The sequence below is a fragment of the Flavisolibacter tropicus genome (assembly GCF_001644645.1).
GTDB classification, from domain to species: domain Bacteria; phylum Bacteroidota; class Bacteroidia; order Chitinophagales; family Chitinophagaceae; genus Flavisolibacter; species Flavisolibacter tropicus.
Map to the genome: position 1 here is coordinate 4,898,186 of NZ_CP011390.1, position 115,343 is coordinate 5,013,528.

General features: G+C 42.1%; 84 protein-coding genes and 2 tRNA genes (2 of these 86 running past the window's edge). 56 read left to right on the forward strand and 30 right to left on the reverse strand.

Annotation, left to right across the window (positions count from 1 at the left end):
- The 4 genes from clpX to tig form a co-directional block, all read right to left on the reverse strand.
- A protein-coding gene (clpX, locus tag SY85_RS21015) for an ATP-dependent Clp protease ATP-binding subunit ClpX (RefSeq protein ID WP_066407322.1) crosses the window boundary here: on the reverse strand, positions 1–1,091 show its 5' portion. 157 nt of this gene lie to the left of the window's left edge; only the first 1,091 of its 1,248 coding nucleotides appear in the window; the start codon lies at positions 1,089–1,091; the stop codon falls past the left edge of the window.
- A gap of 129 nt (positions 1,092–1,220) precedes the next feature.
- Entirely contained in the window at positions 1,221–1,886 is a 666-nt protein-coding gene (locus tag SY85_RS21020) for a ClpP family protease (protein WP_335583196.1), read from the reverse strand.
- Positions 1,887–1,907: 21 nt separating this feature from the next.
- On the reverse strand, positions 1,908–2,609 hold the full coding sequence (locus SY85_RS21025) for a ClpP family protease (protein WP_066407324.1): 702 nt from the start codon (positions 2,607–2,609) through the stop codon (positions 1,908–1,910).
- A 634-nt stretch (positions 2,610–3,243) separates the two neighbouring features.
- Entirely contained in the window at positions 3,244–4,620 is a 1,377-nt protein-coding gene (gene tig / locus SY85_RS21035; RefSeq protein ID WP_066407330.1) for a trigger factor, read from the reverse strand.
- 353 nt (positions 4,621–4,973) lie between these two features.
- Between tig and SY85_RS21040 the strand changes: the two genes are divergently transcribed.
- Complete coding sequence (locus SY85_RS21040; RefSeq protein ID WP_066407331.1) at positions 4,974–6,497, forward strand: hypothetical protein; 1,524 nt, start codon at positions 4,974–4,976, stop codon at positions 6,495–6,497.
- Positions 6,498–6,557: 60 nt separating this feature from the next.
- On the opposite strand, the gene SY85_RS21045 is transcribed toward SY85_RS21040, so the two are convergent.
- A tRNA-Leu gene (locus SY85_RS21045) sits at positions 6,558–6,639 on the reverse strand.
- Positions 6,640–6,734: 95 nt separating this feature from the next.
- Here SY85_RS21045 and SY85_RS21050 point away from each other — a divergent pair.
- The 6 genes from SY85_RS21050 to SY85_RS21075 all read left to right on the forward strand — a co-directional run bounded on the left by SY85_RS21050 (position 6,735) and on the right by SY85_RS21075 (position 16,707).
- Positions 6,735–8,972, forward strand: a complete 2,238-nt coding sequence (locus tag SY85_RS21050) for a RelA/SpoT family protein (RefSeq protein ID WP_066410041.1) — start codon at positions 6,735–6,737, stop codon at positions 8,970–8,972.
- A gap of 266 nt (positions 8,973–9,238) precedes the next feature.
- The gene (locus SY85_RS21055; protein WP_226998929.1) at positions 9,239–12,199 is read left to right on the forward strand and encodes a SusC/RagA family TonB-linked outer membrane protein; all 2,961 of its coding nucleotides are present in this window, start codon (positions 9,239–9,241) and stop codon (positions 12,197–12,199) included.
- An 18-nt stretch (positions 12,200–12,217) separates the two neighbouring features.
- Entirely contained in the window at positions 12,218–13,561 is a 1,344-nt protein-coding gene (locus tag SY85_RS21060; RefSeq protein ID WP_066407334.1) for a RagB/SusD family nutrient uptake outer membrane protein, read from the forward strand.
- Between the two features lie 116 nt (positions 13,562–13,677).
- On the forward strand, positions 13,678–14,955 hold the full coding sequence (locus tag SY85_RS21065) for an adenylosuccinate synthase (protein WP_066407337.1): 1,278 nt from the start codon (positions 13,678–13,680) through the stop codon (positions 14,953–14,955).
- Between the two features lie 85 nt (positions 14,956–15,040).
- Positions 15,041–15,430 (forward strand): hypothetical protein, encoded by a 390-nt coding sequence (locus tag SY85_RS25725; protein WP_158513016.1) that lies wholly within the window; start codon positions 15,041–15,043, stop codon positions 15,428–15,430.
- Between the two features lie 65 nt (positions 15,431–15,495).
- Positions 15,496–16,707, forward strand: a complete 1,212-nt coding sequence (locus tag SY85_RS21075; RefSeq protein ID WP_066407340.1) for an anthranilate synthase component I family protein — start codon at positions 15,496–15,498, stop codon at positions 16,705–16,707.
- Between the two features lie 33 nt (positions 16,708–16,740).
- Here the strand turns inward: SY85_RS21075 and SY85_RS21080 are convergent, their stop codons facing one another.
- The 4 genes from SY85_RS21080 to rny form a co-directional block, all read right to left on the reverse strand.
- On the reverse strand, positions 16,741–17,781 hold the full coding sequence (locus SY85_RS21080) for a lytic transglycosylase domain-containing protein (protein WP_066407342.1): 1,041 nt from the start codon (positions 17,779–17,781) through the stop codon (positions 16,741–16,743).
- A gap of 202 nt (positions 17,782–17,983) precedes the next feature.
- Positions 17,984–18,211, reverse strand: a complete 228-nt coding sequence (locus SY85_RS21085; RefSeq protein ID WP_066407345.1) for a Sec-independent protein translocase subunit TatA/TatB — start codon at positions 18,209–18,211, stop codon at positions 17,984–17,986.
- 129 nt (positions 18,212–18,340) lie between these two features.
- Positions 18,341–18,718, reverse strand: a complete 378-nt coding sequence (rplS, locus tag SY85_RS21090) for a 50S ribosomal protein L19 (protein ID WP_066407347.1) — start codon at positions 18,716–18,718, stop codon at positions 18,341–18,343.
- 237 nt (positions 18,719–18,955) lie between these two features.
- Positions 18,956–20,521, reverse strand: coding sequence for a ribonuclease Y (gene rny / locus SY85_RS21095; protein WP_066407349.1), 1,566 nt, complete (start codon positions 20,519–20,521; stop codon positions 18,956–18,958).
- A 191-nt stretch (positions 20,522–20,712) separates the two neighbouring features.
- Between rny and SY85_RS21100 the strand changes: the two genes are divergently transcribed.
- Positions 20,713–21,864 (forward strand): TlpA disulfide reductase family protein, encoded by a 1,152-nt coding sequence (locus SY85_RS21100; protein ID WP_066407351.1) that lies wholly within the window; start codon positions 20,713–20,715, stop codon positions 21,862–21,864.
- Between the two features lie 50 nt (positions 21,865–21,914).
- Here the strand turns inward: SY85_RS21100 and SY85_RS21105 are convergent, their stop codons facing one another.
- From SY85_RS21105 to pheT, 3 genes are all read right to left on the reverse strand, one after another.
- Positions 21,915–22,214 carry a cell division protein ZapA gene (locus SY85_RS21105; RefSeq protein WP_066407353.1) on the reverse strand — a complete coding sequence of 100 codons (300 nt, stop codon included), beginning with the start codon at positions 22,212–22,214 and terminating at the stop codon, positions 21,915–21,917.
- A gap of 108 nt (positions 22,215–22,322) precedes the next feature.
- Positions 22,323–22,607 (reverse strand): hypothetical protein, encoded by a 285-nt coding sequence (locus SY85_RS21110; protein ID WP_066407356.1) that lies wholly within the window; start codon positions 22,605–22,607, stop codon positions 22,323–22,325.
- The gene (gene pheT / locus SY85_RS21115; protein WP_066407364.1) at positions 22,607–25,030 is read right to left on the reverse strand and encodes a phenylalanine--tRNA ligase subunit beta; all 2,424 of its coding nucleotides are present in this window, start codon (positions 25,028–25,030) and stop codon (positions 22,607–22,609) included. The genes SY85_RS21110 and pheT overlap by 1 nt, the downstream gene beginning before the upstream one ends.
- Before the next feature lie 243 nt (positions 25,031–25,273).
- Between pheT and SY85_RS21120 the strand changes: the two genes are divergently transcribed.
- Together SY85_RS21120 and SY85_RS21125 are read left to right on the forward strand one after the other, a co-directional pair.
- Positions 25,274–26,854: a hypothetical protein gene (locus SY85_RS21120; RefSeq protein ID WP_148661251.1), complete on the forward strand. Its 1,581-nt coding sequence runs from the start codon at positions 25,274–25,276 to the stop codon at positions 26,852–26,854.
- 111 nt (positions 26,855–26,965) lie between these two features.
- Positions 26,966–27,286 (forward strand): hypothetical protein, encoded by a 321-nt coding sequence (locus SY85_RS21125; protein WP_066407368.1) that lies wholly within the window; start codon positions 26,966–26,968, stop codon positions 27,284–27,286.
- Between the two features lie 28 nt (positions 27,287–27,314).
- On the opposite strand, the gene SY85_RS21130 is transcribed toward SY85_RS21125, so the two are convergent.
- Entirely contained in the window at positions 27,315–27,632 is a 318-nt protein-coding gene (locus tag SY85_RS21130) for a DUF3817 domain-containing protein (protein WP_226998930.1), read from the reverse strand.
- 831 nt (positions 27,633–28,463) lie between these two features.
- On the opposite strand from SY85_RS21130, the gene dnaB reads away from it, so the two are divergent.
- Both dnaB and SY85_RS21145 read left to right on the forward strand, forming a co-directional pair.
- Complete coding sequence (dnaB, locus tag SY85_RS21140; protein ID WP_066407372.1) at positions 28,464–30,011, forward strand: replicative DNA helicase; 1,548 nt, start codon at positions 28,464–28,466, stop codon at positions 30,009–30,011.
- Between the two features lie 157 nt (positions 30,012–30,168).
- Entirely contained in the window at positions 30,169–30,909 is a 741-nt protein-coding gene (locus tag SY85_RS21145; RefSeq protein WP_066407374.1) for an Imm49 family immunity protein, read from the forward strand.
- Between the two features lie 193 nt (positions 30,910–31,102).
- Here the strand turns inward: SY85_RS21145 and SY85_RS21150 are convergent, their stop codons facing one another.
- The 3 genes from SY85_RS21150 to SY85_RS21160 are packed head-to-tail and all read right to left on the reverse strand — an operon-like array spanning position 31,103 to position 33,562.
- Positions 31,103–31,300 (reverse strand): hypothetical protein, encoded by a 198-nt coding sequence (locus tag SY85_RS21150; RefSeq protein WP_066407381.1) that lies wholly within the window; start codon positions 31,298–31,300, stop codon positions 31,103–31,105.
- 22 nt (positions 31,301–31,322) lie between these two features.
- The gene (locus SY85_RS21155; RefSeq protein ID WP_066407382.1) at positions 31,323–32,525 is read right to left on the reverse strand and encodes a threonine synthase; all 1,203 of its coding nucleotides are present in this window, start codon (positions 32,523–32,525) and stop codon (positions 31,323–31,325) included.
- 56 nt (positions 32,526–32,581) lie between these two features.
- A complete protein-coding gene (locus SY85_RS21160) occupies positions 32,582–33,562 on the reverse strand; it encodes a LysR family transcriptional regulator (RefSeq protein WP_226998931.1) in 981 nt (326 codons plus the stop codon).
- A 145-nt stretch (positions 33,563–33,707) separates the two neighbouring features.
- On the opposite strand from SY85_RS21160, the gene SY85_RS21165 reads away from it, so the two are divergent.
- Positions 33,708–34,430 carry an RsmE family RNA methyltransferase gene (locus SY85_RS21165; protein ID WP_066410047.1) on the forward strand — a complete coding sequence of 241 codons (723 nt, stop codon included), beginning with the start codon at positions 33,708–33,710 and terminating at the stop codon, positions 34,428–34,430.
- Positions 34,431–34,493: 63 nt separating this feature from the next.
- Here the strand turns inward: SY85_RS21165 and SY85_RS21170 are convergent, their stop codons facing one another.
- Entirely contained in the window at positions 34,494–35,285 is a 792-nt protein-coding gene (locus tag SY85_RS21170; RefSeq protein WP_066407384.1) for a TerC family protein, read from the reverse strand.
- A gap of 173 nt (positions 35,286–35,458) precedes the next feature.
- Positions 35,459–36,523 carry a quinone-dependent dihydroorotate dehydrogenase gene (locus SY85_RS21175; RefSeq protein WP_066410048.1) on the reverse strand — a complete coding sequence of 355 codons (1,065 nt, stop codon included), beginning with the start codon at positions 36,521–36,523 and terminating at the stop codon, positions 35,459–35,461.
- An 87-nt stretch (positions 36,524–36,610) separates the two neighbouring features.
- Between SY85_RS21175 and SY85_RS21180 the strand changes: the two genes are divergently transcribed.
- The 5 genes from SY85_RS21180 to SY85_RS21200 all read left to right on the forward strand — a co-directional run bounded on the left by SY85_RS21180 (position 36,611) and on the right by SY85_RS21200 (position 42,621).
- A complete protein-coding gene (locus SY85_RS21180) occupies positions 36,611–37,351 on the forward strand; it encodes a hypothetical protein (RefSeq protein ID WP_066407386.1) in 741 nt (246 codons plus the stop codon).
- Between the two features lie 58 nt (positions 37,352–37,409).
- A complete protein-coding gene (locus SY85_RS21185; RefSeq protein WP_066407388.1) occupies positions 37,410–38,588 on the forward strand; it encodes an acetyl-CoA C-acyltransferase in 1,179 nt (392 codons plus the stop codon).
- Between the two features lie 118 nt (positions 38,589–38,706).
- Complete coding sequence (locus SY85_RS21190; protein ID WP_066407389.1) at positions 38,707–39,102, forward strand: response regulator; 396 nt, start codon at positions 38,707–38,709, stop codon at positions 39,100–39,102.
- Positions 39,103–39,211: 109 nt separating this feature from the next.
- Positions 39,212–41,593 (forward strand): TonB-dependent receptor, encoded by a 2,382-nt coding sequence (locus SY85_RS21195; RefSeq protein WP_066407391.1) that lies wholly within the window; start codon positions 39,212–39,214, stop codon positions 41,591–41,593.
- 119 nt (positions 41,594–41,712) lie between these two features.
- Positions 41,713–42,621 (forward strand): NAD(P)/FAD-dependent oxidoreductase, encoded by a 909-nt coding sequence (locus tag SY85_RS21200; protein WP_066407393.1) that lies wholly within the window; start codon positions 41,713–41,715, stop codon positions 42,619–42,621.
- An 82-nt stretch (positions 42,622–42,703) separates the two neighbouring features.
- On the opposite strand, the gene SY85_RS21205 is transcribed toward SY85_RS21200, so the two are convergent.
- From SY85_RS21205 to SY85_RS21230, 6 genes are all read right to left on the reverse strand, one after another.
- Complete coding sequence (locus tag SY85_RS21205) at positions 42,704–44,497, reverse strand: ABC transporter ATP-binding protein (protein ID WP_066407395.1); 1,794 nt, start codon at positions 44,495–44,497, stop codon at positions 42,704–42,706.
- Positions 44,498–44,514: 17 nt separating this feature from the next.
- Positions 44,515–45,342 carry a hypothetical protein gene (locus SY85_RS21210; protein WP_066407397.1) on the reverse strand — a complete coding sequence of 276 codons (828 nt, stop codon included), beginning with the start codon at positions 45,340–45,342 and terminating at the stop codon, positions 44,515–44,517.
- 36 nt (positions 45,343–45,378) lie between these two features.
- Positions 45,379–46,926: a YifB family Mg chelatase-like AAA ATPase gene (locus SY85_RS21215; RefSeq protein ID WP_066407400.1), complete on the reverse strand. Its 1,548-nt coding sequence runs from the start codon at positions 46,924–46,926 to the stop codon at positions 45,379–45,381.
- 91 nt (positions 46,927–47,017) lie between these two features.
- The gene (dprA, locus tag SY85_RS21220) at positions 47,018–48,124 is read right to left on the reverse strand and encodes a DNA-processing protein DprA (protein ID WP_066407402.1); all 1,107 of its coding nucleotides are present in this window, start codon (positions 48,122–48,124) and stop codon (positions 47,018–47,020) included.
- A gap of 45 nt (positions 48,125–48,169) precedes the next feature.
- Positions 48,170–50,086: an OmpA family protein gene (locus SY85_RS21225; protein WP_082886640.1), complete on the reverse strand. Its 1,917-nt coding sequence runs from the start codon at positions 50,084–50,086 to the stop codon at positions 48,170–48,172.
- Between the two features lie 482 nt (positions 50,087–50,568).
- On the reverse strand, positions 50,569–51,450 hold the full coding sequence (locus tag SY85_RS21230) for a bifunctional 5,10-methylenetetrahydrofolate dehydrogenase/5,10-methenyltetrahydrofolate cyclohydrolase (RefSeq protein ID WP_066407404.1): 882 nt from the start codon (positions 51,448–51,450) through the stop codon (positions 50,569–50,571).
- Between the two features lie 87 nt (positions 51,451–51,537).
- Between SY85_RS21230 and SY85_RS21235 the strand changes: the two genes are divergently transcribed.
- From SY85_RS21235 to SY85_RS21295, 13 genes are all read left to right on the forward strand, one after another.
- Positions 51,538–52,350, forward strand: coding sequence for a PorV/PorQ family protein (locus tag SY85_RS21235; RefSeq protein ID WP_066407406.1), 813 nt, complete (start codon positions 51,538–51,540; stop codon positions 52,348–52,350).
- Entirely contained in the window at positions 52,347–54,371 is a 2,025-nt protein-coding gene (locus SY85_RS21240) for a ComEA family DNA-binding protein (RefSeq protein WP_066407409.1), read from the forward strand. Before SY85_RS21235 ends, SY85_RS21240 begins: the two co-directional genes overlap by 4 nt.
- A 264-nt stretch (positions 54,372–54,635) precedes the next feature.
- Positions 54,636–57,851: a SusC/RagA family TonB-linked outer membrane protein gene (locus tag SY85_RS21245; protein ID WP_066407411.1), complete on the forward strand. Its 3,216-nt coding sequence runs from the start codon at positions 54,636–54,638 to the stop codon at positions 57,849–57,851.
- 13 nt (positions 57,852–57,864) lie between these two features.
- Positions 57,865–59,295 (forward strand): SusD/RagB family nutrient-binding outer membrane lipoprotein, encoded by a 1,431-nt coding sequence (locus SY85_RS21250; RefSeq protein ID WP_066407414.1) that lies wholly within the window; start codon positions 57,865–57,867, stop codon positions 59,293–59,295.
- Positions 59,296–59,681: 386 nt separating this feature from the next.
- A complete protein-coding gene (locus SY85_RS21255; protein ID WP_066407416.1) occupies positions 59,682–62,909 on the forward strand; it encodes a SusC/RagA family TonB-linked outer membrane protein in 3,228 nt (1,075 codons plus the stop codon).
- A gap of 27 nt (positions 62,910–62,936) precedes the next feature.
- Positions 62,937–64,427, forward strand: coding sequence for a SusD/RagB family nutrient-binding outer membrane lipoprotein (locus SY85_RS21260; protein ID WP_066407417.1), 1,491 nt, complete (start codon positions 62,937–62,939; stop codon positions 64,425–64,427).
- A gap of 18 nt (positions 64,428–64,445) precedes the next feature.
- The gene (locus SY85_RS21265) at positions 64,446–65,015 is read left to right on the forward strand and encodes a DUF1735 domain-containing protein (RefSeq protein ID WP_066407419.1); all 570 of its coding nucleotides are present in this window, start codon (positions 64,446–64,448) and stop codon (positions 65,013–65,015) included.
- Positions 65,016–65,096: 81 nt separating this feature from the next.
- The gene (locus tag SY85_RS21270) at positions 65,097–65,813 is read left to right on the forward strand and encodes a hypothetical protein (RefSeq protein ID WP_066407421.1); all 717 of its coding nucleotides are present in this window, start codon (positions 65,097–65,099) and stop codon (positions 65,811–65,813) included.
- 53 nt (positions 65,814–65,866) lie between these two features.
- Positions 65,867–66,604 (forward strand): hypothetical protein, encoded by a 738-nt coding sequence (locus SY85_RS21275; protein WP_066407424.1) that lies wholly within the window; start codon positions 65,867–65,869, stop codon positions 66,602–66,604.
- Between the two features lie 525 nt (positions 66,605–67,129).
- Positions 67,130–70,258, forward strand: a complete 3,129-nt coding sequence (locus SY85_RS21280; protein ID WP_066407427.1) for a SusC/RagA family TonB-linked outer membrane protein — start codon at positions 67,130–67,132, stop codon at positions 70,256–70,258.
- A 13-nt stretch (positions 70,259–70,271) separates the two neighbouring features.
- Positions 70,272–71,873 (forward strand): SusD/RagB family nutrient-binding outer membrane lipoprotein, encoded by a 1,602-nt coding sequence (locus SY85_RS21285; RefSeq protein WP_066407434.1) that lies wholly within the window; start codon positions 70,272–70,274, stop codon positions 71,871–71,873.
- 21 nt (positions 71,874–71,894) lie between these two features.
- On the forward strand, positions 71,895–72,869 hold the full coding sequence (locus SY85_RS21290) for a DUF1735 domain-containing protein (protein ID WP_066407435.1): 975 nt from the start codon (positions 71,895–71,897) through the stop codon (positions 72,867–72,869).
- A gap of 100 nt (positions 72,870–72,969) precedes the next feature.
- Positions 72,970–73,281, forward strand: coding sequence for a DUF3467 domain-containing protein (locus SY85_RS21295; RefSeq protein WP_066407437.1), 312 nt, complete (start codon positions 72,970–72,972; stop codon positions 73,279–73,281).
- Between the two features lie 256 nt (positions 73,282–73,537).
- Here the strand turns inward: SY85_RS21295 and radC are convergent, their stop codons facing one another.
- Positions 73,538–74,218: a RadC family protein gene (radC, locus tag SY85_RS21300; protein WP_066407440.1), complete on the reverse strand. Its 681-nt coding sequence runs from the start codon at positions 74,216–74,218 to the stop codon at positions 73,538–73,540.
- Positions 74,219–74,554: 336 nt separating this feature from the next.
- Here radC and SY85_RS21310 point away from each other — a divergent pair, with 336 nt between their 5' ends.
- The 6 genes from SY85_RS21310 (at position 74,555) to SY85_RS21340 (ending at position 81,647) form a co-directional block, all read left to right on the forward strand.
- Entirely contained in the window at positions 74,555–75,505 is a 951-nt protein-coding gene (locus SY85_RS21310) for a ribose-phosphate pyrophosphokinase (RefSeq protein WP_066407449.1), read from the forward strand.
- A 94-nt stretch (positions 75,506–75,599) separates the two neighbouring features.
- A complete protein-coding gene (locus tag SY85_RS21315) occupies positions 75,600–76,187 on the forward strand; it encodes a 50S ribosomal protein L25 (protein ID WP_066407452.1) in 588 nt (195 codons plus the stop codon).
- Between the two features lie 78 nt (positions 76,188–76,265).
- On the forward strand, positions 76,266–76,844 hold the full coding sequence (gene pth / locus SY85_RS21320) for an aminoacyl-tRNA hydrolase (RefSeq protein WP_066407455.1): 579 nt from the start codon (positions 76,266–76,268) through the stop codon (positions 76,842–76,844).
- A gap of 143 nt (positions 76,845–76,987) precedes the next feature.
- Positions 76,988–77,599 (forward strand): fumarylacetoacetate hydrolase family protein, encoded by a 612-nt coding sequence (locus SY85_RS21325; RefSeq protein WP_066407458.1) that lies wholly within the window; start codon positions 76,988–76,990, stop codon positions 77,597–77,599.
- A gap of 446 nt (positions 77,600–78,045) precedes the next feature.
- Positions 78,046–80,100 (forward strand): alpha-ketoacid dehydrogenase subunit alpha/beta, encoded by a 2,055-nt coding sequence (locus SY85_RS21335; protein WP_066407469.1) that lies wholly within the window; start codon positions 78,046–78,048, stop codon positions 80,098–80,100.
- Positions 80,101–80,966: 866 nt separating this feature from the next.
- Positions 80,967–81,647, forward strand: a complete 681-nt coding sequence (locus SY85_RS21340) for a hypothetical protein (RefSeq protein ID WP_066407472.1) — start codon at positions 80,967–80,969, stop codon at positions 81,645–81,647.
- 190 nt (positions 81,648–81,837) lie between these two features.
- Here SY85_RS21340 and SY85_RS21345 read toward each other — a convergent pair whose 3' ends face one another.
- Positions 81,838–82,602, reverse strand: a complete 765-nt coding sequence (locus tag SY85_RS21345) for a DeoR/GlpR family DNA-binding transcription regulator (RefSeq protein WP_066407474.1) — start codon at positions 82,600–82,602, stop codon at positions 81,838–81,840.
- 515 nt (positions 82,603–83,117) lie between these two features.
- On the opposite strand from SY85_RS21345, the gene SY85_RS21350 reads away from it, so the two are divergent.
- The 16 genes from SY85_RS21350 to SY85_RS21425 all read left to right on the forward strand — a co-directional run bounded on the left by SY85_RS21350 (position 83,118) and on the right by SY85_RS21425 (position 105,026).
- On the forward strand, positions 83,118–86,246 hold the full coding sequence (locus SY85_RS21350; protein WP_082886641.1) for a SusC/RagA family TonB-linked outer membrane protein: 3,129 nt from the start codon (positions 83,118–83,120) through the stop codon (positions 86,244–86,246).
- 3 nt (positions 86,247–86,249) lie between these two features.
- Positions 86,250–88,019, forward strand: coding sequence for a RagB/SusD family nutrient uptake outer membrane protein (locus SY85_RS21355; protein WP_066407476.1), 1,770 nt, complete (start codon positions 86,250–86,252; stop codon positions 88,017–88,019).
- 217 nt (positions 88,020–88,236) lie between these two features.
- Positions 88,237–89,535, forward strand: coding sequence for an MFS transporter (locus tag SY85_RS21360; protein WP_066407477.1), 1,299 nt, complete (start codon positions 88,237–88,239; stop codon positions 89,533–89,535).
- Between the two features lie 27 nt (positions 89,536–89,562).
- Positions 89,563–90,969 (forward strand): FAD-dependent oxidoreductase, encoded by a 1,407-nt coding sequence (locus SY85_RS21365; RefSeq protein WP_066407480.1) that lies wholly within the window; start codon positions 89,563–89,565, stop codon positions 90,967–90,969.
- A 71-nt stretch (positions 90,970–91,040) separates the two neighbouring features.
- Entirely contained in the window at positions 91,041–91,979 is a 939-nt protein-coding gene (locus tag SY85_RS21370) for an endonuclease/exonuclease/phosphatase family protein (RefSeq protein ID WP_226998932.1), read from the forward strand.
- A gap of 10 nt (positions 91,980–91,989) precedes the next feature.
- Positions 91,990–93,099: a metallophosphoesterase gene (locus SY85_RS21375; protein ID WP_082886642.1), complete on the forward strand. Its 1,110-nt coding sequence runs from the start codon at positions 91,990–91,992 to the stop codon at positions 93,097–93,099.
- Between the two features lie 156 nt (positions 93,100–93,255).
- On the forward strand, positions 93,256–94,533 hold the full coding sequence (locus tag SY85_RS21380; protein WP_099459403.1) for an MFS transporter: 1,278 nt from the start codon (positions 93,256–93,258) through the stop codon (positions 94,531–94,533).
- 95 nt (positions 94,534–94,628) lie between these two features.
- Complete coding sequence (locus tag SY85_RS21385; RefSeq protein ID WP_066407486.1) at positions 94,629–95,648, forward strand: 2-hydroxyacid dehydrogenase; 1,020 nt, start codon at positions 94,629–94,631, stop codon at positions 95,646–95,648.
- Positions 95,645–97,096, forward strand: a complete 1,452-nt coding sequence (locus SY85_RS21390) for an FGGY-family carbohydrate kinase (protein WP_066407488.1) — start codon at positions 95,645–95,647, stop codon at positions 97,094–97,096. Before SY85_RS21385 ends, SY85_RS21390 begins: the two co-directional genes overlap by 4 nt.
- Positions 97,050–98,555: an FGGY-family carbohydrate kinase gene (locus SY85_RS21395; RefSeq protein ID WP_226998933.1), complete on the forward strand. Its 1,506-nt coding sequence runs from the start codon at positions 97,050–97,052 to the stop codon at positions 98,553–98,555. Before SY85_RS21390 ends, SY85_RS21395 begins: the two co-directional genes overlap by 47 nt.
- Positions 98,556–98,557: 2 nt before the next feature.
- A complete protein-coding gene (locus tag SY85_RS21400; protein WP_066407491.1) occupies positions 98,558–99,157 on the forward strand; it encodes a histidine phosphatase family protein in 600 nt (199 codons plus the stop codon).
- A 5-nt stretch (positions 99,158–99,162) separates the two neighbouring features.
- On the forward strand, positions 99,163–100,080 hold the full coding sequence (locus SY85_RS21405; RefSeq protein ID WP_066407494.1) for a glycerophosphodiester phosphodiesterase family protein: 918 nt from the start codon (positions 99,163–99,165) through the stop codon (positions 100,078–100,080).
- A gap of 59 nt (positions 100,081–100,139) precedes the next feature.
- The gene (gene pafA / locus SY85_RS21410) at positions 100,140–101,792 is read left to right on the forward strand and encodes an alkaline phosphatase PafA (protein ID WP_066407499.1); all 1,653 of its coding nucleotides are present in this window, start codon (positions 100,140–100,142) and stop codon (positions 101,790–101,792) included.
- 591 nt (positions 101,793–102,383) lie between these two features.
- Positions 102,384–103,613 carry a pyridoxal phosphate-dependent aminotransferase gene (locus tag SY85_RS21415; RefSeq protein WP_066407501.1) on the forward strand — a complete coding sequence of 410 codons (1,230 nt, stop codon included), beginning with the start codon at positions 102,384–102,386 and terminating at the stop codon, positions 103,611–103,613.
- A gap of 158 nt (positions 103,614–103,771) precedes the next feature.
- Positions 103,772–104,743 (forward strand): SRPBCC family protein, encoded by a 972-nt coding sequence (locus SY85_RS21420; protein WP_066407504.1) that lies wholly within the window; start codon positions 103,772–103,774, stop codon positions 104,741–104,743.
- A 209-nt stretch (positions 104,744–104,952) separates the two neighbouring features.
- Positions 104,953–105,026 (forward strand) — tRNA-Met (locus SY85_RS21425).
- 685 nt (positions 105,027–105,711) lie between these two features.
- On the opposite strand, the gene SY85_RS21430 is transcribed toward SY85_RS21425, so the two are convergent.
- Entirely contained in the window at positions 105,712–106,317 is a 606-nt protein-coding gene (locus SY85_RS21430; protein WP_066407506.1) for a hypothetical protein, read from the reverse strand.
- 482 nt (positions 106,318–106,799) lie between these two features.
- Between SY85_RS21430 and SY85_RS21435 the strand changes: the two genes are divergently transcribed.
- On the forward strand, positions 106,800–107,315 hold the full coding sequence (locus SY85_RS21435) for a hypothetical protein (RefSeq protein ID WP_066407508.1): 516 nt from the start codon (positions 106,800–106,802) through the stop codon (positions 107,313–107,315).
- A gap of 140 nt (positions 107,316–107,455) precedes the next feature.
- Here SY85_RS21435 and SY85_RS21440 read toward each other — a convergent pair whose 3' ends face one another.
- Complete coding sequence (locus SY85_RS21440; RefSeq protein WP_066407510.1) at positions 107,456–109,807, reverse strand: hypothetical protein; 2,352 nt, start codon at positions 109,805–109,807, stop codon at positions 107,456–107,458.
- Between the two features lie 499 nt (positions 109,808–110,306).
- On the opposite strand from SY85_RS21440, the gene SY85_RS21445 reads away from it, so the two are divergent.
- Positions 110,307–110,888, forward strand: coding sequence for an FEKKY domain-containing protein (locus SY85_RS21445; RefSeq protein ID WP_066407517.1), 582 nt, complete (start codon positions 110,307–110,309; stop codon positions 110,886–110,888).
- A gap of 224 nt (positions 110,889–111,112) precedes the next feature.
- Entirely contained in the window at positions 111,113–111,694 is a 582-nt protein-coding gene (locus tag SY85_RS21450; protein WP_148661252.1) for a hypothetical protein, read from the forward strand.
- A gap of 196 nt (positions 111,695–111,890) precedes the next feature.
- Here SY85_RS21450 and SY85_RS21455 read toward each other — a convergent pair whose 3' ends face one another.
- The gene (locus tag SY85_RS21455) at positions 111,891–114,830 is read right to left on the reverse strand and encodes a DNA polymerase III subunit alpha (RefSeq protein ID WP_066407523.1); all 2,940 of its coding nucleotides are present in this window, start codon (positions 114,828–114,830) and stop codon (positions 111,891–111,893) included.
- Between the two features lie 10 nt (positions 114,831–114,840).
- A protein-coding gene (dinB, locus tag SY85_RS21460) for a DNA polymerase IV (RefSeq protein ID WP_066407524.1) crosses the window boundary here: on the reverse strand, positions 114,841–115,343 show its end. 649 nt of this gene lie beyond the right edge of the window; 503 of the gene's 1,152 nt are visible here — the last part of the coding sequence; its start codon lies off the right edge, out of view; it ends in the stop codon at positions 114,841–114,843.

The following is a 115,343-nucleotide window of genomic DNA, read 5'->3' on the forward strand; positions in this document are numbered from 1 at the left end:
TTGTATTCTACAGCTTTCTCAACCATAAAATCAAATACCTCTGGCTCGATATTCAATTTAATACCTTCCAGCTCAAACAGGCGAACGTATTGCTTTATTAATGCATTCTTAGGCTCTACCAGGATAGCGCGTAAAGTTTCGGCATCTAGTGGATCCAAGTGGGTTACTACAGGCAAACGACCCAATAACTCTGGTATCAGGCCAAACATTTTCAGATCCTGCGCATTTACATAACGTAACAGGTTCTTCTTCATGTTTTCCTGCAGATCCTTATCTACGTTAAAACCAATAGTATTGGTTTGTACACGGCGGCCAATGATCTTGTCAATACCATCAAAGGCACCACCGCAGATAAAGAGAATATTTTGAGTGTTGATCTTAATAAGCTTTTGCTCTGGGTGCTTACGGCCACCTTGCGGTGGTACCAGTACATCAGTACCTTCCAGCAGCTTCAGCATACCTTGCTGCACACCCTCGCCACTAACGTCGCGGGTAATAGAAGGGTTATCTCCTTTGCGGGCTATCTTATCAATTTCGTCAATGTATACAATGCCACGTTCTGCTGCTGTAACATCATAGTTGCAAACCTGCAACAGGCGTGTAAGAATGCTTTCCACGTCTTCACCCACATAACCTGCTTCCGTGAATACGGTGGCATCTACAATAGTGAAAGGCACATTCAGCATCTTGGCAATGGTTTTGGCCAGCAGGGTTTTACCCGTACCGGTTTCACCTACCATTACAATGTTGCTTTTTTCGATCTCAATATCGTTGCCGCTTACATTCTCGCTTTTGTATTGAAGTCTTTTGTAGTGATTGTATACCGCTACTGACAGTACTTTCTTGGCTTCATCCTGGCCAATGATGTACTCATCGAGGAACTTCTTCATTTCCATCGGCTTCTTTACTGTCAGCTTGAAGGAAGAAGATCCAGCCGATTTGTCATCCCGCACCATCAACTCCTGGTCAATGATTTCACGGGCGTGCTCAACACAGTTTTCACAGATATGTCCTTCTTGCCCGGCAATGAGGATTTTTACCTCATCCCGACTGCGACCGCAAAATGAACAGTGTAATATATTTTTTGCCATTAGTTGATTCGAGTCATTAACTAAGAAGCCTTTTCCGGCCTTTTAGCTGCATTAAGTTAGCAAAAATAAAAAGAAACCGTTGGGACACAACGGTTTCTTTTACCTTTTAGGAAACTCTTAGTAGTGCGTCTAATAAAGTTTTGTCATGATTTGATCCACAATTCCGTACTCAATGCTTTTTTCCGCATCCATCCAGTAGTCGCGCTCAAAATCTTTGCGGATGCGCTCAATGGTCTGACCGGTATTCTCTGCCAGGATACGGGCACCCATTTCCTTGGTACGAAGGATCTGCTCAGCATGGATCTCCATATCGGCGCTAACACCTTGAATATGACCACCTAACGAAGGTTGGTGGATCATTACCTCTCCGTGAGGGAAGATAAAACGGCGACCTTTTTCACCTGCACTTAACAGGATAGAGCCCATTGAAGCAGCCAAGCCCATACAAATGGTGCTTACCGGCGACTTGATAGCTTTCATCATATCGTAGATCACCATACCGCTGGTAACAGAACCACCAGGGCTGCTGATATAGAATTTGATCTCTTTACCAGGCTGGTCAGCGTCTAACAGTAACAGTTTAGTAACAACGTCTTTTGCCGATTTATCATCTACAATCCCCCACAGGTAGATAGCACGGGAGTCATAAAAATATTGCTCTAAGCGCTTATACAGCATACGGGTATCTACCTCGGCACGCTCTTCTTTTTCGGCGTCATCGTCTTTATCAGGTTCCTCTGGATTAGGCTGTGGTTGCATAACCCAGCGATTATTCATTATGTCTTGTAAACTCATTGTTCCTCTTTTAGGGTTAAATTATTTAGCTTCTATTTTCTTGTCCTTTCTAGGGTTTACCAATAACACTTCGTCTACCAGGCCGTACTCTTTCGCTTCAGCGGCCGTCATCCAGTAGTCGCGTTGAATGTCCTCCTGAATTCTGTCTGTATTCTGTCCGGAGTGGCGGCTGTAAATTTCATTCAACTCCTGCTTCAGTTTTTTAATTTCCCGAACAGTGATCTCAATGTCTGTAGCTTGCCCGCCAATAGCACCAGATGGCTGGTGTAACATGACACGGCTATGTCTAAGTGCAGCTCTTTTACCGTTGGTACCTGCTGATAGCAACAACGATCCCATAGAGGCAGCCATACCAATACATATAGTGGCTACATCTGGACTTACATACTGCATGGTATCATATATACCTAAACCGGAGTATACGCTACCACCGGGAGAGTTGATGTACATGTTGATATCACGTGTTCTGTCGGTGCTGTCTAAGAATAATAATTGGGCGGTTACAATATTGGCCACTTCATCGTTAATAGGATAACCTAAAAAGATGATGCGGTCCATCATCAAACGGCTGTAAACGTCCATTACAGCTACGTTCATAGGGCGTTCCTCAATAACGTTGGCAGTTAAGGCGGTTACCATATGATTCGTGTAGCTATTTAGTGTATTGCTGGAGATTCCGCGATGCTTCACGGCGTATTTCTCAAATTCGTTCTGAAAACTCATATCGTCTATTAATTAGGTAAAGCAATTTAATGGATACGAATGTAGCAAATCCCATGCTACCCCAAAAAATACGACAAAAGGACAGAAGTTGATTAGCTAATGTAAAAATTAGCTGATAAACCGATGGAAGGGCAGACAAAAAAGAATGAGTCAATGATCAGGGGAAGCCCCAAAACCCAGTTTCCAATTCTTTTCTATTTACCAGGAGGAAACCCTATTAAGGCTTTTGCTAGCCAGATTTCAATATATTTTAAGTTAGGCCATCTCTCTTTTATTTACCGTTTCCTGGCCTTATTAGTTGCTTATCGGGGGCCTTTCGTTAGGATTTCTTCGAGACTCCTTCGAGACTTGTTCGAGACCGCTTCGGAAATCTCCGAAGAAGCCCCGAAGGATTCCCGAAGCAGACCAAAACAAATCCCTAAGAGAGGGGGTGGCGATCGGCAAAAGAGCGGAAAAGAAGAATAGGGAAGCCATTAATGCTCCCGCAAGTTGCACTATCGGTAGCTACCCTAAAGTGTTCACTAACCGGAATTTAAAATCATCCGTGGAATCCATCCAAAATCCTTAAATCCGTGATATAAAAAAAGGAGAACAGGTTTCCCTATTCTCCTTTAGCTATTTGCGTTTGAAATAATTAATGTTCGTGGTGAGCGTGTTGGTGCTCTTGGTTCATGCGGATGAACTCTTCTTTAGAGATCGGAGTTTCTGTAGCATTTACTTGACCTTCAGCCCATTCAAACACTTTCTGTGTTTGAAGACGGTTATAAGAATCCTCTACATATTTACGATCTTTCATCATGCGGTCAATGTAGTCGCGTACCCAGTCTTGCTCTTCATCCAGTGCACTCATACCCATGTAGCCCAACAATTGTTGTTTAGCAAACTGGCGCAGGTCCTCGTGCTGTACCTGGATATTGTTATCGGCGATGATCTTTTCAGTGATCACGCTCCACTTCAGCTGGTTCAGGAATTGCGGGAATTCATGCGCTACCTGCTCATCAGTTTTAGGCTGATTGTTTTCTCCCTGTGTTTTTAACCAACGCTTCAGGAACTCCTCAGGGAAGTTGACAGTTGTGTGGTCTAATAACACGTGGTAAAGTGAGTGCTGCAACTGGTTGCTGCTTTCGTTATTCCACTGAGTTTCTAGTTCTGTTCTTAATTTATTGCGGAAATCTTCTTCTGTTTTGATCTCTGCATTAGGGAACAGCTGCGCAAAGAATTCTTCGTTCAACTCGCGAGGCTCTACCAAACCCACCTTAGTGATATCTAGGCGGAAGTTGCGGTTGGTACCGCTGTCAATGCCCAGATCTTGCAGAATCCACTGTGCTTCCTGGCCTTCAAAAGCCTCATCAAAGTTCAGTTGGATAGTGTCACCAGTCTTTTTGCCAATCAGGCTAGGGCGGAAGCTTTCTTTAAAGTATTTAACCAATACAGAGTTGTCTTTGCGGATACCGCCTTCTAACTCATTACCAGCAGCGTCAGTTTCTACGAAGTTTACGTTCAGCACGTTATCATCGCCTGTAACTGCTTCAGGCTCAGTCATATTGCCATAGCGTACACGCAGGCGTTCAACCTCTTCGTTCAGCATGTCATCGGTAATCTCTACCTTATAACGCTTCAGGTTTTCAGCACCTAGGTTAGGCAGCTGGAAGTCAGGCTTCATACCTACTTCAAACTGGAAGGTATAATTGTCAGGCTTATTGATATCCAATTGACCCAGGTTCATCTCCATTGGCAGTGGCTGCGCGAAGATGTCCAGCTTTTCAGTCTGGATATAATTGTATACTTCCTGGTCAACTTTCTTTAGTACTTCGTCAACAAACAGGGAGTTGCCATACATCTTTTTGATCAGACCGGCAGGCACCATGCCTTTGCGGAAGCCAGGGATATTGGCCTTTTTGCTATATTCTTTTAATGCTTTTTCAAAAGAAGGGAGATAATCTTCTTTATTGATGGTAATATTTAATTTCTCGTGAAGAGAACCAATGTTCTCTCTGGTTACTGTAGCCATAAACACTATTTAAAGGGGTGCAAAACTAACGGAAATACACGAGAACACCATCGGAAGCTCATTCTGTTCTGCTTTAGAGCTGTTAAAACAAGAATTGTGGTTGAATAATCTTAGGGTGATAGCTTCCTGATTACCCGATTCATCATATGTTAATAACACTTTATGCATCAAGCATTTTCCGCAGCTGTAAAAGCCTGTAGCTTCATAAACAAATCAGTTGTAATGGCGTTCTGTTAGGAAGTCATGCATGCCTAAATCGTATGGAATCGTACGCTTTATCAGTGTAGATTCTGTCGTAGGATTTCGACTGGTTTTGAACTCACATTAGGACATACTAAACCAAAACTAAAATTATGAAGAAGAAACACCTACGCTTTTTATTCCTCTCCATTTCTATCCTTACTCTTTCTACGGCTATAGGACAAACAAAGAGTAACGGGACAAAAAAAACAGCAGCAAATGATAGCGATTTTGAAGTGCCGCTTACCCCAGGCGAAAAAGCGAATGCAAAACTGACGGAAGAGTTGGTACAGAATTATTTAGAATACATAAAAGGACAGACGCAAAAGCAAAATACTGGTATGAGCGTAGCCGATAAGTCTGCTAAGTTGATTGAGTATTTTAATACAAATGGGCTAATTCAGGACAAGTTGGCTAAGTTATACGACACAAAATTTTCAAAGCCTGTTACCTTCAAAGCCTTACCTAATGAGCCTGCAAAGTTTCACCTGTTAGCAGGAATACAAGAACCTATTATAAATCTCCCAGTGGCTTTGGCTACCTATACAGAACGCACTGCTGAGGCTTATTTAGGGAAAATAGATAAAGCGGAAGATGAGGCAAAAAGGGCAGCCCAGGAATTGGCAGGGGAGACTAAAGTAGTGCAAACGTATAAGAAGGGCGGTGATGAGGCTGTAAAAAAAATGTATGAGGAAGAGGTAAATGCCAGTTTTAAAAACAATCCTGTGCTGGCACAAATGGATGTGGCTGCACTGCAGAAAATGTCACAAAAAGAGAGAGAAGAATATGTAAGAAAGATGACAGCTGCTCAAACAGGAGGTGCAACGCCAGAGCAAATTCAAAAAATGACACCCGACCAGAAAAGAGCTATGGCAGAACAAATGATGCGCAATCAGAGCGGGCAGTCAGCACAGAGCGCTTTTACGCAGGAGATGATGACTAATAAAGCATTCGCCAAACGTTTTAATGAGGCTGGTACTGAAGAAAAACAAAAGATCTATAAAGAGTTTGAGGAAAGGTATTATGGCCAGGCAGGCAAGCCAGCATCTGCAACGGCAAGTAATCAACAAAAGGGAGCAAGCACTCAAAATATTGCGCAAGTAAGAGAATTGCAGGAATTTCAAAATAAAACAACCCAGGTAATCAAAAAGCTGGAGGCTGATTTAACCGTAATTGGTAATCGGCAGTCTGACTATGATAGAGCTATCAGGCTAAAAGCAGGTACCCTTACACAATGGGTGAAAAAAAGCATGGATGCATCTCCTAGGGTAAGTAGGTCTGAATATGGAACTGAAATACTCTATGAGGGTGAAATCAAACATGCTGCGGGGGCTATGTTCTATGAATTGGAGCAGGAAAAAACAGTAAAAGAGACAGAGATTTGGTATGCAAAGGTAAAAGTGCATGGTGAGGCGCTTAGAGAACTAGAAAATCTTGCAGCAGCCTATTCCAAGACTTCAAGTGATGACATCAAACTACAGGTAGCTTCCTTACGTGCAGGTGGTTTTGAAAGCATTCGCCAGCTATTAAAAGAGGCTGATCGTATAAGTAATAATGCGGCATCGGCTCAATACCAGTTTAACTGTGAAATACTACACGATTGTAAAGATCCGCGTCAGGATAAAAGAAGATCATAAAAGCGAGTACTGGAAGCTGTAAATAAAAAAGACCTCTTACTAAGTAAGAGGTCTTTTTTGTGCGGATGATAGGAGTCGAACCTACACGCCTCGCGGCGTCAGATCCTAAGTCTGATGCGTCTGCCAATTTCGCCACATCCGCTTTGGGGTGGCAAATGTAGGGGATTTTATTAAAGTTTATAAATCTTATTGTTGTTAAAAAAAATCTGGGGGCTAAATGCTGTAAATTCGTTGGTTATGGAAACCGTAGCGCAGATACCGAAGTATAACTTAAATGAAGAGCAGGAAAAGAAGCTTATCCTAAGGGAATACCGTGCCTTACTGCGTGGGCTAAAGTCTCGTATCAAGCCTGGTGACCGCCGTTTACTTCGCCTGGCCTTTGAAATGGCGGCTGATGCACACAAAACCATGCGCCGCAAAAGCGGCGAGCCTTATATTTTACATCCACTGGCTGTAGCGCGTATTTGTGTAGAAGAAATTGGGCTGGGTATACGTTCTTCCATTTGTTCCTTACTGCACGATACGGTAGAAGATACTGATATTACAATAGAGGACATCCAGAGGGAATTTGGAAACGAGATTGCCCGTATTGTAGATGGACTGACAAAGATCTCAAACGTTGTAGATGTTAACGCCTCCCAGCAGGCTGAAAATTTCCGGAAAATACTGATGACGCTGACTGATGATCCCCGCGTGATCATCATCAAGCTGGCCGACCGCTTACACAATATGCGGACTTTGGAAAGCATGAAGCCGGAAAAACAATTAAAGATTGCTTCCGAAACGGTGTATGTATACGCACCGCTGGCCCATCGTATGGGCCTTTATAACATTAAGACGGAAATGGAAGACCTGGCCATGAAATACCTTGAGCCAGGGCCTTATAAAGAAATAGCGCAAAAGCTGGCAGAGACCAAGCGCGAGCGCACCCGTTATATCAATGAGTTTATTAAGCCATTAAAAGATAAGCTCGAGGCCGGTGAATTCAACTTTGAGATATATGGCCGCCCCAAAAGCATTCACTCCATCTGGAATAAGATCAAAAAGAAGGCTGTGGCTTTTGAAGAGGTGTACGATCTTTTTGCCATCCGTGTAATACTGGATTCTCCCACTGAAAAAGAAAAAGAAGACTGCTGGAAAGTGTATTCAATGATCACAGATGAATACATGCCATCGCCAGAACGCCTGCGCGATTGGTTAAGCAATCCTAAAAGCAATGGTTACGAGGCCCTGCACACTACAGTGATGGGGCCGCAGGGGAAGTGGGTAGAGGTGCAGATACGCACCAAGCGGATGAACGAGATTGCCGAAAAGGGGCTGGCAGCACACTGGAAGTATAAAGAAGGCGCCAGCGATGAAAGCCGTTTTGATAAATGGTTTAACCAGATACGTGAGGTGCTGACGAGCCAGGATACTGATTCGGTTGATTTTCTGCAGGACTTTAAAACCAGCTTCCTGGCAGAAGAGATCTATATCTATACACCAAAGGGCGATGTAAAGATGTTGCCCGTAGGTGCTACTGCACTGGATTTTGCCTTTAGCGTACACAGTGTGGTTGGTAGTAAATGTATTGGTGCTAAGGTGAATCATAAGCTGGTACCCATTAGCCATAAGCTGCGTAGTGGTGACCAGGTAGAGATCATTACCTCTAACAAGCAAAAGCCATCGGAAGACTGGCTGAACTTTGTGGTAACAGCTAAGGCTCGCACCAAGATCAAAGACGCGCTCAAAGAAGAAAAGAAGTCAATTGCAGATGAAGGGAAATATATACTGCAACGAAAATTGGAAGGTCTTGGAGTTGCTGTTAACCAGCACAATTTAGAAGAGCTGGTAACCTTTTATAAATACCCGTCTCAGCTGGAGCTGCATTACCAGATTGCTATTAAGAACAATGACCTGAAAGAACTCAAAGAATTCAAGGTTGTTGGAGATCGGATTGAAGCTCCTAAACCCGTGAAGGTGCAGCATGAGCCGAAGCCGGAATACAATCCTGCCTTAGCTAAAAAAGATACGGAACTGATCATTTTTGGTGAGAGCAGCGATAAGATCGTTTATAACCTGGCCAACTGTTGTAAGCCCATTCCAGGCGATGATGTGTTTGGGTTTGTAACCACGGGTAAAGGCTTGACCATTCACCGCATCAACTGTCCTAATGCCACTAAGCTATTAAGTAACTATGGCCACCGCATTGTAAAAACCAAGTGGGCTAAGAATAAGGAGATTTCATTCCTGACAGGTTTAAAGATCATTGGAATGGACGATGTGGGCGTGGTGAGCAAGATCACTAATGTAATCAGTAGTGAGTTGCGCTTGAATATTTCGGCTATTACCATTGAATCAAAAGAAGGCTTGTTTGAAGGTACCATTCGTTTATTTGTGCATGATAAAGAGCAATTGGATGAATTGGTAAAACGCTTAAAGTCACTGCATGGCATTCACTCGGTAGACCGCTTTGATACTGAAACAGCCGGTTAGTTTATCAATAGAGAATAATAAGGATCAATACTGGTAAGTACTGTTACTTTATATGTTTTGAAAGAGCGTTTCCAGCAATGGCAAACGCTCTTTTTTTAATGCTTTTTATAACTTTTATCGGTTAGTGCTTTCGGCATTTCATACTTATTTCAGTTAGTTTTTTTCATGCTTCAGTTAATGAAAATGCGGCTTCAGCAAATGATTATTTTCTATATGAAGCACATGTGATAATGCATTTGTCCTACCTGTAAACTAGTCAAATGCAAATGAGAAAACTTCTACTCTGCGCATGGGTACTACTGTTAGGAATTACGAGCTGGGCCCAGCAAGCTATTACAGGGACAGTAGTTGACGCCTCTAATAATCCATTATCAGGTGTGAGTGTACAATTGCTCAACTCCAGCATTGGAACAACCACCGATGCCAATGGCCGTTTTAGTATTTCTGTTCCAAATAAAACAGGTGTCCTTCAATTCTCTTATGTTGGTTTTCAAACGCAAACTATCGATCTGGCTACCGCTACTGTAGATCTGAAGGTGACGATGCAGGGAGGAGGACAAGGTAACTTGCAAGAGGTAGTAGTAACAGGTATTGCCTCTTCTGTAAGGCGTTCTAACTTGGCAAATGCCGTTTCTTCTATTTCAGCAAAGCAATTAGTTGGAACTACGGTACAGCCATCAATGGATGCCGCATTGTATGGCAAGTTTACAGGCGCCAACATTTCGGCAAACTCTGGCTCTCCAGGCGGAGGTATATCTGTTAAGCTGAGAGGTATAACTTCCTTAATTGCCAACTCACAGCCACTCTTTATTGTCGACGGTGTTTACTACGATAACTCATCTATTCTTCCAGGCTTGAACTCTGTTTCAAAAGCAGCAGGCCAGGGAAGTACAGATTTCCAGGACAACCAATCGAATCGTATAGCCGACCTGGATCCGGAAGATATTGATCGTATTGAAATACTGAAAGGGGCTTCTGCGGCAGCTATCTATGGTGCCAGGGCGGCCACTGGTGTTGTAATTGTTACTACTAAGCGGGGCAAATCTGGCAAACCTCGAATTGAATTAGGGCAATCTTTTGGCGTGCAAATGCAATTAAGAAAGTTAGGCATGTCGGATTGGACAGCCCAGAAAGTGGTAGCTGTTTTCGATTCTAGCAGGCTTGCGCTGTACAACGCATCTAATGGAAAAACCTATAATTATGAAGACGAGTTATTTGGCAATAAAGGGTTTATGAGTAATACGCGCATCAGCGTGAGTGGAGGTAATGATGCTACTAAGTATTACCTGGGTTATACTTACAAAGATGATGAAGGTATAGTAAAAAGAACCGGCTATCAGAAATCTTCTTTTCGGGTGAATGTGGATCAGCGTGTTACTAATTTTCTGGATCTATCTGTAAGTGCTAATTATGTGAACTCCCAGGCAGACAGGGGCTATTTTAATAACGATAATACCAGTTCCACAATGGGGGTATCGTATGTAGCGACACCCAATTGGGTGAATTTATATCCCGATGCCAATGGCGTGTATCCAAAGCACCCTTTTGTGCCTTCTAACTTTATACAAACAAGGGACTTGATCACCAATCGTGAAAAAGTAGAAAGAATGCTTGTAGGGGGCACAGGCACTTGGAAGATTCTGAATAAGGGTATTCATGATCTGCGTCTTATTGCCAGAGGCGGTATTGACCAGTATACCCTGAATACCATTGCTATTTTTCCACCAGATCTACAGTTTCAATCAGGGGGTAACGGTACCAATGGTGCATCTATTAATGGAACAGCCATTACTAAAGGATCGAATCTGTCGGCTTTTTTACTGTATTCTTTGGATATCTCTAAGGATCTGAACTTGCGTACACAGGCTGGTTTGACCGCTGAGAATTTTGATCAGGACCATGTATTGAATACGGCTACCCAATTGATTGGTACCCAAACCAATGTTAACCAGGCCGGTGCGGTTCAGGTGCAACAAACAAAGATCAAGCAAAGAGACCGCGGTTTCTTTGTGCAGGAAGAAGCCAACTACAAAGAACTGGTAATAGCAACTGTTGGATTAAGGGGAGATCGATCATCTCGAAATGGCGACGCTAACAAACTCTATTACTTTCCCAAAGGTTCTGTTGCCTTTAACGTGCATAAATTGGGTGGCGGTTTATCACTAGGGCCAATCAGCCAAATAAAGCTTCGTGGTGCTTATGGTGAATCAGGAAACTTCGCACCATTTGGAGCCATTTATTCACCTTTAGTGTCTGTAGGATATGGCGGAACTACTGGATCGCTAATTAATATAACACGCGGTAATACGAATCTGAAACCTGAGACTCAAAAAGAGCTGGAGATGGGAACAGATATCGGAGCTTGGAACAACCGCGTTACGCTGGAATTTACCTATTACAGGAAGATTGTTGATGATCTGATCCTAAAAGCGGACGTTGCTTTGTCTTCCGGCTTTCAAGATTATTGGCAGAATGTAGCTAAAATCAGAAACACCGGTATTGAAATAGCACTAAATGCTACCATATTCGATAAAAAAGATTTTCACTGGACACAAACCACCTCTTTCTGGCAAAACAATGCTATTGTTACCCGGCTAGACGTTCCTGCATTTAATACAGGAGCCTTTGGTGCTACCTTAGGAACATACCGGATAGAGGAAGGAAAAAGCCCTACACAAATTGTGGGAGTGGGTAGAGTGAAAGAAGATGGTGCTGACCCCAATACCGGCCTGGCAGTGTTTGGTGATGGTGAACCAGATTTTAATATTTCTTCTTATCATACCCTGACTTACAAAAATTTCGACTTTAGTTTTCTGTTACACTGGAAACAGGGAGGTGAAAACATCAACCTAACCACATTCCTTTCTGACAATTTTGGTACGTCTCATGATTGGAACGATAGAGATCTTGACCCAAGCGGTCAGAAGACTAACGGACAGTACCGGTTATCAATAACTGGAACAACTGCACAACCTTGGGTGCAGAATGCTAGTTATTTCCGGGTGCGGGAGATGGGCTTGACCTATACAATGCCGAAAGAATGGTTTAGAAATATCGCCACTGTACGAGTGGGGGTTTCTGGTCGTAACCTCATTAACGTTTTTGATTATCCTAGCTATGATCCAGAGGTTTCCAATTTTGGTATTGGAGCTATTTCCAGCAACGTAGAGGTTACTCCTTATCCATCATCTAAAAGTATTCACTTTAACGTGTATGTTACCTTCTAGACCCTTAAACGTTTTACAATGAGACCAAATATCAATAGATATCAAACAGTACTTCTAATACTTTTCTACGCACTGGTATTAAATGCCTGTAAAGTGGATCCCATAGAAGATCCCAATAACCCTAATGGTAATACCATTGGAGAAAACGCTACAATTGGTGAAATTCAAAATCTGGCCACGGGTACAGAATCTGCTATGCGAGACAACCTGAATAATTATTATGATGATGTCGGTGTAATTGGGCGTGAAATTTATCGCTTTTCTGCTTCTGACCCGCGTTTTACAACAGAGTTGTTAGGGAAAGGGAATGCAGTCTTGGATAGCAATACTTTTTACATCACCAATCCTTATGGAGCGCGATACAGGACTATCCGGAACGCTAATATTTTAATTGATGCATTAACCAATACAAAAGCCGTTGCAAATGGCACTATTACAGAAGAACAACGGAAGGCAGGAATAGCCTATGCCAAAACCATACAGGCACATGAGTTACTGAGTGTCTTAAATCTTTTATATAATAATGGAGTCAGAGTTGATGTGAAAGACCCGGATAAGCTTGGACCTATTTTAAACAGGCAACAAGGACTGGATGCCATCCTGAATCTTTTGAATGAGGCCAATGCGGATTTAAAAGACAAAAGTGCCGATCTTCCGTTCAATACCTTGCTCTCATTTTTAGATCCCCCATCCCGCAAAGCTTCCGATTTTTCAAAGTTTAATAGAGCCTTGGCTGCACGAGTAGCTGTTTATAAAGAAGATTGGGCAACTGCCAATACAGCATTGAACGAATCTTTTCTTAGCCTGACAGGTGATTTAAAAATGGGGGTCTACTATCGATACTCAGTGGCAGGGAACGACCAGTTGAATACTGTATTCTTTCCATTGAATTCTAGTGGGGAGGTAAGATTAGCTCACCCAAGCTATGTTACTGACGCTACTACTGGGGATCTTAGGTTAAGTAAGGCTTCGAAAAGAACAGCTCCTGAATCGTTAGACGGCTTGACTAGTAATTATGACTTAAACATTTATAAAACGAATGTTGATCCGATACCTATAATCAGGAACGAAGAATTGATATTGCTTATTGCAGAGGTTAAGGCACAGTTAGGCACTACGACCGAGGCGGTTGCCGCCATCAACCGGATCCGGAATGCAGCAGGTATAGGAAACTATACAGGCGCAACCGATAAACAAAGTTTAATTACAGAAATATTGAAGCAACGGCGTTATTCCCTGTTTGGAGAAGGGCACCGATGGATTGATATGCGGCGTTATAATTTATTAAGCCAACTGCCCATTGATAGAACAGGCGATGATGTATGGGTTCAATTTCCTATACCGGCAAATGAGCCCAGATAGAGCTTATTGGCAATAAAATGATACGTATTCAAAAGGAAAGCCTCGCAATTTGCGGGGCTTTTTTACTTGAGCTAAATTTAGTGCCGTACATTTGCCCCTCATTCAAGTACTGCTTTATGGTAGATGTTATTTTAGGCTTACAATGGGGAGACGAAGGCAAGGGTAAAATTGTTGACTACTTTGCTTCTCAATACGATATTATCGCACGTTTTCAGGGTGGGCCTAACGCTGGTCACACTTTGTATGTAGGTGCAGAAAACACAAAAGTGGTGTTACACCAAATCCCTTCTGGTGTATTTCATCAAGGCACAACCAATTTAATTGGAAATGGGGTTGTGTTAGACCCGGTAACCTTGCGAAGAGAATGTGCTACAGTAGCAGGCTTTGGCGTAGACTTAAAAAAGAACCTGTTTATTTCTGAAAGAGCGCACTTAATTCTTCCTACTCACCGGGCTTTAGATAAAGCTGCTGAGCAATCGAAAGGTGAGGAAAAGATCGGTTCTACCTTAAAAGGGATCGGACCAGCTTATATGGACAAAACTGGTCGTAATGGGATCCGTGTAGGTGATCTATTGCAAAAGAACTTTACCACATCTTATATAAAGCTGCGTTTAAAGCACCAAAAGCTTTTAGATAACTACAATTTCAATGAAGATATCTCTGCTTGGGAAGAAGAGTTTTTTGAGGCGGTTGAGTTTTTGAAAACCTTGAATATCGTAAACGGTGAATACTTTATCAACGATGCGTTGGCAAAGGGTAAAAAAGTGCTAGCTGAAGGTGCTCAAGGTAGTATGTTGGATATTGACTTTGGTACATTCCCCTTTGTTACTTCCAGCAATACCGTTTCTGCTGGTGTTTGTAGCGGTTTAGGCGTAGCCCCTCAAAGAATCCGTGAGGTAATTGGTGTATCAAAAGCGTATTGTACCCGCGTAGGTAGCGGTCCTTTCCCAACAGAATTGCATGACGCAACAGGTGAGGAGTTAAGAAAGATAGGTAATGAATTTGGCGCTACTACAGGACGCCCACGCCGTTGTGGCTGGATGGACCTGGTGGCCTTGAAATATGCCTGCTTCTTAAATGGTGTTACTTCAATTGTAATGACAAAGGCCGACGTATTGGATGCTTTTGATACATTACAACTGTGTACGTCCTATAAAGTAGATGGTGTAGCCACAGAACAAGTGCCTTACCAAATGGTGGGTAAAACCATTGAGCCTCAATATCAGAGCTATAAGGGTTGGAAAACCAATTCTTCTGTTATAAAAGACGTAGATAGCTTGCCTGAGGCTATGAAGGACTATGTAAAGGTTATCTCTGAGTACTTGGGTACTCCTATCTCGTTTATTTCTAATGGCCCTGGCCGCGATCAAATCGTAAAAACAGAAAAAAAATAAAGTAAAAGCTCGTTAAAAAAAAGTTTTTTAAAATTTGGCGGATTAAAAACTTCGCAGAAATTTTACACCGGTAATTTAAGAAGCTATGTCAGAAATATTAGAATTAGAACAACCGTTAACGACAACAGAGCTTGTTGAAAAATTAATAGCGCAAGCCAAAAAAAGCGCCTCTAAGTCTAAAAGCGAAGAGGACGAGGATGATGATTTTGATGAAACACCAAAAAGAGGTGGTTCTAAAAAAAGTGAAGACGATGATGAGGATGATGACGATATCGATGACGAAGAGTTAGGAGATGAAGAGGATGAGGATTGGGATCCTGACTTTGAAGAGTTTGATCTTCCTAAATCAAAGAAAGGTGGCGGCAAAAAAGGGGAGGATGACGACGATGACTTCAAAATTGAAGAAGATCCTGAGTTTAAAGATCTTTTCAATGACAGCGGCTCTGACTTTGACGACGAAGACGACGATTTTTAAACACTATAAATTCTGTCGCCATCAGCAGTTTTACTATTACTGATGTAACAGGTTTTAAACAAAAAATGTTGAACTGGGCACAACGGTTCAACATTTTTTGTTTTCTAGATAACCAAGATTACACAATACAGCCACGCCATTATGACTGCCTGTTAGCCGTAGGCGCTACAGAGAGGCTGGATGCCACACAGGCCGGCTTTTCTGCAATTGATCCTTTTCTAGAAAAGAGCAATTGGGCTTTTGGCCATTTGTCTTATGAGCTAGGGCTAGACTGGTTTGGATTACCTACGTCTTCTGTTAGCCCTATCGGGTTTCCTTCTTTTCTTTTTTTTCAGCCTCAATACTTGATCCGTTTAACTGGTCATACAGTAGTGATTGAAGGCGTTGATCCAGAAGGTGTATTTACAGAAATCGGGGTACAAAATATAAAGCCTGCTCAATCTTCTACGGTTACCTTTAAGTCAAGATTTACGAAGGAGTCTTACATTGAAACAATCAAACAGCTACAGCGTCATATTCAATTGGGCGATTGTTATGAGATCAACTTCTGCCAGGAGTTTTTTGCAACAGATGTAGTGATCGATCCTTTGTCTGTATTTCTAATGCTATTAGAGGTTTCTCCCAATCCGTTTTCTGCTCTCTATAAGGTGGCTGATAGCTACTTACTCTGTGCTAGCCCTGAACGTTTTCTATGCAAGGAAGGTAGTGTGCTTTTTTCCCAGCCTATAAAGGGCACCAGCAAGCGATTTCCTGCCGATGAAGCATTAGATAAGGCAGCAAAAGAGGCGCTGTATAATAGCGCTAAGGATCGCTCAGAGAACGTTATGGTTGTGGACCTGGTACGTAACGACTTATCAAGGGTTTGCCGGGAAGGCTCCGTACAGGTAGAAGAGTTATTTGGCATTTATGCGTTTCCGCAAGTGCACCAGATGATTTCAACCGTTACCGGTACATTGAAACCGGATATCACCTTTTCAGAAATTATAGAGGCTACCTTTCCTATGGGGTCTATGACCGGCGCTCCCAAGAAGCGTGTGATGGAGCTGATTCGCCAATATGAATTCGGCAGCCGTGGAATCTTTTCGGGCAGTGTGGGATATATTAGACCTGATGGCAACTTTGACTTTAATGTGGTGATTCGTAGTGTTATGTATAACGCGCAATCAAAGTATTTATCCTACCAGGTAGGCTCTGGTATCACCATCTATAGCGATCCGGAGAAGGAGTGGGAGGAATGTCTGCTAAAAGCAGCTGCCATAAAAAAAGTGCTAACCTAAGAGTTAGCACTTTTTTTTAAAGTCTACTATAGATTAAAAGTTTGCTGCGCTACTTAATGTTAAGCGGATAGACTGCTCTAATATTTGTGGCTTTTGCGCTTGGAAAAGCAAGGCTTTATCCGAAGGTAAGCGCAGGTTGTAAGTACCGTTGGCGGCCAGGCTCTTGTCAAATGCTGGATTGAGTTTAGAAAAATCTACCATGTTCATTTTCAGGAATTGGGCTATAACTGTTCCGTTATACTTACCGCTTACGGATATGACTTCCATTCCTTCCATAGCCGTTGCAGGCTGATTTAGCAGCAGTTCCGATCGTTCATTCTGTGTTAAAGTAGTCGCACCGCCATCGCCTTCCATAATGTAATGGGTGGCAATAAACTTCTTTACATGGTTGCGCGACTCGGCTGGCAGGTAGTATTGCATTGACCAGAAGTTACGGCTACCGCTTTTACGAATAGCCGTATTCACATTACCCGGCCCTCCGTTATAGGCTGCAATCACTAAAAGCCAATCGTTATATAGGCCATACAAGTAAGTGAGGTAACGAGCTGCCGCATGGGTGCTTTTTGTGTAATCGGTGCGCTCATCGCTGTTCCTGTTTACGCGTAAGCCCATTAAACGGGCTGTTTCAGGCATTAATTGCCAAGGGCCTACCGCACCTGCCCAGGAAACGGCAGTAGCCTTTAAATCGGACTCAATAACAGATAAATATTTTAATTCAGCTGGTAAACCATGTTTGGTTAGTACATCCGCCATCATGTCGAAGTAGGGACGTCCCCAGCTTTTCATTTTATTCAGCCTTTCGCTGCAGCGATCCATATAATCTTGTACAAAGGAAAGGGCTTGTGGATTCAACTTAACAGAAAAGCCAGTGGTGGCAGCAGTCGATTCAAACAGATCTTTAAATCCATCACGGGGATTGGATATAATAACTGAGTCTTTTATAACTCCATCTTTTATAACAGAGTCTTTTACAGCTGCAAATGAGAAGTTTCCACTTTGTTGGGCGTTACCGGCAATAGTTGCTGTAATAAATGTCGTTAACGGAAATAGGGTTAACAATAAAAGTTTTTTCATCGAGCTCTTTTTTAAGGATTCGCCTAATCACACGGTTATCGGTACTCTCTCTTATTGTTAGTTTCTGGTTGGTTAAAGTGGGGCAAAGGTACCTCATTTTGCACCTCTAATTTACCAAAATGAGGCTAAAACTGTTAGTGTAAACCCAAAAAAGCCGGTACCTAAATGGACCGGCTTTACGCTTTTGGCAATATTTTAATGCTTAAGGCTGTTGTGTTGTTGTAGTGGTGGGAGTCGGACTTGTAGTTGTTGTCTGACGGTCTTTCTCGGTTATGCCATCCTGGATCTCACGGCGCACATTATCTTTTGCATCGTTAAACTCACGGATGCCTTTTCCAAGGCCACGCATCAATTCAGGAATTTTTTTGCCTCCGAATAATAAGAGAATCACTAAAAGGATAAGCAGGATTTCGTTCCAACCAAGGCTCATGACGATTAATTTAGTTGAGTAATAGAAAACAAAGGTATTTATAAAAGTACTCTGTACAGCATATTACAATTGAATTCCATAAAAAAAGCGGGAGTACACTCCCGCTTTATCGTAAGCTTAACAATTATATTATGCCTTAGCTGGTTGTACAGTAGCTCTTTTCTTTTCTTTGATACGAGCACTCTTACCGCTACGCTCACGCTGATAGTACAACTTAGCGCGACGAACACGGCCAGCTTTATTAAATTCAATAGACTCGATGTTTGGAGAAAAGAAAGGGAACAAACGCTCAACACCAACACCGTCAGAGATCTTACGAACGGTGAAGCTAGCTGTAGCGCCAGTACCTTGTACTTTAATTACATCGCCTTTGAAGGACTGAATACGTTCTTTATTACCTTCAATGATTTTATAGTTAACAGTGATGTTATCACCTGCTTTGAATTTAGGATATTCTTTTTTGCCTGTAAGCTGCTCATGAACGAAGGCAATAACGGCGGAGTTCATAACTTCTAATTTTAAGGACGGCAAAGGTAGGGGAAAGATTTCAGATTTCAGATATTAGATTTCAGATTTTTTGTCTGAAATCTTTATTTGGGTTGATTTTAAGGATTTTAGAACCCTAATTATCTGGCAAATTTAGATATGAGTAATCATGTAAAAGAAAAAAGCTGGCCTTTAAAGGCCAGCTTTTTATAAGCATTTATTTTCTCAAAATCTTCAAATCCTACAATCCTAGTTCTATTATCTCGCCACGTTCACTGCACGCTTTTCACGGATAACAGTTACTTTGATTTGACCTGGGTAGGTCATTTCAGTCTGGATCTTCTGGGCAATCTCAAACGACAGCTTTTCGCTTTCATTATCGGTTACTTTATCAGCCTCTACAATGACGCGTAATTCACGTCCAGCTTGAATAGCGTACGCTTTTTCTACACCGTTATAGTTAAGCGCCAGATTTTCCAGTTCTTTAATACGTTGCAGGTATTGCTGCATGATCTCGCGACGGGCGCCAGGACGAGCACCAGAGATGGCATCGCAAGCCTGTACGATCGGGGAGATCACATACTGCATTTCCATTTCATCGTGGTGTGCACCAATGGCGTTTACTACAGCAGGATTTTCACCATATTTCTCAGCAAGCTTAGCACCTAACAAGGCATGGCTTAATTCTGTTTCCTCATCAGGAACTTTACCAATATCGTGAAGCAAGCCAGCACGCTTAGCCAGTTTAGGGTTCAAGCCAAGCTCTGCAGCCATAACTGCGCAAAGGTTAGCCACTTCGCGGCTGTGCATTAACAGGTTCTGACCATAAGAAGAACGGAAACGCATTTTACCTACCAGACGCACCAGTTCTTTATGTAAACCGTGGATACCTAGTTCAATAACGGTACGCTCACCAATTTCCATGATCTGCTCTTCCAGCTGGCGTTTGGTCTTTTCTACCACCTCTTCAATCCGGGCTGGGTGAATACGACCATCTGATACCAGGCGCTGTAAGCTTAAACGGGCAATTTCACGACGCAATGGGTCAAAACAAGAAAGGATGATCGCCTCTGGGGTGTCATCAACAATCAGGTCTACACCGGTAGCCGCTTCAATAGCGCGGATGTTACGGCCTTCACGACCAATGATCTGGCCCTTAATCTCATCACTCTCCAGGTTAAACACCGTTATGGCGTTTTCTATAGCCTGCTCAGCTGCTGTACGCTGAATAGATTGAATAATGATCTTGCGGGCTTCTTTATTGGCTTTTTGCTTAGCCTCATCTATAATGTCTTGTTGTAAGCCCAATGCCTGAGAGTGTGCTTCTTGTTTCAGTCCCTCTATCAGCTGAGATTTAGCTTCCTCTGCTGTTAGGCCAGAGATCTTTTCCAAGCGGCGGGTATGCTCTTCCTGGTGCTTTTCTAATTCAGCCTGTTTGGTATTCAATACCTCTAGCTGACGGTTCAGGTTTTGTTTGATGGCATCGTTTTCTTTAACCTGGCGCTCTAGCTGCTCGGTCTTTTGGTTGATGTTACCTTCTTTTTGCTTTACCCGATTTTCCGATTCAGCCATTTTGCGGTTACGCTCTAAAATTTCTTTGTCGTGCTCCGCCTTTAGTTGTACAAATTTTTCTTTGGCAGACAGTTCTTTTTCTTTTTTAATCGTTTCACCTCTCAGTTCGGCTTCTCTGATAATGTTTTGTGCATGATTTTCAGCTTCTTCTACTTTGCGCTTTGTGTCTTTGGCAAAAATGAATTTGCCAGCTACGATCCCTATCAATAGGGCCACTATAGCAACAATCACGGTTAATATGCTGGAGTCCATTCGTTCTTTTTTTGTTTTGTGTAGTTGATATATAGATAATACAAGGTCACCCCGCTAAAAAAGCGGTAAGAGGCGAAGATACAAAACCAAGTCGATTTCTGGAATTGTTAAACAATTGATACTAAATGGATAAGCTGTGTTGCTTTTTTATTGATTTATAATAAACTTGTAGATCATTATATCACACACTTATGACGAGATCCTCTTTACTCTTTTTATTGCTGCCTTTTGCAGCTACAGCCCAAAACGGGAAAGACTTTTCCGTTACTGGCACACTTAAAAACTTTCCGACTCCAGTAGAAAAGGTATACATCAATTATAGTTTGAATGGTGAATGGAAGCGGGATAGCGCGATTGTTAAAGATGGCACCTACCAGCTTAAAGGTAAAATTGATAACCCTGGCTTGGCCTCTCTAACAGTTGCTTATCTGCAGCCACAACCAATGAGTCGTCAAAGAGACTTGTATCAAATATTTTTGGAGCCTACTGCTATTAAACTGACTTCAATAGATTCTTTTTCCAATGTTACTGTAACCGGATCAAAAGCACATGCTGATTACCTGAGCTTGAAAAAGCAGGTAGATGCCTATGATGCTGTATTTGATCCATTGTATGAGCAGTGGACTGCCTTTAATAAAGAAAAGAATACTAAGGCTAGGGAAGCCATGGAGGTGCGCATTGATTCCGTGCAAGACGAAATGAATGATAAAGTGTACAAAACCTTTGTTAGCAAAAACCCTAAATCACCGGCAGCCTTGTATGCGCTTCAACAATATGCTGGTTTTGATATCGATGCCGACAAGGTAGATCCACTCTTTAAACAACTGCCCGCTTCTACACAACAATGGGCATCAGCCAAAGAATTTAAAGGGCGTATTGAAATAGCTAAGAAAACAGGTGTAGGTAAAATGGCTATGGACTTTACACAAGCCGATACGTCTGGTAACCCTGTTTCTTTAGCTTCTTTCAAAGGTAAATATGTATTGGTTGATTTCTGGGCTAGCTGGTGTGGACCTTGCCGCCGTGAGAATCCCAATGTAGTGGCTCAATTCAATAAGTACAAAGACAAAGGCTTTACGGTTTTAGGCGTAGCGCTGGAGCGCCCTAACGCTAAGGAAAAATGGTTAAAAGCTATTCACGATGATAACCTGACCTGGACACACGTAAGCGATTTCAACTATTTTGATAACGCTGTAGCTAAACAATACGGTATACAGGCTATTCCACAGAACTTATTGTTAGACCCACAAGGAAAGATCATTGCCCGCAATTTAAGAGGCGATAAGCTAGAGAGTAAACTGGCTGCGATCTTTGGTGGTACTGGTTCTACCGCTGCTAACTAATCACATCTACCTGATAAATGAAAAAGCCACCTATTAGAGGGTGGTTTTTTTTATGATTCATTCTCTAGCGAATTGTCAATAAGCTTTTCGAGATTTTGCAAGCGATCAGTGATATGATCGGTATGCATTTGCTGTGATATACCGGCATTTTGCTCTGTAGCAAACCATACCAGCACCATGGCCAGGTAATCCTGCATATCCTTGCCGGCAAACTGGGTCTTATATTCCAGCAATCGATCGTTAATGGTCTTTGCTGTTTTACGTACTACCTCCTCATCCTTAGGCGCTACTTTAATCCGGTAGGTCCGGTCGGCAATCAGGAGGTTTAATAGTATCAGGTCGTTACTCACGCGGTTATTAGTTTAGAATTTAAGTAAGGCTACACGCAGCACGCTTCACGCAGGATAGATGCATTTCTTTTACGTGTAGCGTATAGCTTGTAGCGTGCAGCTCTCTCGCTACTGGCTTAAAAACGCTATGCACTTATCAATCTCTTTCAAAAACTGGTTGATCTTTCTTTCAAACTCTTTTCTATCGATTTCATTCATTTCAGTTGTAGCGTATTTCAATATGGCTACTTGCTGTTCCAGTTGTTCAATCAATTGAAGGGATAATCCTTGCTGTTCTTTTTGTTCCTGCAACAATTGCCGCAATTGCTCATTCTCCCGCTTCAAGCGGTTGTGCTGCTTCAGTAACAACTGAAGCTTTTCCTGTACGGCGTTAAATTGTTGATCTACCGACATTATTTTCTGATTTCTGCTCCTAACTCTTTTTCCATCGATGTCATGATCTTTTGCATCCAGCCATCGATCTCCTTATCGGTCAGTGTTTTCTCTTCATCCAGGAAGGTAAAGTTTACTGCCAGCGATTTTTTATCGGCGCCTAGCTTTTCACTTTCAAATACGTCAAAGAGTTTTACTTCCTGCAGTTTATTCAGGCGCAGTTTGGCAATGGCCGTTTGCACCGTATTATACGTCAGTGTCTTTGGAACAACCATAGCCAGATCACGTTCTACAGCCGGGAACTTAGGTATTTCTCTAAACTGTACTTGCTGTCGTAAACCCGCTTTAAGCAATACATCCCAATTAAAGTTGGCAAAGAATACCGGTTGTTTAATGTCAAACTTGGCGGCTACAGCAGTAGCTACTTTCCCCAATTTGACTACTTTCTCTCCATTAATACTGGCTGTTATATACTGCTCCATGAATGGGCTCGTTGCTTCCAAGTCGTATACTGGCTGGGCACCCATAGTACGCAGGATGGCTTCTACTACACCTTTCAGGTAATAGAAGTCAGCCGGTACACTTTTACCACTCCAACTTTGATCCACCACATTGCCACTCACGTACAGGCATAAGTGATTTTTTTCATTGTATTTGCCTACACTTTCAGTTGAATACGTTTTTCCATATTCAAAGAAGCGTAAGTTCGTATTCTTCCGGTTGCTATTGAAGGCAATAACTTCCAATGCTGTTGGCAACATGGCAGGGCGCATTACATCCAGTTCTGTGCTTAGGTTGTTTAACAACTTAACCGTCGTTTGCAGTTGCTTCTCGCCAAAATAAGCCGAGTTGGTAATGGAGTTGGTGAGTATTTCATTAAAGCCAAAGCCTACCAGGCTGTTGGCAATTTTTTCTTTTAAGCCTTCTTCTTTATAGTCTGTTTCTACAGCTGGTGTAATAGTGATGGCAGTAGGAATTTCAATATTGTCCAGACCATCAATGCGCAAGATCTCTTCTACAATATCAGCTGGTATGCTAACATCTCTTTTATGATAAGGCACTTCCACTTCCAAGGCGTTGGCATCGTCTTGCTGTATGCCAAAACCTAAGCTTTGTAAAATCGCTTTTACTGCTTCTGGTGCATACTGTTTACCGCTTAGCTTTTTCAGGTAAGCATACGTAAGTGTTACCGTGCGCTTGGGCTCTTGGTTAGGATAGATATCAATTACTTCTGAAGCAATTTCACCACCGGCTATTTCTTTGATCAATTGCGCCGCATGCTTCAATACAGTAACCGTATTAGAGATATCAATTCCTTTCTCAAAACGAGTAGCTGCATCAGTACGCAAGCCATGGCGGAAGGATGTTTTACGAATAGTAGTAGGATCAAAGAAAGCACTTTCTAAAAACAGGTTTGTGGTCTGCTCGGTTACACCGCTTTCCAAACCACCAAACACACCTGCTATACACATACCATCGGTCTCATTACAGATCATGAGGTCTTCGCTACTTAGCTTGCGCTCTTTTTCATCCAGTGTACGGAAAGACGTGCCATCAGGCAGGTTCTTTACAATCACCTTTCCTCCTTTAATGGCATTATAATCAAAGGCATGTAGCGGCTGGCCGGTTTCATGCTGTATAAAGTTGGTAATGTCTACAATGTTATTGATAGGGCGCAGGCCAATGGCTTTCAAACGCTCTTGTAGCCATTTAGGCGAATCCTGCACTTTTACATTGGCAATACATACGCCTGAATAACGAGGGCTGGCAGCTGTATTTTCAACCGTTACATCGATCTTCAGTGATGTGTTATCAATGGCCAAATCCTTTATGGGTAACACCGGCTTGGCATCAATCTTATCGTGGTGTGTTAAATAAGCGCACACATCGCGGGCTACACCCCAGTGGCTCATGGCATCCATGCGGTTGGGGGTAAGACCAATTTCATAAACGATATCGCTATAAGGCTTAAAGTATTCGGCCGCTGGTGTGCCTACCACTGCATCCTGGGGTAATACCATAATACCAGCGTGTGAGGTTCCTAGGCCGATTTCATCCTCAGCACAGATCATTCCATAGCTTTCTACACCACGTATTTTGGCCACTTTCATGGTCAACGGGTCTCCGCCGGCGGGATATATGGTAGTGCCTACTGTGGCTACTACTACTTTCTGGCCGGCTGCTACGTTTGGTGCGCCACAAACAATCTGTAAGGGCTCGCTGCCACCTGTATTTACCTTGGTTAATCGCAGTTTGTCTGCATTTGGGTGTTGCTCCGCTTCCAATACTTCTCCAATAACCAATCCTTTCAATCCGCCTTTTATTTCTTCAAAGGTTTCCATGGATTCTACTTCCAGTCCCACAGCCGTTAAAATAGTCGAAAGGCGTTCGGGCGTCAGTTGTACGGGTAAATACGAACTCAGCCAGTTATATGAAATCGTCATGCAATAATTTTTTTCTAAAGGCGACAAAGATAATTCATTCACCAATGGGCGGTAGAGGTAAAACCTAGAAGTGGCTCTAATGTCTTCTATGCCCTGCCAGGGTATATACGCTAAACGCAGCCTTTTTTGGGAAGTAATACTTTAAAATACAGCGTAGTAGTACGCATAAAAACCACAATTATTTTGAAGGCCTTGTGAAAGCTTTGGGCCGTCTCTACTTTTAAGTAGCTAATGCCTATGCCTATGAAAACTCCTCACTTCTGTAGTTATATCATTGGATGCCAATTGGTGTTTTTAGCAACTGTCTACACAAATGCACAAGCACCCGTAGAGGCCTTATTTACCACGTATAAGAATACTGCTGCCGGTGCAAAAGCCTATACGGCCACCCCTGCGCCCAACTCTGGTACATTTAATGGTTGCGCTAAGGACGCTTCAAGTTATAGCTTTAAAAATGGCACTAAGAATGGGTTGCTTTTAACGGATATTACTGTCAATGGCTTCAACTATATGCTAACCAATAGTGCCCCGGCTACTATAAAACTTCGTAGGGTCAATAATGCCGCTGTTACCGGTAATCGCCATATTATCTTTTTAGAATCGGTCACGGCACCAGCCACAGGCTGCCCCGGTAATAAGCAATATCGATTAAAATCACCTTACCTGGACGATATGGAGCTTTTCTTAAACAATAACTATGTAAACCAGGGCACTGATAATATATTTACTAATGCCGGTAACGGCGATGGCAACAATAATAATATTGAGCGGGTAGATGTGGTCTTTTCCAATGGCGTTTCCTCCTCCATTGCCACACAGGCGGGTTTTGCTCTTTTTGACCGGGGTATTAATAATGCACATGACCCATTTCGGATAGCGGCTATTACAGCTATCAACACGAATGGCGACCCAATAGCTTTTGGCCCGGCGCGCACCTGTGTTGGTGGAAATGGAAGTAATAACGGCAGTTGGGGACATCCTTCCCATCCAAATGGCAACCAGGACCTGTCGGTATATGTAATGCGGAGAGAAGCTGCTGAAACACAATTGCGCTCTTCAGCAGCCATCAACCAACAACTTGGTGGTGTGTTTTTCTCTTTAGCTGATTTGGGTATTAAAGCCAACCAGGTTATTTATGGGTATGCCATTTTAAGTACCGATGGTATTGCTAACCCTGCTTCCAGCCAGTTATTGGATATCGCAGACCAAACGGTTTATCCAACAAATACAACAGAGGCCGTAGGTGGTGGGTTAGATCTTATTGCCGTCAATGCCTTTTTTCAAACAGCAATAACACTTATTGGCCAGGAAATAACTTTAAAAGGGAGCCTGCAGGATAATAAAGCTGTGCTGCAGTGGAGTTTGAAAGAACTGCCTATCAATAGCCAGGCAGAGTTACAGCATTCAATGAACGGCCGCGATTTTACCACCTTTTATTCATTTTCTATTCCCGGTACTTCTTACACGGCCTCTTATACCGATCCGGCAGAAGGCTATGCTTTCTACCGCCTGAAATTGAACGTGTCGGGCTATCAACCGCTCTATAGCAATATTATACAGGTAAAAGGATCGCACCGCACCGTATTGCTATATCCAACACGTATTAAACCCACTCAGCCAGTTCAACTGAAAGGGTTGCCAGAAGGCCCTATTTCCATAAGGATCGTTTCAGCTCTAGGTACCATTTGTATGGCAACTGTAACTAGTCAAAATGGGATAGGGGTGATAGAACCGCCACCGGCAGGCTTTGTAAAAGGGCTTTATTTAGTGTCAGTCATTGACTGTAACAATACAATCCATAATGCTAAACTGGTGGTTTATTAATGAAGTAGTAGCCTTGATCTGTTGATAGCATTGAGATGGATAAGTTTTTGCTGCTAATTTTTAAGTAGGGTAACAGGTGTTGCAGGATTGGTAGACGCAAAAAACTTAGCTATGAAATTTGGAAATTGGAAGGTGACGCAAGATGGCATTGTATGGAAAGGGCCAGGCTACAACGAGTTTGTTATACCCGCTACAGAACTGGTGGCGGAGCGGCCGGGTCTGTTAAGTACGCCTACTACGTACGAATGGATCATGCGGGCCACCGACGAGCACTGGCTTACCGAAGATGATCTCTATGACCTGAACTACGCCTTTGTATTCGCAGCCGCCCGTTATGGATTGAACTTCAATTACGAAACCTTCGACAATACGCTGGAGGAGCAATACGAGCGTTTTGACGACGAAGATGACGAAGACGATGACGACTATTAGGCTTTTAGAACCTTATCCTTTCTGGCGCTTATTTCAATCGGCCGTTGCGTTCTTCTTTGCGAAGCTGCGCATCAAACACAAAAGTGCCAAAGGGGAGAAAAGCGGCTATAAAAGCTAATGCTACTTTCTTCAGGGGCCAGTCGCGTTCACGATACATCATTAATACTGCTATTACAAAGGCTACGAACAATAACCCGTGTACCCAACCAACATACTTTACGGCTTCTGGTTGATCGGCCAGGTATTTTAGCGGCATGGCTATTCCTAACAAAACCAGTAGTGATAGGCCTTCAGCCATTCCAATAAAGCGCAAGCGACCCATAGGGCTTTCCAGCATCTTTTTCATAGACACGTTTTACTTTGGACCGCAAACCTACTACATTAACCGGCTGTCAACTGGTTTTTAACATAGGTTTCCAGCTAGCAGCGAAACAGAAGCCTAACTAGTCATTAGTCATTGGTTGGCATACAAAAGCCGAAGACTAAGCTACTTATTAAAGATTATCGCCATCTTAGGCTTGGCCCTTTTTCGGGTTTTGTTCGATATTGCTTCGATTCTTCTTCGATATTCCTTCGATATTGCTTCGATACATAGAATCGAACAACTATCGAATCAAATACGAAGAAAATGTGTTGTATTTTGCCGCTTGTCCCTTTTTTCTTGACCATTCCCTCCACTTCTTCATTCCTAATTTTTTGTTCAATATTCTTCATAATCCTGTTCATCCATTTTAAATCCTACGAATTCTTGGTCCTCCTTTTCTCCTTTCCCTCTTTTCATCTCTTAGCGCACCTCCGTGCCTTTCCTTAACTCTGTTCCTCCTACTCCGCGTCAATCGGCGTCATCTGCGGGATACCCGTGCGTGGGGGCTCCCCTTGCGGGGGCGGGTGCGTCTTTGTCAGCAGCCTGCTTTCACACTACCAAAAAAAACGCAATATTTATTTTGACTTTATTTATGCACAGGCCTTTTCCATATCGGTTAAACAATTCAAATTTGCTACCCCTCCAACCAAAACGTGCATAACTGCCCGAAAACTGTGGATAACTGCTGTATCGTTTGTGCGTTTATGGTACTAGGGATTTGATCCGGGTCATACTAATTTAGAGGACAGGTGTTGGTACACTTACTGCATCGTCCTATGAAATGCGCAGTATTAACCCTCATAGGAAAAACTTATGGACTTAACGAATCTGAACCGCGATAGAAAGAAAAGGAAGGCGCCCATGGATTTGAGCACGATGGTGTACGGTAAAGTACCCCCTCAGGCCAAAGAACTTGAAGATGCTGTACTAGGTGCTGTGATGCTGGAGAAAGGAGCATTTGATACGGTAGTGGAAATCTTGAAACCCGAATGCTTCTATGTAGACGCTAACCAGCGCATCTTCAAAGCCATGAAGAGCCTGGCCAATAAGAGCCAACCCATTGATATCCTGACGGTTGTGGAAGAACTGCGCATGTTGGAGGAGTTGGAAGCGGTGGGCGGCCCGTACTATGTAACCAAGCTGACCAACTCGGTGGTGTCGGCGGCTAACATTGAAGCACACTCCCGTATCATCCTGCAAAAGTTTATTCAGCGCGAGTTGATCCGCATCTCTGGAGAGATCATCAATGATGCGTATGAAGAGAGCGCTGACGTATTTGACCTGCTGGATCAGGCCGAGAGCAAGATGTATGAAGTTACCAGCAAGCACTTAAAGAGTTCCTACCAATCAATAGACTCGGTGTTGGTGCAAACCATTCAGCGTATTGAAGAAATGCGCCACCGCAATGAAGATATAACGGGCGTGCCGAGTGGCTTCCCTAGCTTGGATAAAGTAACCTATGGATGGCAGAATACTGACTTGGTCATCTTGGCTGCCCGTCCTGCCGTGGGTAAGACCGCCTTTGCCTTGAACCTGGCACGTAATGCTGCCCTGGATCCGCGCAAGCAAACACCGGTAGCCGTGTTCTCCCTAGAGATGGGGGCCGCTCAGCTGGTTGGTCGTATCCTTGCTGCCGAGAGCGAAATTCACCTCGAAAAGATCTCGCGTGGTAAGATGGAAGAACATGAAATGAAGCAGTTGTATGCCAAAGGTATACAGAAGCTGGCGCAGGCACCCATATTCATTGATGATACCGCTTCTTTGAACATATTTGAATTGCGCGCCAAGTGCCGCCGTTTGAAGAACATCAACAATATTGGTATGATCATCATCGATTATCTGCAGCTAATGAGTGGTACCGGTGGTTCCGGAAACCGTGAGCAAGAGATCTCTACCATCTCCCGTTCACTGAAACACTTGGCAAAAGAATTACAGGTGCCGATCATTGCCCTGTCTCAGTTAAGCCGGGAAGTAGAAAAACGTAAGGATGGTAACAAGATGCCGCAGTTGAGTGACCTTCGTGAATCGGGTGCCATTGAACAAGATGCCGACATGGTGTGCTTTATCTACCGTCCGGAATACTACGATGTAACGCAAAACGAAATGGGGGAGAGCAACCGTGGTGAAACCCATCTTCGTATAGCCAAGCACCGTAATGGTTCGTTGGAAACGATTGTATTGAGAGCCCGCTTGGAAATCCAGCGTTTCTTTGATGATAATGGTGGTGATGGAATGGGTAACGGCAATTTGCCTACCAACTGGAAGCCGGTTTCTGATTCTGACGGAGGTGGCGGTGCGCGCATGTTCATCCAAACCAGCAGTAAGATGAACGACTTTGGTGATGATGAAGATCCGTTCTAATACTAAGAGATTAAAGGTGGTGAAAGAAATAAAGAGGAGGCTTAGGCCTCCTTTTGTTTTGAGATGATTTCTTAGTTACCTTTTCGTTTTCACAAACCTTAAATTGAATCTTGGGACTTTAAAACATTCAATGCTTAATTGTTAAGTATTCAAAAAGATGGATTTAGATAAAAAATATGAATTCAAACAAAAGTTACATGCTAAGATAGTAGAGCAATTTCTTGGCAACCCCAAACACTTTTCAGATGTGTTATGGTATAATCATGAAACGTTTGCTTTGCACAGTCTTATGCAAGGCAACTTGGCTGAAGCAAAACAGCATTTCTATACATGTGGTAAATTAGATGAATACCGAATAAGGAGTTTTAATGATCGCATTTTTGATTATGGCATTAATCATGTTTGTTATGCACTTTTAAGTGACGCACATAATTTCTTAAAACAATATGCCCTGTTACGATATGAAAAAGGCAAAAATGCAGAAGCTGGAATGAATGAAATGATAACTCAAGGCTTTTCTACAATTATCTGCAATACCATTCAGTTATTCATATTGAACGATATTAAAGGAATTGAAAGGAACCTTAATATTATTGAAGAATTTACAGTTAAAAGAGACCCTTTTTTAGCACTTGATCTTCGCTTTTTTCAGGCATTACACGAAAGTAATTCACAGAAAATGTCAGAAACTATAGAGGAACTTGTTTCACCTTCTGTTCATAAAAAAAGAAATACAGACTCTGTTTTAAGTAATTGCATATCGATTCCTGCTATAGGTTATTTAAAACTTGCTTGGTTGAAAGGAAGTGAAATAATTCCACAGAGTTCTCTTTTGCCCAAAGAGTTATTGCCTGTAGACCCATTGCCTGTTTATAAGGATATTTATCCTTTTCTCTAATTCAAATAACTTGCTTGCACAAATGCCGTGTCCCTTTCAAATCACGATAGCTAGACTGAGGAGACTCGGCTGGAACCTAAGGACTAAAAGTAGATTGGGGTAACTATCATTGATAAAAAGAAAAAGGATGCTCAACTGAGCATCCTTTTTAGCTAGTAAAGCAACTAAACATTCAGTTGCTGCTACTCCATCATTAGTAGCGCAAAAGCATCAGGATATCTTCCTTATTTCTTTCACTAATAATCGGTATCTCTTCTTCTTTTACATGAGAAGTGATCCACGCCTCAATATTTTCTAGTGCAGAGCTGGATTCTTCAATAGTAGTGGCAAGTTTGCTCATTACAAGATCCATAACATACAATGCAGCAGATTCCTTAATCGTTAAAAGCATGTTTTATATTTTGATAGGTGATTTATAAGGTTAGATTTTCCAGGTACTTGTAGCCAGTTCCCGTATTAAGTAGCAAAATATTTTCTGCACCTGTGAGGATGTTTTTTTGTTGTAGGTCTTTCAAGGCAGCAAATAGGGCCGCGCCCTCTGGAGCAAGCAGTAAGCCTTCTGTTTTGGCAAGCGTTTTCCAGCTATCTACAATAGCTTGTTCTGTAACTGAAACAACAGTGCCGTTTGATTCTTGCAACACGTTTAACATTAACCGCTCCGCAAAGGGATTCGGTACTGCTAGTCCATTTGCTATAGTAGGTTGTCCTTTATATTGGGAAGCATCTTTTTGCAGCCCCATATAGGTAAGCGCTAAAGGGTTACAATTGGCAGCTTGAACAGCAATCATTTTGGGTAGTTTTCTAGTAAGCCAACCCATGGATTGCATTTCCTTAAAAGCTTTCCAAATGCCTATAAGCCCTGTACCACCACCTGCAGGATACAGGATCACATCTGGTAGCTCCCAGTTAAGTTGTTCTGCTATTTCATATCCCATTGTTTTTTTCCCTTCCAACCGATAGGGCTCTTTCATCGTGGAAATGTCAAAGCAGTTCCTTTGTGTTTTTAGTTGAGCCACTTTTTTAGCACAATCGCTGATCAGGCCATTCACCAAAATCACTTCGGCACCATACATCATACACTCCATTTGAAATGTAGATGGCGTATGCGCTGGCATTACTACAATGGCTTCAATACCTGCTTTTGCGCAGTAGGCGCTCAATGCCCCACCCGCATTTCCTGCAGTGGGAATAATACAACACTCAATGCCGTTACTTTTTGCTTTGGTAACAGCCATGCTTAAGCCCCTGGCTTTGAAGGAGCCGGTAGGGTTCATTGATTCATCCTTTAGTAGCAATTGGGTAAAACCCAAGCGCTGGGCTGTTTTTTCAAGTGGTAAAATTGGCGTCCATCCTTCACCAAGGCTAATGGCTTCTTCTTCATCCGCCAAGGGTAAAAACTTACGGTAGCGCCACATAGATCGCTCTTTGCTATCAATGTTGCTTTTGCTATATGGTGGTTGAAAGTTATACTGAATGATCAATGGATTATTGCCACACTGTTCGCAATGTGAGAAAGTGGGCAAAGGTTCCTCTGCAACTGGCTTTCCACAACCTGCACAGACGTAGTGATAAGATAACGCAACTTCAACTTCAGAAACAGAATTTATACTATCCATTAGAAGGCTAAGCTATAACCCATTGCAGTAGCTTACCAATAGAGTTTTATTATGCGTTATAACTTTTGGTTATAGTACTGTTGGGCAAAGCGGATAAAGGAGGCATTCAATCCGCTGTTCTCTTCACCACGCCGTTGCGTAAAATAAAATTGTCGGGTAATGGTAAGCTCATCAACAAAAAGTCGAACCAGGTCTCCATACATTAATTCTTTGGCAACCGACTTCATGGGAAGAAAGCCCAGGCAATCATCTGCCAATAAAAAGTTCTTTAGGGCTTCTGTGCCGCCTAAGCGCATGCAAACTTTTAATTGTGACAGTTTTACGTCTTTTGTTTGTAAAGCGGCTTTAATAGCAGCCAGGGTGCCAGAGCCGCGTTCCCGAAGTGCTATGGGCTGATGAAGAATTTCTTCCAGTGTGTATTGTGTTTTTTTTGCCAGGTTACTTTTAGCAGAACAAACAGGAACTACTTCGTCGGTAAGAAAATAGAGACTGCTGGCAATATGCATATTGTCTTTGCCTTCCGTAATAGCTAAATCAATTTCGTTATTGAGCAAGGCTTTCAATACGTTTTCAGAGTTACGGTTTACCAGACTCACTTTTACATCTGGGTGTTGTTTGCGAAAGGCCGATAATACAGGTGGTAAAATGTACAAGGCAACTGTTGTGCTGGCACCTAACTTTAATTCCCCACGGAGATGGTTTTTATGTTGAATGGCATTCAGGTCAAATTCCACTTGCTTGCTGATGGCTTCTGCCGTTAGCAGGTGCTGGTAAAGTATTTTGCCTGCTTCTGTTAATGTAATCGCATTGCCACTGCGATCAAATAACTTGACCCGGTAGTATTCTTCCAAATGACGAATATGTTTGCTTACCGCAGGCTGGCTGATAAACAATACTTCGCTGGCCTTAGTGAAACTTAATTGCTGCGCAACGGTTTTAAATACAAGGTGGTTGAATGCTATCATGGGTATACAAAGCATTTCAAATGTACTATCATTCTTTTGCTCTCCATGCGTATATACGTTTGTTAGTTTCAATAATTAACATCTGTAAAAGTCAAGGTTTATATAACGTAGATGGCTGCATTATGCAACTGGAGGCTTATAGGTTCTTTAGCTAAATGCTTTCCGCGTCTTAGTATTAGCTTTGCTGTTTTATCAATTTCCTGTTTTAGGCTTTATTATGGCATTACCTTATTTCTATGTAACCGATTTGTCGAGCAGTACCCTTACGCTGGAAGAAGATACCTCTAAGCATATCATACAGGTATTGCGTATGCAGCTAAATGAGCAATTGCTGTTAACAGATGGAAAGGGTAAAAAAGCTACTGCAGTTATTATAGACGATAACCGCAAGCGCTGCACGGTAAAGCTAACGGATGTAATACACGAGCCAGAAAAGGCTACAGGTGTTACAATTGGTATTTCATTAGTTAAGAATGCTTCTCGCTTTGAATGGTTCTTAGAGAAGGCTACTGAAATAGGTGTTACAGAAATTATTCCCTTGCTATGCGACCGTACGGAGAAAGAAAAGTTTCGTCACGATCGTTTACAAAGCATTTTGGTGAGCGCTATGTTACAATCGCAGCAATGCTGGTTGCCGGTATTGCATGAGCCAATCAATTTTGGAGAGGTTGTAAAGCAAACAACTACTGCAAACAAATTCATTGCTCATTGCTTACCAAATGAAAAACAGCAATTGGCTTCAACCCTTGCTCACCACTCACCACTCACCACTCAAGCCGCCATCATCTTAATTGGTCCAGAGGGCGACTTTACAGAAAAAGAAATTGCTACTGCTTTACAATTAGGTTTTCAGCCTGTGGCATTAGGCAATACTCGCCTACGTACGGAAACGGCGGGTATGGTAGCGGCTACTTTGTTGTGTCAATTAACATCAGAATAAATAGGAAAATGACCAAAAAAAAGCAGCCCTTAAGGGCTGCTTTTTTTATAATAAGAAGTTCTATTAATGAGCTATATCATCAGTACGTTCCTCAGGCATCTTAGGACTACGCAGCTCTACAGGCTTCACTTTCTTGCGTAGACGCATGTTGAGTAATTCTACAGCAAAAGAGAACGCCATAGCAAAGTACACATAGTTCTTTAGGTGCAGTTCATGCGCTTGATCTGCATTCCAACCTTCCATTAATAGTACTACAGAAACAAGCACTAGGAAGGAAAGCGCCAACATTTTTAGCGTAGGATGCTTATGTATAAAGTCCGAGATCCGCTGACTGAACAAGAACATAATAAACATGGCGATGACTACGGCTGTAATCATCACTGCCAATTGTTTAGCAATACCTACGGCGGTGATCATACTGTCAAATGAGAATACCATATCTACCAGCATGATCTGGAAGATAGCAACTCCAAAAGAAGATGCTTTTTTGGTGGCATCATTTTCAAGTGCTTCTTCGTCGCCTTCCAGCTTGTGGTGAATCTCTTTCACTGTTTTATATAACAGAAACAAACCACCAGCAATCATTACTAGGCTGGAAAGGTCAAAGCCCTTTCCAAAGAATGTAAAGAGAGGCTTACCTTTTTGGCCTACCAGCCAGCTTAAGCAAAACAGTAAAAACACACGCACACCAATACCAGTTACCATCCACCAGCGACGTGCGGCTAATTGCTTGCTGGGGTGCAAGCGTCCCATAATGATGGACACAAAGATCACGTTGTCAATACCCAAAATAACTTCCAGAATGGCTAGGGTAAAAAGGCTGATGACATTATCAGCAGTAAATAAACTTTCCATAATTGAGGGGCAAATGTAACCGCGGATTACAAGACTTGGATAGGATTATTAGGATTTTATTAGAATGGCTGAGGTGGCTAATGAGTGGTATTCGGGCAAGAAGTAAGGTACTAAATGATATTTCCTTACTTCTTACTCAACCTCAAATTGTACTATATTCTTTTCCCCTAATCCTATTTATTCCTATTAGTCTTAGTTCTTGACAAATACTCACAAATGTTCTTTACAATATAAGGGCCTTCGTAAATAAAGCCTGTCCACACTTCTATAAGGTCTGCTCCTGCAGTTAGCTTTTGTGCAGCGTCTTCACCCGTAAAAATGCCACCACTACCTATAATGGGTATAGTGCCACCTGTCTGTTGTCGTAGATATTGAACAACCTGTGTAGAGTGTTGTTGTACAGGTTTGCCGCTTAAGCCGCCTGCACCAATAGCTTGTATGTTAGCAGAAGGTGTTTTTAAACCCTCTCTGCTAATAGTCGTATTTGTAGCTACCAGTCCGTCTAATTTAATTTCTGTAGCCAAAGCCACTACATCATCTAACTGTTCTGTCGTAAGATCTGGTGCTATTTTCAATAAGATGGGTCTTTTGTGCTCAAGCTTTGCATTACGCGCCTGCAGGTTCATCAAAATGCGTTGTAAGGCATCTTTTTCTTGAAGTTCACGCAAACCTGGTGTATTAGGCGAGCTTACATTCACTACAAAGAAATCGACATAGGGGTGCAAAGCATCAAAGCAGATTTCATAGTCTTTCCAGGCATCCTCGTTGGGTGTCACTTTATTCTTTCCAATATTGCCACCTATCAACAATTTGGAATTTGGGTTTTCTTTTCTCCATTTCGCCAGACGTTCTCTGACTATATCAACACCATCGTTATTAAAGCCCATACGGTTAATAAGGGCATTGTCTTCCGGTAAGCGAAACAAGCGCGGCTTGTCATTTCCAGCCTGACCTTTCGGTGTTACTGTTCCAATTTCAACAAAGCCAAAACCTAATGTCTCCAGTTCTGTCAGGTACTTTGCATTTTTATCAAAGCCAGCACCCAGTCCAACAGGATTGGAAAATCTCAATCCAAATAAATTCTTTTCTAAAGAGGCGTCTTGAAATTGGAAGCGGTTAGCCAGTTGCTGCCGTAAAAAGCCGATGTTACAGCTTTCCTGTATGAGGTTCATGGTAACATGATGTGCCTTTTCTGGGGAAAGCGTAAACAACAAGCGCCGTAGTAAACCATAAAGCATGGGGCGAAGATAAGATGGGGCGCTAAAATGTACGCTGTAACCTTTAAGACTGAGCAATAGTCCAAGGCTTATATAAAACCAAAACACATGCAATTCAAGCTGCATTTTACATTGAATAGCTTACTCGCTTTTTTAGCCTTCTTATTTGTATGTCATGAACTGCACGAATTAATCCATACAGCTGTAGCATATTGGCAGTGCGGCTGTTGGGGACAACGAGATTTTAATGCCTGGCAGGTTTGTACTACTTGTTCACCCAATATCAATACTGTTTGGGCAACAGCGTCGGGGCCTATGTTTACTTATTTATTAGTCTGGGTAGGTTGGTGGCTGATGCGGAAAAGAGCCACCTTGGCGCAACAGTCCTTTGGTTTTGCCTTGGTTTGGGCCAATGTTCCCTTTGCTCGATTATTTACTGTATTGATGAAGGGAGGGGATGAAGGTGTGATCACAAGGGCTATTGTGGGACAGTCAAAACTGCCAATTGGCGTTTGGCTGGTAGAAATTGTAGTGATACTATTACTGGTTGTGCCGGTATTTGTAAGAGCTTGGCAGTTATTGGCTGTTCAAAAGCGTTTAGGGGTCTTTATTTCGTTTTTAATTGGCCCTTTGTTAATCGAGTTTATTTCTATGCATAAAATAGGAAATCAACTACTGGCAAAAGGCGTGTTTGCGCAGGAAAGTATATTGGGCTCTCCTCTATTGGTAAATATCTGGAATGGCATGTGGCTGACCTTACTACTCATAATCTTTCGAAACCTCGGCAGGTTGTTTCAACCTCAAGAACAATTAGCCTTTAAAAGGGAGAAAGTAATTCCAAGTTTTTGATTTTAAGCTATTGGTTGCATAAACAACTTTTTGTTATATTTGAAATACAATATTTGTTATGCAAGAAGCTTATATCGTTGCCGGATATCGTACAGCTGTAGGTAAAGCTAAAAAAGGGGGCTTTCGTTTCTTTCGCCCCGATGACTTGGCTATAGAGGTGATAAAAAACCTGATGGATGCAGTACCTCAGTTAGATAAAAATTTAGTTGATGATGTAATTGTAGGAAATGCTGTACCGGAAGCGGAACAAGGCCTTCAGGTAGGACGTATTATTGCTGCGCGGGCTATTGGTTATGACACACCCGGCATGACAGTAAACCGCTATTGCGCTTCAGGTTTAGAAACCATTGCTATAGCTACTTCTAAAATTCGCATGGGCATGGCAGATTGTATTATTGCGGGAGGTACAGAGAGTATGAGTATGGTGCCTACTGCCGGCTGGAAAACAGTGCCCGCTTATTCTATAGCTAAAGATGAACCTGACTATTATTTAAGTATGGGTTTAACAGCTGAAGCAGTGGCTAAGGAGTTTAATGTATCCCGTCAGGCACAGGACGAGTTTTCGTACAATTCGCATAGGAAAGCTTTAAATGCTATTGAAAAAGGCTATTTCAAAGAAGGTATTTTACCTATAACGGTTGAAGAAGTATACCTTGACGAAAAAGGTAAAAAGCAAAAGAGAAACTTTATTGTGGATACAGACGAAGGTCCACGTGCTGATACGTCATTAGAAGTACTTTCCAAGTTGAAGCCTGTTTTTGCTGCTAATGGCGTGGTAACAGCTGGCAACTCCTCCCAAACTTCTGATGGTGCTGCATTCGTCATGGTTATGAGCGAACGTTTAGTAAATCAGTTGGGCATTAAACCTATTGGTCGCTTAGTGGCTTGTGCTTCTGCTGGTGTGCATCCACGTATTATGGGTATTGGTCCTGTTGCAGCCATACCCAAAGTGCTGAAGCAAGCCAATATGAATCTGAATGCAATCGATCTGGTAGAATTGAATGAAGCCTTCGCTTCACAAGCAATAGCTGTCATTAATGAAGCTGGTTTAAATCCTGATACAGTAAATATCAATGGTGGTGCTATTGCTCTTGGTCACCCTTTAGGTTGTACAGGCGCTAAGCTAACCATTCAAATCCTGAGTGATATGAAACGGTTGAATAAGAAATATGGAATGGTAACCGCTTGTGTGGGTGGGGGACAAGGAATTGCTGGTATTATAGAACGCATTGATTAATACATTACAACTAGTTTTAAAAGCCTGATTAGATATCGGGCTTTTATTATTTAGCCGGGCATAGTTTTTTGAATCAGATCAGTTGGAAAAAGCATTAAATTGTTTAAAACTGTAGGGCGTGGAAGAATATAAGTTGATTCTATATGCAGATGATGATATTGACGATCGTACCTGGTTTAATGAAGCCTGTAGGGCCGCTTCTAAACCGTGGGAAGTGCATTTTGTAGTGACAGGGCACCAGGTAATACCGTTTTTAAATAGTGAAAATGCGTTACGGCCTTCGCTGATTATGCTGGATCTGAATATGCCCGGTATGGATGGACGACAAACATTGAAGCAGCTAAAAGAAGATCCAAAATTTAAGCATATACCTGTCGTTATGGTAACTACCTCTGTGAACCGGATAGATAAAGAAGTGTGTCGAAAATTAGGCGCATCTTTACTTGTGGCAAAGCCTCACAAACTTATAGAGTGGCAGGAGCTGATTGCGCAATTGCAACCTTTTATGGCCTAATTACTATTGCCGTAAGGTCTTTTCTTTTAAGTTTATTGAGCTTTTTTATCAAATTGCTTTTGCAGCAATGTTGCAAATACTTATTTTCGAGCTCTATTTGAATACGAGTATGAAAGGATTCTTGGTTGCATTAAGCTTATTTCTTGCACTTGTAACGACTGCACAACTTCGTCAAGGAGTTAATTTAACAGGGAAAATTACTGATGCCGCTACTGGGAGTCCATTAGTTGGTGCCTCCGTTTATTTTACCGATGCTCGTGTAGGAGCAACTACAGATCAGGAAGGTGTATATACATTACGTAATGTGCCGTCCGGCCACCATCTTTTAGAAATCACATTTGCTGGTTATACTACTATTGTTGAACATATTGATATTACGGAAAACCAGGAACGTAACTTTTCCTTATTTCCTGCAGTAGTAGAGAACCAAGGGGTTACCGTAACTGGTGTTACATCCGCCACTAGTACAAGAAAAGCGCCAATACCCGTTACCCTTATTCGGAAGTCTCAACTAATGGAAAATGCCTCTACAAACCTTATTGATGCCATTGCTAAACAACCGGGTATCTCTCAGGTTAGTACAGGTCCTGCTATTTCTAAACCCGTTATTCGCGGCTTAGGATATAACCGCGTGGTAGTAGTTAATGACGGCATGCGTCAAGAGGGCCAGCAATGGGGCGATGAACATGGAATAGAAATAGATGAAGCTAGCGTAAGCCGGGTAGAGATCTTAAAAGGACCTGCATCGCTGATCTATGGAAGTGATGCTTTAGCTGGTGTTATCAACTTCATTACCAATACACCTGTGGCAGAAGGTGTACTAAAAGGGAATGTTTACAGTAGTTACCAAACAAATAATGGACAGTGGGGACTGCATGGTGATATGGCTGGAAACCAGAATGGCTTTAACTGGAACGCTTATGGCTCTTACAAATCAGCCAAAGATTATCAAAATAAATGGGACGGCCGGGTATTGAATTCCCGTTTTAATGAGCGCAATTTTGGCGGTTATGTAGGCGTGAATAAAAGCTGGGGATTCAGTCATCTAATATTTAGCTCCTTTAACCAAAAGGTAGGATTGGTAGAAGGGGAACGGGACGATCAGACAGGGAAATTTTTAGTAAATGCCGGATCGCCATTGGAAAGAATCGCCACAGATGCTGACTTAAATAGTAGAGATCTTTTGATACCTCACCAGCATGTTCAACACTACAAGTTGATGAGTGATAACAGTTTCCGTTTAGGAAAAAGCCGCTTGCGCTTAAATCTAGGTTACCAAGATAACTTGCGTAAAGAGTTTGGTAACCCGGAAGATCCTAGTGAAACAGAATTAGCTTTTGATCTAAAAACGGCTACGTATAATGTGCAATGGCGCTTACCAGAGATTACGAATTGGGAAACAGCCCTGGGTATTAACGGTATGTACCAAAACAATGAAAACAAAGGAGTAGAAGCCATCATTCCAGATTATAACCTATTTGATATTGGTGGCTTTGTTTATACGCAGCGCGATGTGCAAAAAACAACTATAAGCGCAGGCCTTCGATTTGACAATCGTTCTATCAATGGATTGCAAATGATGGAAGGAACTAATGTAAAGTTTAGTTCCTTTAGTAAAGATTTTGCTAACGTAACGGGAAGTGTTGGTGTAAGCTATCATCCCACAGACAAAGTCAATTTAAAGGCTAATTTTTCACGTGGCTTCCGTGCGCCTACATTATCTGAACTAGCAGCCAATGGCGCGCATGAAGGTACCAACCGCTATGAGTACGGAAGTAGAGATTTAAAATCAGAGCGCAGTCTGCAAGGTGATTTAGGAGTCGACTTGGATTACGAGCATATCAGCCTTGCAGTAAACCTGTTTTATAACCGCCTAAATGACTTTATCTTTTATAGAAGATTAGCGAGTGCCTTGGGCGGCGATTCAACTCTAATTGTAGATGGAGAAGAGTTACAAGCTTTTCAATACAGCCAGCAAAATGCAAAACTCTATGGAGCTGAGTTGAATGTAGATTTTCACCCGCACCCTTTAGACTGGTTGCATTTTGAGAACACACTTTCTTTATTACGCGGTCGCTTTAGTGATGCATTAGATGGTAGCAATAACCTGCCCATGATACCCGCCAACCGTTGGATCAGTGAACTACGCGCACAATACACAAAGAGTCATAAAACCTTACGTAATTTCTACTTCCGCGTAGAGCTGGATAAAACATTTAAGCAAAATAATCCCTTTACTGGTTATAATACAGAAACGGCTACAAGTGGATATGTACTTTTAAATAGTGGTGTTGGTACAGATATTCACGCTCACGGAAAAACCTTATTTAGCTTTCATTTCACAGCAAATAATATTACAGATGTAGCATATCAAAGTCATTTAAACCGCTTGAAGTATACAGATGTAAATAATGCTACGGGAAGAATAGGAGTGTATAATACAGGGCGCAACTTTTCATTTAAAGTAAACGTGCCACTTAATTTTAAATAAGCAAATACTAGAAAAGCACCTTTCAGGTGCTTTTCTAGTATTTGTATGTAGCTTAATGGTTCGTGAATGATCGATTAAAACAGTTTTCAAATTGGCATTCCAATCCAAAATGATTTACAATGCAAAAGGATATAAAATACGATGTGATTATTATCGGTGGTAGTTATGCCGGACTTTCAGCCGCTATGACTTTAGGCCGTGCAGTAAGAAATGTATTAGTCATTGATCATGGGAAGCCTTGTAATAGGTCAACACCGCATTCTCATAACTTTATTACACATGATGGTGAAGAGCCACTGATGATAGCGGAAAAGGCAAGGCAACAGGTAAAACAATATTCAACCATAGAATTCTTAAATGCTGAAGTAGTAGAGGCAAAGCAAGCGGCGGATTCTTTTCAAATAAAAACACAAGAGGGCAATACTTACAGCTGCAAAAAACTTCTTTTCACAACAGGATTAAAAGATATCCTGCCGGATATCAGTGGTTTTGAAGCTTGCTGGGGTAAGTCCATTTTACATTGTCCTTATTGTCATGGATATGAAGTAAGGCAGCAGCGTACAGGTATTTTAGCAAATGGTGACATTGGCTTTGAGCTCATGAAATTAATTAGCAACTGGACAAGAGATCTTGTGCTTTTTACAAATGGACCTGCTACTTTAAATTCAGACCAATTAAAACTGGCGGCAAAATATAATATACCGGTAATTGAAAAGCCCATAGTTTCCATAGAACATGAGGAAGGCTATTTACAGCATATCCGGTTTGCCGATCAATCTAAATATGAGTTGAAGGCCCTGTATGCTCGTCCTGCATTTGAACAACATTCTCCTTTGCTTGCCTCATTGGGCTGCGAACTCACTGAACAAGGATTGGTAAAGGTTGACATGTTTCAACGAACAAACGTAAATGGAATTTATGCAGCAGGAGATAACTCTTCTATGAGGACCGTATCCATGGCTGTTTCTACAGGTACAATGGCTGGTATAGTGATAAATAAGGAATTGATCGATGAGCAATTCATGTAGGCAGGGGCGCTAACGGTCTCTACCTATATGAATTATTGATGTTCTAGCTTAATCCATTATAGCAACGATTATTTTGATAGCATTAAGCTTTTACAGCGACCGCTACATTCTTACGTTCACCAATTTGCTGACGCCACATAGCATAGTATAAGCCTTTCTCTTCTAATAAGTTTTCATGCGTGCCTGTTTCTACTACATTTCCCTTTTCTAAAACATAGATACGATCGGCATGCATAATGGTCGACAAGCGGTGCGCAATGAGAATGGTAATTTGCTCATTGGAAGAAGAAATCATGCGGATGGTTTTACTGATCTCTTCTTCTGTTATAGAATCCAGTGCAGAGGTAGCTTCATCAAAAATGAGCAATTTGGGCTGGCGTAGCAATGCACGGGCAATGCTTAAACGTTGCTTCTCCCCACCTGATAGCTTCAATCCTCCTTCTCCAATAACAGTATCTAAGCCTTTCTCAGCACGAGCCAATAAGTTTTGACATGCCGCTTTATTTAAGGCATCCAGCACTTCGTCTTCAGTAGCTTGTGGATTTACGAACAAGAGGTTTTCTTTGATCGTTCCAGAAAAGAGTTGCGTGTCTTGCGTTACAAAGCCAATTTGGTTACGCAGGTCGTTAAAGTCCATACTAGTTTCATCAATGCCATTGTATAAGATCTTTCCTTCCTGCGGACGATAAAGACCTACCAACAATTTCATCATAGTAGTTTTACCGGAGCCAGATGGACCTACAAACGCAATCGTCTCACCAGGAGAAACTTTAAAGCTGATACCATCTACAGCTTTATGTGATGCAGTCTGGTGCTTAAAGCTTACGTTGTCAAATTCCAATTTATGTATAGGGCCTAAATGAAGCGGATTGGTTGGCGTGAGTTCCGGGGTCTTCTTCATTAGGTTCTTGAAATTATTAAGAGATGCTTCTGCTTCGCGATAGCTTAAGATAATATTGCCAATCTCCTGTAAGGGGCCAAATATGAAGAAAGAGTAAATCTGCATTGTTACAAGCTGACCCGCATCCATGCTTTTATGAAAGATCAACCACATAAGCATAAACAAAATCACCTGGCGTAAGGTATTTACAAACGTTCCTTGAATAAAACCAATACTACGTATACGTTTTACCTTGGTTAGTTCCAAGCCCAAGATCTTATAGGTGTTTTTATTCAAGCGGGCCACTTCCTGTCCTGTTAAGCCTAAACTTTTTACTAACTCAATATTGCGTAGCGATTCAGTGGTAGTACCAGCAAGTGCCGTTGTTTGTGATACAATGGTTTTCTGTATGCTCTTTACTTTTTTACTCAATAGGTTAGAGATAAACATCAAAATGCCAATGCCTCCAAAATAAACCAGTGGTAACAAGGGCGTAATGCGAAAAGAGAATACAGCTACAATGATAATACCTACCAATACAGTAAAGAGGATATTGACGAAGTTCTTAATAAAGCTTTCTGTATCTGTCCGTACTTTTTGCAGTGTACTTAAGGTTTCGCCGCTACGCTGATCTTCAAACTCCTGGTAGGGGAGTGTCATAGCATGCTGTAAACCATCGGTGAATACTTTGGCTCCGAATTTTTGTACAATAACACTTAAAAAGTAATCCTGAAAATTTTTGGCTATGCGGCTTACCATTGCTACCCCTATAGATGCTAGCAATAAGGCCAATACACCATAAGGCTTATCAAAAGAAAAGAAGAAGTTTTCAAACGCATATTTGCCGGCATTGTGCTCGTAGTCTGTTGCCAATCGTACCAGTGAACCAAAGATGATTGGGTCCATAAGGGAAAAGCCGATGTTGACAGCAGCTAAAAAAAGGACAAGAAAAACAAGGAGCTTATAAGGCTTTAAATAGTGTATTAGTATTTTCATAATGGCATGAGCTTACGCTAAAAACGCTTTTTGTATCGTTCTATCGACCATCCTTTGCCCGTAAACTTATCCATCCATTTTTTATAAAATGCTTGTTGATGATACCTTTCTTCTTCTTCTTGGATCTGCTGGGCGTCCAGATGATGAACCAATTTAACTAAGTTAGGTATACTTTCTTCAGCATTACGTTGAAAAAACACAGGGAGTAGTTCTTTGAATGCGGTAGAGGTCTGATAGGTTGCAAAACTACTCCAGGAAGTGTTACCTTTTTCAAATGCTTCTTGAAAAGCCCAGCTTTCTACCTGTTCAAAAGAAGTGTCGGTAACAGGTGTATGGATTAGGGATGCTGCTTTTTCCAATAAAGGTTTATGTCCAAGGTTTACGCCCACTACCGCCAGTTGAAAGAGTGTTTCTTTTTCCGCCAGGGTCTTGCGGCCACGTATTTTTTTCTCGTACTCATCCAGCAATGTTTTTACAAGGGAAGGTTCTTTTTGCCATTGTTTTAATAGCAAAAAGGGTTTGCCTTTTTCAATAGTGTGAAAAAGGGATGTCAACGATTTTATAGGGTAGACATCGGTATCGCAATACAAGATATTACCCGGGTGTTCCTGCAAGGCTTGTTGTAGTATAGTAGCCCTTGGGGTAATAGGCGTTTGATGCATTAAGAATGCAGGGAAAAAAGAAGTGTAAGCCTCAAACTCAGACGGGCTTTCTGTATACAGTAGGATGCCTATATCTGAAGGTGGCTTCAGATTGTAAATAGCCAAGTACTGTAAGAGAGCATACTGGCATTGGTAAATCCGTTGCCGGCTGTTCCCTACCTGGAACAAAAGATAATGCTGCATGTAGAAAGGTCTCTTGCAGTAAACGTGCCAGCGTACCTAACCAGCCCAACCCTCGCGGTCCAAACTGCGATACTGAATGGCTTCAGCTAAGTGCTCTGGCTTTATGTCTTCACTAGCATCCAAATCAGCAATGGTGCGGGCTACTTTTAATATCCGGTCATAGGCACGAGCCGAAAGATTAAGTCGCTCCATAGCTAGTTTCAGCAAGTTTTGGCCAATGGGACTAATGACGCAGATTTCCTTCAGCATTTTGCTGCTCATTTGCGCATTGGCATAAATACCATTGTGTTCTTTATAACGTTCGGCCTGAATCTCCCGGGCTTTCATAACTCGATCCCTGATGCTGGCCGATGTTTGTTGTGGTTTAGTTGTAGACAATTCTCCAAATGCAACGGGCGTAACTTCCACATGTAGATCAATACGATCTAATAATGGACCGGATATCTTATTCAGGTATTTCTGTACGGTTCCTGGCGCACAAGTACACTGGCGTTCAGGGTGGTTATAATATCCACAGGGACAGGGGTTCATAGAGGCCAGTAACATAAAGCTGGCAGGAAAATCTACGGCCACTTTAGCACGGGATATCGTTACACGCCGCTCCTCCATGGGTTGGCGCATCACTTCTAACACCGTGCGTTTAAACTCCGGTAATTCATCTAAGAACAACACTCCATTATGGGCCAGGGATATTTCACCCGGTTGTGGCGTGCCGCCGCCACCTACTAAAGCCACATCAGATATGGTGTGGTGGGGGCTGCGGAAGGGACGTCGGGATACCAAGGTTGAATTCTCCGGGAGCTTACCAGCTACAGAATGGATCTTAGTGGTTTCCAAGGCTTCATGCAAGGTCAGGGGCGGTAGGATAGTGGGTAAACGCTTGGCAAGCATGGTTTTACCTGCCCCGGGAGGGCCAATAAGTATAGCATTATGCCCACCAGCGGCAGCTATTTCCAGTGCCCGCTTAATGTTTTCCTGTCCCTTTACATCGGCAAAGTCTATTTCAAAATCGTATTGCGAATGGAAGAATTCCTCGCGGGTGTCAATCTTTATGGGATATAAGCCTTGCTCTCCGTTTTCAAAAAAGGAAATAATGTCTTTAATATGGTTAACGCCATACACATCCAGGTTGTTGACCATGCCAGCTTCCCGGGCATTGACTTCTGGTACAAAGAGTCCTTTAAATCCTTCTTTTCGGGCCTGTATGGCTATGGGTAGCGCACCTTTGATGGGACGTACAGAGCCATCCAAACTTAATTCGCCCATGATCACATACTTATCCAGCGCTTCTATGTTTCGTATCTGTTCAGACGCTGCCAGTACGCCAATGGCAATGGGCAGGTCAAAGGCGGTTCCGCTTTTTTTGATATCAGCTGGTGCCATGTTTATCACTATGCGGGTGCGGGGCATGGTATAGCCATTGGTTTTGAAGGTGCTTTCTACCCGCTGCATACTTTCTTTTACAGCATTGTCCGGCAAGCCTACGATCATATATTCTGTGCCGGTGGCCATCCAATTTACTTCAATGGTTATAGAAATAGCTTCTACTCCATAGACCGCACTACCATAGGTTTTTACCAGCATAAATAGGGTACTTTAAAATGGTGAAGATAAGTGAAGAGTGATGTTTAGTGAACTAATTACAATTAGTCATAATAAGTTGTTTTAGAATAACTTATTGCAGTTTATACAGCTTGCCGGGAAGTGAAGCTACCACATGCTTTAATTCCAGGTTAAGTATAGTGGCTGCAGTAATGCTACTACTAAAGTCACTTCTCAAATTGATCTCATCAATATGAACCGTTTCTTTCTCCTGTAGTAGTTGCACAATACTTTTTTCCTCTGGTGTTAACTCAATAAACAATTCACGTTGAGGAGATGGCTTACTTGTTGAAGCCTTCTTCCAACCCATAACTTCCAATAGGTCGTCCGGCTCAGTTAATAGCATGGCTTTATTATGCTTGACCAAATAGTTACAGCCACTGCTTTTTTTATCTGTAGTTCTTCCCGGTAGGGCAAACACATCGCGGTTATAGCCATCGGCAAGCTTAGCTGTGATCATACTGCCGCCGTTGATCTCGCTTTCAATCACTATTGTAGCATCGCACATACCGGCTACTATGCGGTTGCGCAAGGGAAAATGATGAACGTCTGCTATGGTATGGCTAAAAAATTCGGTGAGAATACCACCACCTTGCTTCAGCATATCCTTGGCCAATTCAGCGTGGGCGGCTGGATACATTTTATTTAGCCCGTGGGCCACGGTACCTACAGTAGGTAGTTTGTATTTTAATGCCGCTTTATGTGCTGCGGCATCAATGCCATAAGCCAGTCCACTCACAATTACCACGTTTTCCTGCTCCAGTGCATTTACTAGTTTATCCGTAAAATCCTTTCCATAATCTGTGCATTTGCGGGTGCCTACAATTGCCACCATTTTCGATGCATTCAGATCCGCCGTGCCTTTATAGAAGAGCATGGCGGGGGAATCATAACATTGTAACAACCGTTGCGGATATTTGGGGTCAGTTAAAAAGAGCGTTTGGATCTTATACTTTTCAATGAAAGCCATCTCTTGTTCTACCAGTGAAAAATCGTTGAAAGCTTTAATAGACGAAGCGCTTAATGGCCCCGTTCCTTCTACGCGCTCCAGGTCTTGCAATTTTGCTTTGAAAATAGCTTTCGCCGAACCAAAATGGTTGACCAGTGCCTTGGCTCTTGCATCGCCAACATTGGGCACAAGGGTTAATGCCAGCTGGTAGAACAGTTCATTGTTCTTCATGCAGGGTACAGTTAGTTTCTACAAAGTAAAGCGTTTCGCAGCCAACTACCGACTAACAACTTTCAGCTCCGTACGGCGGTTTTGTGCACGGCCTTCTTCTATTTTATTATCGGCAATAGGTTTGGTAGCTCCAAAGCCCTTTGATGCTAAGCGTTTAGGGTCAATGCCCTTACTGCTGATGTAGGCAATGGCTGCTTTAGCTCTGTTCTCCGAAAGCTTTAAATTATCAGCCGCATTTCCAATATTATCGGTATGGCCTTCTATCTGGATCTTAACGGTTGGATTATCCTGTAGCAATTGTACTACCTTATCCAGCTCAATTTGCGACTCAGGCTTCAATTCATATTTATTGAAATCAAAGAAGATGTTGCGCAATACCACGCTTGCATTTGCCTCTATGGGTTGAAGCGGAATGTTCTTTTCGTAAGTAGAATCGGCTGTTTTATTTTTTAAGGAGTAGTTATCAGAGTAAAACAAATAACCCCTGCGGTTTACGTTAAACGCATAGTCTTTACCGGTAGGTAAGGTGATCAGGTAATTACCGGTTTCATCAGTTTGTACCTTGGAAAGCGTTTGCTTGGTTTCCAGGTCTATTAGCTCTACAGCAGAAGGTAGGCCGGCATTGGTGTTTTTGTCAAATACCTTTCCTTTTATCCACAGCGTTTTAAACGGACGTATATCGTCACGCAGCTCAAAACTGTAAATATCCAGCCCACCGCGACTATCACTTCTGTCGCTGGAGTAATAAGCTGTTTTGCTATCAGCGGCTACGAATATGGTTCCTTCCTCATTGATGGTGTTAATGGGGTAACCAAGGTTTTGAGGAGTGCCCCATTTGCCATCAGCACCTCTACGCGTTACAAAAAGGTCCTCATCCCCATAGCCAGGCAAGCCATTGGAAGTAAAATACAAGGTTTGATTATCAGCATGTATAAACGGACTGAATTCATCACCACTGGTATTAATACCGGGTCCCATATTTTCAGGCTCACTCCAGCGGCCATTGGACTGCAAATGCGTTACATAAATATCGCTTCCTCCCAAGCCACCGGGGCGTTTGCTGGCAAAATATAAATCTCGCTTGTCTGGCGATAGGGAAGGTTGGGAATCCCAGCCTTCTGAGTTCACTTTATTGCCTAGGTTAATGGCTTCGCTCCAGCCATTGCGGGTTAAGTAGGAAATATAAATATCGCAGCCACCTACACCACCTTCCCGGTTACAGCCGGTAAAGATCAGCATGGTGCCGTCTTGAGAAATATTTTGGGCGCCCTCATTCATCGGCGTATTGATATTGCCGGGTAAAGGCTGCGCTGTTATCCATTTGCCGTTTTGGCGCATGCTGCCAAAGAAGTCTTCATTCATGCCTCTCAGACGACGTGTAAAAACCAGTTTATCGCTTTCAATAGGTATGCTGGGGAAATATTCTGATTCCTTGGTATTGATCTCATCACCTAGGTTTTGGGGCGCAAATACATAGTTGCCCGCCGGGTGTTGTTTGGCATAGTCTAAAGCAAACTGGTAAGTTTTACGTCTGTATTCTGCCGCTTTACGCGTATTGGGGTTCAGGTTAGACTTGGCCAATAAAGCATCAATGGTCTGCAGGGCCTTGTCAAACTGCCCCATGCCGGCCAGGTTGATAGAGTAGGGCAGGCGAAAGTCGGATGTATAATTAGAATCTATGGTAAAGGCCTTTTCGTACGTGGCTACACTTTGCTCGCGGTTTTTCATTTGGCCATAAACACCTGCCAGCGATAAATAAGCCTCTACGTATTTAGGATCGCGCTGAATAGCCTCCTGCAGGTCTTGTATCGCTTCATTATACCGATCCTCCTGCGCATTCTCCAAACCCCTGGTATAGGCCTCTATGGCCTTCTTATTCACCTTAGAAGCATCGTATTGCGCTACAGACATTAAGGAGCTGGATACCAGGCAAAAACTGATTATGGCTTTCAGGTGATTCATAGGGTGAATTTACAGGAAATGAATGTCATGAATTTTGAATATGGAGAGAATTAACGTTTATCCCTTATAGAAGGGAGGTAAAAGAAAATCGTTGTGTCAGATGTGAAAAAGGAATCATTCCTGGCCGGTTTCCACATAAACCGACCGATTCTGCACCGTATTTCCTTCGATCCTATCTATCGAACGAATATCGAAGCAATATCGAAGAAGAATCGAAGGAAGATCGAACAAAACCCGATAAGGATCAAGCTAGATATGGCTATAATTTTTAATAAGTAGCAATTAGTGCCTTACAAAGGGATAGCCCTTAAAACAGAAAAGCACTCCAGAATGGAGTGCTTTTACATGTATATTCTTTCTTTAATAATCAATAATTAATCATTAATAATTTTTGATTATTGAGCGTTGGGCATTGAACATTTCCTCATTCATCATTCCTTGTTCCTTGTTGGTTATTCCCCTAGCTTCTGCCACGCTGCCCCTTACCCTTCCTGCTTCATCGTGCAGGCCTTGAAGGTATTTTTCAATAAGGCCGCAATGGTCATAGGGCCCACACCACCAGGCACGGGGGTAATGTAGGAACATTTGGGAGCTACGGCTTCAAAGTCTACATCGCCTTTCAGTTTAAAGCCCGATTTTTTGGTGGCATCTTCTACACGGGTAATACCTACGTCAATGATGATGGCGCCATCTTTTACCATATCTGCTTTTACAAACTCTGGACGGCCCAGGGCAGCAATAATGATATCGCCAGTGCGACAGATCTCTGCCAGGTTCTTTGTGTGTGAGTGACAAACCGTAACGGTACAGTTGCCGGGATTGCCAGGATTGCTCAATAAAATGCTGATAGGGCGGCCAACGATATGGCTGCGGCCAATAACTACGGCATGCTTACCCTTTGTATCTATTTTATAATGTTCTAATAAAAGCAAAATGCCATAAGGAGTGGCAGGAATGAACGTGGGCTGACCTAATACCATTTTACCCACTGTAGCAGGGTGAAAGCCATCCACATCTTTAGATGGATCTATGGTATTGATTACTTCTTCTGCTGATATATGGTCGGGGAGTGGTAATTGTACTAAAATACCATCTACTTCAATATCTGTATTTAGTTCACGAATCTTATCCAGAAGCTGGCGTGCTGGTACAGTATCTTCAAAACGGATAAGTGTAGAACGGAAACCTACTTCTTCGCAGGCTTTTACTTTAGCGGCCACATAGGTTTCGCTGGCGCCGTTGTTACCCACCAGTATGGCTACCAGGTGTGGGACAGCATTGCCATGTGTAGCCAATTGTGCTACTTCAATCTTTAATTCGTCTTTGATTGCTTGAGAAGCTTCTTTTCCGTTCAATAATTGCATGGTGCAAAGGTAATAGACAAGCGTTTAGTCTTTGTATTTTGATGAATCCTTCTTTCCATTTACCTTAGAAAGCAAACTAACTGCCTTATGAAGGCCATTACATTCTGCCTGTTGCTGCAGCTATGTATGCTATTTGCTATAGGTCAGGCCACTCGTTACCCACTGAATGCCATTCAGTCAACAACCTATTCACAGCATCATACCTCGGCTTTTACTTTTACGGCCAACCAGGCCGCACTGGTATCTTCTTCAACGTTTATGGCTGGTATATTTAGTGAACGCCGGTTTATACTACAGGAGTTGTCTTTCTACCAGGTAGCGGCCGCACTGCCTACTCGGAGTGGCAATTTTGGATTAACCGGAACCTACTTTGGGAATACCGCTAATACAGAAACGGAAATAGGATTAGCCTACGGCAGAAAGTTAAGTGACAAACTAGCTATTGGGGGGCAATTCAATTATTATTCGCAACGTATTCCTCAATATTATTCTTCTGGTGCTATTAGTGTTGAAGCAGGTTTATTATTAAAAATCAATGAACAAGTAAAGGCAGGCTTTCATGTCTACAATCCCAATGGAAGTAAGTTGGCCAAGACAGAGGAAAAATTACCTGCCATGTATACAGTAGGTTTTGGCTATGAACCTTCCAACCGTTTTATGCTGAGTGGAGAGGTGTTGAAAATAGAGGACGAGAAAGTAAACTTTACGGCATTAGCGCGCTATCAGTTTGACAAACGCTTATATGCGAGGGTTGGGATTAACACAGCGCATGCTGTTTACAGTATGGCTGGTGGTGTTCAGTTGTCAACCCTTTCAGTAGAAGTGATGACGGCTGTGCATCCGCAACTAGGGATAACACCTGGCTTGCAGCTTCTTTTCCATAAAAAAGAAAAGGAATGATAAAGCCGTGCATACTTTTTTTATTGTTACTCTGTGGGCAAATGGTTTTAGCGCAGGAAGAGACAGCAGAGCAGCCACTGGAAAGCCTAACCGAACTATTAGGAGAAGAGATTGACGACTCTTACCTGCAACAGCTTTATTATTTACAAGAGCATCCTATAGCAGTAAATAGATCGACGGCTGAAGACTGGCAACAATTAAAATGGCTAACCAGCTTGCAGATAGAAAGCTTTCTTCGCTATCGCGAAGCTTTAGGATCATTGGTTAGCATCTATGAATTGCAATCAGTGCCACTCTGGGATATTGCTACCATAAAGAAAATACTTCCATTTATCACAATGGAGGAACCGCTACAATTAAAGAATGCACTCCGTACAAGATTTATAGAGGGGCAGCATAGTATACTATTGCGAACGTCTCGCGTATTAGAGAAACAAAAAGGATATAATAAAGAGCTGGCAAATTATTATGCCGGAAGTCCGGATCGTTTGCTATTGCGCTATCGCTATCAATACAAGAACTACTTACAGTATGGAATAACCGCAGAAAAGGATCCGGGTGAACAATTCTTTAAAGGAGCGCAATCTAATGGGTTTGATTTTTATTCCTTTCATGTATTTGCACGCCAGCTTGGGCAGTTTAAGACAATTGCTATTGGCGACTTTACGGTAAACATGGGGCAGGGGCTAGTGCAATGGCAGGCATTGGGGTTTAAAAAGAATGCGGAGGTAATGCAAATAAAGCGGCAGGGACCCGTGTTGCAACCCTATAGTGCGGCCACGGAATACAATTTCAATAGGGGAGTGGGGGTTACCTGGCAGAATAGAAAGTTGGAAGTAACGGCATTTGCTTCTTATCGAAAAATAGATGGTAGTAGTTATGTAGATACATTGACTGATGATGAAGTCGTATCCAGTTTTTATAATGGCGGTTATCATCGTACGGCAAGTGAAATAGCTAAACGTGCTACCATTGATTACGCATCCTATGGTGGTGTAATATCCTATAAACGGAAAGCATTGGTATTGAATGCAAACGCTTTGTTTCACCAGTTTTCCCATGCCTTACAAACAAATGGTAAGCCGTATGATCTATATGGGATAGAAGGAAAGCGTTGGAATAACTACAGTCTGGATTATAGTTGGACGTATAGAAATCTGCATGCCTTTGGTGAAGGGGCTGTTGATAAATATTATAATAAAGCATTGCTTTCCGGTATGGTAATGAGTGTCGATCCTGCAGTGGATATATCGTTGGTATATAGAAATATTCAGTCGGCCTATCAAACCTTATGGGGAAATGCTGTAACGGAGAATACGCAGCCAACAAATGAGAAAGGTATTTATGCAGGTATTATTATAAGACCTGCAAATGGTTGGCAAATAAATGCCTACACCGATGTATTTCAATTTCCCTGGTTGAAGTATAGAACCGATGCACCCAGTAAGGGAAAGGAATACTTGATGCAAATCACTTATCAGCCTAATAAGCAAGTAGAAATAAATCTGTGCTACAAAGGCGAAAACAAAGAACTCAATGCTGCTGCTGATACTACTACACATTTCTTAGAAGATAATCCTAAACAAGGCCTGCGAATGAATATTATATATAAGATACGTAGAGGCTTGACATTGAAGGGAAGGACAGAATTGATTTGGTTCAACAAAAACCAGCCTGGTAGTGAAGAAGGGTTTCTTAACTATATACAAGGTGATTATACAATCAATAGAAAATGGAAAGGAAACCTGCGACTACAATACTTTGAAACTGGTGGTTATAATAGTAGAATCTATGTGTATGAGAATGATGTATTGTATGCCTATAGTATACCAGCGTATTATGATAAAGGGTGGCGCTATTATTTGAACATGAATTACGCGTTAAATAAACGTCTTTCATTTTGGGTGCGATTTGCTCAAACCGTTTTTAAGAATAAGGCTGCAATTGGCTCTGGGCTTGATGTTATTAATGGGTCAATGCGTACAGAATTTAAGTTACAAGTACGTTATAATCTGAATTAGCTTGTTAAAAAAATTAACGTTATAAGACCTTGAATTGACGGGCATCATCAATAATTTTCATTTTGTCGAAATACCACTACATAGAATCTCCTAGTGCTTCATTTTTTATCTTTTTTATTGATTTGGAATAGCTCTACTCTGTAACAAATCTGTATTTAAACATATAACTTGGCGGTGCATAAAACGCAGTACAGTACTGTGTTTCACGATTTCCCCCTAACCTATACGAGTAATTGTTTACTTATTAAAAACACAAACGTTCACATGAGAAAAAACGCATCGTTGTTGACGATGTTAATGCTTTGTGGCGCATTAGCATTTGGTCAGACGCGCACTGTGTCTGGCGTAGTGAGAGACGAAAAGGGTGATCCCATCCCCTTTGCTACAGTTGCAGAAGCAGGAACTAAAAATGCCGTACAGGCAGATGCAAATGGTAGCTTCATCATTAAAATTGGAGAAAGTTCTACTCTCGGTATTTCCGCTACTGGTTTCAAATCCCAAACGTATACTGTAACAGGTAATACGGCAACGATTTCGTTAGTAAGAGGTGAAGGACAATTGCAAGAGGTAGTTGTTACAGCCTTAGGTATCAAAAGAAACAAAAACACCCTGCCTTATGCTGCACAAACAGTAACTGGCGAAACAGTTAGTCAATCACGCTCTAACAACGTGGTAAGTGCACTATCTGGTAAAGTTTCTGGTGTTGAGATCCGTACTGGTAATGCTATGGGTGCTTCCAGCAACGTAGTGGTACGCGGTGCTAAATCATTGACATCAAGCAACCAGGCCATGTTTGTTGTAGATGGTGTACCTGTAGATAACTCAAATACAAGTAGCTCTAATACACAAACGGGTCGTGGCGGTTACGATTATGGTAATGCTGCTGCAGATATTAACCCCGATGATATTGAATCAGTAACCGTATTGAAAGGTGCTGCTGCGTCTGCTCTTTATGGTTCACGCGCTGCCAACGGCGTTGTAATGATTACAACTAAGAAGGGTAAAAAAGGTTTAGGCATCACCGTTAACTCTGGTGTTACTGTAGGTCGCATTGATAAGTCTACCTATGCAAAGTACCAGAAAGAGTATGGTGCTGGTTATAAAACATCTGGATATGGTGCCCCAGATCCAAATGGTGGCTTCCTTTATTTTGATGCAAATGGTGATGGCGTAAAAGACCTGGTAGTACCTACACAAGAAGATGCTTCTTATGGTCAAAAGTATGATCCAAACTTGCAAGTATACCATTGGGATGCCTTTGATAGAACATCTCCAAACTATGGAAAAACGCGTGCTTGGGTAGCTGCTGAAAATGATCCCACTACATTCTTTGAAACAGCTGTGTCTACTAACAATAGCATCATGGTTGATGGTGGAGGCGATAAGGGTACGTTTAAGCTGGGTTATACTCGTAGCGATGAAAAGGGCATTTTGCCAAACAGTGGCTTGTTAAAAGACCTGGTGAACTTTGGTGCTACTTACAAAATAATGGATAAGCTTACAGCTTCTTCTTCTGTAAACTTCTCAGCAGTTAATGCTCATGGTCGTTATGGCACGGGTTATGATAAATTGAACGTTAACCAGAACTTCAGACAGTGGTATCAAACGAACGTTGATGTACAGGAGCAGAAAGAAGCTTACTTCAGAAGCCAGCAAAACATGACGTGGAACTGGGCTGATCCATCAAAGCAAAGTGGTTTATATCCTATTTATACAGATAACTACTATTGGACACGCTACCAGAATACAGAAAAAGATGGTCGCTACCGTACGTTCGGCAACATGGCACTTACCTACAATCCAACACCTTGGTTGAATATAATGGGTCGTGTTTCTATGGATTCTTACGATGAATTACAGGAAGAGCGTATTGCTGTAGGCAGTAACCCAGTGTCAGCTTACAGTCGCTATAACAGAACCTTCCGCGAGTTGAACTACGACTTGATTGGAAACTTCAATAAAGACCTGTCTAAAAGCTTAAACTTAAAAGCATTAGCTGGTACTAACATCAGAAGAGCAAAAGTGAATTCTATTTATGCTGCAACAAATGGTGGTTTAGTGGTACCAGGTTTATATGCTTTGAGCAATTCACTGAATCCGATTGCTGCACCTACAGAGGTGTATCAAACAGTAGCTGTTGATGGCTATTTCGGTGGCGCTACTTTAACGTATAACGACTACTTATCGTTAGATGCGACCTATAGAAGAGATATCGCTTCTACTTTGCCAAAAGCAAATAATGCTTATGGCTATCCTTCTGTTTCTACAAGCTTCTTATTCTCTAAGTTCTTACCTCAATTTACTTGGTTATCTAGCGGTAAGGTAAGAGCCAACTATGCAGAAGTAGGTAATAATGCTCCTTTTGCTTATTTGGAGAATACGTATACAAAACCAACTCCATTTGGTAATGCGGTTTTATTCTCTTTACCAACAACAAAAAACAACCCGGACTTAAAGCCTGAGAGAACTAGTAGTAAAGAGGTTGGTGTTGAAATGGCCTTCTTGAAGAATCGCTTAGGATTTGACGCGACATATTATTCAACAACTAGCTACGACCAGATCTTCGCGGTAGCTGTATCTACTGCAACCGGGTATAGCAATAAAGTAGTTAACGCAGGTACTATCTTAAATAAGGGCGTTGAACTTTCTATGTTTGCAAACCCTATCAGAAAGAAAGGTTTCTCTTGGGATGTAAATGTTAACTGGACACGTAACCGCAATGAAGTAAAAGAACTGTATGATGGTGCACAAAACCTTCAGATTGCTTCTTTCCAGGGTGGTATTTCGGTTAATGCTACTGTTGGCCAACCTTATGGTACTATTCAGGGTAAAACTTGGGTGATGAAAGATGGCCAGAAAGTGGTAAAAGCAAATGGTCGTTATGATATGACTACCACTACAAACAATGTGATTGGTAACGTAAATCCTGATTGGATTGGTGGTATCAGCAATACATTCAAGTATAAAAACTTTGCTTTAGGATTCCTGGTTGATGTACGTCAGGGTGGTGATGTATTCTCTCTGGACATGTACTATGGTTTGAATTCGGGTCTTTATCCTGAGACTGTCGGCTTAAACGATTTGGGTAATCCTTCAAGAAGCCCTGTTTCACAAGGCGGTGGTGTTATTATGCCTGGTGTAACAGCTGATGGCAAGCCTAATACTACACGTGTTGAAAACGTTTCAGGTACATATGGATATGCTTATAATCCAGCGGCAAACTTTGTATACGATGCCAGTTATGTGAAATTAAGAGAAGCCAACCTTTCTTATTCTCTGCCACAGACACTTGTATCTAAGCTGCGTGCCTTTAAAGGTATCGACGTACAACTGATTGGTAGAAACCTTTGGATCATTCATAAGAATCTTCCTTATTCTGATCCAGAAGAGAATCTGACTGCAGGTAATGCTCAAGGTTATCAGAGCGGTGCCTACCCAACTGCCAGAACTATCGGTGCTAACCTTAAATTGAAATTCTAAACACTCGACATCAATGAAAAAGTATTATATCATATGTTCCTTATCTGTGTTAGGCCTTGCGTCTTGCACTAAGGATATCTCAAGCTTTAACGAGCAGACGAAACTGGCTGCACAGGTTCCTGCGGCTACACTATTCACTAACGGCGTAAGAAACCTTTCTGACGTATTGGCTAGTCCAAATGTGAATAGAAATGTGTCAAGACTGATTGTTCAACAATGGGCTACTACTACGTACCCAGATGAGCCTAACTATGACTTTACAACACGTAACATTCCTCAAACATTCTGGACTATTCTGTACAGAGATGTAATAGCAAACGTGAAAGAGTCAAAACGCTTAATACCTAATGATATCACAATTACTGAGGATGTTAAAAAGAACAGACTGGCAATTGCTGACATCATGGAAGTATACACTTATTCTATTTTGGTGAACACATTTGGTGATGTGCCTTACAACGAGGCTATCGATGCAAGCGTTACGTTCCCAAAATATGATGACGCGAAGACCATTTATGAAGATCTACTGAAACGTGTAGATGCAGATATCGCTGCCTTAAATACATCTGCAGCTGGTTTTACGGCTGTTCAGGATATTGTTTATGGCGGTAACATAACAAAATGGAAGAAGTTTGCGAATGCATTAAAAATCAGGTTGGCTATGACCTATGCTGATGTTGATGCTGCTAAAGCAAAAACAGCATTTGAACAAGCTGACGCAGGCGCTTTTGCTGCTAGTGCAGATAATGCTTCTATTACTTATTTCTCTGCAACACCAAATAACAACCCAATCTGGGCTGATCTGATCCAGAGCAAGCGTCAGGATTATGTAGCTGGTGAAACTATCTTGAATAAGATGAATGCATTAAGTGATCCTCGTGTTCCTCAATACTTTAAGCCTAACGATGCTGGAGTATATGTAGGTGGTAAGGCTGGTGCATTAAATACCTATTCTTTATTTGCTAAGCCAGGGGCAAAATTGGAAGATCCTGCATTGCCTGCATTGCTATTAAGCTATGATGAAATTGAGTTTTATCGTGCAGAAGCAAAAGAGCGAGGCTTCACAGTAACTGGTAGCGCTGAAGAGCATTATAATAATGCTATCAAGGCCTCTATCGTATACTGGGGTGGTACAACGGCACAAGCTGATGCTTACTTGTTACAGCCAGGTGTAAGCTATTTAACGGCTACAGGCGATTGGAAAGAAAAGATCGGTACTCAAAAATGGATCGCTTTCTATAATCGTACAATAGATACTTGGACTGATGTAAGACGCTTAGACTATCCAAAACTGCCAGCTCCTGCAGCTGCCAGATCAGGTTTTCCTAACCGTTTAACCTATCCTACAAACGAGCAAACGCTGAATGGTGCAAACTATACAAGCGCTGCTGCTAAAATTGGTGGAGACAAAGTTGAAACCAAGATCTTCTGGGATAAGTTCTAAAAAAATAAGCTGTATGTAAAAAGCCACCTTCGGGTGGCTTTTTTATTTTGGGGGTATAAGGAATCGGAACTTGAGATTTAGGATGCTTTGCTGGGTAGTAAGTAGGTGTTTATGCTTAGTTGCTGTCAAAAATGATAAGCTATGCAGCATTTTGAAACTAAAGATTGTCATTTTCTTTCTGTATTTGCTATATGTCGCTTACACGTTAGATTTATGATATTAGGAATAAATAAATATTTGCTAATTTAATTTGGCAAATGTTAAAATCTTTAATTTGGTGCACCTTAAAAACAATTAGACCATATTAGAACTGCTGTTTCTTCTCTGTTTCGGTAGCTCTTAACCATTTTAGGTCGATTTTTTATTTATTAAAAACAAACGTTTACATGAGAAAAATTGCATCGTTGCTTACAATGCTAACGCTTTGTAGTGCGTTAGCATTTGCTCAGACCCGGACTGTGTCTGGTGTCGTGAGAGATGTCAAGGGAGAGCCCATCCCTTTTGCTACAGTATCTGAGGCCGGAACCAAGAATGCGGTTCAGGCTGATGTTAATGGCTCATTTAGTATTAAAGTTGGAAATGATTCACGTTTAGCTATTTCTGCTGCTGGATTTACGGCTCAAACAATTTCAGTATCAGGAGGTACAGCTACAATTGCTTTAGTAAGAGCTGAAGGTCAGCTACAAGAAGTTGTAGTAACTACAGCGTTAGGTGTTAAGCGTTCGGCTAGATCTACCGGTTATTCAACAACTGCAATAGCACCAGCTGAATTGACCCAGGCACGAGCTACCAATGTGGCAAACGGTTTGTCTGGTAAAGTATCTGGTTTACAAATTAACACAGTAAACAATGGTGTAACAGCCGATACTCGTATTGTTTTAAGAGGTGAGCGTTCCATCCTTGGTAATAACCAAGCTTTGATCGTTTTAGATAACGTTCCTGTTTCTGCTGACTACATCAACTCTTTAAATCCAGATGATGTAGAAAGTGTAAACGTTCTGAAAGGCGCTAACGCTGCTGCTTTATATGGTTCAGACGCAGCAAATGGTGTACTTATCATCACTACAAAAAAGGGTGTGCGTGCTAAGCCATCTATTACTTTTACGCATTCAACCACTATCGAAAAGGTTTCATACTTTCCTAAATTCAATACAAGATTTGGAGCCGCTTCTACTGAGCCAGATAGTTTAGATGCTTATACTGGCTTTTATGGACGTATTCCATATGAAAACCAAATGTATGGTCCTGAGTATGACGGTAGTACCGTTGCTTTGGGTGCTAAAAAGCGCTTTTACCGTCCTGATGGTTCTTTCTTTGATACAACCAACCAAATATCATATCAGTATAGAAACCCGGTAAAAGACTTTTTTGAAACAGGTAGAACTATTCAAAATGGTATTAGCTACCAGGCAGGAACACAAAATGGTTCATTCTATCTGTCTGGTCAGTTTAACAACACTACTGGTACAATACCTGATGATAAATCTAACAGATATTCTGTTAGGTTAGGTGCTTCAAACAATTACAATAAATTCTCGACTTCATTCTCAATCGGCTATACTAAGATTACTACAGACATAGCTGGTGTAGATTATAACCAACATAGACCTGTTTACTGGAACGTTTTAAACACGCCTGGTGAAATTCCTATCAGAGACTTTAAAGATCCAAACGCTCCGTTTGCTAATGAAAATGATTGGTATAATGCATACTATCCCAATCCATACTGGCAGATTTATAACAGCCGTGTTCTAACTAACCGTGATGATATCTTAGGTTCGGTGGAGTTGGGCTATAAAGCTGCAAACTGGTTGAACTTTACTTACCGCTTAGGTGCTACTGCAAGTAACTATCAAGAAAAACGCAAGTTGGCAGGTGTTACCTTCAGCGAATATGAAATAGCTTATCAGGATCCTGCACAAAACCCTGACGGTTTAGATATTGAAGGTACAGCCTATGGTGCTCCTAATGGAATAAGAGGACGTTTTGGTGACAGATTGTATGAGCGCTTTATTCTGCAATCAGACTTCCTTATCAACATGCAGCATAAGTTTTTAAATAATGACTTAGATGCGCGTTTGGTATTAGGTACATCTGCTAATAAGAATAACTATCGTAATATCAGAAACGGTATCGATGGAAGTGATGACATCGCTAGCGAAATAGAGATTCCTGGTCTTTATAACGTATCAAATATTGTTGGTACACCAGTGGTTGGTGAATCACAATCAAAAGTTGGTAAGATTGGTGCCTTTGGTAGCTTACAATTAGGGTATAAGAACTTTTTGTTTGCTGAAATTACCGGAAGAAATGACTGGGTTTCTGTATTGTCACCAGAAAATCGTACTTTCTTCTATCCTGGTGTAAATGCGTCTTTTGTCTTTACTGATGCATTCAAGGCGTTGAAGAATATTTCATGGTTGAATTATGGTAAAGTATTGGCTAGCTGGACAAAGGTGGGTAACGTAAGCTTAGGTGCTTATGAATTATCTAACACTTTCAGCCAGGCTAATGGTTTCCCTTACAACGATCTAACAGGTTTTACACTTGGTAATACATTGGCCAACAGCAATCTTCAACCTGAGATTGTAAAGTCTAGAGAAGCTGGTATACAATTGGGCTTATTTAAGAACAGAGCAAATGTACAAGTGACTTATTACGATGAGGATATTTCTAATCAAACTGTTCCTGTACAAATTTCTTCTTCAACCGGATTTACCAAAACCAATCAGAACGTTGGTAATGTAAGTAACTGGGGATGGGAATTTGATCTTAAATTAACTCCTTTGGTAAACTTAGGACCTGTAAAATGGAACTTCGGAGGCAACCTTGCTTTAATGGACAGCCGTGTAGATGAGATCACTCCAAATTCAAAATCAGTATTTATTGGTGGTTATACCGCTACTGGAGCTGGTGTTTATACGATTGAAGGTCAACCAATGCGTGTTTTACAAGTATTGGATTGGTTAAGAGATGATCAAGGCCGTGTAATTGTTAACCCTAATACAGGTAGACCATCACGTGATACTAAAGTAAAGAACGTAGGTCGCTCTACTCCTGACATGATCCTGGGCTTGAATAGTTCCTTTGATTATAAAGGATTGACTTTGAATGTTCTGGGTGAATACAGAGGTGGATATGTAGTATATAACAATATTGGTAGTGCTATGGCGTTTACTGGTTCTAGTGAAGTTACTACTTCTACAGGCCGTCAGCGTTTTATCTATCCAAACTCTGTTTTATTAGTAAATGGTAAATATGAGCCAAATACTACAGTTGCTGTTGATAATGCGTCAAATGGTAGTAGCTTCTGGGCAGCTTCAGCTGGTTACAGAAATACAAGTAGCAACTTTATTACCAGTGGTGACTTCTGGAAAATCAGGGAAGTTAGCTTGACTTATAATGTTCCTGTGAAGGGCACTCTTGCTAAAACAATTCAGAAAGCTTCTGTAGGGTTAGTTGCTAGAAACCTGTTTACGTTCTTACCAAAGGACAACGTATATGCCGATCCTGAATACAGTGCATTAGGTACTGGTAATGCACAAGGTATCAGCACAGAAAACTTATCACCACCCACAAGAATTTTCGGTGCTACTTTGACTGTTGGCTTTTAACTCTTAACGATTTTAAAATATTAATAAATGAGACGTGTTTTTATAGCGTTTGCAGCTATTGCAACATTAGGAGTTGCTGGTTGTAAAAAGAACTACCTTGATATCAACGAAGACCCGAATAGGGCAACATATAGCACTCCGCAGCTAACTATGCCTATTGCTTTAGAAGGTGCTGCACGCAATAATCTTACAGGTTATCGTAGCCTTGGCTGGTGGTTGGGTTATTATGGAGCATCAGCTGGTTTCTCCAAGCCGAACATTGAATATACCTATGATGTGAATAGCAGCTTTTTAGCTGGGGTTTGGGATAATCTTTACAATAACATCACAGACTTTGATTATGTAGAAAAGAAGGCTGTTGAGCAAAATCTTCCAGTCTACGAAGCAATCAGTAAGGTGATGAAGGCTTATGATTATCATCAATTGGTTGATCTTTGGGGTAATGTACCTTACTCAGAAGCGATCAAGGGGGCTGGTAATTTTGCTCCTAAATATGATAAAGGCCAGGAAGTTTATGACGATTTAGTAAAGCAGCTTAACCAGGCCATTGCTATTTTCAAAAAGCCTTCAACGAAAGGTTCAATTAACGTTTCAGCTGACGCTAAAAGAATCATTGTTTTTGGAGATGTATTAGCAAATGATGGTCCTGATGCGTTTTTGAACAAGTGGGTTAAGTTGGCCAATACCTTAAAGTTGAAATTGTTGGTACAACAGTCACAAGCTGGTCGTGATGCTTACATAAAAGGTGAGTTGACTGGTTTAACAGCCAATGATTTCTTAGTAGTAGGCGAAGATGCTGTCCTTAATCCTGGCTATCAGGATGATGCTTCCAAGTTTAATCCTTTGTATGGTGTGTACTATACAAGTCCAGGTACATTATCTGACACCTATAAGTCTAACAAAGCTGGAAAGTTTGCTATTTCATTGTATAATAGCACTAACGACCCCCGCATTAGTTATTTTTATGATAAGGGTACTTCTGCTACCTATATTGGTAGTGAGTTAGGTGATCCTGTGGGTGCTGCCGGAGTTGCTAATATGGGTAAAGGATTATTGCAAGCAAAAGGCGATGCCGTAGTTCTTACTGCAGCGGAATCGTTGTTTTTACAAGCCGAAGCTGCTCAACGTGGTTATATTTCTGGAAATGCTCAGAAATTGTATGAAGATGCTGTTTTGGCTTCTTTCACCTTTACTAAAGTACCAAGTGCTTCTACTGCAGCCGCTGCCTATGTATCGCAAAGTGATGCCAATACAAACTGGGCTTTAGCAACTGATAAATTAAAACTGATCATCACACAGAAGTATTTAGCTTTAAATACTATTGATATATTAGCTGCTTACAATGATTTCAGACGTACAGGCGTACCTAATGTACCATTAAGTATAGATCCTACAAGTAAAGGCAAAATCCCTGTTAGAATGTTATATCCACAAAATGAGTTATTATTAAATGGGGCAAGTGTAAGCGCTGAGGGAACTGTAGATCCATTTACAACAACTGTTTTCTGGGATAAATAATATATTAATTGAAAAAGCATGAAAAAGTTATTAATAAGAATCATTCCATTTATTTTAATTCCTGCAGTATTAACTTCTTGCCTTAAGAAGTTTGAACTAGCTGAAGATTTTTCTTCAACGCAGCCAATTGCAGACTTGCCAAAGGCTCCTGCAAATGCTCTTAATGCGACTGCACCTACTAACTCTTGGTTTATTTTAGATAGCGCACAAGGAACGGTAGATTATAGTACTGCTGTTCATATTTCAGCAAAAGATCATGTTGGCGATGTAACGGTACGTATGAAAATTGATAGAGCCGCTGGTCAGAAGTGGATTGACGCGCATCCTTCAGGTGGGTACGAGTTACTTCCAGAAGACTTGTACACTGTGCCAACTTTAGATGTAGTAATACCAAACGCCGGTGTATTTAGTGTTGGTGACTTTATTGTAAAAGTTAAAGCTAATGCTAACAATGGCGCTGGTGTAAGCCGATTCAAAAACAAGAAGTACATCTTACCTGTTTCAATTGATAATGTTGTAAGCCATAATTTTACAGTTGCGGAAAACTTCCGTAATGTACTGTGGAATATGCGAGTGAAATTGAAATAAGATTAGATACTCAAGTTTATTACCTAGAAAGCCCCATCATTGGGGCTTTCTATTTTATACATTTAATACATATTGTTTAATATGAAAATGCGTGTGTTATTATTTTTTGGATTAGTGTCTATCCAATTAAATGCCCAAACGACTAACATAAGTATCACTCAAAGTTTTAGCGAATATGCAAAAAATCCTGCGGCCATAAATGCATCTAATAGAATGATTGCTTTCAGCCAGAAAGAGAATACTCAAGGATCTCCCTACTTGGTTAATGGGTGGGCAAAAGGAAGCATCGTATTGAGGAATTCAACGATGGAAGAACCGACGTTTGTTTTGAATTATGATAAGGTGAAAGAAAACCTGATTGTAAAGCTTAATGATCAAAATGTTCTTGATGTAGATATGGGTGAGATTGTAAGCTTTATGTTGAACGATTCGGCTAATAGAACCTATAAGTTTGTTAAGCTGCCTGGTGATCATAAGAAATACCTGGAAGAACTTTATAAGGGCAACGCTTACTCGCTTTATAAAGAAGTTAATACTAAGTTTTATAAGTCGGATTATGAAAACAAAGGCTTATATGAAAAAGGGTATAAGTATGACCGATATGAAGATGAGTTTATTTATTATATAGCAGATAAAAAAAATAATCTAAGAGCTATTAACAACTTTAGTAAGAAGGCAATCAAGAGATTATCTGAAACTTTGCCTATTTCAAAGGAACTTTTAGAAGAGTACAAGCCTACAGCGGATAAGGAAGATTTTCTAATTAGACTTACTAAAGAACTTAATGCTACTTTATAAGTTTTCAATATTATTTTATAAATGATCGGGAAGTAGTAAATAAACTTATGCATATGAAAAGTTATTTCCTTTTTGGCTTTTTATTTTTTACAGTAGTTTCTAATGCGCAAAAGCGCTTTGAGCCCGAGAAACCGGTTGCTACAAGACTAAGTGAAATTCCTCCAACTTTTGATGGGCTAACCTATAATTTAAACAATAAGGGTTCATTATTATTAAATGCCCAAAATCAAGAAGTTCAAGGCTCACGTTATCTAGTAAATGGATGGGCTAAAGGAAAAGTAGTTTTAGAAAACGGAACTGTAAATCAATCAGCTTATAAATTGAATTACGATAAGATAAATGATGATTTAATCTTAAAAGTTGATGATACCCATTTTGTTGAAGTTGATATGAGCTCTATTGAGTCTTTCAATTTAATCGATTCATCCGAGAAGTCGTATTCATTTTTAAGAATCCCAGGAAGTAAATCAAGCTTCCTTGTCGAGGTTTATAAAGACAGTATTTGTTCTCTTTATAAAAAAATAACTACCAAATTCTATCGTGCGGATTATGAAAACAAGGGGCTTTATGAAAAAGGATATAAATATGATCGCTATGTAGATGAAACTACATTCTTTATGAAAAATGATAAGGAAGGTTTCGTTGAAATAGTTAATCTAAATAAAAAAGAGCTTAGAAAGTTAACTGAAATATTTCCTAAGGCAAAAGAATATATCTCAGAAAATAAAGTAACTCCAGATAAAGAGAAGTATTTAACTAATCTAACAATTTATTTGAATAAGCACTCTTAAGTATGAGATCTAAACAAAATCTGTTTAACATAAAGCCTGCAACAGGCTTTATTTTTTATACAAATATCTGTCTTGTATCATAGTTGCGCTAAATGCAAATTGAATTTTAAAGACAATTGTAACCGGCTACATGTGCGCTTATCTTCGTAAAATAGAATAAATTGTAATCCAGCAAAACCAACGCTAACAGGCTGCCAACACAGAGATTTCTGAAGGCCCTATATCAACCTAACAGATGCATTTGTTAGTTAAAGTGAAATGTATAATACTATTAAATAAAATGTTGAACATATGCAGTATTTTACTAACTAATGTTGCCTTATCCCTCATATAGTGTTATTCGCGCATAAACATATGATTGATCTTTAGATGTAAAATAAATAAGTAAAGATTTTTATAAATATGTGTTAAATACTTTATCTTGGCCGTCCATAAAAATGCACAAGATAGAATCCCTAATCATTAGACCTATTTACCCTAAGCCATTCTTAATCACGATTTTTATTTATTAAAACAAACGTTTACATGAGAAAAACTGCATCAATGTTTACGATGCTAATGCTCTGTGGTGCATTAGCATTTGGTCAAACTCGCACAGTGACGGGCAGAATCACTGATGCAAATGGAGCGCCCATTCCATTTGCCACTATTACGGAGGCTGGTACTAAAAATGCTACTACAGCCGATGCTAACGGTAATTATAAAATTAATGTTGGCGCAAACTCTAAATTAACAATCTCCGCAACCGGACATGTGGCACAAACAGTTGCTCCAACTGGAAACGCGCAAAACATTTCACTTGCCATTGGTGCTAGCAACTTACAAGAAGTAGTAGTAACTGCCGCTGGTGGTCTACGCGTTAGACAAAAAGAACAAGGTTATAATTCAACTGTTGTAAAAAGTGAAGCGCTTACTGCATCTAAGCCAGTAACCATTGCTGGTGGTTTACAGGGTAAAGTAGCTGGTTTACAAATCAGTGGTGTTAGCAGTGGTGTTAACCCTAACTATCGCTTAGTTTTAAGAGGTATGCGTTCCTTAACTGGTAATAACGAAGCCTTAGTAGTATTAGATAACGTAATTGTACCAAATGCGGTTTTAAGTAATTTGAACCCTGAAGACGTTGCTGATGTAACGGTTTTGAACGGTCCAAGTGCGGCAGCCTTATATGGTTCTGAAGCTTCAAACGGTGCCTTGTTGATTACAACTAAAAAAGGCGCTCGCGGCAAGATGGCTGTAAAGCTGGCTAATACAGTAACCCTGGAGCAGGTTGCCTTTTATCCTAAATTGAATACAAGATTTGGTTCTGGTTCTTCAAATGATGTTCAAACGTACCTTTCTTACGAGAACCAACAGTATGGACCTGAGTTTGATGGTTCTATAAGAGAGCTTGGTAATGCGCTTGCTGATGGTTCTATCCAGAAAGCACCTTATGTAAATACAAATGGTAAGAAAGATTTCTGGGAGACGGGTATTACTAACCAAACAGATCTTTCTGTTACTGGTGGTACTGATCGCTCAACCGTTTATTTCTCTGGTCAGTATGCCGATGTAAAAGGTACTACCCCTGGAGATAAATATAATCGTGCTTCTTTACGCTTAAATGGTACAACAAAGCTGTTGAACAATTTAGATTTAACGTATACGGCTGGTTATACTCAAAATAGATATAATATCACTACACAGACAGCATCTATTTATAATAACCTGTTGAACACGCCAGCAAATGCGCCATTAACGCAGTATAAAGATTGGAGAAACAATCCATTTGCTAACCCTAATGGTTATTATAATGATTTTTATAACAACCCTTATTTCTTAGCCGATAACTATCGCCAGTTAAACAGGAACGACTACTTTGTAGGAAGTTCAGAGTTTAAATATGCTCCAGTAAAATGGATGGATTTAGTTTATCGTATAGGTATCAGCACTAGAAACCAATCGTATACGAACTCTTCTGATATCTTCAGATACAGTGCTTATACAAAAAATACTACACATGGTACCTATAAAAAGTCTGATATCGTTGGTAGTGTAGAAGATGGTTCTTCTTACCTGACTCGTATCAACTCCGACTTCTTGGCTAGCTTTAGAAAAAATGTTCAGGATTTCTCATTCCGTTTAACTACAGGTGCCAGTATTCGTCATGACGAATCTAAATCAATGAGTGCATCTGTAAACGGTCTAGTTGTACCTGGCGTATTTAATTTAGGAAATAGTACGAATACGCCTTCAGCCTCTGAAGCTAATTATGTTGGTCGCCAGTTTGGTGCTTATGGTGATATGACTATTGGCTACAATAACTATTTATTCTTACACGCTACTGGTCGTAATGATTGGGTTTCAACATTGTCTCCAGAAAACAGATCATTCTTCTATCCTTCAGTTGATGTTTCTTTTGTTGCTTCTGACGCTATCGAAGCGCTTAAGAACATTGCTGCTATCGATATGTTAAAAGTAAGAGCTGGTTGGTCTAAGGTGGGCCAGGTGAACCTGGGTGGTAACTTTGGTGCTTATCGCTTAGAAACTACCTTCGGACAAGGTGCTGGTTATCCTTATAATGGCCAAGGTGGTTATAGCGTAGGTAACCAAATCGTTTCTGATAACTTGAAGCCAGAAATTACAACTGGTTATGAAGCTGGTTTTGATGTAAGCTTATTGAAGCAAAGAATCAATGGTAATTTCACTTACTTCAGCACTGAAACAAAAGACCAAACAGTTGCTACCGGTATCTCTGGTACAACCGGCTTCTCTAGCTACTTAGTAAACACTGGTTTAACATCCAGTAAAGGTATCGAGGCAGCTTTGCATGTTACTCCTTTAAGAAGCAAGAACTGGGAAGTTACTGTAGGTGGTAACTATACGTATAACCAAAATAAAGTTATCTCTATCAGCAGCGACTTACCTCGTTTAACACTGGGTGCTTATGCAAGCGGTGCTGGTTCTTATGCTGTTGCTGGTCAACCTTTCCCTGTATTGATGGGTACTACTCATAAGAGAGATCCAGAAGGTCGTATCATCGTAGATCGTATCACTGGTTATCCAACGGCAACTGATACTATATCAATCTTAGGTAGTGCAACACCTAAGCATATTGTAGGTGCTGATTTAAATGTGAAGTTTAAAAGCTTCCGCTTAAGTGCATTAGCTGAATACCGCGGTGGTCACTATATCTACAATGCTGGTGGAAGTACTTTCGACTTCTCTGGTGCTTCTTATAATTCAACTGTATTTAACCGTGAGCGTTTTGTAATTCCAAACTCTTCTTATGAAGATCCTACAAAACCTGGTACTTACATTGCCAATACAAACGTAACTGTTCGTGACGGTGGTCCTGGTTATTGGACAATTGCTGGTCCTCGTACTGGTATCCATGAGAACTATGTAACATCTGCTGCATTCTGGAAATTACGTGAAGTATCTCTTGCTTATGATGTGCCTGCATCAGTGCTGAACAAAACCAAGTTCATCAAAGGAGCTACTGTAAGTGTTCAAGGACGTAACCTGTTGATCTTATTACCTGAATCAAACGTGTATACCGATCCTGAATACAGTGATGGTAACGGTTCTAGCAGTGGTAACGCCATTGGTCTGACCAACTTAGGACAAACACCTCCTTCTCGTTATTTTGGCGCAACCATCTCTTTAACATTCTAACCTTTAAGTAATCATGAAAAAATTAAAAAATATATTAATAGCAGGGGCTGTGATTGTAGCGTTGCCTTCCTGTAAAAAATACCTGGATATCAATGAGAATCCAAACGATCCTACTTCATCAACGCCTGAATTAGTATTGCCTCAAGCTATTACACGTACTGCTAACACCGTTCCTACCTTCAATTTTTACGGTGCACAAACTGTAGGTTATTTAGCTAATGGTGGTGGTGTAAGCGGATGGGGATCAATCATCTCTTACAACTACACTACTGCAGATTTTGCAGGTCTTTGGAATACTACTTACGATATCTTAGAAGATTTCCAATATGTAATTAATAACACAGAAGGCAAAGAAACCTATGCTTATCATAATGCAGCAGCAAAGATCATGAAGGCATATAACTTTGAATTGCTGGTTGATACTTACAATGATGTGCCTTATACAGAAGCATTCAATGGAACAAAGAATTTGTTGCCAAAGTATGATAAAGCTCAGGACATTTATAAAGACCTGGCTGTTCAATTAGACGCAGCTATTGCTCAAATCAAAGCTGCTCAAGCGCAGACTGATGACAGTAAAAAGCCAACAGCTTTAGCTTCTGGTTCAGACCCGCTGTTTAAAGGCGATGTTAACAAGTGGAAGCAATTTGCTAATACTTTGAAGTTAAGATTAGTAGTTCGCGGAAGTGGCAAAGTAAGTTTTGCTAATACAACCTTTGATGCTGCTGGCTTCTTAACTGATGACGCTATTGTTAACCCTGGTTATACAAAAATAGACGGTAAGCAAAACCCACTTTGGGACTACTTTGCTTACACTGCAGCCAGTGCAGCTGTAACTCGTGGTGGACAATATGTACCAACTCCATTTATTCTTTCTTTCTATGATGGAAATAAAGTGTTAGATACTGTTCGTGGTAAACTGACGTATAAAGAATGGTCTGGCACTAATGGTACAAGTACACCTACAAACCAGTTAGGTAGCCAAGCTACCAATGCCGCTAAAGGTGCTACTCCTAACTCTTGGATTTTAGCTGCTAATGCTACATCTTCTGCCAGAGGTATCTTCAAAGCTGCAGATGCTGGACAACCAATCATGCTGGCCGCTGAAAGCTATTTCTTACAAGCTGAAGCTGACGTGCGCACCATTACTTCGAATAATGCTAAGGCTAATTTTAATAAAGGCCTCGAAGCCTCTTTCAGATACTTAATGAAAGATGCTGCAGGTAATGTCTTAGCCGCAGCGGCTGCGGCAGATTCTGCTGTTGTTGCAACAACGAAGTACGTTACTGCCAATAGTTCTAACTATTTAGTAAATTTTGATGCAGCTACTACTAATCAAGAAAAGATCGAAGCAATCATTACGCAAAAGTATATTGCACTGAATATGATTTTGAGCCATGAAGCTTGGAATGAGTATAGAAGAACAGGTTATCCTAAAATTGTTGCGGGTTCTGCTAACTCTAGATTGACGTTTGCATCAACTGTATCTCAATCAACAAATACGGAGAAGCTACCTACAAGGCTTTTATATCCTGAATCTGAATTCAGATACAACCAAAATAATGTGCCTAAAGGCATCAATGCTTTCACTTCTAAAATTTTCTGGGCACTTTAATCTTTTTAAACTTATTGAATTATGAAAAAATCATTTAAGATATTAGTATCCATGCTAGCTACGGCTGTATGTCTTAGCTCATGCTTGAAGGATAAGTCACTTTTTGACCCTGATAAAGTGGACAATGTTGTTGAGTTTGCAAACTTAGGCGCAATTGAGTCTTCTACAACAAGCCCATATCCTTTGTTTAGTAAGTCTTTTGAAGTAGTTCCCGAGGCTCAACTTGAAGTATATGTAAATTATGCCGGCGATGAAGCTGCCGCTCCAGAGGACATTACAGTGCAGTTAGCTGTTAAATCTGATGCTTTAACAACTTATAACACTGCTAACAAAACAAGTTATACGCTTTTACCTACCAGCTTGTATTCTGTACCTACCAGTGTAGTTATTCCTAAAGGTTCAAGAAATGCAAAGGTTGTAATTACATTCAAGCCTAACCAATTTGACTTGTCAAAGACTTATGGTTTGCCTTTAGCAATCACTTCTGCAACAAAAGGAAATATTAGCGGCAATTTTGGTACTGTAGTTTACAGAGTAGGTGCTAAAAATAAATACGATGGTGTTTATGAAATAAAGGCAGATAATGCCACTTTTCAAGACGTTCAAATAGGTGCAGCAGCTACAAAAGCATACCCTAAAACAGTACATTTGGTAACAGTAGGGGCTAACTCTGTAGCGTATTTCGATCCAAACCTGAATTCTGGTACGTATGGATACAGATTTTTGAATAATGGCTCAGGTACATACTATGGCAACTTTGCTCCAGTATTTGAAATGGATCCAACAACTCTTAGCGTAAAAGCTGTAACTAATCACGCTCCTTATATTGGTAACACACAGGGTCGCGATGCCAAGCTGGATCCAACAGGAGTTAATAAGTTTACATTTAATGGTAACACGCCATCTACTTTACAAGTAAGTTATATTTTAACTCAAAATGGTGCAAACAAAGCGTTGATTACCGAAAAATTGGAATATAAAGGTCCTCGACCTTAATAGGTTGATTATCCGTTTAAACAAAATGGCTGCACTTGCAGCCATTTTGTTTTAGGGTATTGTATAAATTATACCTTCGCTAATACTGAAACTTAAATACATGACAGATCAACAACCCCAACAAGGCATCAACATAGAAATCACCGAAGAAATAGCTGAAGGTACCTACGCCAATCTGGCTATTATTACCCATTCACACGCGGAGTTTGTCGTTGACTTTGTGAATGTAATGCCGGGTACACCTAAGAGCAAGGTAAAATCTCGGATCATCTTTACCCCGCAACATGCCAAGCGTTTTATGAAGGCTCTGATCGAAAATGTACAACGCTATGAAGCGGCTAACGGCGAAATCAAAGACTTAGAAGAAGTGCAGATCCCACTCCATTTCGGTGGCCCTGCTGCACAAGCATAAGGGCGGCACGCCCCCGGCCCCTAAAGGGGAGGGCAGGGCGGCGAAAGCCAGGCTAGTCATTGGTCATTAGTGAATAGTTATTAGCCAACCACACAAAACCAAAAGATTAATAGCACCATAAATAAGAAAAGCACTCCACCAAGGGAGTGCTTTTCTTATGTAGGATAAGACAGAACTGTCGACTTCCTTTTCACGTCTCACGTTTGACGTTTCACGAGCCGAGCCCTCCCCTTTAGGGGCGGGGGTGTGCTGGGCGCTAAAGTATCCCCTCATCCGCAAAACTGAAATACCCATCTTCACTAACAATTAAGTGATCCAGCACCTTGATATCAAAAAAACGGGCAGCCTCTTTGATTTTTTGAGTTAGCTCTTCATCTGCGCGACTGGGTTTTAAACTTCCGGAAGGATGGTTGTGGCAAAGTATTAAGCTGACAGCATTTTCTTCCAGTGCCCGTTTGAGAATGATCCTTGGATCTGCCACTGTACCGGTAATACCGCCCTCGCTGATAATTTGAAAATGATTGACCTTGTTAGAACGGTTTAGGAATAGTACGGCAAATACCTCGTGCTGGTAGTCTTTTAAAAGGGTTTGTAAGTAAGCCGCCACATCTGCACTACTGCTAATAATTTCCTTTTGGCGGGAGGCTGTCGCTTCCCGGCGGCGCCCAATTTCAAGGGCGGCCACTATCGAAATTGCCTTGGCTTCGCCTATTCCTTTTACTTTCATTAAGTCGCGCACAGTAAGTTTACCTAGCTGGGGTAAATTGTTTTTACCTAATTGTAAAACTTCTTTTGCCAGGTCTAAGGCCGTTTTTTGGCGGGTTCCATTCGTTATTAAAATTGCTAATAACTCAGAGTCGGAAAGGGCTTGAGCCCCTTTCATGCGTAGTTTTTCGCGTGGTCTATCGTCTTTTGCCCAGTCTTTTATAGAGTACATGTTCTATTGCATGGTTGAAATGAAGTTAATATTTTTATAAACGTTAACAATCCTATAAAACCAATCAAAAACCTAAAACCTCCTATGAACCGCAACTCTACATCCAGCATGGGCGCATTACACCCAATATTATTTTTCGCGCTTGTTTACGGCATTTCACTTTTTTTAGCTTTTTATGTTTGCCGCACGGTGTACTACACCTTAAATGGTGACGAGCCCACAGTTAATAAATTAACCACTTCAAATTCAGCTGCCACGGCATCTGTTGATTACTAGCAAGTTTTTTTACTCGAACAAATGTGCGGCAAATCCTATCTTCGCCGCACATTTTTCGTTATGTTACCCACTGCCAAAATTTTCTCTGGTACAGGATCCCAGCATCTTACAGAACAGATTTGTAAGCGTTATGGTATAACTCCTGGAAAGATTAATATTCAACGATTTAGCGACGGCGAGATCCAGCCGATTTTCTTAGAAAGTATTCGTGGCGATGTAGTTTTTCTGGTACAAAGTACCTGCGCGCCTAGTGACAATTTGATGGAGCTGCTCCTGATGATTGATGCCGCTCGCCGTGCTTCTGCACACAGAATCGTAGCGGTTATACCTTATTATGGTTATGCCCGCCAGGATCGTAAAGACAAGCCCCGTGTAGCAATTGGATCCAAGTTGGTAGCTAATATGCTTACGGCTGCTGGTGCACACCGTGTGATCACCATGGATTTACACGCGCCACAGATACAGGGATTTTTTGATATTCCAGTGGATCACCTCGACAGCTCGGCCGTTTTTATACCTTATATAACACAATTGAAGCTGGAAAACCTTACTTTTGCGGCCCCTGACGTGGGTGCAACAAACCGCATCAGGGAAATAGCCAGCTATTTTGAGGCTGAAATGGTAATCTGCGATAAGCACCGTAAACGTGCAAATGAGATTGCCAGCATGGTAGTGATCGGGGATGTGACAGATAGAGATATTGTGATCATTGATGACATCTGCGATACAGCAGGAACACTGGCTAAAAGTGCTGCTCTTTTAAAAGAAAAAGGCGCTCGTAGCGTTAGGGCATTGGTTACACATCCGGTATTAAGTGGTAAAGCGTTCCAGAATATTGAGAACAGTGTGTTAGAAGAACTGATTGTTTGCGATACTATTCCGCTGAAGCAAGAGTCTTCTAAGATCAAAGTAATTAGTGTTGCCGAGTTGTTTGCAGTAGCCATCCGCAACGCCTACGAAAACAAGAGCATCAACAACCTGTTCATTCACTCTCAGCGGAGAGAAATGTAAGGTTAAGGAGTAGAAGTAATGAATAATGAGTAAGATAACTCACCATTCACCACTCACTATTCACCAATAATGTCAATTTTTAAACAGTCATATAATGAAGACAATTACTATCGAAGGACAACTGAGGACCGAACATGGCAAGTCAGCCACCCGCCAACTTCGCTCTCAGGAACTAGTGCCTGGTGTAATTTACGGGGGTGCTCAGGAGATCAATTTCGCTGCTCCTGCTAAGGCGGTACGCCCAATAGTATACACACCAAGCTTTCAGATTGCTGAAGTAACAGTTGACGGTAAAACCTATCGTTGCATTTTGAAAGATCTGCAGTTCGATAAAACTTCCGATGAGCTGATCCACATCGATCTTTTAGAGCTGGTTGAAGACAAAAAAGTGATCGCTACTATTCCATTGAGCTTTGTAGGTACTGCTGCTGGTGTGCGCGCTGGTGGTCGTCTGGTTACAAAGATGAAAGCGTTGAAAGTAAAAACGTATCCAAAGTATTTGAAAGAGCAAATTGAAGTTAACGTTGAACATATGAACGTTGGTGACAACATTCGTGTTGAAGACGTAAAAACAGAGAACTACGAAGTAATTAACTCCCCTCGTATTCCTGTAGCTTCTGTTGTTACTACACGTGCTTTGCGTCAGGAAGAAGCTGCTGCTACTCCTGCGAAAAAGAAATAATCAGAAAGAAGCTTTCTACAAAAGTCCCACGCGAGTGGGACTTTTTGTTTTAGATAGGAACCGATATTTGCAATCGCTATGACTAAATTTTTGATCGTTGGGCTGGGGAACATTGGAAATGAGTATGAAAATACCCGACATAATATTGGCTTTGATGTAGTAAACGCCTTTGTTCGAAAGCATGGAGGTAGTTTTCAATCCGACAGACTGGCCTATAAAGCCGAAGTTCGCTGGAAAGGAAGACTGTTTATTTGTATTTGCCCAACCACCTACATGAATCGTAGCGGTCAGGCCTTGAAATACTGGCTGGACAAGGAAAAGATAGCAATAGAGAATATTCTTGTAATAGTAGATGATCTGGCCTTGCCATTGAGTAAACTACGCCTGCGCCCAGGTGGTAGTGATGCAGGCCATAATGGCCTGAGAGATATACAAGCCATGCTGGGTACAACCGAGTATCCAAAACTTCGTTTTGGTATTGGTAGCAATTTTGCAAGAGGTAGACAGGTTGATTTTGTGTTGGGGAAATGGACACCGGAAGAAGTGCCTTTGGTCAAACTAAAGATTGATAAAAGTGCTGAAGTTATTGAGAGCTTTTCCACAATTGGAATAGCTGCTACCATGAATGCAATAAATAAGATTGATTTTTCGCTATGAGTAATAAAGGTTTATACTTATTTTAGCGCTATTCTGTATCCTGTTACCATTTTAGGAAATCCAATCTCCCCCCGAAAGCCGATATAACGGATGAACAACGACACCAAGTAAGTATCCGATCATATCTAAACACCTTAATTATTATGAAAATATTCTGCGTCGGAAGAAACTATGCGGCCCATGCACAAGAGTTAGGTAATGCAATCCCAGATGAACCTGTGATATTCATGAAACCCAAAAGCGCACTACTTCAGTCGCACACCCCCTTTTACTACCCGGAGTTTACCAATGAACTACATTACGAGTGTGAATTGGTACTGCGTATTTCTAAGAACGGAAAGTACATTCAAGAGAAGTTTGCCTCTAAGTATTACGACGCCGTCACAGTCGGTATCGACTTTACAGCCCGCGACATACAGAATGAATTAAAGGAGAAAGGCCTGCCTTGGGAAAAAGCTAAAGCCTGGGACAATTCCGCTGTTATTGGTAAATGGATCCCATTGCCCAATATAAAAGACCGTAGTAATATCAACTTCACCTTACTTAAAAATAAAGAGATAGTGCAACAGGGAAATTCCAAAAACATGCTGCACAACTTTGACTACATCGTGTCTTATATCTCCAACTACTTTTCTATTAACATTGGCGACCTGATATTTACAGGCACACCCGCTGGAGTAGGAGAGGTAGTAGTAGGAGATGAGTTGGAAGGCACTATGGAAGAGGAAACGCTACTCAATTTAGAGGTTAAATAATTCGGACGATTGCTAGCTAATGAGCCGCCTTGTTTGAAGGGCGGCTTTCTTTTTATCGCAGATTGGTTAGAATAGCTGCAAGCTATACGCTACAAGCTGCACGCAAACAGCCCATTCACCATCAACCACTGTCTTTCCTTCTGTGGACTGTCGTCTGTGGACTGTTGACTTTTTCTCCCAGCTCGCAGCTTTTCCTCCCTTCTTCCTTCCTTGTTCCTTGTTCAATATTCCTCTCTCTTTTTCATCCAATTCCAAATCCCCAATTCCGTCTCCCTTCCTCCTTCATCATTCCTTGTTCCTTGTTCATTATTCCCTTCCTTGTCAACTTCTCAACTTGTTAACCCTCATCAGCTAATCTTCACATCAGCTAATCAGCTAATTCCCTTTCCTCTTTCTACACTTTTATCTCCTAGCTTCACCTAAATTTGCGGCCTTAGCTATATCGGATGGATAAAAATATATTGTTAGAGACGTACCGGCTAATGTATAGTGTGAAAGTAATGGCCGAAACCTATGAAGCAAACCGGCCTATTACTAAGTATGTACATTCTACCTCCCGCGGGCATGAGGCCATTCAGCTGGCTGCCGCTTTTCAGTTGAAACCGCAGGATTGGGTAAGCCCTTATTACCGCGATGAGAGCCTGTTACTGGGCATGGGATGGACACCTTACGAGCTAATGTTGCAACTGTTGACAAAGGGCGACGATCCATTTACAGGGGGCAGAAGCTATTACTCGCACCCCAATTCACTAGCAGACGATAAACCCAAGATCATTCATCAAAGCAGTGCTACTGGTATGCAGGTTATTCCTACAACCGGCGTAGCACAGGGTATTCAATATAAAGAACACGTCAAAGGATACTGGACTAACAACGATGAAGAAAAACCAGTAGTCATTTGTTCATTAGGCGACGCCTCTGTAACAGAGGGCGAGGTGAGTGAAGCCTTGCAGTTTGCTGTATTGAAAAACCTCCCCATCATCTATTTAATACAGGACAATGAATGGGGCATCAGTGTAACATCGGCAGAAGGCCGCGCCATGGATGCTTACGAATATGCAGAAGGTTTTAAGGGATTAAATAAAATAAGGGTAGATGGGACCGACTTTGCCGCATCGTACGATACCATGCGTAAGGTGGTAAACCATGTGCGCGAACACCGCAAGCCTTGGCTGGTACATGCCAAGTGCTCTCTGTTAAACCACCATACCAGTGGTGTACGCAAGGAGTTTTACCGGACAGATGAAGACCTGGCTAAGCATGCTCAAAACGACCCGCTACCTAAGTTGCGCGAAAAGCTGTTGAATTCAGTAACAGAAGATGTTGTTCGTGTTATAGAAGAGGAGGTAACCGCTACCATTAAACAGCAATTTGACAAGGCGGTGGCGGCAACAGAGCCTGATCCTTCAAAGGTGGGCGAGCACGTATTTGTGCCTACACCCATAACAGAAGAGAAGGGCGAGCGCCAGCCAGCAGGCAAAGACAAGGTGATCATGGTAGATGCCGCTCTGTTTGCCATCCGTGAGCTGATGGAAGAAAATCCAGAATGCCTGCTTTACGGCCAGGATGTAGGTAAGCGCTTAGGTGGTGTGTTCCGCGAGGCGGCTACGCTGGGCGACCAGTTTGGTGATCAACGAGTCTTCAATACCGCTATTCAAGAGGCCTATATCATAGGCTCAACAGTAGGTGTAAGTGCAGTAGGACTGAAGCCGATTGTAGAGGTACAATTTGCCGATTATATCTATCCCGGCTTTAACCAGCTGGTAACCGAAATATCAAAATCCTGTTACCTGTCTTGTGGTAAATTCCCCGTATCTACTATCATCAGGGTGCCCATTGGTGCCTACGGTGGGGGCGGCCCCTACCACAGCGGTAGCGTAGAAAGCACCCTGTTAAGTATCAAAGGAATTAAGATTGCTTACCCTTCCAACGCTGCCGATATGAAAGGCTTGATGAAGGCAGCCTATTATGATCCAAACCCGGTAGTAATGCTGGAGCACAAAGGCCTGTACTGGAGTAAAGTGCCAGGTACCGAAGATGCTAAAACCATTGAACCATCCCGCGATTATGTGCTGCCCTTTGGTAAAGGAGCTGTAGTGCTCAAAGCCAGCGAAGAGGCTATAGAGAATGGGGAAAGCGCTTGTATCATTACCTATGGTATGGGCGTATACTGGGCAAAAGCGGCTGCCAAATTCTTCAATAACCAAATAGAAGTGGTAGATCTGCGTACGCTGTTCCCATTAGATGAAGAATTGATCTATGCCACTGTGCAGAAGCATGGTAAATGCCTGATATTAACCGAGGAGCAACAAAACAACTCTTTTGCAGAGGCCCTGGCCGGACGCATTTCCAAGAACTGCTTCCGCTTCCTCGATGCCCCTGTGGATGTATTGGGTGCCCTGAATCTACCCGCCGTTCCATTGAACATGGGACTAGAGGCAGCCATGCTGCCCAATGCAGAAAAAGTAAAAGAGCGCTTGGTGCAGTTGTTAGGGTACTAGTGCAAGCCACTGCACGCCCCCGCCCCCTAAAGGGGGAGAAGGCCATGCTTCTGGGAACCACAGAGGCAGGGAGATCACAAAGGGGCACAGAGAACAGTAAAGAATAAACTCTCTTACAAATAAAAAAAGCACTCCCTAGGTTGGAGTGCTTTTCTATTTTATGGCAATAGTGCTTTGGGAAACTCTTACACGTTTGGCGTCATTCCCTCCTCCTTATAACCTGCCTGCCAACCATAATGACTCTGGCATTTGTCATCCAGAGCGATAGCGAAGGATCTCAGAGACTCGCATCTAAGATAAGTTTGAAATATGTAAGGCCTTTAGCTGTCATGCTGAACTTGTTTCAGCATCTGATCCTGCCTAAAAGGAAAAATAAGTACATTTAAACTCTTCGCTTTGAGAGCAGTTTCAGCTCTGATTATTACGACTTTATTTTAGGATTAATGGAGGCTGGTAGGGGAAGAATAATGAACAAGGAACAAGGAATGATGAATATAGAAGGGAGGAAATGTTCAATGCTCAATTTTCGATACTCAATGTTCAATGAAGAGAGATGGAATTGGGAATTAGGGTATTGGGAAGAAGGAGAAAGCCCGGCTCGTGAGTGGTGAGTGGTGAGTGAGGAAAGCTGCAAGCGATACCCTTCAAGCGGCAAGCCGTGAAAAGGGCGCTTTACGCTGCATGGGGGACCGCAGCTGACGCAGATTGACGCAGGGGGTTTAATGATATTAGAAGTGGCCTACATGTGTATAAATAAAGGGGGCGAAAGGTTTTGAAAGGGGAAGTTGGAAGTGTAAGTTTGCTAAAATATTTAGTATAGTTATTGGTTGTTAACCACTAACGATTCACTTTTTAACCCGTACACCATGGCAAAACAAGTAGGCCCCGTCTTCATTACCGGCACCATTGATGGCATCATCTTCTATAAGTTAGGAGATACCTATTACCTGCGTAGCAAAGGGGATTATAAAAGCGCTAAAATGATGCGCAAGGATCCTAACCTCAAACGTACCATGGCCAATGCCGATAGGTTTGGCGTAGCCGCCAAAATGGTGAAGCGCGTGTACTACCGCCAGCTGCCAGGGACCGTGCGCAAACCCGGGTTGTTTGCCAGGTTAACTGGCATGGTCAATAAGTGGTTGTACCAGGGCCATACAAAAGAAGAAGCACAGGAACTGCTGATGGCGCATTGTAAAAGACTAGTAGAGGGGAGTGTAATTGCTACGCCTAAAAATAGTAGTTCACCTGATGTAAATAGTACAGCCATAAAATCGCCAAATAGCCAACCTGACATAGCTCTACCAACAGTGGCACCTGCCACGAAAATGCCTGTCCTGTCTTCACCACCCAAAGTGGTAAAACAGGCGCGATACCTACTGAAGAGGAAGGTGAAAGCCAATGGTAGGCTACAGGTACCAAAGCCATCGGTTAATGAAAGCGCTAGACAACATGAATACAGGTATGGGAACTATGAAGTTTGCCATGCAGAAAACTATCGAAGGCGGAAGTTTCATAGTGCGTATATGTCTTTCAGTTATACAACGTAATAACGCCAAGTGCTAACAGTTAAAGATAGGGGCTAAGCCCCAGCGTAATTGTTTATGGCATGATGTAATAGGTCTGCTGTATTTACCCCAAACAGTCCCCGCTAAAGAAAATTTTTAGTAGGTAAGTGCAGCCTGCTAACAGGCTACATTACAGGGCTTACTTGCCAATAGGATCCATCTACGTTAATGCTTAATGAGCTATTATTACTTTAATGCCCTTTTCTTCGAGCTGTGCTACAATATCAGCTGGAACAGCGTTATCGGTAATAATGTAATGCACCTGGTCCAGGCCGCAAACTCTTCCCAAACCTCTTCGGCCAAACTTAGAACTGTCTGCTAAAATGATCACCTTTTGCGCAATGTGGATCATTTTCTGGTTCAGGCTGGCTTCTGTTAAATTGGTGATTGATAAGCCAAATTCTAAGTCAATGCCGTCAACACCTAAAAAAAGAATGTCGCAGGAAATATTGCTTAATAACAGTTCCGCAAAACCGCCTGCTGCTGAGGCTGAGCTTTGATGAATAATGCCACCCAATTGCAGCACCTCTACATTGGGACGGTTGTGTAACTCCAAAGCCACTTTGAGAGCAGGCGTAATAACGGTTAAGTGTTTAAATGGATGAAGACTGCGGGAAAGCTCAAATACCGTTGTGCCCGATCCAATAAGAATGGAGTCTGTTTCGTTGGTAAATGGTAGCGCCGCTTTGGCTATTTTTATCTTTTCTTCAATTTTAATGAATTCCTTTTCATTGATGGGTTTCTCTATTGTGTAGGGGTTAGATATAGAGCCGCCACCTTTTGTTCGGAAAAGCAGGTTGCGCTCTTCAAGGATTTTTAAATCCTTACGAATGGTTACACCGGAAACCTGGATATCGTCACTTAGCTCCTGAATATCTACACGTCCATTCTCTTGTAATTTCTGAAGAATATATTGGTGTCTGTCGGTAATGGTCATTATAAGAACAGTTTGTTTTGGTTAATAACAAGATAAGGAATAGGCCACATTTTTAAGAAGTAGCGAAAAGGTAGAGGGTGCTTAATCACGTGGCTTAAATTTTCTTTAATCAAATATAAAACTAAACCGATAAAAATGAAAGCTTTAGCTTTCAAAAGCTTTAAAAATGTTTATTTACATTTAAAAATATTTAAAAAACATTTTCTTTTTCTTAAAAATGTTTGTAAAATTGAACCACGAAATGCATAAACTGCTTTTTGATTCTTGTGTATAAGCTCTTGGGGTGATGGAATTCAGGTGCTGCATTTTATAGCCTTTACGATTTTCTAATTACCCAATAAGATCGCTATATGAATTATTCTTGCTTTTCCAGCCTTTGTCTTGTTCCCTTTATTCTATATGGTAGCAGCTCAGCATTACTAATGGAAATTTAATCTAGTATAAACATATAGTTAACAATCATCAACTAACATCGCTCGGATAATTAACAATCATCAACTAACATCTCCAGACGTATGAAATTGATTGCTTTCATCAACCAACAACCGCTGCCATCTACTGCGCGTAAGTGGCTCAGCAGGCTTTGCCTGATTCCAAAACTGGTAACAGCGCTGCTCTTCTTTTTTTTAGTACTGGCTAGTCCGGTAAAAGCCAAAGGCTTCTTTCAGCAACGAGAAGTGAAGGGTAGGGTAACCGACGAACAAGAAAAGCCTTTATCCGGTGTAAGCATCAGCTTGAAAGGATCTAGTATTGGAACAACCACCAATGAAAACGGCGAATTTGCTATTACGCTATCGTCCGGTAATGGAGTGTTGGTTTTTTCAAATGTTGGCTTTGCAGAGCGCGAGGTAACAGTAAATGGACAATCAGTATTGAATCTATCACTTAAAAGAGATGTGGCCAATCTGAATGAAGTGGTTGTGGTGGGGTATGGCACACAAAAGAAGGGCAACTTAACCGGCTCTGTTGCTGTTGTTAATAGTAAACAATTGGAGAGACGGCCCAATGTTTCAACTTCTAATGCATTGCAAGGGCTTGCTCCAGGTGTAACCGTTACATCGCAAACGGGTGCTCCCGGCGGCGATGGAGCGCAGATCCGAATCAGAGGCATTAATTCCTTTGGTGGTTCCAGTAGTAACCCGCTAGTAATTATTGATGGTGTAGCCGGATCGCTGGATGATGTGGATGCGAACCTGATAGAATCGATTTCTATTTTAAAGGATGCGGCTTCTTCCGCTATATATGGTTCCAGGGCGGCTAACGGCGTGATATTGATCACTACCAAAAGAGCTAAGGATAAACTGTCAATAAACTATAAAGGGTATGTGGGAAGACAAATGGCAACGGCCATTCCAGAAGTAACAGATGGTTTAACCTACATGCGTGTGTTCAATGACGCCAGCATGAATGATAATGGCATCAAAATCTACAGCGATCAGGACATTGAGAAGTTCAGACAGAAGTATGCTGCTAATCCATCTAACTACGATTGGCAGGATGCCATATTGCAAGGTAGCGGGTTAACGCATAGTCATTTTATTTCTGTAATGGCAAACAGCGGAATCGTTCGTGCTGTTCCATCGCTGAGTTATGTAGACCAGGAGGGCATCATTAAAAACACCAATTTCAAGCGCTATACATTTCGTAATAACCTGGATATAACGCCTAGCAATAAGTTCAATGTCAAGTTTGATGTAGCTGTTACAAACAAGGACCGCTTGCAAATTGCAGATGAAGGAACCATCTGGAACTATTTAGGACGAATGCCTACCAATATTCCGATTCGCAACGCTGATAAGTGGTCTGATGGATGGGTGAAAGTTAACCCTGTTGGTTATATTGCCGATGGTGGAAACCGGAAAACAAATAACCTGGAATTCTGGGGCAACCTGAGTCTTAATTATAAGCCTGCCGACTGGTTATCCCTTTCAGGAATGGTGGCACCTCGCTATTTGACACGTAATACACATGCTTTTACAAAAAGTGTAATGACGTATTATGAAGATGGATCAGAAGCTGGTGCTGCTAACACATTCACCGATCTATCAGAAGCAGCCTACAGATATTTCTATGGCACTTATCAATTCCAGGCCACAGCTCAAAAAAGTTTTAAGGATCACAACTTCAGTGTAATGGCTGGAACGTCAAGAGAAACCTATGATGAGAAACTCTTGTCAGGTTACAGAAGAGATTTTCTGTATGATACTTACGAACAACTGACAGCTGGTGCAGACAACGCCACAAAAGATAATAATGGTACGCAGAACCAGTGGGCATTAGTATCTGGCTTTGGCAGGTTCAATTATAACTTCCAGGGTAAGTACTTGCTGGAAGCTAATTTAAGATATGATGGTACCTCACGTTTTATCGGAGACAATCGTTGGGCGGCCTTCCCTTCTTTTTCTGCAGGATGGCTTGTATCGAATGAGTCTTTCATGAACAATATCAAACCTATTGTGAACATGCTTAAGATCAGGGGCTCCTGGGGTAAGTTAGGTAACCAGAATATCGGTTCTTCTTACTATCCTTTCGCAGAAGCCTTGACTTTGGGTAGTGTTTCCATGGGTGGAAATATTTACCAGATGATCACGCAAACAACGCTATCAAATCCTGATCTACGTTGGGAAGAAACCGTAATGAAAGGTGTGGGTATAGATGCCAGCTTGTTTAATAAATTATCTGTCACATTGGACTGGTATGATAAAACAACAGATGGCATTCTGCTGAAACTAAATACTTCGCAACTGACCGGTCTTGCTTCTCCTTACCAGAACGCTGCCGTGGTAAGCAATAAAGGTTGGGAGGTTTCTACACGGTATGATAACAAGTGGGGTGATTTCCAGCTGGGCGTAGGACTGAATTTATCCGATGTGAAAAACAAGATTGTGGATATGAAAGGTCAGTCATCCGGCGACTTGTTACGTCAGCAGGAGGGATATGCGATCAATTCCATTTACGGTTATAGAGCCGATGGTTTTTACCAGACACAGGAAGAGATCAACAAAGGCCCTGTACAGATTGGAACCTTAAAACCCGGGGATGTTAGATATGTAGATATTGCAGGTGCTGTTGATGCAAATGGTAAATCTACACCCGATGGTAAAATTACAGATGCCGATAAAGTGATTATTGGTAGCACTATTCCGCGCTATACGTATGGTGGTAATCTGGACCTGGGATGGAAGGGCATACGTTTGAGCACGCTTATTCAAGGGGTAGGTAAAGTGGATGGTTATTTGAACTCGCATTATGTGATACCAGCGGCTAACTCAAGCTCAATCAAGCCTTGGCAGTTGGATTACTGGACCCCAGATAACAGGGATGCTGCCCTGCCTAGAGTATCCATTACATCTACCAACAATACGCAGAACTCTACTTTATGGATGCGAAGTGCTGCTTACTTACGTGTGAAGAATATTCAATTGGGTTATGAACTACCAAAACGCTTATTAGGAAAGGTAGGTATGCAAAGCGCATTTATTTATGTAAACGGACAAAACGTATTTACAAGTACCAAATTCTACCAGGGATACGATCCTGAAATTAACTACAATGCCGGTGCATCAGATGGTGTGTCATTAGGTGGTGGTAATTACTATCCGCAGGTTAAAGTATTCACATTTGGTATTGATATAAAATTCTAAGCAATGAAACGATTTAATAAGATATATAAAATAGCTCCACTAGCGTTAGGCTTAACATTGGTCTTATCTTCTTGCAGTAAAATAGATCGTTCCTCGCTGAATGGTCCGTCAACAGGTACATTCCCCGCTAATGCGAAAGAGGCAGAAATGGGATTGTATGGCGCTTACCAATCTTTAAGCGTATTAGATGCTTCAAGCACCCCCATCTGGCATGTAATGGATAATATTACCGATATCGGTTATGCCAGACCCGGTACCAATTACACGTCACCTATTACGAGTGCCCTTACAACGGATAATGCATTGGCTGTTAAACCCTGGGAAGTGCACTACCGGAGCATAGCCCGTTGTCACTCCGTTTTGGATAACCTTGAACGAATAAAAGGTGCGATGGCCGATCCGGCATATAAGCAACTGGATGCTGAATTACGTTTTATCCGTGCTTACTGCTATTCACAACTCATCGAGTTGTATGGCGATGTCCCTTTGCTGAAGTCTTCTGTTGATTTAAGTAATGCCAATGTTCCAAGAAGTCCAAAGCAAGAGATCGAACAATTTTTGATTGATGACTTAACAGCTGTTGCGGATAACCTCCCGGTATCACAGGCACAATTTGGCCGTGTCAGAGCATCGCGTGTAGCGGCCTATATGCTTAAGGCAAGGGTAGCGCTGTATGCAAAGCAATACCAGGTAGCCGCTGATGCAGCCAATAAAGCCATTAGCTTGGCTGGCTCCCAACATGATCTAACACCATTCAACAGTACGATCAATTTTGTTGGAAAAGATCACACCGTTGGTGAGCCTGATGTATCAAATATTTTTGGACATCAGGGGTTTGCAACCAGTAAAGAATGGATCTGGATTGCAGAATACAATAAGGCTGTACCTGGCAATACGCATAACCAACAATACTATTCGGGATCAAGATTGGGGAAAGGGGTTTGTTACTGGGGACCCACACAGGATCTTATCAATACGTTCCAGGCAAAAGACGGATTGCCTATTACAGAGTCTCCATTATACGACGCATCGAAACCGTTTGAAAACCGAGATCCACGTTTGGACATGTACTGCGTACGTCCGCACGCCCGCTATTTAGGCTACCAGTTTGAACCGCAAACAAGTTTTTCAACTGTGAAGAATTACTGGCCTGTTATCAATGGACAAAGTGGTACCCCTTCTTCAGTAGCGAATGCGGATGCTACAAATGCTTTCCGTTCGTTTAGCGGTTATCTGTGGCGTAAGCACGTAGATCTTGCTGATTTTGCCTCCACTTCAGTGAGCGGGGTATCCGATTTAGATGTTGGTATCTTCCGTTTTGCAGAATTGTTATTGATCTATGCCGAGGCAAAGATTGAAGCCAATAGTATTGACAATACTGTATATGATGCGATCAACCGTATACGCCGCCGCGCGCAAATGCCTGATTTGCCTGCTGGTTTGACACAAGCGCAATTACGGAAAGCGTTACGCTATGAGCGCAAAGTAGAATTGGCCAATGATGGCTTAAGATGGTATGATCTGCGCCGTTGGGGAATTGCAAACACTGTAATGAATGGCTTTTTATACTTGAACCGTGATGCAAAGGCCTGGACAAAGCAAGTGCTGACAGGGTTTGATGATAGCTATACGCCTATTTATAATCAAACAGAAGCTAAGAAATATTTCACTACCCAGGACGTAGTTTATAAGGTAGGTAAAGATGAAAGATGGCCGGTTCCCAAATCAGAAATGGATGCGAACAATAAGCTAGTGCAGAATAACGGTTACTAGTAGTTGCTATCACGCAAAATAAGCTTATAGAAAACAAGTCTTGTCATTATCCCGTGCTGTTGGGATTCAGGAATGCCACGGTTGCCACGGGTTGTTAATGCCTGTAAAGGCAGCTGATAACCGTGGCATTCCTCTATATAATAAAATTTTAACAGGCTCTATCCCGTGAGCTGTTGGGATTCAGGAACAACCCCTGAGATAAAACTGGAGGAAAGGAATGAGAAAACCGAACAAAGGATTTTTAACGCCGGAGCGGAGAAGGTGGTTTATAATAGCCGTTATTTTCATCGCTATCATCTTCAATTATATGGACAGGCAGATAGTATCCATTCTGAAGCCTATCCTTAAAACAGAGTTCAATTTGAATGATGAAGGTTATGCGGTTATTATAAACCTCTTCACGATCTGTTATGCAGTAATGTATCCCGTATCAGGTTGGCTGGTAGATCGATTCGGCTCCCGGTTGGTCATGTTCTATGGGATCATTGCTTGGTCATTGGCCTGTATTGGTGGCGGACTTTCCCGAACGGTAGGACAATTTGGCTTCTTCAGGTCTATGTTGGGCATGGCGGAGCCTACCAATTTCCCTGCGCAACTGAAAGTAGTGACCATTTGGTTTTCAGGAAAAATGCGTGCAACAGCAAATAGTTTGTGCGTGGCCGGTAGTTCTATTGGCGCTATCCTGGCGCCACCTGCCGTAGCCTGGCTGGCATTGACATTTAGCTGGCACACCGCATTCATTGTATTAGGGGCTGTAGGTTTACTCATCGCTATTTTATGGAAGGTGATCTACCAGGATCCACCGCCACATATAGCAGCCGAAGCAATTGGTTCAACCGCTACTTCTTCGCAGGAAGCCTTTAAGTGGGGACAGTTGTGGAGAACAAAAAGCCTATGGGGTATTTTACTGATCCGCTTTGTAAGCGACCCGGTTTGGTACTTCTGTTTATTCTGGTTGCCCGGTTACTTGCAGGAGAAGTCAGGGCTTACCCTGGCGCAGGTAGGTATGTTTGGTTGGATACCTTTTTTGGTGGCAGACCTGGGTGCCATTGGTACTTCTGCCTGGTCTGACTCCATGGTGCGCAGAGGGCAGCAACCCCTAAAGGCGCGTAAGATCATGTTGTCACTTATCGGTGTATTAGCTCCCTTATGTGTACTGACACCCTACCTTCCCAATGCAGCTTCTACACTGGTTGTTTTTAGCCTGGTGGCAGTAGCCTGCCTTAGTTGGTTGTTTACAGTTAGTGTAGTGGTAGCAGAAGCTTTCCCTGTAAAAAATGTAGCTAGTGTACTAGGTATAGCCGGTGGATTTGGTGCCGTAGGTGCAGTTCTGTTTAACTATTTTGTTGGACAGTTCATTGGCACCCTGGGTGCTGAAAAAATATTTATCGCTATGGCCTTTATGCATCCAATAGCTATTGTGGTTCTATGGACTATGGTGCGGCCCGAAAAGCCATCTAAATCAAATACAGAAGTGTCGGTTATGGACCAACCGCTGGAAGTAATTACTCAATAATAAACACCAAATCATAAAATAGACTCAATGGAAAATCAAACAAAATATATTAGCGAGCCATCCAAAACATTGGCCGTTCGTAACGAAGTGGATGTATTGGTTGTAGGTGGTGGCCCTGCTGGAATTATTGCTGCTCAGGCTGCTGCAGAAGATGGTTTGAAAGTAGCCCTGATTGAAAGCCGCAGCTTTGTTGGAGGTAATATGACCATTGGCTTGCCTATACTTGGTTTCCTGGGTCAAAAAGGGAACCAGATCATTAAAGGGTTGCCCCAAAAGTTGATAGATCGTCTAAAGCAAGTGGATGCAGCCAGTGAGCACAGACCTTGCCCGTTGCATATGAGTCTTACGTTAGTGGAGCCAGAAGCCGTAAAGACAGTGGCGCTTGAAGCATTGGTGGAGAGCGGTGTAGAGGTATTGTTTTATTCTTTCTGTGCCGGTGTGGTAATGGAAGGCGATGAGCTGAAGGGGATCATAATTGAAAGCAAGGCGGGTAGGGAAGTTATACTGGCAAAGGTGATCATTGATTGTAGCGGCGATGCGGATGTAGCCTTTAAAGCTGGCGTACCCTGCGAGTATGGTAATGAGCAGGGCGGTGTACAGCCTCCAACGCTGATGTTCTGCCTGGGTGGTGTAGATACAGAGCAATTACGTTTGAGCATAGCCGAAGAACCAAGGACCTACCTCACTGATTTTATACCAGCTGAATACTTTGGCCAGAACAACCAGTTTATTGTGGTAGGCTTGCGGAAACTGATGCAACAAGCCCAGGAAGAGGGTTACAAGCTTCCCGTAGAAAGAACCATTATAATTACAGGCTTGCGCAAAGGGGAAGTATGGATAAACATGACACGTGTTAATGGTGTTAATGGAACCGATCCGGGCAGTTTATCCTTTGGGGAGATAGAGGGAAGACGCCAAATTGAAGAAATTCAAAAATACCTGATCAACTATGTCCCGGGTTTTGAAAATGCCTATTTCGTAAAAACGGCTCCCTTCTTAGGTATTCGTGAAACGCGTCGCATTGTAGGCCAATACACGATGACCCAGGAAGATATCTTAAGCTGTAAACATTTCGATGATGCCGTAGCTGTAGCCAGTTATCCTTTAGATATTCACCATCCGCAAGGAGGCGGCTGTACACTGGTATGGTGTGGCGACTGTTATGATATTCCTTACCGTTCCCTGATTCCCCAAAAAGTAAAGAACCTGATTGTGGCCGGTAGATGTATATCTACTACGCATGAAGCCATGTCAGCGATTCGGGTAATGGCGCCTTGTATGGCTATGGGCGAGGCTGCCGGACGTGCTGCAAAGATGGCGGTGCGTGAACAAGTGCAGCCGGCCGATATAAATGTTCAAAAGTTGCAGCAGGAGCTACAAAGTAAAGGAGCTTACCTGCGTATTGGGCAGGAAGAAGCAGTAACACTTGGTTAATCATTCGTTTAAGGGAAATACAGGCGGTTCACAAGGCCAATGTTTCTCCGAACTCTAAAACATCTGACTTGATGAAAAATAAAATGGAAGGTTCGTCCAGAAGAAAATTCGTTAAAGGTCTTGGTGCTGCTGCCTTGTTGCCGCTACTGCCCAAGTTCTCTCTTGCCGGAGATCATTATTCAGAAACGGCTGATGCATCCCGGCACAGAGTGCTCACATGCAACATTCGCGTGGCCCTTCCTGAAGATGAAGCCAAAGGACTGGGATGGCCGCAACGAAAAGATATATGCATCGACGTGATCAAAAAGTATAAACCGGATATTCTCTGTCTGCAAGAAGTGTTGAAGGTGCAGGCTGCTGATTTTAAAAAAGCATTTCCCGCCTATCAGCTTATTGGATTTGATGGACCAGAAATGGATGCCCATCCAGAGGGTTACCACGGCATTGCAAAGAATCCCATACTCTATGATACCCGGCGATACGAGCTGATAGCAGCAGGTACGTACTGGCTGTCTGAGACACCGTTGGTGGCCGGTAGTATGTCGTGGGATACGGCCAGGGCCAGGCATGCCAATTGGGTGCGCCTGAAAGAAAAGAAGTCTCAGAAAGAATTTCGTGTGGTAAACCTGCACCTGGATCATGTTTCAGAAAAGGCAAAGGTTGAACAGACAAAGATGGTAGTAGTAGAAAGCGCTCAATACCAACCTGATTTTCCACAGATACTTACAGGCGATTTTAATACAAGATTTCAAAGTAAGGTATTTGAGTCCGTACGCGGTGATGGCTGGAAAGAGAGCTACGAAACAGTATATGGAGAAGTAGAAGCCGGGTATACTACCCACGAATTCCAGGGTGCTAATTATGAAAAAGGTGCTTCTAAAGGACGAATTGATTTTGTCTGGTACCGGGGAGGCGTAAAGCCGGTAGATGCTGTAATTATAAAGGATGCTGTTAATGGCAAATATCCCAGTGACCACTACTTTATGCGTGCAGATTTAGTTATTGAATAAAATGTTCCTGATGACAAAGCGGTTTATTAGTAGTGTACTCTTGTTTTTAATAGCAGCGAATCTTTCTTATTCCCAGGAGAAATACCAAAAACCTGTACTGGAGCAAAAAGGTTCCTGGTCGTTGATCATGGTGCCTGACCTTCAGAATTATGCGAAATGGGGAAGGAACCAGCCCTTAATGGATCTGATGACAGCGTGGATCGTTGACAATATCGATTCATTAAATATTAAGATGGTGATGGGGGTAGGCGACCTGGTAAACAACGATGAAAAGATCACCAATGATTATGACGGTGATCAAACAACGCTAAGCCAGTGGCAGGCCGTGTCAAAAGCTTTTGCCAAATTGGATGGCAAGGTGCCCTATATTGCTGCAACCGGCAACCATGACTACAGCATAGATAGAGAGGGCAACCGTACCTCTCATTATAGTGAATTCTTCACTATCGATCGGAACCATTTGAACCAGAAAATACTGGTTCAAAATTCAAGGAATGAACAAGGCAAACCAACGCTGGAAAACGCAGCTTATGAAATTAAGGGATTAAACGGGAAGGACTACCTGTTTATGACGGTGGAGAATGCCCCAAGAGATACCGTTTTAACATGGGCAAAAAAAGTGGCAGCACTGGAACAATATAAAAATCACCGGGTCATCCTATCTACGCATGAATACCTGAATACAAAGGATGTTCATACCAATGGCGAAATCACCTGGCTGTATTGGCAACCGTATAACATTAACAATCAGATTCAGAAATCTCCGCGAATTAAACTTCCAGACGCCACTAATGGGAAAGGAGTTTGGGAAAAGCTGGTGCAGCCTTCTTCCAATATTGAGTTAGTGCTATGCGGTCATATTTCTGGTGAAGGCTACAGAAGTGATATCAATAAAGCTGGAAAACCCGTTCACCAGGTTCTCTTTGATGCGCAATCAATGGGTGGCGGTCACTTGGAGGGTAATGGAGGGGATGGCTGGTTAAGAATATTGGAATTTTTCCCTGATGGGAAAACAGTAAAAGTGAAAACATTTTCCCCTTTATTCGGCATATCACCTACAACACAAAAGTTTGCCTGGAAAAAGGACGCCAGGAATGAACTCACCATCAAGTTTGATTAATAGAATTCAATGCTACCAATAAGCGCATACTGATTTGAGAAATGGTTTTAATGTAAGGCCTGCTGAGACAAATGTTTTAAAACAGGCTGAATCATGTGGAGGTGTGGTCTGTGCTGTCAACTTCATAAACAACATTTTAAAAAACTATTACTATATATGATGACCAACAACACCCTAGCAAATAGAGCCGGCATCGCTCCATCACTCTTGTATGGTTACCTGGGTATATTAATATTCATGATGGGCGATGGCATGGAAGTAGGATGGTTAAGTCCTTACCTGATTGAACGAGGTATGAGTGTACAGCAGACGGCTACACTTTTCTCCGTCTATGGAATAACGATAGCGGTTTCTTCCTGGTTCTCCGGTGTGTTGGCGGAGTCGTTTGGCCCTAAAAAAACAATGACCATAGGTTTATTGTTATACTTACTTGGAACGGCTGTTTTTATTGGTTTAGGCATACAAGAGTTAAACGTGCCGGTAATGTTAGGATCCTATGCCTTGCGTGGTTTTGGATATCCTTTATTTGCCTATTCCTTCCTGGTTTGGATCTCTTATGCAACGCCTAAGAGCCAGTTGGGTAGGGCAGTAGGTTGGTTCTGGTTTGTATTTACCGGTGGGTTAAATGTACTGGGCGCCTTTTACTCAAGTTGGGCCATTCGTGAATTAGGTCAAATTAATGCATTATGGAGCGCTGTCCTTTGGGTGGTAATAGGGGCCCTTTTTGCACTAGTACTTAACAAGGCAAGATTTGAAAAAAGAACATCCTCGCAAAATCATCTTGGCGAGCTGTTAAAAGGCTTGACCATTGTTAAGCAAGAGCCCAAAGTATTGTTGGGTGGAATTGTTCGCGTCATCAACACCACGGCGCAATTTGCCTTTCCTGTTTTCCTGCCTACCTATATGGATGCTCATGGATTCTCTACAACGGAGTGGTTGTATATCTGGGGAACCATTTTTACAAGCAATATTTTATTCAACCTGGTCTTTGGTTTTGTAGGAGACCGGCTAGGTTGGCAGAAGACGGTTCAATGGTTTGGTGGTGTAGGATGCGCGCTTACCACTTTATTGCTCTTCTATATACCGCAATATGCTCCTGGTAATTATTGGACTGTAATGACAGCGGGAATTCTGTGGGGAGCTTGCCTGGCTGGTTATGTACCGCTTTCTGCATTAGTGCCTTCATTGGTCACAAAAGACAAAGGTGCTGCTATGGCTATACTTAACCTTGGGGCAGGACTGGCCGTATTTGCAGGCCCTGTTGTCGTAGGGTTGTTTATTGGTCCAGTAGGCGCAGAGGGTGTGATCTGGATATTGGCCGGCCTGTATTTAGTAAGCGCTGTGCTTACCCAATTTATCACTTTACCATCTAAGAAGGAAGTAGCAGTGCCACAGGTGAAGCCTCAATTAGTAACCGCTGTAGAAAACGGGTAAATGTTGAATCTCAAAATAACCGATACCAATAGTACCTATAAGAATACAAAAAGAAAAACACTGAATATAGATAATACGATCTAAACACTTAATACATGAAAATACTAGTAACAGCACCCTATAACGAAAAAGGACTTCTAGCGTTGAAGGAGAGTTTTGGTGAAGTGATCTATAGGCCATGGAAAGTAAACGATAGAGCCTATAATGAAGAGGAACTAAAAGTATTATTATATGAAACAGAAGCCGAAGCCTTGATCACAGAGCATGATCATGTAACGGCAGAAGTGATTAACGCCAATGCTCACCTGCAGTTTATTGGTGTTTGTCGCGGTACCCCTTCCAATGTGGATCTGCAAGCAGCTACCAGGCATGGGATTCCTGTATTTTATACACCAGCCCGCAATGCACAAGCTGTTGCTGAAATGTTCATTTCAAATGTCATTGTTTTTATGCGGCGTACGTTGCAGGCCCATGATTGGCTATTGGCCCGTAAATGGGACAATGGCGCTCATACATCGTACTTGGAGTTTAAGGGCAATGAATTGGCTGGTAAAACGATAGGCATGATAGGGTTTGGTGCTATTGGGCAATTGATAGCCCGCCTGGTAGAAAACTATCCTTGTCATATCCAATACTTTGATCCTTATGTAAATCCATCTACATTTCCTAACTATAAAAGCTTGTCGCTGGAAGAAGTATTCAGTTCTAGTGATATAGTATCGGTGCATTTGCCCGTAACGGAAGCTACAAAAGGAATGATCGATAAAAGCCTGTTTGACAAGATGAAGAATGATGCCATCTTTATCAATACGGCACGCGCTGTAGTGGTTAACCGTAATGATCTTTACAATACCCTGAAGGAAGATAAGATCAAAGGAGCTATATTGGATGTGTTTGATAATGAGCCACCGGATGAATTGGATTATAAGATCATAGATTTACCCAATGTATTGGCCACGCCGCATATTGCAGGAGCCACTTTTGAAGTGGAAGACCATCATGTAACCATATTGAACGAGGTATTGATCGATTGGTTCGCTAATGGAAATAAAACAGTTAACCGGTTGGCCAACAAAGACATTTTATCTACACCTATTGAATTCGAATCAAAATGACACAAACACAAGTAGCTTACCTGGTAGTAGATATAGGCACCGGGAATGTTAGAGTTGTTATTGTAAAACAAGACGGAACGATCATCGGCGAGGCCAGGGCAGACATTCAGTATAAGCGGGATCAGTTATATCCCGACTCTATTTACTTTGAACCGGACCAGCTATGGCAACAATTAGTACGCTTAGGCCATGAAGCGTTGCAGCAGGCCGGCTCTGTAACCATTAAAGCGGTTACGGCTACCAGCCAGCGAGAAGGTATTGTATTGATTGGTCAGCAAGGTGATTCATTGATTGGCCTGCCTAATATAGATCACCGGGGGCGTGAATGGGAAAGTAGGATCGCTGATAAAAGTCGCGTATACCAGCTCACAGGACGGTTCCCTACCTCATTGTTTTCTGCGTTAAAGCTGGTAGGTATACGGGAGCGGAGAGATACTATATGGAGTCAGCTTTCCTTCTTTCTAAGTATTAGTGATTGGGTAGAATACATGTTTACTCAGAAAGCTACCTATGAACATTCACAGGCATCAGAAACATTGCTGTTTGATGTGGCTGCTAATACTTGGAGTTCAGACTTGCAGTCATTGTTCAATATGGATGCTTCGCTCTTCCGGCCCTTGCAGGCATCTGGCAGCATAACCGGCGATATCTTAAAAACAGTGGCTGAAGAATGGCGTATTTCCACTTCAGCCATAATAGTAAAAGGTGGTGGTGATACACAGCTGGCTATTAAAAGTACAAAGCCTTCTGTGGAAGATGTGGTTATTGTTTCAGGTACCACTACACCCATTGTTAAGTTGGTAGATACTTACGTGACCGATAGTGAAGAAAGAACCTGGACTAGCCGCGATATTGAACCGGGCCGCTTTGTGTTTGAAGCAAATGCAGGAGTAACTGGGTTGAACTACCAGCGGTTAAAAGAGGTTTTTTATCCCAATGAAAGTTATGATGTCATTGAAAAGGAGCTGGCGGCTAATGGCCATATTAGTTGTACGGCATCGTTAGGCTCATTGGTTGCTACAGAAAAAGCACCTGTTATAAAAGGTGGGTTTATTTTCCCGGCACCTGTTTCACATGAATTGACCCGTAGTTGTTTTGTAAGGGCTACCTTATTGGATATCGCCTTCTCTATAGCAGAAAACTACCAGGTATTGAATGAGGTTTCACCACATCACCTGGACTATATATGGGCTTGCGGTGGTGGAATGCAAAGCCGGAGTTTAAGGCAATTACTGGCCAACATCATTGGTAAGGCTGTGAAAGTGCGCAAAGGTTTTCAGCAATCTTCAGCAGTAGGGGGTGCCCTGTTGTGTAATGAAGCCTTGAAAATCAGCAGCACCCAGCTGAATGATTCCGTGGAAACTATTTTACCACAAGACCAGGAGCAGTTCAAAGAACTTTATGCAGATTGGAAACGAACAAGAAACTTTTTCAGCCAAACTAGTTGACAAGAAAAGAATGCAACCATCCTATTTTATTGGAGTCGATATTGGAACACAAGGCGCCAGGGTCGTATTAGTAAATCAAAACGGCATCATGGTTGGTTCAAAGGAGGAGAGCTTTCCTTTAAATAACCAATCAAGAGAAGAACAGTCGCCTGAATTATGGTGGTCTTCCTGCCTTACTTCTCTTCGTGCTTTGTGTTATGAACTAAAGCCGGTTATTGATTTGTCTCACGTCAGGGCAATAGCCGTTACGTCTACTTCCGGCACTATTATCCCCTTAGATAAAAGCAATCGGCCTTTGCATGCAGCTATTATGTATAGTGATCCGCGATCTGTGCAGGAGGCCAGGCTTTGCAAAGCAGCTGCCAGTACCTCTGGATCAATGGGCTTTACTGCATTTAATGCTTCCTGTGGGCTGTCAAAAATGGTTTGGTTTGTAAATAACTTTCCGGAGAAAGCAAGCCAGCTGGGAATGTTCATTCACGCAGCCGACTATATCACAGGTCAGTTAAGCGGCAATTTTAAAGTAACCGATTATACAAATGCACTCAAATCGGGTTATGATATTGTGCAACTCCAATGGCCAGATTTCATTACAAAAGCCTTGCCTATAAAACCAGAATGGTTGCAGGAGGTGGTGCCTACCGGTGTTTCGGTTGGTTGCCTAAAATCCGAACTCGCTGAGCAACTGGGCTTGTCTGACAAGATTATCATTACGGCAGGAGTGACTGATGGCTGTGCCTCACAAGTAGCCTCAGGAGCAGTAAAGCCGGGGGATTGGAATACAACGATCGGTACTACATTAGTTATTAAAGGTGTTACTGCCAAGGAAGTAAAAGACCCAACAGGTGTACTTTATTGCCATCGGCACCCGGAAGGATACTGGATGCCGGGTGGGGCCAGCAATACAGGTGCCGATTGGGTAAGCCGTTTATTTGGGCAGTCCGACCTGAATGAAATAAATGCAGCAGCTGCGAAATTAATACCAACAGGACTACTAGCTTGGCCCTTGCTGCAGCAAGGTGAACGTTTTCCTTTTGTGGCACCTGATGCCCAGGGGTTTGCTCCTGAGGAGTTATCAGAGGCAGAATTGTTTACCGCCTATATGGAAGGCGTAGCCTATATCGAACGCTATGCCTATGAAAGAATACAGATGCTCTCTGGTGAAACCATTCACCAAGTGTATACAGCTGGAGGGGCCAGTAACAGCGATGCATGGCTGACCATCCGAAGTAATGTTCTCGGCGTCCCTGTATACAAAATGCAGAGTGTTTCAGGCGCTGCAGGCGCCGCTATACTAGCTGCATCAAAAACCTATTACACCTCTTTGTCGGAAGCTGCCGGTAATATGGTGCAGGTGCAAAAGATTGAAACACCCGACAAGGATTTAGTAGACCAGTATGATCAAACCTATACCCAATTTATTAATACCCTAAAACTAAAGGGTTATATACCCGAGTAGCTATGCTGACGATTTATTTATTGAGACACGGACAAACTGCCTGGAATGCAGATAACAACCGGTATTGCGGACGTACAGATATACCGCTTACTGAAACGGGTATCCGGCAGGCAGAAACAGTTCGGGAACAATTAGCAGGCATTGACTTTACTGGAGTGTATTCATCTCCTTTGCAAAGAGCGCATATTACAGCAAAACTGGCATCTGGAAGCAAAGTGATAACCGATGAACGCCTTATTGAAGCTGACTTTGGTAATTGGGAAAACAAAACAAAAGAGGAGTTCATTTCAGAAAGGCCAGAACTTTGGCACAGTTGGATAAAAGACCCAGCAACAGCAAAAGCCGGGGGTACCGGGGAATCTGGAATGGATGTGGTTTTACGTGTCGATAATTTCTTTAAAGAACTGAGGTCTACCTATACTAGCGGCAACTTTTTAGTGGTGGCTCATAATGGCGTTAATCGTTTGTATATGGCGTATAAGCTGGGCATGCCTTTGTGCAACTACCGTCAATTGGTGCAGAACAATTCTTCGGTTACGCAATTTACACTGGATGAAAAGGGAGTATTTACCCTTGAATACCTTAACTCGAAAATACGTTAACAACTATGGGCCGAATAAAATGGAGTCTCTTTGCTGTTAGTATTCTATTTATTAGTTATGAGGGAGCAGCCCAAAAGATGCATTCCCTTAAAGTAAATAGTGAGAAGGAGTTGCACCAGTTTTTCCGGCGTACAGGCAAAGACATCCCTATCATTAGCGGACACCGCGGGGGTAAGTTTAAAGATTACCCGGAGAACTCTATTGAAGCATTGGCGTATACCTTACAACACACACCTGCTTTCTTTGAAGTAGACCCACGACTCACAAAGGATAGTGTTGTTGTTTTATTTCATGATGCTACATTGGACAGAACATCTACCGGTAAAGGCAAGCTTTCTGACTATACCTGGGAGGAAGTGAAACAGCTAAAGCTAAAAGATAGTGAGGGAAATATTACGCCCTATCGGATTCCAACGTTGAAGGAGGCTTTGCTATGGGCCAAGGGCAAAACCCTGCTCAACCTGGATAAGAAAGATGTGCCACCGGAGATGATCGCTAAGATCATTGATGAGAATGACGCAGCCGCCCATGTATTGCTGACTGTACATAATGTAAAAGATGCCCGTTTTTATTACGAGCATAATAGTAACTTGATGTTTTCAGCTCATATCCTGAAGCCAGAAAGCCTGCAGGCTTTTGAAAGTTCTGGCATACCTTGGTCTAATATTATGGCTTATATAGGCCCTAACCTGACAGCCGAGAATAAAATGATCTTGGATGATTTGCATGCACGTAATGTGAAGTGTATGATTGGCACCGGCCCTTCTAATGACAAATTAAAAGATCCGGCAGAGCGAATGAGCAGTTACCAGGAGCTCATCGCTGGAGGCGTTGATATTATTGAGTCCGACCTTCCTATCGATGTGGCCCATGCGCTTTCTAAGCAAACGACTAAGAAAAGTAAAAGAGCAAAGAAAGGGTAGAGGGACAGGGTGTTCAACCTGAAAAGAAAAACCATTGGAAATAAAAATTCAGTAAGCTGATGAACCGTACGTTTTTATTTATTGTATTGCTTATAAGCAGCCGCTTCAGTTTTGCACAGCCACCGGTTTCCACGGCACTACCTCGACCAAAGCTGGTTGTGGGGATCGTGGTCGATCAGATGCGCTGGGATTATTTGTACCGTTTCTATGACCGATACACGGCAAATGGATTCAAGCGGATGCTACGGGAAGGCTTTACTTGTGAGAATACAAGGATCGATTATATGCCTACTGTTACCGCTATCGGCCACAGTACTATATACACCGGTTCGGTTCCGGCGATTCATGGCATTACTGGGAATGACTTTATCATACAGGCTACGGGAAAAAAGATGTATTGTGCTGAAGATAGCACAGTAGAAACTGTTGGTAGCACCTCTTCGGCCGGCAGAATGTCTCCCCGGAACTTACTGGCCAGTACGATAACAGATGAATTAAAGCTGGCTACTAATTTCCGGGCTAAAGTAATAGGACTTTCACTAAAAGACCGGGGAAGCATTTTGCCTGCAGGCCATGCGGCCGACGCCGCTTATTGGTTTGATGATGCAACCGGTAACTTTATTACCAGTACCTATTATAGGAAAGAACTGCCAGCCTGGTTAAACGCCTTCAATCAAAAAGGCTGGGCTCAAAAGCTGCTGAAGCAAGACTGGAATACACTTTACGCACTGAATACGTATGTGCAAAGTACGGCAGATAACAACCGTTATGAAGGTGCGTTTGCGGGAGCTGCTGGACCAGCCTTCCCTGTAAGTACCTCAGGTATGTTTGCCAAAGATTATAGTGTCATTAAAACAACGCCACAGGGCAACACCTTGATGCTGGAATTGGCAAAGGCTGCTATTGAGAACGAGCGCATGGGAAAAGGTGGGTTCACTGATTTCCTGGCCGTAAGTTTTTCTGCTACTGATTATGTGGGCCATAAGTTTGGCGTGAACGCTATTGAAACAGAAGATGTATACCTCCGTTTGGATAAGACCTTGGCTGAACTTTTCTCATACTTGGATCAGAGCGTAGGTAAAAATGCCTACACCGTATTTCTAACAGCCGATCATGGGGCCGCCCATAATCCCAACTTTTTAGTTGATAACAAAATCCCGGCTGGCTTTTGGTCATCTGGGGACGTATTGAAAGAGCTGAACAATGTATTAGAAAAGAAGTATCAGTACAAAAACATTGTTTCCAGTTTGCTGAACTACCAGGTTCATTTAAATCAGCCACTTATTACTAAGAATGGGTTGAATGAAGAAGCCATACGGGCCGATATTGTGCATTTTTTAAAATGCCAGCCTACTATTTCATTTGTTGCCGATTTGAATGCGCTGGAAAAGGCTCCATTACCTGAGTCAATAAAGTCAAGTATGGTAAACGGCTACAATTTCAAACGATCTGGCCCTATTTTCTTTGTTTTAGAACCTGCTTGGTACTCCGGATCAGCTATGTCTACGGGCACCTCTCATGGCACCTGGTATGGTTATGATGCACATATACCCTTAGTCTGGATGGGATGGGGCATTCGCCAAGGCCAAACAAATAGACCTACTAAAATGACGGATATTGCTCCAACCCTAGCCGCCCTGCTAAAAATACAAGCGCCAAACGGCAGTGTAGGCCAACCAATCGAAGAAGGGCTGCTATATAAATCAAAATAGCTTTTTTACAGCTGCTTGACCATTTTGGGTAAAACAGGCTGGCAGCTGCTCAGCTGGAAGGTAAAAGCCAGCTGGATGGCTCTACATTCCTAAGCACCCCGCCAAAGTCTGGTATTCAAAGCCTGATAGTTGGCTTATAGAATAGTGTTTGGGGAAACCATTATAGCTTCTTTATTGTAAAAGCAGACCTCAATCAAGTAGAAGGTGGCAGGGAGAAATTATGTATAGCAACCAAAATTTTGGTTGCTGTCTCTAAGATTCTTCGCTACCTCAGGCGAATCAGGGTGACAAAAGCGAGAGAGGTTATTATTGGCGGTCTGGTTGAGAATGGAAGTTGAAACTAGGAACTTGTAACCTGAAACTTCTTCTGCGTTAATCTGCGCCATCTGTGGGCCACCCATTCTCTGTGCCCCTCCGTGCCTCCTTGTCTCCGTGGTTCCGCTCTCTCCGCGCCTTGGCGCGCTCTGCTTGCAGCGTGTAGCTTGCAGCTTGCAGCGCTTCCTCCCGTGGTCTGTCAACTGTGGACTTCCCCATCAGCTGAGCCCCTAATTCTTCTTCTTCCGTTTCCCCCGTTCGGCTTACTTTTGCGGCATGTTGCAGATTTCTAACCGTGGGCAACAAATGCCACCATCGCCTATCAGAAAGTTAGTACCGTATGCCGAAGCGGCAAAACGCAAGGGCATTCATGTATATCACCTCAATATTGGTCAGCCCGACGTGGAAACCCCACCCGCTATCCTGGATGCAGTGCGTAAGGCCGATATCAAAGTATTGGAATATAGCCACAGTGCCGGTAATGAAAGCTACCGCCGCAAGCTGGTGCAGTACTACAAAAGCGTAGGGATCAATGTGACGCACGAAGAGATCATGATCACTACCGGTGGTTCTGAGGCCATTCAGTTTGGATTCTTTACCTGTCTAAACCCTGGCGACGAAGTAATTATTCCTGAACCTTTTTATGCCAACTACAATGGCTTTGCTGTAGCGGCTGGTGTAAAGGTGGTGCCTATTACATCGCATATTGAAAATGGTTTTGCTTTACCGCCGATTGCTGATTTTGAAAAAGTGATTACCGATAAGACCAAGGCCATTGTGGTGTGCAACCCTAACAACCCTACCGGCTACTTATACAGCCGTGAGGAAATGGAAGCGTTGAAGACTATCTGTTTGAAATACGACCTTTACCTGTTTTCAGATGAGGCTTACCGTGAGTTTTGCTATGACGGTGAGTACATCAGCGCGCTTCACCTGGAAGGCATGGAGCAGCACGCTATTTTAATGGATACCGTGAGCAAGCGCTATAGCGCCTGCGGTGCCCGTATAGGTGCGTTTGTAACCAAGAATAAAGAAGTATACAATACCGCAATGAAGTTTGCACAGGCGCGTTTAAGTCCTCCCGGACTGGCCCAGATCATGGGTGAAGCGGCTGTAGACTTACCTGCCTCTTATTTCGACGAACCAAAAGCAGAATACATGGGCCGTCGCGACTTGTTGGTGTCTCGCCTGAATGCTATGCCTGGTGTGTTTTGTCCAAATCCCGGTGGTGCATTCTATGCCATTGCGCGTTTACCAATTGACGATGCAGATGTATTTTGTCAGTGGTTGTTAGAGTCTTTCTCGCATGATAATAAAACAGTAATGCTGGCGCCTGCTACTGGCTTCTATGGTACGCCAGGATTGGGTAAGAACGAAGTGCGTTTAGCCTATGTGTTGAACAAACACGATATCAATGAAGCCATGGATTGCTTACAAGCTGCATTGGAAGTGTACCCTGGACGCGTAGCTGTTGCTGAAAAAAATGTGTCGCAAGTAGCTGGGTAAAAACCTACTCAATTTCTTAATAGTAAAGGCCTCCGCAGTAATGCGGGGGTTTTTTCTTTTGGCTGATTGTCAAACAGTTGAGGGCATATTTATTGCATGTAGTAAAACACTGTAGTTATCAGCACTATTTTTTATTTAACCTTATAAAACATTCTACTATGGCAAATAATGAGCAATACGGCAGCTGGCATGCTGACAATGAGTTTCAACCATTTGAAGGCAAAAGCGGCGTGATCAATGTAGGCAATAACGAGCGCGTATTGAGTGCGGCAGCGGGTGCTTTTCTTCTTACATCTGGTTTGGGCAATTTGTTTAAAAGCCCTATTAGTGCATTGGTAAGAACAGCTGTTGGTGGCTTACTGCTTTATCGTGGTGCATCTGGTCATTGCCCCATTTATGCCAGCATGGGTAAAACGACTGGTGTAACCCATACACAAGCCATTAATATTCGTACAAGCCTAATTGTCAATAAGCCGAAGGATGAAGTGTATGCATTTTGGCGCAAGCTGGAGAACCTTCCTTTATTCATGAAGCATATTGCTTCAGTAACGGAGATCGATAGCAAACACTCGCATTGGGAAGCCAATATCCCAGGCAACATAGGTAAGGTAAAATGGAATGCGGAGATTGTGAAGGAAGAACCGGGCTATTTGATTGGCTGGCAGTCTATCCCCAACTCCACGATCAATAATGCCGGTAAGGTAACCTTCAACGATGCCTTGAATGGACAGGGCACAGAACTGGAAGTGGTGGTTACGTATCACCCGCCAGCTGGCGAAATAGGTTCTGGCCTGGCCAAAGCCCTGAACCCGGTATTTGAAAAAATGGTACGCCGCGATGTGATGAACTTTAAGGATTACATTGAAACAAAACATGCTGGTAACAAATCATCTACCAGTGGACCATCTGGAATGGCAGCTATGCAAACTAGCGGTAAGGAAACGGTTGATATGGGCAACAGCACGCCTTCTATGGGTACAACCCCAGGCAGTACTACCGGCGCTTCTAACACTACTACCAGCAGCGCTACCGGGCGTGGTACTGGTGCTCAAGGTACGCAGGGTAGCCAACGTGGTACTGGAATCCAAGGTGGCCAAAGCAGCCCTGGCAGTACGTCTACAAACATATAATAATGGACCGGGAATCGTTCCGCCTCTGAAACGTGGGGAACCAAATCAACTGGCGGATCCCTGGAAAACAAAAACATCATGGTGCTGGAGCCTCATAGGCGTCCAGCATCTTTTTTTATGGAAAGAAGAAAAATCTTTTCCGTTGCATAGTAGGAATGCTTATTTTTGCAGCCCTTTAAGCGCCTTTACTACGGTTTGAGTGCTTAAATGCCGAGGTAGCTCAGTTGGTTAGAGCACAGGATTCATAACCCTGAGGTCGGCAGTTCAAATCTGCTCCTCGGTACAAAGCCTCCTAATTTTAGGAGGCTTTTGTTTTTTTATAGGTTGCTTTCTTAAGTAGTTTAACTTCAACTCAGCTGAAGCGGCTCTCTTTGTACAAAGCTCAGCTAGGAAGATCTCTCAGTCCCAGCCGTGTCTTCTTTGCGAAGCCTTGCGCGTGGCAAGGGACACGGCAGAAACCAAAAGCCGAAGCCCTTAATTGTTTGTTTGGAAGAAGTTAATCGTTAGTTAACCTTAAAGTAAATGACTCTTCTTACTTTTGCCTTCCCTAAACAACACCATATGAAATATTTCACTTCCATTTTCCAGGATATAGGTGAGGGCTTGCAGACCCACGTCGCCTTTCGGGGACGCAAGATGCGTTTTCAGGTGCTGCTGCTACTTTTACTCACCCTTGTGTTTTGTGTAACCTTTAGTTGTCTCTACACAATATTTACACAGCCATGAGCAGACGTAACCAGCGGGTAAAACACTGGATTTTCTTATTGCTGTCGATATTAGTGCTCTTAGGGGTTCTCGTATTTGGGCAAATGAAGTGAGTTCTCATCGCCATGGTTCGCGACTCACAAACCGAAAGACTTCTAGGGACCAGGTTAATTATCTTAAGCGTTAGGTTCTATAGCTGCAAGGTGCATGCGCGTAAGTGTATAAACAGTTTGTGGAGATGCGAATTGAGCCTTGGGTAATTCTTAAGCTCTGTTTTTAATAATATTAGCATTTATAGTAAAAGGCATTTTACCGCTATAATGATGATCAAATATTATTTTTTTTACCTGGTCTTGTAAGTCAAGCAAATCTGCACTTAATAAAGCAAATGCTTGAGTCTTTATATGTGGCTCATATCCCTTGGTGATATAATCAATTAATGTATCAAGAACTGCTTTATATGGGACTTGATCGTTTAAATGGTTATTTATTACCGCCTCCTCATATTTGCTCCATCGTTGGTTTAAAGTATTCATATAAGTATCCCCAAAACAATACACCATATCAACACCTTCTAACTGTTTTAATAATCTTTGTCCTATTGTAGAACCTTCATTCAATATATCTTGAAGTGTTTTCTCGCCAACTTGTTCAGGGGCACAAATTCTATACAAAAATTGAATAACCCACTGTCTGTACAAAAAAAGCTCGCCCATCTTTGTATATGGCCAATAAGGATTAAATAACTGAAGTAATTCAGCATAGTGCTTTTTGTATGACATCAAATAGTATAGTTTGGCTATTTGATGTCCTTCTGAGTTTTTAAACTTCGATTTGCCTCGGTTCAAAAGACTTGTAAATGAAATCATGGCTATTAAATGCTTTTATTATTGGGTAATGTTGTAATTAGAAAAGGTCAATAAGTACGATTGAAATCCATGTTAATGGATTTGCTAGCAATCCATATAGTTACCGCTCCTTTTCGGGTATTACTTTAAATAGGTTAGCTTTTATCAAAATGGTTCGAATTCCCGGCATTTGCATGAAGATCTATTATAATACTCAGCTATAAGTTGACATTCCTCAACTCTAACAATGAGGGAACTCAATAAACTTATGAATACCCTTTATCGCCCCGCTTTGCGTACATACGAACCGAAAAATCGATAAAGACTTTATTAAGTAAATGGAGTATTAGTTTATATAACAGCAAGGTACTTGCGTATGTGTGGGTGATCGGTTCATGGGGCAAGATCCAGATGCTTATAAACAACAGGATTATGCGAAGAAAAGCGCGGAAGTTTTTTTAACCTGAATCCTTCAATACCTTTGCGGCGAAATTAAACCCCGCATGAAAACTTTATCTTTTTCCATTGTTTTTCTTTCAATCTTTCTATTACATTCTTGTGCATCTGTACATAAAACAGGTGTTTCGCAGGAGAATATTCCCAGTGATATATCTCAAGCCAAGTATAAAGTTTTATTTACAGAGATAAATTTTGATCAGACCGTATCAAAGCATGTTGCAAGTGTGCACAATAATGCTGCGCACAAGCATATCTCAAAAAAAATGGGTGATCACAGTTTATTTATTCCAGAAAGTGAGCTTAGCAAGGAATCGTATGCAGATTATACCACCTATCGATATGTGCTAATTAACAGGATAACAAAAAAGGTTACAAAGACTCATTATAGAACAGGACCAAATGGTATGAAAATGCAAGACGGCAAAACGGATAGTTATGTTACGGAGTTCTATTGGGTTGACAGATTAACAGGTAAGGAATATCCACATGTGAAGGGAACAACTATGCCTCTTTATATGTTAAAAGCCATAGTTAATAAGGTGGCTTCTAATCAATCTTAGTCATAGTAAATGTAAAAGTGATAAAGCTCCTGAATTATAAGGGACTTTATCACTTTTACGCCGTTGTTCGCTTTGAGGGGGTTAGATAAAATAATGAATTCCTTACGTATGTCAGTTTAATAGTAGTATAAGTATTACCGTTAGTTAACTACTTTAATTACTGAACGATTGTTTTCAGTTAGTAATTCTACCAATAGAACACTTGTGTTGTTCGCTACAGGTAATGGCACTGTATTGGGCCCTGCAATCACGGGTTTCTTTAGCGACTTTAGTAGAATACCCTTTGGGTTGTATAGGTTGATCATTAAAACCTCATTGCTATTAGATTGGTAATGCAATACACTATTAGGTAGACCAGGATGCTGATAAACATAAGCCTGATCCACCTTGGGTTGTATTTTTTCAAGTGAGATGATTTTAGAATAAGTGATCTTGTTTGCTTTATCAATAAGCTTCAACCGGTAATAAGTAACTTTTGAATTGGCATCTGCTAGTTTGTAAGCATAAGAAGCAAAGCCTGTTTTTTCCGTAGGAAAGAGTAAGGTGATAGTGCTGAATTGCTGGCCATCCATGCTTCTTTGAATCTCAAATGTATTTCCTGATTCGTTTTCGGATACTTGCCAGTTTAGTTGTACATAGTTGTCCTCCCGGCCGGCAGAGAAGTCCTGCAAGGTTAGTGCAAGAGGTATTGCTTTTGCTACTTGCACCCAGACGGTATCTGTGCAGCCATTTCTTTTTTCGGTTACAATTAACTGGTAGGTGCCTTCTTTGGTGGCTTTTGGATTTTGTTCATTGCTGGTAAACACCTGAGGGCCTGTCCAGTACCAAAGCAATCCTTGTGAGTTGCCAAACGGGGTTGGATAATTACTTTCTTCTTCACTGCCTCCCCTTAATGTGACATAGCTGGTAGGGTCATTTGTAAGAACGCCTGTTTGCCCTGCTTGTGCTACCGGTTGATACCCATCTTTTGAGACAGTGATAGTTTCTGTTGAAACTGGGCAACCCTCATAGACCGCACTGGAAAGGGTATAGCTGCCTGGTTGGTCTATCACAGCTTCTGTACTATTTCCACCACTAACAATATGACCGTCAGTTGTTGACCAGTGATAGCTACCATCCGTAATGATATTGCTAGCCGTTAGTGTAGCCTTTTGTATTGTGCAACTTAACTGATTGGAACGTATAATAGAGGAAGTTGTCTCCGTGTTATTTAGAAAGGGAAAGGGAGCTATAAAGTCTTGCAGGCTGGAGGAGAATGCACTAGAGGTGCGTGACTTAACCAGGACTTTAACATAGGGCGGCGCACAACGATTATAATCGGAAGTTAAAGCCGGGTCTATTCCTATGCTTGTAAGGTCAATGGCACCTTCTGCTAATTGGCCTGCGCTATATTGGTTACTGAAATAGTTATTAGTGGAAGCACCAAGGTTTGAAGAATTCGTGCCCCAGGCAGGTGCAGGTGTGGCCACTTGATTCACAGCTCCCCAGGCTTGCAGTGTCTTGCCCGGATTAGGAAGAATATGCGCATATCCATAACCGCTATTATTGCTGCTGCCAGCCCAGCCATTATTACTGGTGCGGTCAAAATCAAACTCGGTTGGATTGACGGTAGAATAAACGGAATAAGGTACCCAAATGTAAATGGCAATTTCAGATACCGATGAATTGTTGAAGGAAAAGCTCAGGCTCAGGTCGCCAAAGGCTTTGATACTACCATCTGGGTTAAACTCCCAAATGCTTCTGCCTCCGGTGGCTGCTGGTCCGGAGTTAGAGAACAAGCCGGTAATGGGGCTATAGGTGATATCGGATTTGAATAATTCAAAATCCAGGAAATGGTCGCCGTTGGTATTTAGAGTAGAGGCGGCAAAATAAATAAAAAGGTTACTGGGATTAATTGCGGAAATAGAGGTGCCATTGCGCCGCATATGGATAAAGGCATCAATCAGATCGGATTTAGCAAGCACAGAATTGCCTAACGGCGCTGTGCTCCAGATGGAAGGGTTGGAAGACGACTTGTTGTTACCGGCAGGGCTAACGAAGGCCGTTCTGTCGGCGTTGCTACCTGTTGAGCTGGTTCCAAAATAGTCCCGCGAATAGGTGCCGTCCAGCATTAAAAGACCATCTTGCACTGAAAAGGTGTGAAATAACATCTTTTTAGAAAAGGAATAATTCTGGCCGCTTGAAATCTGGCTTTTGGCTTCGGCTGCACCTGCTGTATCAAAAACGCTATATGCTGAAGGGTCGTTTTGTTGAAACCAATCGTGGGAGCCAGCTGCTGTAAAGGAACCTTGCAATCTTGTTCCAGCAAAAATATCTCCATCAACACCAAACTTTGCAGGATTGGAAGGAGTTAATGACTGGGCAGAAAGAGAACAATTGATAGAGAGGAAACTAAGGGTAACAAAAACTAGCCTGCTTGCTACTAAACACAGAGTTGAGAAAATTCCAGTAGTAAACGAGCGATTGCTCTTTACAGTGAAAAGATGTTTCATTACGGTACGTTGATAGATTAAGGGTCTCTATCACAGGAAGGTTGGTATTTTAGGCAAGCAGTTTATTATAAACTGGTTGATTTACGTTTCGTTGCTTCCTTTTTAGACAAGAACTGTGCAGTTTTTTTATTTGTGATGTACACTGTTTGTTTTAGTAAAAGCTTTTAGTTGGTGGTAGGTGATAATTCTTATGGTTTCGTTGTCCGCAGCACTGTTATGTAGCCGTTAGTTTTTAAATGGGGGAAATTTCTAGACAGATTTGGTGCCTCTTTTACGCTGATGTTTGTCCTGGCTAATGTGCAGCGGCTACACTAACAACCCAACCAGCGGGTAGTTTTTCGGTCCCCGCCAACACACTAGCCAAGCTTAGGAGGCACGGGTGAAACCAAAATAAATCACCAAATATTCCAATAGTATTACCTATTTCGCTCTACAAGGCAAGTAGTATATTTACAAGTAGTTGACCTGTTCCTTTGGTTGCATATAAACAATTCCTCAAATGTTAATTCAAACTAGGTTACTTCTTTTCTTATTATTTACTGTTTTATTGGCAAAAGAAAGTATTGCTCAAGGTTCTAAGGTGAAGCGAGACACTACTCTTCGATTGTTGACTTATAGATTGCCAAACTTTGAAATGCAGAATGCTGAAAATGTTGTTGCTGCCAGATATGGGTTTCATTATTATGGTGTAGGAGATTGTGATGTTAACCAAGAATTGGAAGACAGTGTGGAGAAAGTCAATGCCCCCGTATATGCGTATTTAGAAAAAAGACATGGAAAGGGATGGTGTGACAACTTTACCAAAGATGTGGAGAAGGAATTTTTAGTACAGAAGGAAGTTTTGAGTCTCCTGGAAAAGGAGCCTGTTATAATTAAACGGCAGAAGTTACTTGAAAAAGATAGTAATGGACTCGAATATATTTTAGAGGAGATTACTACTTCCAAGTATGATGTACTAGCGTATGGGTGGGGTAAGCTAACTCCAAATACTAAGGAAGAATTAGTCGTGTATTATCACTTAGTAGTTGATTTAAAAAAGAAGTCTGTTAAGTTGGTAAGCGATACAATAAGGAAGTTATAAAAACAATCTCTATCGCCTCGGTTCGTGTATCACAAATGGAAAAGCCACTTTAAGCCTGATTAATTATTGGAAGTATTAGAGTGTATAGCAGAAAAGCACATGCAAGTGAGTACATGATCGGTTTATGAAGACACAAGCCGAGGTTTGGGTGTAAGGAAATGTACAATTGGAACAGAAGAGTGTGTGAATATTAGATCACTAACTGCATACCTGAGACCACTAACTTGCCTACATTATTGCTTTTATTTAGTTTGCAAACGTACTCGCAAACTTTCCTAAAGTCATATGCGAAGTACAGGTACGACAAAGTATTGGCCATCTCCAATAAAAAGAGCAAAAAGAAAATACAGGCCTTTATAAACTCCCATATTGTAGAACTGGATACAGTTTTTCAATCCTATAAAGCCAAGACTGGCTTTGACTTCAATATTGCTGACACAGTATTCTTAATTTATGATTCACCTGCCGAATCGCCTTTTATCAGTGACATTATAATTTGGTCTGGTAAAGACACTATTTCTTACATGCAGGGATTTGACAAACACAAAAGAATAATTACTTACACCGCATTTAGTCCAACAATGGAAATGCCTAAGGGTTATAAAGCGATAACGGTAAGAGGTTCGATAATTACACTGGCCTCAAGGCGAGACTATTCTACAATAATGCACTTGGGTGATGGCCAAGATATTATTGACGGCAGTTACGTTCACATTTATGTTGCTTTCAAAGAAAATGGACGATACAAGATAGAATCCTGTTCTCCACCAAAATTTTTAATTGAAACAAAGTATAGCAAGGAATAACTATAACCGAGGTCGGGATAATAATCTAATGACAAGCTGTACCTTGTCATTAGATTATTATTTGTAAAGTTATTGCTTTACATAATGGGAGGCTGTTGCCATAAAGCTTCGTATTCCTAAGTGTTATAAGGCAATTTGTAGGCCTAGCATCAGCCTAAAGATTACACCATTCTTTTGAAGAACAACAAGTTGTCTATTACAATGGTGCAGGTTGTTTAATTCCTATCTTCTGCATCCACTTTACTTCAATACTGTAAACCCCAAACTCCTCTACTACTTTTCCTTTTATGTGATAAAAGCCCTGCCCGGTTAAGCGGTACTTCACTGCGCTATCGGGGAAATGGACAGAGTCTACCCAGTCACCATTTGAATCTATAAAGGTTCCGAAATACATTAGCTGCCCTTTAGAGGTGCGCACCGGTTTTTGAGTGATATAGTATACCAGTACCTCAATGGACTGCCCTGCATGATTCTTGAACTGACGGGCTGGTACAAATGCTTTTGGGTCGGCATCTACCAACGAAAAAGGATCACAGAGATAAAAGCCTAAGAGTTCTTTTTCGTCAAGCGCATCTTCCAGTGGCGTATGGTATAATACTGGTAGCTTAAATTCCACGGGCTTGTCCTGGAAAAGTGCAGTTCCCACTACGTCTTTCTCTTTAACACGTTTGCTCAGGAAGTTCGCTTCCCATAAGAGCTCTTTTTTGTTCTTACCTGTAAAACGCAATGCGCCTACACGGATCAGGATATTGAGTTGCTCGGTGCCAATGCCCGTGCGGTGAATAAAATCCTGCAGGTTCAGGAAGCTGCCGTGTCGTGACCGCTCTTGCAAAAGGCGACCCACCGTTTCCTTCTGTAAACTTTTTATATGTATGAAGCCTATATATACTTCCCGGCCATGGATATCCGTAAGCTCAGTACTATTGTTTACACAAGGTGCATGGATCTTGGCGCCTGCTCGTCTTAATTCATGGAAGTAAAGCTCGGTGGAGTAAAAGCCGCCAAAGTTGTTGATCACCGCTACCATAAACTCCATAGGGTAGTAGGTCTTTAGAAACAAACTCTGATAGCTTTCCACAGCAAAAGAAGCCGAGTGTGCTTTTGAAAATGAGTAGCCGCCAAAACTCTCTATTTGCCGCCACACTTCTTTTGCAATTTCGTCGGGATGCCCAAGCTCCTTACAGTTCGTAAAGAATTGTTCTTTGATTCTGTCAAATTCTTTGCGCCCTCTATACTTGCCACTCATCGCCCTACGCAATACATCTGCTTCACCCATATCTAAGCCGGCAAAGTGGTGGGCCACCTTGATCACGTCTTCCTGGAATACCATCACACCATAGGTCTCTTCCAGCAGTTCTTTCATCTTTGGGTGCAGGTACTCAAACTTATCGGGGTTGTGAAAGCGATAGATATACTCCCGCATCATGCCAGATTGAGCTACACCCGGACGAATAATAGAAGAAGCGGCAACCAGCGTGATATAATCATCACAGCGAAGCTTTAAGAGCAACTGGCGCATGGCGGGGCTCTCAATATAAAAGCAGCCTATCGTATCCGCCCTGCGGATCTGGTCTGCCACCTGGGGATCGCGCTTGAACTTCTCTACATCGTGAATGTCAATAGAGATGCTTTTGTTCTCTCGTACCAACTGTATGCAGTCTTTAATATGGCCCAATCCTCTTTGTGAAAGAATGTCGAGTTTGTACAGTCCTACTTTCTCCGCTACAAACATATCAATCTGTGTAGTGGCAAAACCCTTGGGTGGCATCTCTAGCGCCGTGTACTGATAGATGGGCTCTTCCGAGATGAGCATGCCACCCGGATGAATGCTGGTATAGTTAGGAAAGTTTTGAAGCAGGCTACCATAAAACAAAATGAGTTTTTGAATTTTATCGTCCTGCAAAGTGGCGTCCGGGTTATCGGCAATAGCATCCACTTCGTGCTTGGGAAGACCAAACACTTTAGCCAACTCCCGCAGAATAGCATTGTACTGAAAGGTGCTATACATGCCGAGCAAGGCTACGTGCTGTTCGCCGTAGCGCTTAAAGATGTAATCAATCACTTCATCGCGGTCCTGCCAGGAAAAATCAATATCAAAATCGGGTGGCGAGGTTCTATAAGGATTAAGGAAACGCTCAAAATACAAATCCAGCTCAATGGGATTGACATCTGTTATTTGTAAGCAATAGGCCACAATAGAGTTGGCGCCACTACCGCGACCCACATGATAAAAACCCCGGCTTTGGGCATAGCGGATCACATCCCAGGTAATGAGAAAGTAGGAGTTGAAACCAAGCTTGTCAATGATCTGCAATTCTTTACGCACCCGCTCTTCTGCTTCCCTGTTGCCCGTTCCATAACGATAGCGTAAACCATCCAGGGCCAGCTTCTCCAGTAGAATGCGGTCGTCCTTAAGGGTAGCAGAGAATACCTTTTTGGTTTTGTCTGATGCTAAATCCACTTCATAGTTACAAGTGTCAATGATACGAAGCGTGTTAGTGATCATTTGCGGATGCTGACGAAAAGCATCCAGGATCTTGGTAGGGGAGAGAAACACTTCGGTCGGCGCCGCAATCTGTTCAGCGGTTTGTTTGCTTAACAGGATGTTGTGATCAATGGCTCTCAGAAGCCGGTGCAGGTTGTAATGTACCTTGGTCTTAAAGGTGACCGGTTGACGTACAACAAACTTGGTCGGATAATGGGCCACATCGATGGCGTACAATTTAGTGATCTCCCCAGGTTGTATACCAATCAATTCCTGTTCTTTCAACTGCGCTGGAGGTAGTTGGCCAAGCGGATAGATCACCCATACATCAGCATTCAAATCGGGCCGCTCAGGAAACGGTTCTTTGCTTTGCAGGTGTTTTGTTAGAAACTGGTTGATGTGTAGCAGCCCTGTTGTTGATTTGGCTAACAGTATATATAAGAAGTGGTCGCCATTGCGGATCTCTGCGCCCAATACCGGTTTAATGTTTGCCTCAAGGCAAAGCTCATAAAAATCCCAGAGGTCACTGGTGTTGTTGATATTGGTTAGGGTTAGTGCACTGGCGCCTACTTCCACGGCTTCCTTCACCAGGGCCTCCGTGCTAAAAGTGCCATAGCGGTAGGAGAAAAAGGTCTTACAATTCAGGTACATGTTGGTTGGTTTAAAGTAGTCCGCTGGCCCGCATCACCAGGTAGCGGCCAAAACGGAAGTTGAGATGATCCAGCTCCTGGTACAGTCGTATCTGCTCGTTGGTGTCATCGAAAAGGCTGATCTGGTAATTGCCCGGCACCAGGTGCGTAAAGCGAATACCCAGTAACCGAACCAGCAGCCGACGGTCATAGAGCTTTTGGAACAGGTCTTTCACAGATTGGATCAATAAACTGTCTAATGCCGTATACATTATGGAACACTGCTTTGTAAGTGTATTGAAGTCCGCATAGCGGATCTTTACGGTTATGCATCCTGTGAGTTTGTTTTGCTGGCGCAGTTCGAAACCCAGCTTCTCGGTCATCTTGATCAATTGGGATTGCATAAAGCGTACGTCAATAGTGTCGCTTTCAAACGTGGTTTCCGTACTCACACTCTTTTGTTCTTCATAAGGCACCACCGGTGAGTCATCGATAGCATTGGCCCGACGCCACAGCTCGATCCCGCTCTTACCCA

Coding starts and splice junctions, on each gene's coding strand:
- pheT (WP_066407364.1), bottom strand. CDS start 25,030: ATGACGATTTCATATAACTGGCTGAGTTCGTATTTACCCGTACAACTG.
- SY85_RS21350 (WP_082886641.1), top strand. CDS start 83,118: ATGAAATTGATTGCTTTCATCAACCAACAACCGCTGCCATCTACTGCG.
- SY85_RS21245 (WP_066407411.1), top strand. CDS start 54,636: ATGAGAAAAAACGCATCGTTGTTGACGATGTTAATGCTTTGTGGCGCA.
- SY85_RS21225 (WP_082886640.1), bottom strand. CDS start 50,086: ATGAATCACCTGAAAGCCATAATCAGTTTTTGCCTGGTATCCAGCTCC.
- SY85_RS21325 (WP_066407458.1), top strand. CDS start 76,988: ATGAAAATATTCTGCGTCGGAAGAAACTATGCGGCCCATGCACAAGAG.
- SY85_RS21275 (WP_066407424.1), top strand. CDS start 65,867: ATGAAAAGTTATTTCCTTTTTGGCTTTTTATTTTTTACAGTAGTTTCT.
- SY85_RS21055 (WP_226998929.1), top strand. CDS start 9,239: ATGAGAAAACTTCTACTCTGCGCATGGGTACTACTGTTAGGAATTACG.
- tig (WP_066407330.1), bottom strand. CDS start 4,620: ATGGCTACAGTAACCAGAGAGAACATTGGTTCTCTTCACGAGAAATTA.
- SY85_RS21110 (WP_066407356.1), bottom strand. CDS start 22,607: ATGTCGGTAGATCAACAATTTAACGCCGTACAGGAAAAGCTTCAGTTG.
- SY85_RS21235 (WP_066407406.1), top strand. CDS start 51,538: ATGAAGGCCATTACATTCTGCCTGTTGCTGCAGCTATGTATGCTATTT.
- SY85_RS21065 (WP_066407337.1), top strand. CDS start 13,678: ATGGTAGATGTTATTTTAGGCTTACAATGGGGAGACGAAGGCAAGGGT.
- rplS (WP_066407347.1), bottom strand. CDS start 18,718: ATGAACTCCGCCGTTATTGCCTTCGTTCATGAGCAGCTTACAGGCAAA.
- SY85_RS21185 (WP_066407388.1), top strand. CDS start 37,410: ATGCAAGAAGCTTATATCGTTGCCGGATATCGTACAGCTGTAGGTAAA.
- SY85_RS21420 (WP_066407504.1), top strand. CDS start 103,772: ATGGCAAATAATGAGCAATACGGCAGCTGGCATGCTGACAATGAGTTT.
- SY85_RS21230 (WP_066407404.1), bottom strand. CDS start 51,450: ATGCAATTATTGAACGGAAAAGAAGCTTCTCAAGCAATCAAAGACGAA.
- SY85_RS21440 (WP_066407510.1), bottom strand. CDS start 109,807: ATGAAACATCTTTTCACTGTAAAGAGCAATCGCTCGTTTACTACTGGA.
- radC (WP_066407440.1), bottom strand. CDS start 74,218: ATGTACTCTATAAAAGACTGGGCAAAAGACGATAGACCACGCGAAAAA.
- SY85_RS25725 (WP_158513016.1), top strand. CDS start 15,041: ATGTCAGAAATATTAGAATTAGAACAACCGTTAACGACAACAGAGCTT.
- pafA (WP_066407499.1), top strand. CDS start 100,140: ATGAACCGTACGTTTTTATTTATTGTATTGCTTATAAGCAGCCGCTTC.
- SY85_RS21130 (WP_226998930.1), bottom strand. CDS start 27,632: ATGAAAAAGATGCTGGAAAGCCCTATGGGTCGCTTGCGCTTTATTGGA.
- SY85_RS21025 (WP_066407324.1), bottom strand. CDS start 2,609: ATGAGTTTTCAGAACGAATTTGAGAAATACGCCGTGAAGCATCGCGGA.
- SY85_RS21195 (WP_066407391.1), top strand. CDS start 39,212: ATGAAAGGATTCTTGGTTGCATTAAGCTTATTTCTTGCACTTGTAACG.
- SY85_RS21390 (WP_066407488.1), top strand. CDS start 95,645: ATGACACAAACACAAGTAGCTTACCTGGTAGTAGATATAGGCACCGGG.
- SY85_RS21250 (WP_066407414.1), top strand. CDS start 57,865: ATGAAAAAGTATTATATCATATGTTCCTTATCTGTGTTAGGCCTTGCG.
- SY85_RS21170 (WP_066407384.1), bottom strand. CDS start 35,285: ATGGAAAGTTTATTTACTGCTGATAATGTCATCAGCCTTTTTACCCTA.
- SY85_RS21380 (WP_099459403.1), top strand. CDS start 93,256: ATGATGACCAACAACACCCTAGCAAATAGAGCCGGCATCGCTCCATCA.
- SY85_RS21400 (WP_066407491.1), top strand. CDS start 98,558: ATGCTGACGATTTATTTATTGAGACACGGACAAACTGCCTGGAATGCA.
- SY85_RS21145 (WP_066407374.1), top strand. CDS start 30,169: ATGGATTTAGATAAAAAATATGAATTCAAACAAAAGTTACATGCTAAG.
- SY85_RS21060 (WP_066407334.1), top strand. CDS start 12,218: ATGAGACCAAATATCAATAGATATCAAACAGTACTTCTAATACTTTTC.
- SY85_RS21335 (WP_066407469.1), top strand. CDS start 78,046: ATGGATAAAAATATATTGTTAGAGACGTACCGGCTAATGTATAGTGTG.
- SY85_RS21395 (WP_226998933.1), top strand. CDS start 97,050: ATGCAGATTGGAAACGAACAAGAAACTTTTTCAGCCAAACTAGTTGAC.
- SY85_RS21340 (WP_066407472.1), top strand. CDS start 80,967: ATGGCAAAACAAGTAGGCCCCGTCTTCATTACCGGCACCATTGATGGC.
- SY85_RS21085 (WP_066407345.1), bottom strand. CDS start 18,211: ATGAGCCTTGGTTGGAACGAAATCCTGCTTATCCTTTTAGTGATTCTC.
- SY85_RS21255 (WP_066407416.1), top strand. CDS start 59,682: ATGAGAAAAATTGCATCGTTGCTTACAATGCTAACGCTTTGTAGTGCG.
- SY85_RS21290 (WP_066407435.1), top strand. CDS start 71,895: ATGAAAAAATCATTTAAGATATTAGTATCCATGCTAGCTACGGCTGTA.
- SY85_RS21280 (WP_066407427.1), top strand. CDS start 67,130: ATGAGAAAAACTGCATCAATGTTTACGATGCTAATGCTCTGTGGTGCA.
- SY85_RS21295 (WP_066407437.1), top strand. CDS start 72,970: ATGACAGATCAACAACCCCAACAAGGCATCAACATAGAAATCACCGAA.
- SY85_RS21285 (WP_066407434.1), top strand. CDS start 70,272: ATGAAAAAATTAAAAAATATATTAATAGCAGGGGCTGTGATTGTAGCG.
- SY85_RS21080 (WP_066407342.1), bottom strand. CDS start 17,781: ATGAAAAAACTTTTATTGTTAACCCTATTTCCGTTAACGACATTTATT.
- SY85_RS21415 (WP_066407501.1), top strand. CDS start 102,384: ATGTTGCAGATTTCTAACCGTGGGCAACAAATGCCACCATCGCCTATC.
- SY85_RS21360 (WP_066407477.1), top strand. CDS start 88,237: ATGAGAAAACCGAACAAAGGATTTTTAACGCCGGAGCGGAGAAGGTGG.
- SY85_RS21270 (WP_066407421.1), top strand. CDS start 65,097: ATGAAAATGCGTGTGTTATTATTTTTTGGATTAGTGTCTATCCAATTA.
- SY85_RS21445 (WP_066407517.1), top strand. CDS start 110,307: ATGTTAATTCAAACTAGGTTACTTCTTTTCTTATTATTTACTGTTTTA.
- dprA (WP_066407402.1), bottom strand. CDS start 48,124: ATGAAGAACAATGAACTGTTCTACCAGCTGGCATTAACCCTTGTGCCC.
- SY85_RS21150 (WP_066407381.1), bottom strand. CDS start 31,300: ATGCTTTTAACGATTAAGGAATCTGCTGCATTGTATGTTATGGATCTT.
- SY85_RS21435 (WP_066407508.1), top strand. CDS start 106,800: ATGAAAACTTTATCTTTTTCCATTGTTTTTCTTTCAATCTTTCTATTA.
- pth (WP_066407455.1), top strand. CDS start 76,266: ATGACTAAATTTTTGATCGTTGGGCTGGGGAACATTGGAAATGAGTAT.
- SY85_RS21455 (WP_066407523.1), bottom strand. CDS start 114,830: ATGTACCTGAATTGTAAGACCTTTTTCTCCTACCGCTATGGCACTTTT.
- SY85_RS21125 (WP_066407368.1), top strand. CDS start 26,966: ATGAAATTTGGAAATTGGAAGGTGACGCAAGATGGCATTGTATGGAAA.
- SY85_RS21215 (WP_066407400.1), bottom strand. CDS start 46,926: ATGCTGGTAAAAACCTATGGTAGTGCGGTCTATGGAGTAGAAGCTATT.
- rny (WP_066407349.1), bottom strand. CDS start 20,521: ATGGACTCCAGCATATTAACCGTGATTGTTGCTATAGTGGCCCTATTG.
- SY85_RS21260 (WP_066407417.1), top strand. CDS start 62,937: ATGAGACGTGTTTTTATAGCGTTTGCAGCTATTGCAACATTAGGAGTT.
- SY85_RS21240 (WP_066407409.1), top strand. CDS start 52,347: ATGATAAAGCCGTGCATACTTTTTTTATTGTTACTCTGTGGGCAAATG.
- SY85_RS21430 (WP_066407506.1), bottom strand. CDS start 106,317: ATGATTTCATTTACAAGTCTTTTGAACCGAGGCAAATCGAAGTTTAAA.
- SY85_RS21315 (WP_066407452.1), top strand. CDS start 75,600: ATGAAGACAATTACTATCGAAGGACAACTGAGGACCGAACATGGCAAG.
- dnaB (WP_066407372.1), top strand. CDS start 28,464: ATGGACTTAACGAATCTGAACCGCGATAGAAAGAAAAGGAAGGCGCCC.
- SY85_RS21040 (WP_066407331.1), top strand. CDS start 4,974: ATGAAGAAGAAACACCTACGCTTTTTATTCCTCTCCATTTCTATCCTT.
- SY85_RS21200 (WP_066407393.1), top strand. CDS start 41,713: ATGCAAAAGGATATAAAATACGATGTGATTATTATCGGTGGTAGTTAT.
- SY85_RS21100 (WP_066407351.1), top strand. CDS start 20,713: ATGACGAGATCCTCTTTACTCTTTTTATTGCTGCCTTTTGCAGCTACA.
- SY85_RS21075 (WP_066407340.1), top strand. CDS start 15,496: ATGTTGAACTGGGCACAACGGTTCAACATTTTTTGTTTTCTAGATAAC.
- SY85_RS21345 (WP_066407474.1), bottom strand. CDS start 82,602: ATGACCATTACCGACAGACACCAATATATTCTTCAGAAATTACAAGAG.
- SY85_RS21180 (WP_066407386.1), top strand. CDS start 36,611: ATGCAATTCAAGCTGCATTTTACATTGAATAGCTTACTCGCTTTTTTA.
- SY85_RS21050 (WP_066410041.1), top strand. CDS start 6,735: ATGGAAACCGTAGCGCAGATACCGAAGTATAACTTAAATGAAGAGCAG.
- SY85_RS21175 (WP_066410048.1), bottom strand. CDS start 36,523: ATGCTTTATGGTTTACTACGGCGCTTGTTGTTTACGCTTTCCCCAGAA.
- SY85_RS21210 (WP_066407397.1), bottom strand. CDS start 45,342: ATGCAGCATTATCTTTTGTTCCAGGTAGGGAACAGCCGGCAACGGATT.
- SY85_RS21355 (WP_066407476.1), top strand. CDS start 86,250: ATGAAACGATTTAATAAGATATATAAAATAGCTCCACTAGCGTTAGGC.
- SY85_RS21165 (WP_066410047.1), top strand. CDS start 33,708: ATGGCATTACCTTATTTCTATGTAACCGATTTGTCGAGCAGTACCCTT.
- SY85_RS21365 (WP_066407480.1), top strand. CDS start 89,563: ATGGAAAATCAAACAAAATATATTAGCGAGCCATCCAAAACATTGGCC.
- SY85_RS21310 (WP_066407449.1), top strand. CDS start 74,555: ATGTTACCCACTGCCAAAATTTTCTCTGGTACAGGATCCCAGCATCTT.
- SY85_RS21375 (WP_082886642.1), top strand. CDS start 91,990: ATGACAAAGCGGTTTATTAGTAGTGTACTCTTGTTTTTAATAGCAGCG.
- SY85_RS21155 (WP_066407382.1), bottom strand. CDS start 32,525: ATGGATAGTATAAATTCTGTTTCTGAAGTTGAAGTTGCGTTATCTTAT.
- SY85_RS21120 (WP_148661251.1), top strand. CDS start 25,274: ATGAAAACTCCTCACTTCTGTAGTTATATCATTGGATGCCAATTGGTG.
- SY85_RS21385 (WP_066407486.1), top strand. CDS start 94,629: ATGAAAATACTAGTAACAGCACCCTATAACGAAAAAGGACTTCTAGCG.
- SY85_RS21020 (WP_335583196.1), bottom strand. CDS start 1,886: ATGAGTTTACAAGACATAATGAATAATCGCTGGGTTATGCAACCACAG.
- SY85_RS21205 (WP_066407395.1), bottom strand. CDS start 44,497: ATGAAAATACTAATACACTATTTAAAGCCTTATAAGCTCCTTGTTTTT.
- SY85_RS21405 (WP_066407494.1), top strand. CDS start 99,163: ATGGGCCGAATAAAATGGAGTCTCTTTGCTGTTAGTATTCTATTTATT.
- SY85_RS21370 (WP_226998932.1), top strand. CDS start 91,041: ATGAAAAATAAAATGGAAGGTTCGTCCAGAAGAAAATTCGTTAAAGGT.
- SY85_RS21265 (WP_066407419.1), top strand. CDS start 64,446: ATGAAAAAGTTATTAATAAGAATCATTCCATTTATTTTAATTCCTGCA.